The following is a 115,343-nucleotide window of genomic DNA, read 5'->3' on the forward strand; positions in this document are numbered from 1 at the left end:
GCCCAGGCCCCAGCGGCCCCCGCCGCCGCTCCGGCCGCGCCGGCGCAGCAGGCCCCCGCCGCGGCGGCCGCCCCCGCGCCGATCCAGGTCGACACCACCCTGCGCGGCACCACGCAGAAGATGACCCGGCTGCGCAAGATCACCGCCGACCGCATGATGGAGTCGCTCCAGACGTCGGCGCAGCTCACCACGGTCGTCGAGGTCGACGTGACCCGCATCGCGCGGCTGCGCGACCGGGCCAAGGCGGCGTTCGAGGCCCGCGAGGGCGTCAAGCTGTCGTTCCTGCCGTTCTTCGCGATGGCGGCGGTCGAGGCCCTCAAGGTCCACCCCAAGCTCAACGCCGTGATCAACGACGAGACCAGCGAGGTGACCTACCACGACGTCGAGAACCTCGGCATCGCGGTCGACACCGACAAGGGCCTCATCGTCCCGGTCGTCAAGGGCGCCGGCGACCTCAACATCGCCGGGCTGGCCCGCAAGATCGCCGACCTGGCCGAGCGCACCCGCACCAACAAGATCAGCCCCGACGACATCGGCGGCGGCACCTTCACGCTGACGAACACGGGCAGCCGCGGCGCCCTGTTCGACACGCCGATCCTGAACAAGCCGCAGGTCGGCATGCTCGGCACCGGCGTCGTCGTGAAGCGCCCGGTCGTCGTCGACTCGCCCGAGGGCGAGGTCATCGCGGTCCGCTCGACGGTCTACCTCGCGCTGACCTACGACCACCGCCTGGTCGACGGCGCCGACGCCGCCCGCTTCCTGACGACGATCAAGCGCCGTCTCGAGGAGGGCCGCTTCGAGGGCCAGCTCGGCCTGGCCTAGTCACGCACCGGAAACCCCCGCCTGGCCTCAGGGCCGCGCGGGGGTTTCCGCGTGTACGGGAGGACCGCGCTACTTGTGCACGGGCTTCGGAACGGTGACGGCGGTCTTGAGCTTCTTCTGCGGTGTGGCGGCCGGGGGCGCGGCGGCGGGGCGCTTGGTCTTCTGGAGGGCCTCCTCGCGGCTCAGGTAGTTCGTGTAGGCGACGTCGTCGGCGTCGACCTCCGGCAGGTCGCCCTCCTCCTCGCTGGACAGGTAGCCGGTCTCGGCCCCCTTGGTCTGGAAGCCGATGAAGGCGCCGACGGCGGCGCTGATCGGGCCTGACCTGATGGCCGTCTTGAGGCGGGCGGCGGCGTCGCCGGGGAGGTGGGGCGGCTGGGCGTCGAGGTCGAGCAGGCGGATGAGGACCTCGGGGTCGGAGATCAGCGCGCCGGGTGTTCCCGGGTAGGCGTTCTGGTGGGTGGCCAGGGGGCGGGTGAAGCGGTCGGGCAAACCCTTGGTGAGGGTCAGATAGCACTGCAGGCAGCAGGCCTTGGAGATGCCGAGGGCGTCGGAGCCCGTGGTCTCGGCGACGGTGGCCGCCAGCATCTCGGCGTGCACCCCCTCGACCTCCTTGTCCTGGTTGGCGTAGGCGCGGACCCGCAGGCGGCCGTGCTTCTGCTCCAGTTCCTTCAGGTAGGCGAGGGTCTTGACCAGCCGCCGGTGGATCTTGACGTACTCGCCGTCGGCCTTGCTGCTGGTGGTGTACATGGTCTTGGCGAGTTCCTCGACGGCGGCGTTCTGGCGTTCGGCCGGCAGCCGGGACATCTCGAGGAGCCGGGCCACGCTGACGCCCATGGTCGCGGTGCCGTTGTTGGCGAAGACGGCCAGGTCGCGCCCCTTGCGGAGGACGGCGACGCAGACCCGGTCGCGGTTCTGGCAGTAGATCATGTCGGCGAGGCGGTCCATGCTGCGGTCGTCGGCCAGGCTGGGGTCGGCGGCCATGACGGCGAGCTGGTCCGGATAGGTGGTGCCGAGCACGTTCTTCTTCTGGTGCTCCATCAGGGCGGCCACCCACTTCTGGGTGAGCGTCCTGATCTGCCCCCAGTCGGCGTGCTTGGGGACGTTCTTGCGGTTGGCCGCCCGCATTGCGGGCCATCGCGCGAAGGCGCCCTCCTCGACGAGCTCGTTCATCATGGGGCGGAGCCGGGTGAGCAGGAAGCCCTTTCCCCGCACCCGCTCACAGGCGGCCTCGATCGCCTCCACCTGGCCGGGGAACGTCGGCAGGTCGGGCACCCACTTCGCCGACGCGGCGATCTCGGCCAGGATCTCGATCGGGTCGGTCGCCTTGACGCTGAACGCTCGGGCGATGAGGGCCCAGAGGTCGGCGTCCTCCGGGTCGGCGGTCAGCAGGAAGTCGTAGGGCGGGTCGGGGAGGACTCCGCGGAGGCCCTCGACCAGGTCGCGGGCGATCCGGAGGTCGTCGCCGCCGCTGCCGTCGTCGAGGGCGGCGACGACCTTCTTGACGGCCGCGCGGTTGCGCTCGACGACCTGCCGCAGCACGGAGAGGTCCGTGAGGGGGAGCTCGGCGTGGAGCTGGAGGAGGTCGTCGGAGGGAAGCTCGTTCTCGAAGCTCTCGTCGGCGTCCTCGGCCTCGTCGCCGTCGTCGGCGGCGGGGTCCTCGGACATGGCGTCGTCGGGCTCGGGCCCGGCGTTCCGGTCGTCGGGGATTTCCTCGCCGGAGTCGCCGGAGTCGTCGGAGATGACGATGACCTCGGGCTTCTTCTTCACCGGCTGCTTCTTCTTCGATTTGTGCATCGCAGTCCTCCCGCCGTGGTCGCGCTCCGGTCATGGTCCATCACAAATGACGTTTGAACGAGACCCTGTCCGGTACGTCACCGAACGGGGGCGTGATACGAAGGGGTAATCATGAAGATCGCGGTGACGGGGGCCTCGGGCCTCATCGGGACGGCGCTGACCGCCTCCCTGCGGCAGTCGGGTCACGAGGTGCTCTCGCTGGTCCGCCGACCGCCCGGCGGCCCCGGCCAGGTCCAGTGGGACCCTTCTGGCGGCGTGCTCGACCCGGCCGACCTGGCGGGCGTCGAGGCGGTCGTCCATCTGGCGGGGGCGGGCATCGGCGACCACCGGTGGACCGACTCGTACAAGAAGACGGTCATGGAGAGCCGCCGCAAGGGCACCTCGACGCTGGTCAAGGCGCTCAACGCGATGGACAAGCCCCCCTCGGTGCTGCTGTCGGGGTCGGCGGTCGGCTACTACGGCGACACCCGCGACCGGCTCGTCGACGAGACCGCGCCCCGGGGCGCCGGGTTCCTCGCCGACGTCTGCGGGGCCTGGGAGGAGGCCGCGCAGCCCGCCCGGGAGTCGGGCATGCGGGTGGTGACCATGCGGACGGGCGTGGTGTTGTCGAAGCGGGGCGGGATGCTGGGGCAGATCCTGCCGATCTTCCGGATCGGGCTGGGCGCTCCCCTGGGGTCGGGCGAGCAGTACCTGTCGTGGATCTCGGTGCCCGACTGGGTGAGCGCCGCGCGGTTCCTGCTGGGGGCCGACATCGACGGCGCGGTGAACCTGACGGCGCCCGAGCCGGTGACCAACAAGACGTTCACCAAGGAGGTCGCGGCGGCGGTGAAGCGGCCGTCGATGCCGCTGGCCGTGCCGGGGTTCGTGCTGAAGACGGCCGTCGGCGGGTTCGCCGAGGAGGGCATCCTGATGGGGCAGCGGGCGGTGCCGGCGCGGCTGACCGCCGCGGGGCACCACTTCTCCCACCCCACGATCAAGGAAGCCCTGGCAGACGCCCTGCGGTGAGGGAGCGTCTCCCGTAGCATGGGCCCCCTCATTTGGCCGACGACACGGGAGTGAAGCATGGGACGCAGCGGGCAGTCGCACATCGTCGCGATCGGCGGCGGGTCGTTCCGCCCGACCGAGCGGTTCGGGACGCTGGAGGCCACCGGGCTGCTCCGTTACGTGCTCGACCTCACCGGCGTCGACCGGCCCAAGCTGGGCCTGATCGCCACGGCCGTCGGCGACCAGCCCGACTGGCTGCTGAAGATGTACGAGGCCTTCCGGTCCTTCGACGTCGACCTCAGCCACCTGTCGCTGTTCCCGATGCCCAACGTCGCCGACCCGCGCGAGTGGCTGCTGGAGCAGGACGCCGTCTACGTCAGCGGCGGCAGCGTCGCCAACCTGATGGCGTTGTGGCGGCTCCACGGCCTCGACGAGGCCATGGAGGAGGCCTGGAACAACGGCGTCGTGCTGGCGGGCCAGAGCGCGGGCGCGTTGTGCTGGCACGTGGGCGGCAATACCGACTCCTTCGGGCCGGAGCTGCGGCCGTGGGCCGAGGGGCTCGGGCTGCTGCCCTACTCGTGCGGGGTCCACTACAACAGCGACGTCCAGCGCCGTGACCTGCTGCAGCGGTCGGTCGCCTCGGGCGAGCTGCCCGACGGTTACGCCGCCGACGAGGGCGTCGCGCTCCACTACGTCGGGACCGAGTTCATCCAGGCCGTGACGGTCGATCCCCACGGGTACGCGTACCGGATCGAAAGAGATGGTGAAGAAGGGGTCAAGGAGTTCCGTATCGAACCACGGCGACTCGCGTCTACAGTTGACGTGTGAGGCTGGCGATCGTCCGACTTGGTGTCGATGTCCCCTATGAACAGGCGTGGAGCCTGCAGCGGGTCGTCCATCGGCGCCGCGTCGCCGACGAACTGCCCGACACGGCCCTCCTCCTGGAGCACGCGCCGGTCTACACGGCCGGCAAGCGCACCCGCCCGGCCGACCGGCCGTCCGACGGCACCCCGGTCATCGACGTCGACCGGGGCGGCAGCGTCACCTGGCACGGCCCCGGCCAGCTCGTGGGCTACCCGATCGCCAAGATCGACGACGTCATCCCCTACGTACGGCTGCTCGAAGAGGTCCTGATCCAGGTGTGCGCCGACTTCGGCGTGGTCGCCGGGCGGGTCGAGGGGCGGCCCGGGGTGTGGGTGCGCGGCGAGGCCCACCACGGCATCCCCGACCGGCGCCTGGGCGCCATCGGCATCCGGGTCGAGCGCGGCGTGACGATGCACGGCTTCGCGCTCAACTGCGCCAACGACCTGAGCTGGTTCAACCGGATCGTGCCGTGCGGCATCCCCGACGCGGGGGTCACCTCGTTGTCGGCCGAGACCGGCCGGCGCATCACGGTCGACGAGGTCATCCCGTTCGCCGAGAAGCGGCTGGGCGACGCGTTCGGCGCCGAACCCGTGTCGATGTTCGAAGAGGAATTGCTCGGACGCCGGCAATAACTCCTTTGAATTGGAACACCAGGTGGCCGCATTCCATGCCTAGACTGCGATCATGACGAACGGCGGACCTCGTCCGGACGCGATGCTGGACCATCTGATCGCCGTGCTCTCCCAGCTCACCACGGAAGACCCGCCGAGCGACCCGCAGGCCGCCGAGGCGCGGGCCATGCTGGAACTCGGCATCGACGTGGCCTATCTCGACGACCCGGAGGGCGCGGCGAAGGCCGCGGAATGGCTGCAACAGCGCGTGAAGCTCATTTTGGGGCAGCTGGAAGAATGCCGAATGGGATTCGTCGAGTAGAGGGGTACTCAAGCCTTCCGGGCGAAAGAGCACGACCGTCGGAGGCATGCCGACCCGTACCCTCCGGGTGGTCCTGGCCCTGTTCCTGACGTTCTCCGGGATCACCCTTCTCACCGCACCAGCACGAGCGGCCGCCACGCAGCCGCTCACCGTCCGCGTGCTGCTGGTCTCGTGCGTCGACCCCTGTGACGAGACCGGGCTCGAAGGTCTCGGCGGGGGCGCCCCCGACTTCTACGCCGAGATCGCCTACGCCGGGTTCCCGACGTACCGCACGCCGCGCGCCGCCGACGACCAGACGCAGATCGCGCCCTTCTGGACGATCACCCAGCAGGTCCCCACGACGGTCGTCGACCAGGAGATCTCGGTCCTGATCAAGGACCACGACTCCACGTCGGCCGACGACCTGGCCGACAGCTCCCCTCGTGTGGGCGACCCATACACCCGGTTCACCGTGAACATGATCGACGGAGAGGTGACCGGCGACCTGACCGGGACCGGCTGCGTCGCCGGCAACGGCGAGCCGAGCGGCGGCGTCTTCGGCGCCGACCCCCAGCCCAGCGTCCAGGTCTGCCTGGAGATCACCCCGGCCCCGGCGGCCGACTCCGACGGCGACGGGTTCACCGACTACGAGGAGTACCGGGGCCGCGACTTCAACGGCGACGACGTCGTCGACCTGGTCCTGCCGGACGCCGACCCCGCCCGCCGCGACCTCTACGTCGAGGTCGACTACATGGCCGGGCGCAAGCCGCAGAACGGCGTCTACGCCGACGTGGCGCAGGCCTTCCGCGACGCGCCGGTGACCAACCCGCAGACCGGCGCCACCGGAATCGCGCTGCACCTCATCGAGGACGAGCAGCTCACGTTCGTCAACGACATCGACTTCTCCGACACCCGGGTGCCCGGGCCGGGCAACGACTTCGACGACGTCAAGCTGGGCTCGGGGCCGTGCGGGGCGGGCGCGGGGTCGTTCATGTCGGCGGCCGACCGGTCGAGCCCGCTCTGCCAGGAGATCCACGCCTTCAAGCGCCAGCGGTTCCGGTACGCCATGTTCATCAACGAGCTGACCGGCGGCGGCCGCACCTCCGGGCGGGCCGAGCTGCACGAGCGGGGCGGCAACGACTTCGTCGTGTCGCTGGGCGCCTGGCCCGACTTCGCCAACGTCGGCGGGCAGCGGGCGGCCGAGGCGGCCACGCTGATGCACGAGCTCGGCCACACGCTGGGCCTGGCCCACGGCGGGCGGCGCGACAACGGCACCCTCGACCCGGTCAACTGCAAGCCCAACTACTACAGCGTCATGAACTACCTCCGGCAGTTCGCCAACTACGACGCCGGCCGGGACCTCGACTTCCAGGAGAACGCGGCCGAGACGCTGGTGGAGAACGACCTCGACGAGGTGAAGACGCCCGGGTTGCAGAACGCGCCCCGGTTCGTGATCTATGGCGCGCCGGCCGCGACCGGCCCGACCTGGTTCCGGGTCAGCGCGGCGAACGCGATCGACTGGACCAACACCGGCGCCCCGGCCGACGCGAGCGCCACGTCGAACGTGAACTTCTTCCCGTGGGAGGGCGCGGAGTGCTCCGGCACGTCGTCGTCGGAGACGCTGATCAGCCACCCCGACTGGGACCGGCTGCAGTACTCCTTCACCGGCAGCCCCTACTTCTCCGACGGCTCCCACGGCACGATGCCCGCCGAGGTCACCTACGAGGAGGCCACCCGGGTCGCCACCAGCGACCTGACCGTCGGGCTGAGCTTCGACAAGAGCGCGGCGGCCCCCGGCGAGACGGTCACCGCCCGCGCCGCCGTGACCAACAAGGGCGCCCAGGCGTCGGAGGGCGCCACGGTCACCGTCGGCGGCACGACCCGGCAGCTGCCGCCGCTGGGCTCGGCCACCGAGGAGTTCCCCTCGACCGTGCCGTGCGACGTCGCCGACGGCGCGACCCGGTCGGCCACCGCGACGGTGGCCGCCACGAACGAGGGTGCGGGGCTGACGGGCGACAACACCGCCACGGCGAGCTACACGGTCAACGCGCCGCAGGTGACGGTGTCGGTCGCCGCCACGCCGTCGGTGAAGGCGGGCGAGGCGGTCGCGTACGCGGTGACGTACCAGAACGAGGGGACCTCGGCCGCGAGCGGCGCGAGACTGACCCTCACCCCGCCGCCGGGGGTGCGCACCACCGGCCCCCTGACCCGCGACCTCGGCACGCTGGCCCCCGGGCAGCAGGGCACGGTCACGATCACCGGGCGGCCGAGCCTGCTCACCGAGGCGGGCGCGCTCCAGGCCGCGGCGACGGTCGTCTACGGCTCCAACGCCTGCGCCTATGAGGCGTCCGGATCGGCGACGACCACGGTCACGGTCCAGGCGCCGAGCCGCGACCCGATGCTCCCGGCCCTGTGGGCGCTGCGCGGCGACCTGCAGACGACCGAGGTGCTGGCCCGGGTGCACGCCACCGACCAGCGTCACGACACCAACGGCGACGGCACGCTCAGCCGCCAGGAGACCGGCGCGGCGTTCCTGCTGCCGGTGCTCCAGCCCCGGCGGTTGCGGGCCGAGATGCTGGCCACGCTGCTGAACCTGGGCACCCGGCGGATCAACGCCGGCACCCGGGTCGAGACCGTCACGATCAGGCGGCTCGGCCTGGAGACGGTCGGCGACGCCGTCAGATACGCCCAGGCCACCCTCACCCAACCTCCATCGCTCGCGAACGTGATCCGTTACACCGACGCCACACTGGCGCTCACGGAAATCAACGCGGGCATCGCGGAACGCTACTGATCCAGGAGGACGCGGGCGCCTCACGGGCGCCCGCGTTTCCCTTTGTTTACATCACGCCGGAAAGTAACTATCTTGCTCCAACATGGGCGGCGCCATGGGGCGCCTCCGCACGCGTTCGGGGGCGCTGAACGTCGCTTTCGAACGAGACGAGAGCCATGGGTTTCAATCGTGACACGATCAGGTCTAAGGCGTTCTCCCTGCTCGTCGTGCCCCTGCTGGCCCTGACCACCGTCTGGGCCTACGTCGCCGTCACCTCGGTCGCCGAAGCCACCGGCCTGTTACGGTCCGGCGAACGGTACACGGCCTATCTGCGCCCCGCCGAAGCCCTGCGCGACGCCCTGCGGCAGGAACGCCGGTTCAGCGTCGCCGCGCTCCGCGACGCGCGCGTGAGCGCGCGCGAGTACCTGTCCGAGCGGCGCGCCGAGACCGACCGGGCGGTAGCCGGCTTCCGGGCGGCGACCGCGCGGCAGGACCCGGCCACCCTGCCGGGCACGACCGGGCTGCTGCTGGCCCGGCTCGACGGGCTCGCGGCCGTGCGGGGCTCCGTCGACGGAGGGGTCTCCACGGCGGTGACCACCATCGGCGTCTACAGCGACCTGGTCGACGAGATCTACACCTTCACCTCCACCCTGGCCAAGAACGGCGGGCTCACCCCCGAGCAGTACTCGCAGGTCCGGTCGCTGAACTCGCTCGACTTCGGGCTCGACCTGCTGGCCCGGGAACAGAGCCTCATCGGGTACGCCATCGCCGATGACAACCTGGCCCCCTCGATGCACGCCTCCTTCGTCGAGCTGCTCGTCAACCGCCGGTTCCTGCTGCGCAACGAGGCGGCGGCGCTCGACGCCGACGTGCGGGCCGGGCTGGAGCGGCTCTTCGTCAAGCCCGTCTACAGCGCGCTGACCGAGGGCGAGAACCGCATCGCCGCGTTCGTGCCGACCGACGGCGAGCTCCCCTACGGCCTGCAGCAGTGGCTCAAGGACGGCGCCACGGTCACCGCCGAGGTCGACGGCCTGCGGAAGGCAGCGATGGACCGGGCGCTCGGCGCGGCCGGGCAGCGGGTCAGCACGATCCTGTGGCGCACGGCGTTCATCACCGGGGCCGGCCTGGTCATCCTGATCGTGTCGGTGCTGATCTCGGTCAGGTTCGGCCGCCGCCTCGTGCGCGAGCTGGGCGACCTGGAGACGAGCGCCACCGACGTGGCCCGCTCGCGGCTGCCCGACCTGGTCCGGCGGCTGCGCGCGGGCGAGTCGGTCGACCCGGTCCAGGAGACCCCGCGGGTCGCCGAGGGCCGCACCGTCGAGGTCAGGAACGTTTCAGGGGCCTTCAACCACGTGCTCGGCGAGGCCGTGCGGGCCTCGGTCGGGCAGGCCGAGCTGCGGCGCAGCGTCGGCCAGGTGTTCCTCAACCTGGCCCGGCGCAACCAGTCGCTGCTGCACCGCCAGCTGTCGCTGCTGGAGGTCATGGAGCACCGCGTCGACGACCCGACGACGCTGGAGGACCTGTTCCGGCTCGACCACCTCTCGACCCGCATGCGCCGGCACGCCGAGAACCTGATCATCCTGTCGGGCGCGGCCCCCTCCCGCCGGTGGCGGGAGCCGGTGCCGATCTTCGACCTGGTACGGGGCGCCGTCACCGAGGTCGAGGACTACACGCGCGTGGTGGTCCAGGAGATGCCGCAGGCGCCGACCGTGCAGGGCTCGGCGGTCAACGACCTGATGCACCTGGTCGCCGAGCTGATCGAGAACGCGACCGTGTTCTCCCCGCCCGGCACCCGCGTCTACGTGCGCGGCGAGATCGCCGCCAACGGCTACGCGCTGGAGATCGAGGACCGGGGCCTCGGCCTCGACCACGCCAAGCTGGAGGCGCTCAACCGGCGCATCGCCGAACCGCCGGAGTTCGACCTGGCCGACAGCGAACGGCTCGGCCTGTTCGTGGTGGCCCGGCTGGCCGCCCGGCACGGCGTGCGGGTGCTGCTGCGCAAGTCGCCGTACGAGGGCGTGACCGCGATCGTGATGATCCCGCCGGCCCTGCTGGCGGCGCCGGAGGACCGGCGGGCCGCGTACTTCCCCTCGGCTCCGGCGCCCGCGCAGGCGCCCCCGGTCCGGCGCACGCCCCTGCCGCCGCCACCGCCGCCGCAACCGCCCGCGCCGCCGGCCGTCGCGGACGACTTCGACATGGAAGGACTGCCGCAGCGGGTCCCGCAGACCCATCTGGCGGCGCCGCTGCGGGGCGAGGCCCCCCAGCGGCCACCGGCACAGGCACCACAACAGCCCGGCTTCGACGCGAGCTCCGCCGAACGGCGGGCCGGGCTGATGACGTCCATGCAGCGCGGCTGGGAACGCGGCCGGCGCGAAACGGGGATAGGGAAGGACAGTACCGATGGCTGATCTCGCCAGGGAACTCGACTGGTTGCTCGACGACCTCATCCGGCGGGTACCGGGGGTGCGCCACGCGGTGGTGCTCTCGGCCGACGGGCTGGCGATGGGCGGGTCGCAGGAGCTGAGCAGGGAGGACACCGAGCACCTGGCCGCCATCGCGGCCGGGAGCCACAGCCTGGCCCAGGGCGCGGGGCGGCGGTTCGGCGTCGGCAACGTCCGTCAGACGATCATCGAGCTCGACGGGGCGTTCCTGTTCGTCACCGCCGCCGGAGACGGCGCCCGCCTGGCCGTCATGACCAGCCCCGACTCCGATCTGGGCGTGGTCACCTACGAGCTCACCATGCTCGTGAAGCGGGTCGGGGAGCACCTGAGCTCACGGCCAAGGGCGGTACATGGCCGCTGACGAGGACCCGGAGCCAGGGCCCCTGGTCCGGATGTTCGCCGTCACCGGCGGACGCGCCCGCCCGGTGGGCGAGGCCTTCGACGTGATCGCCGTGGTGACCACGATCGGCATGCCGTACGACCAGGCCGGCCTCTCCCCCGAGCACCTCGCCGCACTCCGGCTGGCCACCCGGCCCATCACGGTGGCCGACATCGGCACCCGGTTGCGGCTGCCCCTGAACATCACCCGCGTGCTGCTCGGCGACCTGCGGCGCGAGGGGCTGGTGTCGATCGACCCTCCGGCGGCCACGGCCGGAGTCCTGAACGAGCGGATCTACCAGGAAGTGCTCAATGGACTACGCGCGCTCTGACACTCTGGCGATCAAGATCCTGATCGCGGGCGGGTTCGGCGTGGGCAAGACGACCATGGTGTCGGCGGTGAGCGAGATCCAGCCGCTGTCCACCGAGGAGCTGCTCAGCGACCGGGGCGCGCGGGTCGACGACACCAGCGGCGTGGAGGCGAAGACGACGACCACGGTCGCCCTCGACTTCGGCCGGATCACCCTGCGCGAGGGCCTGTGGATCTACCTGTTCGGCACCCCCGGGCAGGACCGGTTCTGGTTCATGTGGGACGAACTGGCCATCGGGGCGCTGGGCGCGGTCGTGCTGGCCGACACCCGCCGCCTCGGCGACGCCTTCCCGGCGGTCGACTTCTTCGAGCAGCGCCGGATCCCGTACATGGTCGCGGTCAACCTGTTCGACGGCGCCCGCCGCCACGACCCGGCCGTGATCCGCCGGGCGCTGGCGGTCCCGGCCCACGTGCCGCTCGTGCCCTGTGACGCGCGCGACCGCGAGTCGGCCAAGGAGGTGCTGCTCACCCTGGTCCGCCACGCCCGTGAGATGTCACGTGTTGGCGCGAATTGAGACTGACAAGTCAGCCCGCATGTCAGGACAATGCTGACATGTCACGTGTTCTGGCCACACTCGTGGCGATCGTGGTGCATCTGTTCACGCTCGCGTTCGTGGCGACCGGCGTCGCGCTGATCGCCGCGGCGCCCGGTTTCCTGCCCGCCTGGCTGCTCGGCGTCTTCCTGGTCGCGGTCGGGCTCATGCTCCGGCCCCGCCTCGGGAGGGTGCCGCCCGACGCCGACGTCCTCCCCGAGGCCGCGGCTCCGGTCCTGTACGGCCTGGCGGCGCGGGTGGCGGCCGAAGCCGGGGTGCCCCGGCCGCTGGTGGCCGTCCACGACCTGGGCCTGGGCGCGACCTACGCCCGGGTCGGCCTGCGGCGGCGGCCGGTGCTGACGATCGGCCTGCCGGTCTGGCTGGCATTGTCGCCGTCGCTCCGGGTGGCCCTGCTGGCGACGGCGTGCGCGCAGGACCGGCTCGACGACGGCGTGATCGTGGGCGGGGCCAAGGCGACGCTGGCCGAGGTCAGGGTGGCCCTGTTCGGGCTCGGCCCCAGCGAGGTGCGGCAGCGGGCCCATCTGGAGATGGCCATGACGCTGGGGGCGTGGGCGCCCAAGACGGCCTACGAGACGGCCGGCTGGTTCGGGCGCATGCTCGGCTGGCTGGTCGGCTGGCCCGCCGTACTGGCGGAGGGCGTGCTGAACCGGCTGACCCGGGCGACCACGGCCCGCGCGGAGGCCGGGATCGCCGCGACGGCGGCGGCCGTCGCGGGCCCGGACGCCATCGCCGAACTCGCCGAGGTGATCACCTCGCGGAGCTACCTGGCCCCGATGCAGGCCGCCGCGCTGCGCGGCGAGGACGTGACGGCCATCCGCCGGGCGGCCCTCGACCGGGCGGCGGTGCGCCAGATGACCTCCGGCGACCCCGGCCCGCCGGTGGCCGTGCTGACCGAGTCGGAGCACGTCGATCAGGAGCTGCGGGCCCACTACGAACGGGCGGTCAGGGGCCTTGGCCTGCTGTCCTGAGCAAGGGCATAAGCTGTCAAGGTGAGTGTTGCCCCTGACGGCCGTAAGCTCCTCCGCCTGGAGGTGCGCAACAGCCAGACCCCGATCGAACGCAAGCCGGCGTGGATCAAGACCCGGCTGAAGACGGGCCCTGAATACACCGAACTGAAATCCCTCGTCCGCCGCGAGGGCCTGCACACGGTGTGCGAAGAAGCGGGTTGCCCGAACATCTACGAATGCTGGGAAGATCGCGAGGCGACCTTCCTGATCGGCGGCGACCAGTGCACCCGGCGCTGCGACTTCTGCCAGATCGACACCGGCAAACCCGCCGAGTACGACCGCGACGAGCCCCGGCGCGTCGCCGAGTCGGTCCAGCAGATGGGCCTGCGCTACGCCACCGTGACCGGCGTGGCCCGCGACGACCTCCCCGACGGCGGCGCCTGGCTCTACGCCGAGACCGCCCGGCAGATCCACGCGCTGCTGCCCGGCTGCGGCGTCGAGCTGCTGGTGCCCGACTTCAACGGCAATGCCGACCAGCTGGCCGAGGTCTTCTCCGCCAAGCCCGAGGTGTTCGCCCACAACATCGAGACGGTGCCGCGCATCTTCAAGCGCATCCGCCCCGCCTTCCGCTACGAGCGCTCCCTCGGCGTGATCACGATGGCCCGCGAGGCCGGCATGGTCACCAAGTCGAACCTGATCCTCGGCATGGGCGAGGAGCGGGAGGAGGTCGTCCAGGCGATGCGCGACCTCCACGAGGCCGGCACCGACCTGCTGACCATCACCCAGTACCTGCGGCCCAGCCCCCGTCACCACCCGGTGGAGCGGTGGGTCAAGCCCGAGGAGTTCGTCGAGCTCCAGGCCGAGGCCGAGGCGATCGGCTTCGCCGGGGTCCTGTCGGGGCCGCTGGTCCGCTCGTCCTACCGGGCCGGCCGGCTCTACCAGCAGGCGATCGAGCAGCGCGCCCGCGCCTGACGACACGATTCACGAAGCGGCCGGGGGATCATCCCCCGGCCGTTCCGCTTGCCTTGACGCCGGTGGCAGGGTTCTACCCTTGCGCGGGTGAAGTTCGGAATCAGCTACAGCACGCCCTACCACGGCATCGACCCCGACACCCTGGTCGCCTCCGCCGTCACCGCCGAGGAGTTCGGCTTCGAGTCGTTCTACGTGCCGGAGCACATCGTGCTGTATCCGGGGGCCGCGCTCGGGCGCTTCGTCATCCCGCCCTCGTTGCCCTACCTCGACCCGCTCGACTGCCTGGCGTTCGTGGCCGCCTCCACCCGGCGCATCCTGCTCGGCACGGGGGTGCTCCTGCTCCCCCACCACCACCCGGTCGTGCTGGCCAAACGGCTGGCCACCGTCGACGTGCTCGCCAAGGGGCGGATGCGCCTGCTGACCGTGGGGCTCGGCGGCCTGCCCGGTGAGGCGGCGGCCGTGGGGGTCGACTTCCGCACGCGGGGGCGGCGCGCCGACGAGGCGATCGACGTCCTGCGGCTGCTCTGGGGCGGCGGCGAGGACGGGGTCGCGTTCGCCGGGGAGTTCTTCGCGTTCGACGGGCTGGTCCAGTTCCCCAAGCCCCACGGCGGGTCCCTGCCGATCCACGTCGGCGGTTCGAGCCGGGCGGCGGCCCGCCGGGCGGGGCTGCGGGGCGACGGCTGGTTCCCGGGCGGCGCGCTCGACGCGGCCGAGCGGGCCGCCCAGTTCCGGCTCGCCCAGGACACCGCGGCCGAGGCCGGCCGCGGGCCGCTGGACTACACCCAGTCGGGGTCGATCGACATGACGGCCGAGCAGGTCGCCGAATGGGCGGCCCAGGGGGTGACCCGGATCGTGGTCGGGGTCCCGTCGGCCGACCCCGCCGAGCAGCGGGACGAGCTGGCCGCGTTCGCGCAGCGGCTCATGGGGTCGTGATCTCCAGGTAGGAGACGCCCGGCATCGGGAGGTCGAAGGCCACTCGGATCGTCGAGCCGCTCGTGGTGACCGGCGGGGTGAGCTCCTCCAGGACGTCGGCCGCCCGCAGGGCCTCCCACTCCGCGTCGGTCGGCCAGTCGGTCGTCCCGTGCCAGTGGGCGCGGATGTTGGAGTGGCGTTCGTCGATGCGGTGGTGGGTGACGGTGTGGTCGCCCTCGCCGAGGTCGTCGACGGTCACGGTCACCGTGCGCGACAGGTCGGGGTCGCCGTCGGCCTTCGCCTGGTTGAGGGTGCCGTTCCAGAGCAGGATGCCGACCGTGCCGTCGGGGCGGCGGGCGGCCCAGACCTCCACTCCCCCGGCGTCGCCCTCGACCTTGGCGACCAGTTCCTCCTCGCCCAGGCGGTTGGCCAGTTCGAGCGCCCACCAGCGGGGTTTGCGCAGGTTGCCGACGCTCAGGAGGCCGAAGCCGCCGTGGAAGAGCCTCGGCGGGCGGCCCAGTTCCTCGAAGTGGTCGGAGGCCACCCAGTGGGACAACGACTCCACCCGGCCGGCCGCCGACTTCATGCCGTGCAGCAGGAAGGACGCGCCGAAGGGGCCGTCGCCGATGCCGTGGAAGTGGGTGGGGGTGGGGCCCCATTCCGTCCACCAGATGGGCGTGCCGGCCAGGCCGTGGCGTTCCAGGGCGGGGCGCCAGTCGAGGGGGGCGTTGCCGTAGGTGTGGGTGGAGACGAAGTCGACCGGCAGGCCCCGGGCGATCAGCTCCTCGACCCAGCCGTTGGCGGCCGACGACGGGCCGCCGACCCGCAGGCCGGGGTGCACGTCCTTGACGGCGGCGGCGCTGATCTCGTACAGGCGGAAGTAGTCGTCCGGGGTGCCGGACCAGAAGACCTCCAGGTTGGGTTCGTTCCAGACCTCGAAGGCCCAGTTGTCGACCAGTTCCCGCAGGCCGTAGCGGTCGGCGCAGTGCTGGGTGAAGGCGCGCACCAGGTCGCCCCAGGCGTCCCAGTCCTTCGGCGGGCTGATGATCGCCTCGTAGCCGAAGACCGTCTTCGACGGGTCGGCGGCCAGCTCCTCGGGCATGAACGAGAGCTCGACGATCGGGCGCAGGCCGATCTCCATGAGGGTGTCGTAGATCTGGTCGACCCGGGAGAAGTCGTAGCCGTCGTCGAGGACGCGGACCTCGTCGAGGATCGCGTGGGCCCGCACGGTCGCCACGCCCAGCTCCGTGTGCGCCAGTCTGAGGGCCTCGACGAGCTCCTTCTCCTCGAACATGTACGACAGATGCTCCGACCCGATCATGAACCGCCACGGCCGGGGCAACTCCCGGGCGACCGTGCCGGAGACGGCGACCCTGGCCACCCCCGGCCCGCCCGGCGAGCCGTGCACGGGCGAGCCGGCCGGGCCGCCGACCGCCGACACCCGGTACCAGCTCGGGTCCTGGCCCGTGTCGACGTAGCGGCACGACGGCACCGCCGCGACGTCCACGTCGGGCTGGCTCGTCACCCCGTAGGGGCCCTCGCGGAACGGCGAGCGCTCGACCGTGTAGCCGGTCGCTCCCGGGACCGGCTCCCACGTCAGGGTGACGCAGCCGCGGCCGGGGGTGGCGTGCAGGCCCCCCGGCGGGGGCAGGTCCACGGCCGGGGCCGCGGTCACCTCCCCCGACGGGCGATGGATGCGCGCCTGCCAGTCACGACGGGCCTTCACGAACGGACCTCCCAGCTCTCCTGCGACAACACCGGCTTCAGGGCCCTCTCGACGTCGCGGGAGGCGAAGTAGCCCCGCAGCTTGTCCCTGGTCAGCCGGTTGCCGAGCGCGATCATGATCATGCCCTGGTCGAGGGCGAGGTACTGCTTGGCGACGGTCTTGCTCTTGACGGCCACCGCGTCGTAGAAGCCGCCGGGGCCGTAGGCGTCGAAGTCCTTCTTGATCTTGGCGAGGTTGGTGAGCGCGTCCTTCTCGGCGTAGCGCAGCGCCAGGAAGGAGGCGTGCGGGGTGACCACGCCGTCGCCGTAGGTCGTCGGCTCGGGCTTGGCCGGGCGGCAGTCGCCGTAGCCGTAGTCGACCGAGGTGCGCTCCTGGTCGGAGGTGTAGCCGTCGGTGTCCATGCCGAGCGCGTCGACGCCGTACTCGCGGTAGCCGCCGGCCGGGTTGTTCGACGGGGAGAAGCCCCAGTAGCCGTACTTGGCGTCGTCGAGGCCGTGCGCCTTCTGGGCCTTCACGTAGACCGGGTGGTTGCGGCCCCACGACTTGGCGCCCCAGACGTCCTCGGGCACGAGCTGCGGCACCATCAGCGCCTCGAACATGCTGCCGCCCCAGGTCGGCACGAGCCGCATGCCCTTGTACCCGTAGGTGCCCTCGAAGACCCGGACCCCCTCGAAGGTCTGCCACGAGCCCTCGGCCCGCTGCTCGGCCCAGCCGAAGTCGCAGTCGTCGTTGGGGTGGGTGCGCAGCATGCCGAAGTAGTGCGCCTTGGGGATCTGGTTCAGGGCGATGCCCACATAGGACGTGATCCGGGTCTCGGTCATCGCGCCGTAGTGGTGGCAGGTGGAGTAGACGGTCGTGCCGGAGTCGTTGTAGTCGGACTCCACCGAGCAGCCTTCGGGCTTGACCGGCCAGAACCCGCCGCGCAGCAGCCCGGTGCCCTGGGCGGCGGCGCCCTGCGGGTCGTAGTAGGACGAGAAGTCCATGCTGCGCACCAGCCGGTCGGCGTCGCGGGCGACCGACGGCACGGCCGAGCGGATCATCAGTAAGGCCGCGCCGAGCCAGCCGTTGTCGACGCTGGAGGCGAACGCCGCGACCGGGTCGCCGCTGTCGGGCCAGGTCGTCACCAGGGCGAGCGTGTGGGGGTCGTACCAGTTGAAGAACTGGCCGGTCGGTTCGTGGCGTTCCAGCTTCTGGACGTTCTGGAGCACCTGCCGCACCCGCTTCTCCGCGTCGCGTGCGGAGATGATCCCGGTGTCGCGGGCCGCGACCGTGCTCCACAGGTAGGTCGCGATGTTGGTCGGCGAGGTCACCTTGGCCCGCGTGGCGGGGTCGAGGGTGCCCTCGATCTTGTCGGCCGGCAGGCCCGTGGCCGGATCGACCATGGCCGCCATCGATTTCCAGGTGTCCTTCGCGTAGGTCGTCAGCACGTCGTCGGGGGCGGGTGCCGCCGGGGATACGGCCAGCAGCACGGCCAGCGCCATTCGCATGCGCGGGTTCCTTACTTGAGTCCGGTGGAGGCGATGCCCTGCACGAAGTAGCGCTGCAGGAACAGGAACAGCAGGAGGATCGGGGCGACCACGACGACGGCGCCGGCGATGAGCAGGCCGTACTGGGTCGCCTGGGCGTTGCTGAAGATGGCCAGCGCGACGGGCAGGGTGTACATGTCCTCGCTCTGGGCCACCACGGCGGGCCAGAGGAAGTTGTTCCACGAGGTCATGAACGTGATCAGGCCCAGGGTCGCGAGCGCGGGCCGGCACAGCGGCAGCACGATCGAGAAGAAGATCCGGAACTCCCTGGCCCCGTCGACGCGGGCGGCCTGGATGAGCTCGTCGGGGATGTCGGCGATGAACTGACGCATCATGAAGATCCCGAGCGGCGCCACCACGAACGGCAACACGATGCCCAGGAACGTGTTGACCAGCCCGAGCTTGGCGATCAGCACGAACTGCGGCACCATCACGACGATCGCCGGCACCATCAGCTGCACCATCACCAGGCCGAACAGGGTGTTCCTGAACCGGAACCGCAGCTTGGCGAAGGCGTAGCCGACCATCGAGCAGAACAGCAGGTTCGCGACCACCAGGGCGACCGCGATGACCGCGCTGTTGAGGAACGCGGTGCCCATGTTCATGCGCTCGAACAGGCCCGAGTAGTTGCTGGTCGTCCACTCGGCGGGCAGCAGCGTCGGCGGGTTGCGCCGGATCTCGCTCTCGGGCTTGAACGAGGCCAGCAACGTCCACAGGAACGGGAAGACCACCACGAGCAGCCCGGCGGTGAGCAGCACGTAGCTCGACGCACGGCGTTTCACGAGCGCCTCCCGATCCGGAACTGGAGGACCGCCAGGGCGACGATCACGGTGAACAGCACGGTGGCGGCGGCGCCCGCGTAGCCGTAGGCGCCCGCGCCGAACTGGTTGTAGATGGCCAGCGACGCCGAGGTGGTCGCCCCGGCCGGGCCGCCCCGGGTCATGACGAGGGGTTCCTCCATGAACTGGGCGAACCCGATCGAGGAGTAGACCGTGCAGAACAGCAGCGCCGGCTTCAGCATCGGCACGGTGACCGACCGGAAGCGCTGCCAGCGCCCGGCGCCGTCGATGTCGGCGGCCTCGTAGAGCTCCTTCGGGATGCCCTGGAGCGCCGCCAGCAGCACGACCATGTCGAACCCGAAGCTCCGCCAGGCCGTCATCACGATGATCACCGGCAGGGCGGTGCGCTCGTCCGACAACCATGCCGGGCCGTCGATCCCGATCCAGCCGAGGAACTGGTTGACCGGCCCGGCGTCCGGGTCGAGCAGGAAACGCCAGGCCACGGCGATGCCGATGATGCTGGTGATGTACGGGGTGTAGTAGCCCAGCCGGAAGAACGCGGCGGGCAACCGGGCGATGCCGGAGTTGAGCGCGACGGCGGCGGCCAGGCCGAGCGCGATCGTCAGCGGCAGCGTGGTCACCACGAAGATCAGCGTGTTCAGCGCCGCCTTGCGCATCAACTCGTCGTCGAACAGGCGCAGGTAGTTCTCCACGCCGACGACGTCGACGGCGAGCGGGTCGCGGACGTCGGTGCTGCGCATGTCGGTGAAGCTCATGCCGAGCCCGGCCAGCAGCGGACCGGCCCAGAACACGACGAACACCACGAGGAAGGGCAGCACGAAGATCCAGGCCACCCACGAGTTCCTGGGCTTCCTGAACACCGGCGGCGGTTTCTCCAGGACCGGGGGTCGTTCCAGGGTGGTCGCCATGGCTCAGGCCCCGGTGCCGATCTGGTCGGCCTGCTCCTGCATGCGCTTGGCGGTGGCGGCCGAGTCCTGCTTGCCGAGGGCGTACTTCTCCAGCTCGACCTCCATCACCCGGGCGACCTGCTCCCAGGTGGGCACGGCCGGGGCGGGCTTGGCGTCCTTCAGCTGGGCGCCGAAGACCTGCACCCGCTCGTCGGCGGTCAGCGCGGGCTCCTGCCAGGCGGCCTGGACGCTGGGCAGCGACGACGCCGTGGTGTACCACTCGGCCTGCACCTTCGGGTCGGTCAGCCAGGTGAGGAACTTCCAGGCGGCGGCGCGGTTCGGCTTGTCCTTGAAGACGACCATGTTGCTGCCGCCGACCAGGCTGGTGCCGCCCGACGGGCCCTTGGGATAGGGCGCGACGGCGAACTTGTCCTTGAACGACTCGCCGCCCTCCTGCTCCATCGAGGTGATCATCCATGGGCCGGAGTAGAAGGCGCCGACCCGGCCCGCGACGAACGTCTGCGGGAACGCGCCGGTCGGCTGGTTGGTGACGGCGAGGCCGTCCTTGAAGAACGACCCCCAGTGTTCGAGGGCCTGGACCATCTGCGGGGTGTCGAGGGTCCACTTCCCGTCGGCCTGGAAGTCGCCGCCGACCTGGTAGAGCAGCGGGGCGATCTCCTGCCAGGAGCCGGTCCGGAAGTTCTGCTCGACGCCCAGCTCGGCGCCCTCGTCCTTGAGCTTCTTGACGAAGCCGGTGACCTCGTCCCAGGTGGCCGGGGCCTTGGCGTCCTTCACCAGGTCGGTGCGGTAGTAGAAGGCGCGGGTCTCGACGTACCAGGGGACGCCGTAGGCGGCGCCGTCGACGACGCCGGTGGCCCACGCGCTGGGGAAGAAGGCGTTCTGGTCGACCAGGTCGGCGGGGGTGGGCTCGATCGCGCCGGTCTTCACCATCTCGCTCAGCCAGGTGTTGCCGATCATCGACACGTCGGGGGTGGCGTCGCCGGCGATGGCGGCGGTGATCTTGTCGTGGGCGACGTCCCAGCCCAGGGCCGTGACGTTGACGGTGATGCCGGGGTTGGCCTGCTCGAACTTCTGCGCGAAGGCGTCGAGCTTCTCCCCCTCGGTGCCCATCGCCCAGACGGTGACCGACCCGCTGGCCTTGGCGGTGTCGACGGCCTGGGCCTCCTCGGCGGGCCCGCCGGAGTCGCGGCCGCAGGCGGTGGCGGCGAGGGCGACGGCCAGCAGGCCTATGGCGTACTTCTTCTTCACGGTTCCTCCGGGGGGTGCACTGGATGGACGCCACAACTCGCCCGGATGACGAGGTCGGTGGCGAGGACGCGGGTGGTGTCCGTCGGCTCCGCCCCGGCGATCAGCTCGTCCAGGAGGCGGGCGGCGGCGGCGCCGAGCTCCCGCAGGGGCTGGCGCACGGTGGTGAGGGCGGGCCGGGAGTGGCGGGCGGCCATGATGTCGTCCCAGCCGGTGACGGCGACGTCGCCGGGCACGCTCAGCCCGAGCTCCTCGGCGGCCAGGATCACGCCGAGGGCGACCTGGTCGTCGGCGCACATGACCACGTCGGGGCCGCTCCCGAGCAGCTCCAGCCCGGCTTCGTAACCGCCCTCGACCGTGTACGGGCACTCCACCGGCCGCGGCGCGGCGATCCCGTGACGGCCGAGGGTGCGGGCGACGGCCGTCCACCGCTGGCTGACGTCGCCCTCGTCGTGGCCGCCGGCCAGCGCGAACGCGCGGTGCCCGTGGGCGATCAGGTGCACGGCCAGCGCCTCGGCGGAGTCGGCGTTCTCGCTCCGCACGGCCTCGGTGCCGGGGTGGGCCTCACGGGCCAGCATGACCATCGGCAAGCCCGAGCCGGCCAGCTCGGTGAGCAGCGCGTCGGGCAGCGTCTGGCCGAAGACGACGAGCCCGTCGACGCGGGTGGCCAGGTCCTTCACCGTCTCGGGCACCCCGGCCCGGTCGCGGGCCGACAGGATCAGCACCGACCGGCCGAGCTCGGCGGCGACCTCCTCGTAGCCGAGCAGGACCTCGCCGAAGTAGGGGCCGGACAGGTCGGGGAAGACGATCCCGTTGGCGGCGTGGCGGCCCTCGGCCAGCGACACCCCCAGGCGGCTCGGCGTGAACCGCAGCTCCTCGACCGCGCGCAGCACCTTCTCGCGGGTCGCCGCCGACACCGGGCCGGTGCCGCGCAGCGCCCGGGAGACCGTGGCGATCGACACCCCGGCCAGCCGCGCGACTTCGTAGATCGTCGAATCGGACACCCGTCATCCTTCGCTCTGGGCTGTAAGCGCTTCCACTGCCCGTGCGAAGGGAGATCACACCGAGATTTATTACGGTTTTATAACTACGACTCCGACCGGCGGGCTTCTACGACTCCCTGGCGCGAGCCACAGCCGGCCTGCGGCCGTCCGCGTCTCGCTTCTCGTTTTCACGATTGGAGCCCGGGATTTGTATCCTTCAGGGCATGGCGAAGGACTCGGCGAACCCAGGCCGCATCAAGCAACTCCGGATGGTCGCGCAGATCATCAAAAAGGCCAATCCCAAGGGGATGCCGATCGTCTACGCGACGGTCGTGGCCGTCATCGCGCTCGCGGTCGTGATCGGCCTGCTGACCGGCGCGTTCTGGTACGTGCTGATCCTCGGCATCCCGGTCGCGCTGCTGGCCGGCATGCTGCTGTTCGGCCGGTTCGCGCAGCGCGCGCAATATTCCCTGCTCGACGGCCAGCCCGGCGCGGTCTACGCGATCCTGCAGGGCATGCGCGGCAACTGGATGGTCGAGGAGAAGCCGGTCGCGGTCAACCGCGAGCAGGACCTGGTCTTCCGCCTGGTCGGCTACCCCGGCGTGATCCTCGTCTCCGAGGGGCCGGGCACCCGCGTCCAGAAGATGCTGGTCGCCGAGAAGAAGCGGGTCCAGCGGGTCGCCATCGACGTGCCGGTCTACGACGTGCAGTGCGGCGACGGCGAGGGCCAGGTTCCGCTGGCCAAGCTCCAGCGCCACCTGATGAAGCTGCCGCGCAACCTGAAGAAGCCGGCCGTCTCCGAGGTCAACAACCGCATGCGCGCGCTGACCCCGTCGATCCCGATGCCGAAGGGCCCGCTGCCCAAGGGCGCCCGGTTGCCGAAGGGCGTCCGGCCCCGGTGACCACACCCGACAGCCTGACCTCCGCGCGGGCCAACCGGGGCTACTGGGACTCCGCGGCCGACGACTACCAGGCCGAACACGGCGCGTTCCTGCGTGACGACGGGTTCGTCTGGTGCCCCGAGGGGCTCGACGAGGCGTCGGCCGGGCTGCTGGGCGACGTCCGGGGGCTGTCGGTTCTCGAGGTCGGCTGCGGCGCGGGTCAGTGCGGGCGCTACCTCGCCGCGCGGGGCGCGTCGGTGGCGGCGTTCGACGTGTCGCACCGGCAGTTGCAGCACTCCCGCCGCATCGATCTCGATCTCGGTACGACCCTGCCGGTCGTGCAGGCCGACGCCGAGAAGATCCCCTTCCTGGCCGGCGCCTTCGACCTGGCCTGCTCGGCCTTCGGGGCGATGCCCTTTGTCGCCGACGCCGCGGGCGCGCTGCGCGAGGTGGCCCGGGTGCTGAAGCCGGGCGGGCAGTTCGTCTTCGCCGTGTCCCACCCGATCCGCTGGGCCTTTCCCGACGACCCGGGGCCTCGGGGGCTGACCAGCGACCGGTCCTACTTCGACCGCACGCCCTACCTGGAGCGCGACGACGCGGGCGAGGTCACCTATGTGGAGCACCACCGCACGATGGGCGACTGGGTCGCCGCGATCACGGGCGCGGGGCTGCGGCTGCAGGAGCTCATCGAGCCCTCGTGGCCCGATGGGCACGATCGGGTGTGGGGTGGGTGGAGTCCCCTCCGCGGTCGGCACTTCCCCGGGACCGTGATCTTTCGAGTCGTCTCCCCCTGAGCCCCGCGCGGCCGGGTGGCGCCGGATGCGGCGGCCTGCCGGTTCGGCGGTCGGGGCCGGGGTGGGCGGCGCCGTAACGGAGACTATTTGTCTTTGAGCACGACGGTGCCGGCGAAGCGGTCGTGGAGACCGCGCTGGTCCTTGTCGAAGATCAGCGCCGGGACGGCCAGGATGAGCAGGACGGTGCGGATCAGCACGGCCTTCGGCGACGGCTGGCTGCCGTCGAGGGTGGCGACCCGGATGTTGACCAGGCGCATGCCGAAGGTCATACCCATCGTGCCGACGAGCAGAATGTATTCGAGCGCGAGAATGCCGATGGTGACGAGGGCGGCGTCGGTGCCGGTCAGCCGGAGCAGGCCCTGGCTGATCGCCCAGGCGCAGATGAGCCAGTCGATGAGGAGCGCGCCCAGGCGCCTGACGAACCGGGCAATCGAACCTTTACCCTGCTCAGGCAGGCCCAGCCGCTGTCCCGGATAGTCTTGAACAGCGGGCGTGCCGCTCAACCAGGTCTGCGTCCAGCGGGGCTCTTTGCTCATGGCTCCAGCGTAATGGCCGCCTTATTCGGTCGTAACGATGACCTGCGGCGACGCCGGTAGTTACACCCTGCGGTCAGGTTTCGACAGCGTGCTTCCCATTAACACGTGTGAAACAAACGAGACATGGGACGGAAACGGCACAGTCCTACTTTCAGTCTGCTAAGCCAGTGCCCCTGGGAGGTTCGAGAGTGTTTAACTCCGCCGACGACGTCCTGTCGTACATCCGGGACGAAGGCGTGCAGTTCGTTGACGTCAGGTTCACCGACCTGCCGGGGACGACTCACCACTTCACTTTCCCCGTCGAGAACTTCGGCCCGAACGTCTTCTCCGACGGCCTCATGTTCGACGGGTCGTCCATCCGAGGTTTCCAGGCCATCCACGAGTCGGACATGCTGCTGCTGCCCGACCCCTCGACGGCCGTGCTCGACCCGTTCCGCCAGCACAAGACGCTCAACATCAACTTCTTCGTGCACGACCCGCTGACCGGCGAGGCCTACAGCCGCGACCCGCGCAACGTCGCCCGCAAGGCCGAGGAGTACCTCAAGGGCACCGGCATCGCCGACACGGTCTACTTCGGCCCCGAGGCCGAGTTCTACATCTTCGACGACGTGCGCTTCCAGACCAACCAGCACTCGTCGTTCTACTACATCGACTCGATCGAGGGCGCCTGGAACACCGGCACCGCGACCGAGGGCGGCAACCTGGGCTACAAGCCGCGCTACAAGGGCGGCTACTTCCCGGTCCCGCCGATGGACCACTTCACCGACCTGCGGTCGGAGATGGTGCGCCGGCTGATCGACTCGGGCATCGAGACCGAGATGCAGCACCACGAGGTCGGCACCGCCGGCCAGGCCGAGATCGACTTCCGGTTCGGCACGCTGCTCAAGACCGCCGACAAGCTGATGCTCTACAAGTACATCATCAAGAGCACGGCCCTGGAGTTCGGCCACACGGTCACCTTCATGCCGAAGCCCATCTTCGGCGACAACGGCTCGGGCATGCACTGCCACCAGTCGTTGTGGAAGGACGGCGAGCCGCTGTTCTACGACGAGGTCGGCTACGCGGGCCTCTCCGACATCGCGCGTTACTACATCGGCGGCCTCCTGAAGCACGCGCCGTCGCTGCTGGCCTTCACCAACCCGACGGTGAACTCCTACCACCGCCTGGTGCCGGGCTACGAGGCGCCGGTCAACCTGGTCTACTCGCAGCGCAACCGGTCGGCCTGCGTCCGCATCCCGATCACCGGCTCGAACCCGAAGGCCAAGCGCATCGAGTTCCGGGTGCCCGACCCGTCGTGCAACCCCTACTTCGCGTTCGCGGCCATGCTGATGGCCGGCATCGACGGCATCCGCAACAAGATCGAGCCGCCGGAGCCGGTCGACAAGGACCTCTACGAGCTTCCCCCGGAGGAGGCGCGTTCGGTGCCGCAGGTGCCGGGGTCGCTGCCCGAGGTGCTCGACGCTCTCGAGGCCGACCACGACTACCTGCTCGAGGGTGGCGTGTTCACCCCCGACCTGATCGAGACGTGGATCGCGTACAAGCGCGAGAACGAGATCGACCCGATCCGGCTGCGCCCGCACCCGCACGAGTTCGAGCTCTACTACGACGTGTGACCGGTGGCCGCGCGGTGACCCGCCTGGTCATCGCGCGGCGCCGTGCCGGCTCTGCTTCGGTTCCGGCCGAGCGGTGAAACCGCGTCGATCGCCTGAGGCGATCAGGAGCGGAAGCCCGTGGGAAGGTCCTGTACCTTGCTGCGGGCTTTTCGTATTGCGCGTTCAAGCTTCCCGGGGCCTACCTGCGCAAGGCGCGGCTTGCGTCGAGTCCGCTGCGCACCGGGACAGAATGTCGTCGTGAACCCCTTCACGCCGATCGCCGCCGCTGTCTCGATTGCCGGACGCCATGGCGTGCACGTCACCGATCCGGTTGTGCTGAAGGACTCGTTCAACATCCGCGTGCATCTTCGACCGGCGCCGATCGTGGCCCGGATCCCCACGGTCACGACGCTTGGGCGGCCTCGCCCGCTGGAAGCACTGGCGCGTGAGGTCGCCGTCGTCTCCTTCCTGGCCGAAAAGGGGGCGCCGGTCGTTCCGGTGAGCGACCTGATGCCTCCGGGGCCCTTCGAACAAGACGGGTATGCGGTCTCTTTCTGGACTTACGTGGAGCACGACGGTGACCGGCGGCTGGAGCCTGCCGACGTGGGCGGGGCGTTGGCTGATCTCCACCACACTCTCCGTGAGTATCCGGGAGAGTTGCTCTATCTCGGTCCGGCGCTGGAGGAGACCACCCGCCTACTCGACATGCTGGACGCGCCCCCTGGCGTTGATCGAGGTGCGCTCGCGGAGTTGCGCGACGATCTCGGTCTGCTGACCGTCGAATTGTCCGGTCAGCCTGGTCCCGTTCAGGCCGTTCACGGCGATGCGCACCCTGGAAACCTGCTCGCCGCGCCCGAGGGACTGCTCTGGATCGACTTCGAGGAGACGTGCTCAGGACCGGCAGGCTGGGACCTGGCATGTCTCCTTCGCTCGGGACGGCTCGACGGACGCCAGGCCGTGCAACGGTATGGCGTGGATCCGGACGATCCGAGTCTCCGTCCGCTACTACGGGCCCGAATGTTGCAGGGCACGCTGTGGATGCTCGCGAAAGCACGACGATTCCCTCAAGAAGCCGGCCGGGCCAAGGCGGCTCTCGACGAATGGCGCCAGGCCAGAGGTTAGCCAGGTCTGATCGTCGCGTCTCACGAACCCGGCGGCCTTTCGGCTTTGCACGCGAACCAGGCGGCGATCGAGCGTTTGTAGTTCTCCGGCATGCGCAGGGCGGCGACCTCGCCTTCGGTGAACAGGCCGATCTCCCGGTGTTCGTGGCTGAGGACCGGCGGTCCCGCGGCGGCGACCCTGACGCCGTAGGTGACGATCACGACGTCGGCGCCCGGGAAGATGTGGTACTGCCACGAGTCGAGGATCGGGCCGACCTCGGCCGCCCAGCCGGTCTCCTCGGCGATCTCCCGGGCCAGGCAGGCGGCCGGGTCCTCGCCGAGTTCGAGCCGGCCGCCGGGGAGCTCCCATTCGTCCCGTTCGTTGCGGAGCAGCAGGACGCGGTCGTCGCGGACGACGACGCCCTTGACGGAGACGGGGAACCTCGGCGGGCGCGGACGGATCGTCACCCCGGCCCGTTCGGCGACCCTGGCCACGTGGGCCTGGTAGTCGCGGCGGGGGTCGTCGCTGAAGGAGGCGAGGGCGATGAGCGCGGTGACGGCGACGTCGCAGAGTTCGTCGACGACGTCCTGGCGGGTGTGGGTGCGGCCCTTGCGGGGGTTGTGGCCCAGCAGGCCGATCACCGCCTCGGCGGCCTCGCCCGCCTCTTCGGTGATCTTGAGTACGCGCAGCAGCGGGCGTTCCGGTCCGTCGGGGCTCGACCGGTCGAGCCACTCCACCAGTCCGGCCAGGCGGTCCCATGAGGCGTCGTTCGTGTCGGTCACGATCACTAGGGTCCCTCACATGACCATTTGGGACGATCTCCTCCGGGCCGCCGCCCGCCGGCCAGGCATCGGCGAAGACGTGGTGCGTGCGCACGAGGAGCGGCTGGGGGTGCGCCTGCCGCCGAGTTACCGGGAGTTCCTCGCGGCCGCCGACGGCTGGGATCCGCAGACCGCGCTCTGCCCGCCGCTGCGGCGGCCGGCCGAGGTCGGCTGGACGCGCGACGTCGACCCCGACCTCGCCGAGGGCTGGGGCGACGACGACGACCCGCCCGTCTCCGACGACGACTACTTCACCTACGGGCCGGAGCAGGACTGCACACTCCACTTCCGGCCCGGCTACCTGCCCGCCACGCTGCACGTCTCCGACTGGGACGACGGGCAGGTCATCCTGCTCAACCCCGAGATCGTCACCCCCGACGGCGAGTGGGAGGCGTGGGACCTCGCCACCTGGCACCCGGGAGCCGTGCGCTACCGGTCGTTCCGCGACCTGCTGGTGGAGGTGTACGCCGACGCGCTCGGTCAGCCGAACTGAGTTCCGGCCGTGAGCGGCGTGCCCCCGCACGACGCCGCCGAGCTCGTGCCGGGGCCGGGCGCGACCCACGGGCCGTACGTCGTGGAGCGCCAGATCATGCCGCCGGGGCCGCCGACCGACATGCAGGTGATCCAGGCCCGATAGGCGCCGTCCGCCCGTGGTGCATTGCACGATGTAGGCGCGGTGGTCGTATCGGCCCGTGCAGCCCGAGGGGGCCGCGGCGGCCGGGGCGGTGAACCCGCCGAGGGCGATCGCGGCGGCTGCGAGGCCGCTCAGCAGGCGCGTCACGACGCCCACCTGAAGGCGGCGCGGTGTTCGCGCAGGAACCGGCCGCGGGTCAGCGCCAGGAGGAGCCGCAACATCGGCCCGGCGTCGGCGAGGGCCGCGCGGAACGTGTCAGGGGGCACCTCCAGCGCCGTCCACGGCAGCGTGAAGCCGAGGTCGGCGAGCTTGAACTCCGCCTGGGCGGCCTTCTCGCTGTCCTGCCAGGCGGCCAGTGAGAGGTGCCGCTGGATGAGCGGCAGCGCCTCGGTCTCCTCGTGGGCGAGATGCTCTTCGAGCAGGTCGCGGAAGCGGGCGACGTCGGCGGTCAGGGTGTCGCGGGTGCGGGCGTCGGGGATCAGGGTCATCCCGTGGAAACCCTCGGCACACGTGGCGAGCAGCGGGTCGATCAGGTCGTGCTCGGCCTCCATCGCGGCCATGGTCGCCGCCACGTCGGCGCGGGCCCGGACGCGGGGCCAGATCGCGGTGTCCTCGATGGTGTGGTGGTGGTGCAGGGTGGCGGCGAAGGCCGTCCAGCGGCGGGCGAGGGCGGCCCACGCCTCGTGGTCGGTGAGCGGGGTGGCGGGCACCGCACGGGACAGGTCGCGCAGGTCTCGCCGGAAGGCGTGGTGCATCACGTACATGCTGCCGAGCGGGATCGGGCCCTCGGCGGTGTGGGCCTGGCCCAAGAGGGGCTGGCGGGCGTTCGCGCGGCCTTCGGCCAGGTCGGCCATGCGGTCGAGCGAGCGGGCCATGTCGGGGCGGCGGTCGCGGTGGCGGGGCATCATCCAGGCCGCCGCGCGCTGCTGACCGCGCGTCAGCCGCCGCACCATCTCGTAGCCGTGGGTGACCCGGGTGCCGCCCTCGACGGGCTCGAAGCGGTAGCTCCAGACGGTCGAGTCGGTGATCTTCCCGGCCGGCACGGTGCGGAAGGCGAACGCCCGCCCGTGGTCGGCGGCGACCACCTCGCACTCGCGGGTCCAGCGCCATAAGCCGTACACGTTCAGGCCGGTGAACCGCGCCCCCACGCCGCGCTCGTCGCCGAGCCAGTCGCACCGGCGGGTCTCGGGGCTCCATTCGGGTGTACGGGTGACGTCGGCCACCCAGTCGTAGAGGTGCACCGGATCGGCCGCGATGACCCGCGACACGCTCCCCTCCGGACGCAGCACCTGGGGCGGTTCGGTCGTCGTGGCCGCCATCACGTCTCCTTTGCTACAGTATTCGAACCAGTCGAACTTGATTGGATACATGATGACTGTAGCTAAAAACCCCGACGCGTCAAGGCGCTACCGCTCGCCCCTGCGCGAAGAACAGGCCCGGCGCACCCACGCCGCCGTGATCGAAGCCGCCACCGCGTGTTTCATCGAGAAGGGCTACGCCGCGACGACCATGAAAGACGTCGCCGCCCGCGCCGGCGTGTCGGTCGAGACGGTCTACGGCCAGGGCGGCAAGGCGTCCCTGCTGCTCGCCGCCGTCGACCGCACCCTCGTCGGCGACGACGCCCCCGTCCCGGTGATCGAACGCGCCCCGCTGCGCGAGGTCCTGGAGTCACCCGACGCGCGAGTGGCCCTGCGCCGCTTCCGCGACCTGGTGGTCGAGGGCATGCCGCAGGCCCTGCCCCTGATGCACGCCTTCCACGTGGCGGCGGGCGGCGACGCGGAGATCGGGGCGGCGTACCAGACCTACGAGCAACGCCGCCTGGCCGACATGACGAAGATCGCCGAGTCGCTGGAACCGGGCCTGCGCGTGCCGGTGGCCGAGGCGGCCGACGTGATCTGGGCACTGTTCAGCACCCCGGCGATCCACGCGCTGATGGTCGAGCGGGGGTGGGGCGTGGAACGGTGGGCCGACTGGGCGATCTCGGTCCTGGACCGCACCCTCTTGACCGACGACAAATCCAGATAAGGGTGTCCGCTACGCCGAATGACGGGTATCGACGGGCCCGTACCCTTAGGGTCGGGCCCGTCGTGATCATTCGAAGACGGAGTGCCCGATGCCGCCCGCCACGCCCCTGACCGCGTTCGAGGAATTCGCGGACAACCTCGCCCACGCCCGCAGCCTGATCCCCACCGGGCGGGCTCTCTCTGCGCTGGGAGCGGGCTCGATCGGCGACGTCGAGGATCTCTACCGGGCGGCGTGGTCGCAGGCGGTGGCGGGGCTCGACCACTGGATCAACCGGGAGATCGTCGAGCGGGCGGTGGCCCTGGCCCTCGATCCGGAGCTCCCCCGACCGGCCCGTTTCCTGCGGCTGGAGATCCCCATGGACGTCTTCGAGAACATCCATCAGGGCGTCACCCCCCTGGAGACCACGCTGGCCGGCCACTGGCGCCGGCACTTCTCCCGGACGACCTTCCAGCGGCCCGAGGCCATCAAGGAAGGGCTCGGGCATGTCATCGACGGCAACCTCTGGGTGGAGGTGGCCGGGGAGATGACCGCTTCGGGCGCCCGCACCTCCGCCGACCAGGTGCGGCAGCGCCTGCGCGAGATCGTCGACCGGCGCAACCGCATCGCGCACAGCGCCGACCGGAGAGCGGCGCCGGACACGGGCCGTACCCCGCTCACCGCGGACGAGGCCGAAGACGCGATCGACTGGCTGCTGACCATGGGAACCGCGATCCTCGCGGTCCTGGGCGGACCCCTGAAGGTCGCCGCCGAGCCCGCCGAGATCACACCGGAGCGGACCCGGTGGGAGGAGGGCGACCTGCTGGCGGCGCTCGACGAGCACGCGCCGCTCCGGCTCCGGGAGTCACTGCTGGCGGTCTACCGGCACGCCGAGACCCACCCGGCCTTCCGCGGGTTCTCCTTCGGGACGGCGGTCCTGCCCTCCGTGACGGCGTCGTTCCGGATCGAGGGCGCCGACGTGCCCGTGTGGAGCATCTACACCGGCACAGAGCGCTCGGTGTTGTCGGTGAACTTCGAGTGGATGCGACGGATCCCGGCCGAACGGCTCGACCGGCTGGTCGACGGCCTCTCGGAGCTCCCGGGCGCCGACCGGCTGCTGAGACCGGTGGCCGCGTCGAACTACGCCCGGCGGCCGTCGCTGACTCCGGACATGCTGGCCGGGCACGCCGACCTCGTGACCAAGGCGCTGGACGAACTGCTGGCCGGCGGCTCGACCGCGTTCCGGATGTTCCCGGAGCCGCTCGACGACACCGTCGCCTGGCAGTCACCCCTCGAAGAGCGTTTGGCCGCTTCGGCCGCGGAAGCGGGCTTCCTGCCCTCGCACGCCACCAAGAAGATGCTGGAGCTGGTCGACACCGATCGGGCGCAGGTGGTCTATCTCGATCGCACCAAGCTTCCATCGGAGTCGATCGTCGTGGTGGTCCCGCCGTGGACTGATCTCGGCACGCTGGCCTCGAACTCGATGCTCGGCGTCTCGGAGAGCTACTTCCACAACTCCAACCTGCGGGCCTTCCCGCGCCGACGGCATCTCGGCGCGGTCGAGATCTCCCATGGTCACGCGATCATCTGCCGTACCGAAGAAGCCTTTCAGTGGCTGCTCACGACGGTGTGACCTGGGTCTTCGACTTCAGGCCGGTGATCCTGCGGAGCATGTCCCACCAGAACGACGAGCCGAACAACAGCGCCACCAGGGTCAGCAGGAAGCCCGGCCAGTGGCTCGGGCTCTTCAGGCGGTCCCACCAGTCGCCGCCGCCCCACTTCCACACGGGGGTGCCCGTGCCGGGGATCTCGACGCTGACCGGGGCGTGGGTGAAGATCTTGACGAAGGCCGGGGTGCTGAGCACCTCGGTCACGCACTCGTAGGTGTCGGCTCCCGGGGCGCACTGGTCCTTGATCGGGGCCAGGGCCTCTTCGCCCTGTTCGGCGAAGGCGGCGATGGCCGAGCGGTAGGCGCTGTCGTTGAGCAGGGTCTTGCCGTACTCCAGGGAGTCCATGCTGAACAGCAGGGTCACCAGCAGCGACAACATGCCGACCGCCACCCGCACGTAGCGGCGGTAGAGCACGGTCAGGCGTTCCATCTCGCCGTCGAACCACTCCTCCACGCCCTTGCGGAAGGTCTCCAGGTCGACGCCGGCCTTGGCCCACAGGCCGGCCAGGGGGCGGTAGAGCGGGGAGTCGAGGCGCTTCAGTTCGGCCAGCAGGGCGTCGACGCCGCCGCGTTCGCTGGCGATCTCCAGGAGGGCGACGCTGAAGCGGGACGGGGGGATCTCGGCGATCGAGGTCTTGCCCTGGCGGGCCTCGTCGATCTCCTGGAGCCGCTCGTGGAGCAGGTCGGTGAAGGGTTCGCCCTGGTGGTGGGCGGGGGCCTGCTCGGGGGTGGCGGGGGCGATGTCGACGGGCGCGGGGCTGGGGCTGAACTTGGGGCGGGGGTCCTTGCCGAAGGGGAGTTTGACGAAGACGCCCAGGACGGTCGCCGGCAGGCGTGACCGGGTGGAGCTGCGGACGGGCGGGAGGAGGTCGGCGAGGGTGCTCCGGAAGCGGCGGCCCAGCATGGTGACCCCGCGCAGGCGGCGGTCGAGCCAGCGGACGAGCCCGTTCACCCGCTGGATCTGCTCACCGCCGTCGAGGGTGTCGCGCAGGTAGGCCCAGAGGAACTTGCTCCGGATGCCGAGTAATCGGACGATGCCCTCGTTCAACCCGCTGACCAGCAGGGATAAGAGCAGGAACGCCAGTATCAGGCCGATGGCCAGATCCACGTAGTACGACACCACTGGACCGTGATACACCCCTGCGGGCACCGCCGCAACCGGGTGATCACACTTCGTGCAGTAAGGCCACCCGTGAGATGCGATCCCCTGCCAGAGCCGAACGCGGGACCTGCGGATTCACCTGGCCCTATCCTTGGTCGCCGTTCATCCGGACGAACTCGCGGCGGCGATTCGGGGGAATCAATGACGTACTCGGACGAACTCTCCATCGCCGTCGAGGCCGGCCGCGAAACGGTCCGGCCCGGTGATCGGCTCACGTACACCACGACCGTGCGCAACCTCGGGACCGACGCCACTCCGGCCCTCGACGTCAGTTACACCCTGGCGCCGGGTCTGGTCCTCGTCTCCGACGGGGTGCGCTGGACGAGCCGGATCCCCGCCCGCGCGGACGCCCGGTTCACGGTCACCGTCGAGGTGGGGCGGGAGCCGGGCACGCGGCCGCTGACGGTGGTGGCGTGCGTCGCCCGGACAGGCGACGGCACGCCGCTCGCGTGCGCGAGCGGCTCGGCCGCCGTTCAGGCCGGGACGCCGTTCTGGTGGGGCGCCGCCGCGGTGCTGGTCGTGCTGCTGGTCGTCGCCGCGCTGGTCGCCCTGCGCACGCGGTATCCGTTCGACCGGTTCGGGTGATCAGTCTTCGTAGAAGACCCGTTCCACCACGGCCCGCGCCCGCCGGGTGGTGCGGCGGTAGTCGTCGATGAAGTCCTCCGAGCCGTCGGGCGGGTAGCCCAGGGCCCGCGACACCAGGGCGCGTTCGCGTACCACGCCCGGGATCGAGTCGGCCGACCGGCCCTTGACCAGCATGATCGCGTCGCGGACGCGCGAGGCGAAGCGCCAGGCGTCGGCGAGAGTCTGCTCGTCGGAGGCGTCCAGCAGGCCCTCGCCGACCGCCGAACGCAGGGTGTCGAGCGTGCGGGTGGTGCGCAGGGCGGGCACGGTCCCGGCGTGGCGGAGCTGGAGGAGCTGGGCCACCCACTCCACGTCGGACAGGCCGCCCCGGCCCAGTTTCGTGTGGAGCGTCGGGTCGGCGCCGCGCGGGAGGCGTTCGGCCTCCATGCGGGCCTTGAGCTTGCGGATCTGCAGCAGGGCGTCGGGGGCCAGGCCCTCCTCGCGGTAACGCAGCGGGTCGATCAGAGCCGTGAACTCGGTGCCGAGGTCGAAGTCGCCGGCGCAGAAGCGGGCCCGCAAAAGCGCCTGGGCCTCCCACGGCGACGACCAGCGTTCGTAGTAGGCGCGGTAGGAGGAGATGGTGCGGACCAGCGGGCCCTGGCGGCCTTCGGGACGCAGGCCCGCGTCGACGGCCAGCGGCGGTTCGGGCGTCGGGAGGATCAGCAGGCGGCGCAGTTCCTCGGCGACCGCGTGGGCCGCGTCGGTGGCGTCCTTCTCCTCCGCGCCCGGGAGCGGGGCGTGCACGAACATGACGTCGGCGTCGCTGCTGTACGAGCACTCGAAGCCCCCCAGCCGCCCCATCGCGATGACCGCCATGCGGGTCGGGAACTCGCCCCGGCGCTCCTCGGTCACCTTGCGGACGGCCGCGTTGAGCGCGCCCTCGATCGTGGCGTCGTTGAGCTCCGACAACGCCTGGCCGACGCCCTCGATGTCGAGGTGGCCGCCGAGGTCGGCGCAGGCCACCCGGAACAACTCCCGGCGGCGCAGCGCGCGGACCGCCGCCACCGACGACTCGGCGTCCTGGCCGTAGCGGGCCACGGCCGCGTTGGCCTCGGCGTGCAGGGCCTCGACGGGACGTACGGCCAGGTCGGCGGGCGAGCCGAGCATGGCCACCGCGTCGGGGGCGTGCTGGAGCAGCGTCGTGACGTAGCGGGAGGTGCCGAGCAGCCGGGCCAGGCGTTCGGCCACGGCCGTCTCGTCGCGGAGCAGCCGCAGGTACCACGGGGTGGCGCCGAGCTTGTCGCTGATCTGGCGGAAGCCGAGCAGGCCCGCGTCGGGGTCGGGGGCGTCGGCGAACCAGCCGAGCATGACCGGCAGCAGCGTGCGCTGGATCGCCGCGCGCCGGGAGACGCCGCTGGTCAGCGCGCTGATGTGGCGCATCGCCCCGGACGGGTCGGCGTAGCCGAGCGCCTCCAGCCGCACGTGGGCGGCCGAGGTCGACAGGCGGGCCTCCTCCGACGGCAGCCGCGCGGCGGCCTGCAGCAGCGGCCGGTAGAAGAGCTTCTCGTGCAGCCGCCGCACTTCGAGCGCGTGGCGCTTCCAGGTGGTGGTGAACTCGCCGACCGGGTCGGTCACCATGCCCAAGCCGCGGCCGATCCGCCGCAGGTCGGCGCTGTCGGACGGGACGACGTGGGTGCGCCGCAGCCGGTGGAGCTGGAGCAGGTGCTCGACGTGGCGCAGGAACGAGTAGGCCTCGGCCAGCGCCTTGGCGTCGTCGCGGCCGACGTAGCCGCCGCGCGACAGGGCGGCCAGCGCGGGCAGGGTGGCCTTGCGGCGCAGCAGCGGGTCGGTGCGGCCGTGCACGAGCTGGAGCAGCTGCACCGCGAACTCGATGTCGCGCAGCCCGCCCGGCCCGAGCTTGATCTGCCGCTCGGCCTCCGAGACCCGTACGTGGGCCTCGACCCGCCGCCGCATGGCCTGCACGTCCTCGACGAAGTTCTCGCGGGCGGCGGCCTCCCACACCAGGTCGTTGACGGACTCGACGTACTCGGCGCCGAGTTCCAGGTCGCCGGCGACCGGCCGCGCCTTGAGCAGGGCCTGGAACTCCCAGGTCTTGGCCCAGCGGCGGTAGTAGGTGAGGTGGCTGTCGAGGGTGCGGACCAGCGGGCCCATCTTGCCCTCGGGGCGCAGCCCGGCGTCGACCTCCCAGAGCGACCCCTCGGGGGTGCTGGTCGTGCAGGCCCGCATCATGGCCTGGGCCAGCTTGGTGGCCGCCTTCAGGGCGAGCGCCTCGTCGACGCCCTCCTTCGGCTCGGCCACGAAGACGACGTCGACGTCGGAGATGTAGTTGAGCTCGCGGGCGCCGCACTTGCCCATGCCGATGACGGCCAGGCGGGCCTGTTCCCAGCCGGGCGTCTCGGCGCGGGCGATGGCAAGGGCGGCGTCGAGGGCGGCGGCGGCCAGGTCGGACAACTCGGCGGCGATCTCGGCCAGGGTCAGCACGCCGGTGACGTCGAGCCCGGCCAGGTGGAGCAGGCGGCCCCGGTAGGAGGCGCGCAGGGCGTCGAGGGCGTGCTCGCCCGAGGCGACCGGCTCGGGCTCCGACGGGTCGGCGCCGACGGCGAACAGCAGTTCCTCGCGGTGGCTGAGCGGCTCTTCGGGGTCGGGGCCGGTGACGTGTTCGGGGTGGCGGACCACGTGGTCGCCGAGGGCGGCGCTGAGGCCGAGCACCCGCAACAGGCGGCGGCGCAGGCCGGGGTCGGCGCGCAGCGCGCCCAGCACGCTCGGGTCGCGTTCGACCAGGCGGCTCAACGAGATCAGGGCCAGGTCGGGGTCGGCGGCGGAGACCAGATCGTCGAGGAGGTCGAAGTCGGCGACGGCCTCGGGCCCGAGCGCGTCCAGCAGCCGTTCGGCCCTGGCGCCATCGGCGAATCCGAGGCGGGCCAGGCGCCCGGCGGTGGTCTGCATCCGGAACGCGGCGTTCACCGGTCCTTCCTCCGCCTCGATGTCCGCGACGTCAATGCGCAATGGTCTTCCTTTTCCAGGAGGAATCCTCGCGACACGACCACTTACCCGTTACCCCGCGTTTCTCAGTTTCATGGCCGTGTCGCAAACTTTCGCACACGGTAACCCCACGGCTTGTGCGTCGTCGTTAGTGGTTTCGGACCGTAATCGAGCCACTACGCGCGTTTTCCGCGACGACCGCCGCGAACGCCTCGGCCAGCGGCCTCCACGAGGCCACCAGACCAGCTTCGGCCGCGCCGACCTGCTCGTTCAACTCCTCGGCCGGGTGTGTTGTCAATTCCGTCGACCATTGCGCGAAAATGGCCGGAGTGGCCTCCGGGTGGAATTGCACCCCCCAGGCGTTCTGCCCGATACGGAACGCCTGGTGCGGATACTGGGTGCCCGTGGCGATCAGGACCGCTCCGTCCGGAAGGACCGTCATCGCGTCCTGGTGGTACTGGATCGCCGGGACCGGGCCGGTCAGGTGCGCGAAGAGCGGATCGTCCGCCACCGGCACGATCTGGCCGAGCCCGACTTCGAGCCCGTTCGTGCCGCGCGTGACCTGGCCGCCGCACGCGAGCGTCATGAGCTGGGCCCCCAGGCAGATGCCGAGGGTCGGCACCTCGTGGTCGACCGCGGCGCGCAGCAGCGCCCGGGTCGCGGGCAACCACGGGTAGTCGTCGTCCTCCCAGGCCGACGCCGCGCCGCCGAGGACCAGCAGGCCGTCTCCGGGGTCGTCGGGCAGGGCGTCGCCCAGGTAGGGCCGGTGGACCACCACGTCACCAAGCCACCCGGCGAAGTAGCCCAGACCGGCTTCCGCCTCGTGCTCGATCACGGTCACGCGCGCACTCACCCCCCGAGCATAAACAGGCCCGTTCGTGGGACAGGATGGCGGGATGTACGTAGAGAACGTCCCCGTGCCCGGCGGCGAGCTGCGCCTGGCGCGGTTCGGCGACGGCCCCCGCCTGATCATCGCCGTGCACGGCATCACCGCCTCCCTGATGGCCTGGGCGGCCGTCGGCGAGGCCCTCCCCGACGGCTGGACGCTGGCCGCGATGGACCTGCGCGGCCGGGGCCACAGCCGCGACGTGCCGGGCCCGTTCGGGTTGCGGGCCCACGCCGACGACGTCGAGCGCGTCGCCGAACATCTGGGCGCCGACGAGACGACGGTGCTGACCGGCCACTCGATGGGCGCCTACGTGGCGGTGCTGCACGCCGCCCGGCGGACCTACGCGAAGACGGTGCTGGTCGACGGCGGGCTGCCGCTCCCCCTGCCGCCCGGCCGGGACGTCGACCAGACGCTGGAGGCGACGCTCGGCCCCGCCCTCTCGCGACTTAGTCAGATATTTCCCGATGAAGATTCTTATGTCGCCTTTTTTCAACAACACCCTGCCTTGCAGGACTGGTCTCCGGCGGTCGACCGCTATGTCCGTTACGACGTGCTCCCCGTCGAGGGCGGGGTCAGGTCGCGGGCGGTCGAGGAGGCGGTGCGCGCCGACGGCCGCTGGTTGTTGTCGGAGACCGCCGAGATCGGCGCCGCCCTGCACGCCATCAGCCACCCGTTGTCGCTGGTCAGAGCCCCGCGCGGACTGCTGAACCAGGAGGTGGGCCTGCTCCCCGACCCCCTCGCGGAAGCCTGGCGCGCGGAGCTCCCGCACCTGCGCGACGAGGTGGTGCCCGACTGCAACCACTACACCCTCGCGTTCGATCCGCGATGTGTGCGGGTTCTGGTCGAGCGCCTCACCGATATACGGCAATAGCCATTTCTGTTGCGCGCGGCGGGAAATTTCCTGAAACTGTGGCTGGCGCCAGGCTTTCCGGATCACTGACGGGATTCGCATGCTTCCTGAGCACGACCTGACCTCCGATCTCGCGGCGACCCTGGCGCGGCTCACGGAGGAGGTCGGGCGGGAGCACGAACGCGCGGCCCACCGCGAGCAGATCATCGACCGGCTGCACGCCGAGAACCAGGAACTGCGCCACGGCCTGCTCCAGGAGGCGCTCGCCCCGGTGCGCAACGGCCTCTACCGGCTCCACGACACGGTCACCCGCGAGGCCGCCCGGCAGGAGCCGGGCCATTCGCGCGCCCTGCTGGAGGCCATCGCCGAGGAGGTCGCCGAGGTGCTGGCCCGGACCGGCGCCGACCGGATCGAGGTGGCCGAGGGCGACGCCTACGACCCCGCGCTCCACCGGCCGGCCGGCACCGCCGAGGGCCCGCCGAACACGGTCGTGGGCGTGGTCAGCGAGGGGTTCCGCTCCGGGGAACGGGTGCTGCGCAAGGCGGGGGTCGTCATAGGAAAAGAGGAGATCGACTGATGGCCGTGCACGGCATCGACCTGGGCACCACCTATTCCTGCATCGCGAGCGTCGACGACGTCAGCCGGCCGACGGTCCACCGCAACGCCGAGGACGCCGACACGACCCCCTCGGTGGTGTTCTTCGAGACGCCCGAGAACGTCGTGGTCGGCCAGACCGCCAAGGACAGCGCGGTCCTGGAACCCGACCTGGTGGTCAGCCGGATCAAGCGCGACATGGGGCTCGACGTCACCCGGACCATGCACGGGCGGCCGTACACGCCCGAGGAGATCTCGGCCTTCGTGCTGCGCAAGCTGGCCGCCGACGCCGAGATGGCCACCGGCTCCCGCGTCGAGGACGTCGTGATCACCGTCCCGGCCTACTTCGGCGCGGCCGAGCGCGACGCGACCCGCAAGGCGGGGCAGGTCGCCGGGCTCAACGTCATCGACATCATCTCCGAGCCGATCGCCGCCGCGATCACCTACGGCGTGCTCAACCCGGGCGAAGACTGCCGGATCCTCGTGTACGACCTGGGCGGCGGCACCTTCGACACCACGGTCATCACGCTGACCGGCGGCGACATCGAGGTCGTCTGCACCGACGGCGACCACGAGCTCGGCGGCGCCGACTGGGACGACCGCCTGGTCGAGCTGCTGGCCGAACGCTTCCGGCTGGAGCACCCCGACGTCACCGACCCGCTCGACGACAAGCAGACCGAGCAGCAGTTACGCCGCGACGCCGAGGAGCTGAAGAAGTCGCTCACCTCGCGCACCAGGCACACCGTCCGGGTGATGCACGACGGCCGGGTGGCCAAGGCCGAGGTGTCGCGAGAGGACTTCGAGCGGCTCACCCGCGACCTGCTCGACCGCACGGTCGAGATCACCCGCCGGACCCTGTCGACCGCCCGGTCGAAGGGGGTCGAGTCGTTCGACCACCTGGTGCTGGTGGGCGGCTCGTCGAAGATGCCGGCCGTGGCCGAGACGCTGGCCAAGGAGCTCGGCGTGCAGCCCCGCCTGCAGGACCCCGACCTCGCGGTGGCCAAGGGCGCGGCCCTCTACGCCTTCGAGGAGACGTACCGGAGACTGCTGGCGGGCGGAGCCCGCGAACAGGCCGAGGAGATGGCCGCCCGCGCGGGCCTCAGCTCGGGCGAGCGGCAGCGCATCGCCGGGCGCACGATCAAGACGGTCGCCTCGCGGGCCTTCGGCATCAAGGCCGTCTCGGTGAACACCCGCCGCGAGTACGTCGCCCATCTCGTCCAGGCCAACGACCCGCTGCCCGCCGACGTGACCGAGGGCTTCGCGACCCTCGACGACTACCAGACCCGGGTCGCCATCGAGGTGATGGAGCAGGCCGGGGCCGAGGCGTCGGAGGCGGTCGAGGACAACAACCGCATCGCCGAGGGCGACCTGGCCATCCCGCCGGGGAAACCGGCCGGGTTCCCGATCGAGGTGACGTTCACCCTCGACACCTCCGGGCTGCTCCACGTGACCGCGCGCGAGCACGAGACCGGCCAGCAGCTCGACCTGAACGTGCAGATCGGCGGCATGACGGAGGAGGACGTCGCCGAGTCGCGGGCGAGCCTGTCGCACCTGACGGTCAGCTGACCCCGCGATGCCCTTCGACGAGGCCCGCTACGTGCGGGAGGTGCTCGATCCGGCCCGCGCGGCGGGCGCCCCGCCCGACGACCTGCTGGTCCGGTACGCCCTGGGCCACGACCTGGCCGACGTCGGCGACACCGTCAAGGCCGTGCGGCAGTGCTGGCGGCGGCAGCGCGGCCAGCTGAAGTTCCGGCGGCTCGTCGACCGGCTCGAAGCCGACCACGCCCGGCTGGCCCCGATCTTCGACGCGGCGGCGGGCGGCGACCTCGGGCCGCTGCGGGGCGCGCTGGCCGAGGCCGGGGAACGCGACCGCGCCCGGCGCGAGGAGGCGCGGCGGCGGCTCGACGACGCGGCCGGGCGGTTGCGGATGGTCACCCCCGAGGTGGCCGACGGCATCGCCCGCTCGACCGGCTGCGACCTGCGGCCGCTGGCGCGGGAGCTGGGCGTCGTCGTCCAGGAGCCCGAGGCGCTGGCGACCGTCCCGCCCTACGCCGCCTACGACCGGGTCCGCGACGCGCTCGACACGCTGGGGGTGCGCCACCTGGCCGCCTTCGTGCTCGGCGACGCCGGGCCCTATCGGGTGCTGCGGCCTGTGAGCCTGCCGCTCGCGGCGGTCGAGGCCGACTGGCGGCGGCGGACCCGGGGCCCGTGGACGACGGCGGCCGACACGCTGCTGACCGCGCTGAAGTCCGACCCGGCGGCGCTGATCCGCCACGACCTGGTGACCCGGTTGCGCGAACGGGTGCGCGAGCACCCCTACGACGACACCCTGCTCCGCTACGCCGTCGACGACCTGGGGCTCGAATCGGGCGAGGCGCGGCGGCTGGTGTTCGCGGTCCGGCAGGAGACCGGCGTCGCGGGCGGGCCGTCGGCGCGGCTGCGGGAGCTGGCCGACGCCGGGGAGATCCACGCCGCCGCCGACCTGGCCGCGACCCTGACCGACCTCGACGGGCCCGCCGCCGAGCTGGCCGCCGAGATCCGCGCCCGGCTGGCCGCCGCCGAGGCGCTCCGCGACCGGGCGCTGGCCAGCCGCGACTCCGACGAGGCGTGGCTGGCGCTGGCCGACGCGCTCCGCCGGGTGCCCGACCTCCCGGGGGCGGCCGACCTCCAGAAGCGGCTGGCCCCGCTGCCCGCCGAGGACGTGACGGCCACGGCCGACGACGCGTCGGTGGTCGTGACGTGGCGGCCGTCGGGGTCGAAGGCGGGCGAAATATCGTACGAAATCCTGAGAAATGGCCTTCCCCTCGACGGCGGCGAGCCCTTCCGCGTGACCGCCCCCCCCCCGCCGATCGACGAACCGGTCGTCTACGCCGTGGTGGCCCGCCGGGGTTCGGCCGCCGCCCGCGCCGCCGCCGCGCCGCCCGTCACGGTGCGGCCCGAGGCCGCCGACGTGCGGGTGCGGGCCGGCGACGGCCTGGTCACCGGCGGCTGGACGCGGCCCGCCGGGGCGGCCGGGGTCGTGGTGACCCGCGACGGCACGCCGATCGAGATCGACGGCGACGGCTTCGCCGACCGGAGGGTGCGCAACGGCACCGGCTACGTCTACCTGGTCAAAGCGGTCTATTCGGGTGGCGTGACGACGCCGGGCGTCCGGGCCCGCGCCACCCCGCACGCCCGGCCCGTGCCGGTCGGGGAGTTCACCGTCGAACCCGCGCCCGACGGGCAGGTGCTGCTGCGCTGCGCGCCGCCGCCCGCCGGTCACGTGGAGTTCCGGCTGCTGGAGACCGCTCCCCCGTGGCCCTACGGCACGACGGTCTCGCTCGCCGAGGCCCGCGCCACCGGCCGCGCCCTGGCTGTGTTGCCCGCGCCCGACGGACACCTGGTCAAGGCGGCGTCGGGGGTGCTGCTGGCGCTCACCGTGGCGGGCGACCTGGCCACGATCGGCGGCACCCGGGAGCACGTCAACCTGACCCCGCCGCGCTCGCTCACCGCCGAGCGCCTCGGCCGGGCCGTGCACGTCGGGCTCGACTGGCCGGCCGACGTGCCCGAGGTCGAGGTGGTGGTGAACGGGACGGCGACGCTGGTCAGCGCGGCGTCCTACCGGGCGCAGGGCGGGATCCGGCTGGACGTCCCCGAAGACGCGGCCGTCACCGTCGAGGTGGTGCCGACGGCGGTGGTGGGCGGGGTGCGGCTGCGCGGGCCGGGCCTGTCGCGGTCACTGGAGGCGGTCACGCCCGTGCGGTACGACCTCTCCCGGACGGGGCCGTTCTGGCGGCGGCGGCTGGTCGTCGAGGTCGACGCCGAGCGGCCGGTCACGCTGGCCCGGCTGGTGCTGGTGCTGCGGCCGGGACGGGTGGAGCCGCTGTCGGAGGACCAGGGCGCCGTGCTGGCCGAGTGGACCGGGGTGCGCACGCCCGCCCGGTTCGAGACGGCCGTGCCCCGGCGGGCGAAGCCGTACTGGCTGAAGTGCTTCGCTGGAGACGGCGTCGAGCTGATCGGCCCGCCGGTGCGGCGGCTCAAGGTGGGCTCATGATCACCTGTCCCTACTGCTTCGCCCGGGTGGCCGACGACCAGATCGCGTTCCGGTGCGCCGGCGGTTGCGACCCGGTGGCCGACGAGCTCCTCGGGAGGTTGCGGGGTGGCACTCCCCCGTCGTTGCCGCCGGCGTTCCAGGTGCGGCGGCCGGGCCGCCGGGCCGACTGCCCCGCGTGCGGACGCGACACCGGGCGGCGGGTCTGCCCCGAGTGCCACAGCGGGCTGGCCGCCGAGTACTGCGCCAACCCCGGCCGGATCGTCGCCCTCGTCGGGGCGAAGGGCTCGGGCAAGAGCACCTACATCGCGGTGCTGCTGCACGAGCTGATGAACCGGGTGGGCGCGGAGCTCGACGCGTCGCTGGTGCCGTGCGACGACCGGACGATCGAACGTTACCGCCGCGACTTCGCCCGCCCCCTGTTCGGGGAGCACCGGCTGCTGCGGGCCACCCAGTCGGCGGTGACCGACACCCTGCGCGACCCCCTCGTCTACCTGCTCACCCGGACCGTGAAGGGCCGGTTCCGCAGCCGCCGGGCCGCCCTGACGCTGGTGCTGTTCGACACGGCGGGCGAGGACCTGCGCAGCCGCGAGGTGACCGAACGGCACCTGCGCTACCTGCGGGCCTCCGACGCCGTGGTGTTCCTGGTCGACCCCGACTCGCTGCGGAAGCCGTCGGACGACCCGGACAGCGACCCGGTGAACGTGATCGCCCGGGTGACGGAGCTGCTGCGTACCGCAGATGGGCCATTGAAGATCCCCGTGGCGGTGGCGCTCAGCAAGGCCGACGCCCTGCGGCGGGAGACCGGCTCGGCGCTGCACCGGTCGCGCGTCCCGTCGGGGGCCTTCGACCTCGACGACCACGAGGGCGTGCACGAGCAGGTCCGGGCGCTGCTGGAGGGCTGGCAGGCCGGGGCGCTCGACCGCTACCTGCGGCAGAACTACGCCGACTTCGCGTTCTTCGCGTTGTCGTCGCTCGGCGAGGCGCCCGGGGAGGCCGAGGTCGGCCCCGGCGGCATCCGCCCCTATCGGGTGGAGGATCCGCTGTTGTGGCTCCTGCACCGGTTCAAGATGCTCGACGGCGTGCGGAGGTAGGTCATGGCCTGGCAGCTCCACTACACGTCGGCCGAATCGGGGCCCTCGGGCCGTTCGGGGTTCCAGGTGACCGCCGAGACCCCCGGCCTGCCGCCCGTGCTGCGGGAGCGCAGCGCGCCCTACCTGGTCTACCAGCCCCCGCCCGACGCGCCGCTCGCCCCGACGCCCGCCGAGATCGCCGCGCTGCCGGTGTCGATGGCCTACGGGGGCGGGATGCTCGCCCGGTGCGTCTACCTGGGCCAGGACTATTCGGGACGGTACGGGAACTTCCTGGCGCACGCCGTGCTGCCGGGCGAGGGGGAACTGGTCGGGCTGCGGCCGATCGAGTTCTGGGAGGCCTCATGGTGGGCCTCCGCGCCTTCCGGCTCCTTCGAACTGCCCGTGCTGGAGCCGTCCGCCGGGCCATACCTCGACCCCGAGGGGCTGGTGGCGTGGCTGGCCGCGCTCGGCCCCGACGCCTACGTGCGGCTCGGCGGGCTGCTGGAGGCGGTGCGGCTGTTCCTCGCCCGGGGGCACGGGCGGCTGGTGCTGGTCAGCGCCGACGTGACCGAGGTCGTGCGGTGGATCGCGGTCGTCTCCTTCTCGTTGCCGTGGGCGTCGGCGATCCGGTTGTCGTTCGTGACGTACACGGCCGACCCGGCCTCCTCGGGCCAGGTCATCGCCGGGACCACCCCCGACGTGTGGATCCCGCCCGACGTCGACGCGACCGTCGTGCGGCTCGACGAACCGGCCGCGCCGGTGCGGACCGGGCGGTTCGCCGGGACGGTCGCCGGGTTCTGGCGGCGCGGCGACCTCGACGGGCTCGACGCGCTCGGCGAACTGGGCGACGACCCCGAGACGGCGGCGGCGCTGCTGGCGCTCTGCCGGGGCGACCACACGGTCTCCCCCGAGGAGCAGACCGCCGTCGCCCGGCTCTCCGCGGGCGGCCTGCCCGACTGGGCGTGGCAGCGGCTGGCGTCCCAGGCCGGGCTGCTGACCTACGACCTGGCCGCCGCGGTGGCCGTGCACGCCGCCGAGGGCGCGGCCCGGTGCGTGTCGCTCGCCCTGCGCGACCCGGCACTGCCCCTTCCGGTACGGCTCCCGCCCCCCGGCCACGCCTCCGCGCTCGGCGCCGAGGCCACCACCGCGTTGCGGCAGGCCGTCACCCCCGCCCAGGTGGCCGGGATCGTACGGGTGGCCGACGCCTGCGACCTGCCCGTCGACGCGGCCGAGGTGGAGTCGGCGGCGGCGCGCGCCGTGCCGGGCAACCAGGAGGAGGCCGCCGCCGAACTGGCCCGCGTGCCCGCGACCTGGCGCGAGGCGATGACCGCCGGGTACGTGGCCGGGCTGGAGGCCGCACCCGGCGAGGTGGGCGCCACCCTGTGCGGCCTGCTCGCCGGAGCCCGCCGCGACTGGCGGCGCGCCCCCCGCACGGGCGTGGCGGTGCTGCGCTGGCAGACCCTCCACGGCGGCCGCGACCGCGTCGAGACGACGGCCGAACTGATGGACCGCGCCTTCGACGGCTTCCGCGAACAGGCCCTCCCGTCGTTGTGGACCACCCAGCCGACCCCCGGCGAGATCGGCCGCCTGGTCGACCTGCTCGGCCCCCGCATGGACGCCAGCCCGACCCTGGGCGAACTCCCCGGCCGCGCGTTCGTCAAGGCGGGCCTGGCCAGCGGCGAGGCCCTGGCCCTGGCCGAACGCGTGCGCGACGGCCTGCCCGGCTTCCCCGCCGACGACGCCGAGGCGACCCTGATCGCCGCCCGCCTGCCCTCGGCCCCCACCCCTGTGGAGGCGGCGAGCGCGATCGACCGCCTGACCGACCTCACCCGCGAGGGCAACGCCGAACTCGCCGAACTCACCCGGGCGACGGCCGCCAAGGTGCTGGCCACCCGCGACCCCCGCTTCCGCTCGACGGTCGCCAAGGCCGTCACCGACGCGACCCGCCGCTGGCTGATCCCCGAATGGCTCAAACCCCGCCGCAACCGCGACCAGCAGATGGCCCTGCTGGAGATCGCGATCAGGATGCGCGTCGCCGGGGTGATCGAACCCCGCCTGGACGCCTGGGCCCGCTCGGAGGTCAACAACTGGGGCCGCTTCGGCTCGATGGAGGCCCGCTTCAAACAGGACGCCGAACTGGCCGCCGGCCTGAAGGAACTGGCCGGCCAGCGGAGACGGCTGTTCGGGCGCGGAGAACGGTAGATGTGGTGGCTCGTCCTGGCCGGCTTCTGGCTCGTCGCCATGTGGGCGGCCTTCGTGTTCGTCTTCCCGGTGCTCTTCGCGGCGACCGTGGTGGTGGCGGTGCTGGGGGCGCTGGCGGCGTACTTCACGACGGCGGCCCACGTCCTGCTCCCCGACCAGGGGGTGCGCGGCCCGCCTGAGGGAGCCGAACCCGCCTACCGCCACTACCTGGTCTCGCAGGTCTGGCACGACTGGTGGGCGGTCCTGGCCGGCGCGGTGCCCGTCGTCGACGGGCGGGTCCGGCGGGTCGTCCGCGCGCTGACCAAACTGCTGATGTCGGACGAGCGCCGCTACGTGCTCTTCCCCATCTGGCTCGCCGTGATGGCCGGCCTGATCGCGGCGCTGCTGCCGCTGAGCGTGGTGGCCCTGCTGGTCACGGCGGCCTACCTGGTGACGGTGGTGGCCGGCCTGCTGGCCTGGCTGGCCTTCGTGGGCGTGCTGCGCGGGGTCGAGCAGTCGGTGATGCTGCTGCGGCGCATCCTGCAGGCGTGCCCCTATCCCGGCTGCTACGCCCGCATCGACCGGCCGATCTACGCCTGCCCGTCGTGCGGGGCCCAGCACCGGGCCCTGCGCCCCGACCGGAACGGCGCGTTCCGGCACGTCTGCCGGTGCGGCGCCCGGCTGCCCACCACGATCCTGCTCGGCCGCCACCGGGTGCGGGCGCTGTGCCCCCACTGCGGGCGGACGCTGCCCGGGAAGATCGGCAAGGTCCGCGTCGAGCCCGTTCCGCTGGTGGGCGGCCCCGACGCGGGCAAGACGACCTTCCTCGCGGTGGCCGTCGAGGCGCTGCGCGAGACCTCCGGGGCTCGGTTCGTGGATGAGGGGGACGCGCAGACCTTCCTCCGCCTGCGCCACCAGCTGGCGGCCGGGACGATGACCAAGACGGGCACCCAGCTGCCGAAGGCGGTCATCCTCGACGTGTCGGCCCGGATCCTCTACCTGTTCGACCCTTCCGGGGAGCACTACACGGGGGCCAGCCGGGTGGAGGCCATGGGATACCTCGCGCACGGCGAGGCGATGGTGCTGCTGATCGACCCGTTCGCGCTGCCGGCCGTCCAGGACAGCCTCGTTCCCGCCGATCGGGAGCTGCTGGCGGCGGGGGGTGTGGTGCCCTCACGGGAGGACCCGGCCGACACGGTCCACCGGGTCCGCAACGAACTCTCCTCCCGGGCGGACGGGGGGCGTCAACGGCGGATCGCGGTGGTGGTGACCAAGGGGGACCTCCTGGAGAGGACCACCACCGGGCAGGGAGCCGGCGACGACCCGCAGGCGTGGCTGACGACGATGGGGATGGGAAACCTGGTCCGGGACCTGGCGAACCGGGGGTCGGAGGTGCGCTACACGACGTCGGGCCTGCCGCCGAAGACGGACGAGATCGCGGGACTGGTGACGTGGCTGACCGGGCTGAACGGCGAGCGGAAGGCCGAACGGGCGGCCGGGGAGCCGTGGCGGCCGCATGCCAGGGCCAAGGGGCGTCCGCCGCTGAGCTACACGGTGGTGCGGCGGCTGCTGTTCACGGCGAGCGCGCTGCTGAGCGCGGGCGCGGTGGCCGCCGCGATCCTCTGGTTCACCACCAGAACATGATCGAATGGCGGGGATGTCCCCTTCCCTCGCCCACGCCTCCCTGCTCGGCCTCGCCCTCGGCGACGCCTTCGGCTCCCAGTTCTTCGTCCCCGCCAACCGCCCCCACCTGTCCGCCCGCACGCTCCCCCCGTCCCCCTGGCAGTGGACGGACGACACCGAGATGGCCTGCTCGGTCCACGACGTCCTGACCAGGAGAGGCGCCGTCGACCAGGACGACCTCGCGCACGCCTTCGCCGCCCGCCACGACTTCGACCGCGGCTACGGCCCCGCCACCAACCGGCTGCTCCGTCTGGTCAGGGAGGGCGGCGACTGGCGCGAGCTCGCCACCGGCCTGTTCGGCGGGACGGGTTCGTGGGGCAACGGCGCCGCGATGCGGGTCGCCCCGCTCGGCGCCTGGTTCGCCGGCGACCCGGCCAGGGCCGCCGCGGAGGCGGCGTTGTCGGCCGAGGTCACCCACGCCCACCCGGAGGCGGTCGCGGGCGCGGTCGCCGTGGCCGTCGCGGCGGCGCTCGACCCGTCGCTCCCGCCGGGCCGGTTCCTCGACCAGGTCTTGGCGCACGTCCCGCCGGGCCTGGTCCGCGACGGCCTCACCGAAGCCCGGCAGTTGCTCACGATCGGCGACCCGGGCCTGGCCGCCCGCATGCTCGGCAACGGACGCCGGGTGACCGCGCACGACACGGTCCCGTTCACGTTGTGGGTCGCGGCCCGCGAACGCGGCGACTTCGAGAAGGCCATGTGGACGACGGCCTCGGCGGGCGGCGACGTCGACACGACGTGCGCGATCGTCGGCGGCATCGTCGCGGCCGCGCCCCAGGTCACCCTGCCGGCCGAGTGGACGAGCCGCCGAGAACCGCTGCCCGCCTGGTCACGGTCGCCTGGCTAGGCTGGGGAAATGGAGTACGACTTAGTGGCCGAATCGTGCGAACGACAAGACTTCGATCAGGCTCGCGCCACAGTGGACGCCCTGATGGAGAAGCACCCCCCGTCCTCCCCTCCGCGCACGTCCACATTCTCCAGGGCGAACCCCGCGCCGCCCGCGAGGCGATCGACCGGGCGCTGATCGTCTCCCCGGAGCTGCGGGCCGACCACCTCGCCCTGGCCTCCCGGATGTTCCGCCTCCTCGGCGACGTCACCCAGGCCATCTCCCACGGACGGCGCGCGGTCGGCCTCGACCCCGACGACCCGATGGCCAACCAGGCGCTCGCGAAGGCCTACGCCGCGGACCCCGACCGCGATCTGCTGCTCGAAGCGGAGCACCACGCCGCGAAGGCGGCCGAGCCGGTGCCCGACGAGCCGGTGGAGAAGCGTCGCCCCTGGACGGCGGACGGCCGTCGTCCTCACGTTGATCTACATTCCCGTCACGAAGTGGCTGGGCGGCCTGATCGAGGACCTGCTGGGAATCGACCGGTCCCCGGACCGGTCTCCCGTGGCGGGGATCGTGATCATCGTGGCGGTGACGGCGGCCGGGGTCTGGGCCTTCCGGGCGGTCCGGATCCGGCGCGGCGGCGACAGAGTCGGCGCCGCCGTCCAGCGCTGGCGGGCCGTGTCCCGCGAGCTCCAGCTCACACTCCCCGGCCGGTTCACCGGCTCGGCGAAGGGGCCGGCGGCCTGGCTCTGCCTCCTGCCCTTCGCCGCCACGATGTGGCTCGGCTTCCCGGTGCTGGACGAAGGGCTGCCGCCCTCCCCGGGGGGCGGCGGCCGCCGCCGGGGGCGTCGTCGCCGCTCTGGGCCTGGTCCTCTGGCTGGTCGTGCGCTGGTGGCTCGGCCCCGGGCAGACCTGGCGGTTGCTCACGGCCGGCTGGACGATACGCGTCTACCTGCCGATCGCCGCCGGCCTGATGCTGACCGCCATCGTGATGGCGGCCGCCCGGGTGACGAGCGAACACGCCTGGCTCGTCGTCACCCGGCGTCAGAGGACCGGCAGGTAGCGTCCCAGCTCGAACTCCGTCACCTGACGCCGGTACTCGCGCCACTCCGACCGCTTGTTGCGCAGGAAGTAGTCGAACACGTGCTCCCCGAGCGTCTCGGCCGCCAGCTCCGAGTGCTCCATCGCCGTGATCGCCTCGTCGAGGGACTGCGGCAGGGGGTGGATGCCCAGCGCCCGCCGCTCACCCGAGGTCAGCGCCCACACGTCGTCTTCGGCCCCGGCCGGGATGTCGTATCCCTCTTCGATGCCCTTCAGCCCGGCCGCGAGGATCATCGCGTACGCCAGGTAGGGGTTGCACGCCGAGTCGAGCGAGCGGAACTCGATACGGGTCGAGCCGCCCTTGTGCGGCTTGTACATCGGCACCCGCACCAGGGCCGACCGGTTGTTGTGGCCCCAGCAGATGTAGGACGGCGCCTCGCCGCCGGCCCCCGCGATGGCCTCGGTGTCGCCCCACAGGCGCTTGTAGGAGTTGACCCACTGGTTGCACACGGCCGTGATCTCGGCGGCGTGCTTCAGCAGGCCGCCGATGAACGAGCGGCCGACCTTGGAGAGCTGGTAGTCGGAGCCGGGCTCGTAGAAGGCGTTGCGGTCGCCCTCGAACAGGGACATGTGGGTGTGCATGCCCGAGCCGGGGTATTCGGTGAACGGCTTGGGCATGAACGAGGCCCAGACGCCCTGTTCGAGCGCGACCTCCTTCATGACCAGCCGGAACGTCATGATGTTGTCGGCGGTCGACAACGCGTCGGCGTAGCGGAGGTCGATCTCCTGCTGGCCGGGGGCGCCCTCGTGGTGGCTGAACTCCACGGAGATGCCCATGGCCTCCAGCATCATGATCGCGTTGCGGCGGAAGTCGTGGCCGGCGCTGTGGGGCGTGTGGTCGAAGTAGCCGCCGTCGTCGATCGGCTCGGGCCTGACGCCCTTCTCGGGGCGGTTCCTGAGCAGGAAGAACTCGACCTCGGGGTGGGTGTAGAAGGTGAAGCCCATGTCGGCGGCCCGGGCCAGGGTGCGCTTGAGCACCCAGCGGGGGTCGGCGTGCGACGGGGAGCCGTCGGGCATCAGGATGTCGCAGAACATCCGGGCCGCGCCGGGGGTCTCGCTGCGCCACGGGAGGATCTGGAAGGTCGACGGGTCGGGCTTGGCGAGCATGTCCGACTCGTAGACGCGGGAGAACCCCTCGATGGCCGAGCCGTCGAAGCCGATGCCCTCGGCGAACGCGCCTTCGAGCTCGGCCGGCGCGATGGCCACGGACTTCAGGAATCCGAGCACGTCCGTGAACCAGAGCCGGATGAACCGGATGTCGCGCTCTTCTAGCGTGCGGAGGACGAATTCCTGCTGGCGGTCCAAGGCGACTACCTCACGAAAGTTCCAGGTCTGGACACCTACCAGTGTGCCCCTTGTGTGTTTCACATACGTTACGCACCTGCCGTGAGGACACCCCGTCGCGCCTCAGGGACAACCGGTGAATGCTCACCTACCGTGTCATCTTATGACCCCTGAGCTGCGCATACCTTCGGTTGAGGCCGTTCTGGCCCCGCTCGCGTACGGCCTCCCGCCGGTCCTCGGAGAGCCCGTCGAGTGCGACACGCGCGCACTGGGGGCCTGGGCCGGGCTGTACGGGTTGTCGATCTCCCCCCGGCCGCAACGCCTGGCCGCGCGGGTGCTGCCGGGCAACGAGCTGCTGGCCCGCTGGATCACCTGGCAGCTGGCCTACGACGACTGGTGCGACGAGGGCAGCGGCAGCCGCGACACCACCGTGCTCGACCAGATGCAGGGCCGGCTGCGCGACGCCGCCCGGACCGGCCGGGCGACCGACGAGCCGCTGGTGGCGGCGTTCGCCGACCTGTGGCGGGTGACCGCGCCCGACATGAGCCCGGCCTGGGAGCAGCGGTTCACCGCGCGGATGGAGGCGCAGGCGCAGGCGTGCCGGATGCAGGCGGTGAACCGGTCGATCGGGCGGGTGCCGTCGGCCGGGGAGTACCCGTCGCTGCGGCGGGACGTGTTCGCCGGCCCCGGCGCCGAGATCGTCGAGGGCTGCCTGCGGATCGAGGTGCCCGGACGGCTGCACGGCACGCCGCCCTGGCGCACGCTCGTGGAGGCCGTGGTCGACGTGACCGCCTGGTGCAACGACGTGGCCTCGCTCGGCAAGGAGCGCGGCGACCCGCACAATTACCTGCGGGTGGCGGCCTCGCGGATCGGGGTGCCCGCCCCGGCCGAGTGGGTGGCCGACCGGATCGCGGAACGCGCCGAAGATTTGACCGACGCGGCCAAGGCGCTGCCCGAGGCGTACGCGGAGCTCGGGGTGCCCGATGAGGTCGAGAAGGTGGCCGCGGCGCTGTTCGGCGCGCCCCGGGCCTATCTCGAATGGCTGCTGGAGTCCCCGCGCTACCAGTGAAGATCTACGTAACGTAATCACCGCGTGTCTCTATGTATCCGGCATGAGGCATGCGCGACGCCGTAAGAGGCGCGGGGTGGTGTTCGCCGTGGCCGCGCTGGTGGCGGCGGCGGTGTTCGTCCAGCTGACCGGGCCGGCCTGCGCCTCGCCCGACCGGCGGGGACGGGCCTACTTCTACGAGACAGCCGCGCCGGGCAACTGTTCGCTGCCCCGCACGGCCATGCTGGTGGCGTCGGTGTCGACGGCCGAGTACGCCGGGTCGGCCGCCTGCGGCGGCTATCTCGACGTGACGGGACCGACGGGCACGGTCCGGGTGCTGGTGGTCGACCGCTGCCCGGCCTGCGGCCCCGGCGACCTCGACCTGTCGGCGGAGGCGTTCGTGAGCATCGCCGACCGCGACGCGGGCAGCGCGGCCATCGCCTACCGGGAGGTGCGCGACCCCGAACCGGCCCGGCGGCTGGCGTTCCGGGTCAAGCCGGGCTCCACCGTCCACTGGGCGGCGCTGCAGGTGCTCGACCACGGCAACCGGCTGGCGCACGTGCGGGTGCGCAGCGGCCCCCACTGGCGCGACCTGCGCCGGGGGGCCGACAACTACTGGGTGTTCCCGGATGAGCCGGGGCCGGGGCCGTACACGATGCGGGTCTCCGACGTGTACGGCGGGGAGGCCACCGTCACCGGTGTGCGGCTGCGGCCGGGCGCGACGCAGCGTTTCTCCCAGCGGCTCTACGGCACGCCCCCGCCGAGGGTCCGGACCATCACCACCCCGTCTGACAAACCGTCACCTGAAATGCCGGACATCTGCTGAACTTTCGCTGTCCGGGCCCCGTCTCAGAAGCCGTGGAAGAGACCCGGCCGCGGTGGATGCGGCTGCCCGACCGGGCGGCCCGGATGTCCGCGGCGGGCGTCGCGGGCGCGGCGATCCTCCTGGTCGTCGCCGACCTGGCGATCGGCGAGCGGCTGCCCCGGCCCGCCGACGGGCCGCTGCCGGTCTCCCCGCAGGACGTGATGGGGCTGGCCTTCCCGGTGTTCGGGGCGCTGCTGGTGCAGCGGCGGCCGAAGCTGGTGATCGGCTGGCTGCTGGCGCTGGGCGGGCTCGGCGCGGCGGCCAGCGCCGCCGCGGCCAGCCTGGCCCTGCTGGCCCATGCGCACGCGCTGGCGGGGCCGCTCGGCGTGTTCTCCCACGGGGTCTGGAACCTGACCACCTACGCCCTCGGCGTGCTGCTGCCGATGCTCTACCCGACCGGGGCGCTGCTGTCGAAGGCGTGGTGCTGGCCGGGCGGCTTCGCGGCCGTCGTGCTGGCCGCCGAATGGATCGTGCCGGGCACCGGAGTGCTGCCGCCCCTCATCACGCTGGCGCTGGTGCTGGCGTTCTCGTCGCTGGTGATCAGGTTCCGGCGGGCCGAGGGCGACGAGCGGCGGCAGATCCTCTGGCCGCTGCTGGCCATCGCCTGCCTGAGCGTGCCGTGGATCATCGGCGGGTCGGTCTGGTGGATCACCGCGATCACGATCCCGCTGATCCCGGCCGCGATCACGCTCGCCGTGCTGCGCTACCGGCTGTTCGGCATCGACACGCTGATCACCCGCGCGCTGGTCGGCGCCGGGATGGTCACCGTGTTCGCCTCCGCCTACGTGCTGGCGGGCACCGCCTCCAGCCTGTTCGTGGCCGAGGTCGACCGCTACTTCGGCCTCGCCGTGGCGCTCGGGGCCGGGGTGTTCTTCCACCCGATGAAGCGGGCGCTGCACCGGCTGGCCGACCGGGCCCTCTACGGCACCCGGGGCGACCCGGTCAGCCTCGCCGCCGACCTGCGCCGCCGGCTCCAGCAGAGCGACCCCGTCCACGGCCTGCTGGCCACCCTGGAGACGATCAGAGAGGGCCTGGCGGTGACCGGCGCGGCCCTCGACCTCGACGGCGCCCGCACCCAGTGGGGCGAGCTGCCCGTGGTGGCCCGCCGGGTCGACCTCGTGTGGCACGGCGAGCCCGTCGGCACGCTGCTCATCGGGCCGCCCGGCCGCCGCCGGTTCCCCGCCGCCCACGACGAGCGGGTGATCGCGGGGCTGACCCCGTACATCGCCGACGCCGCCCACACCATGCGGCTGACCACGGCGCTGCGCCGGTCGCGGGAGCGCATCCTGACCGCCCGCGAGGAGGAACGCCGCCGCCTGCGCCGCGACCTGCACGACGGCCTCGGCCAGACCCTCAGCGCGATGGCGATGCGCATCACGATGGCCCGCATGAGCCTCGAAGGCAGCCCGGAGACCGCCGACACCCTGCTCGCCGACCTGCGCTGCGGCATGGACGCCGTCTCCGGCGACATCCGCGAGCTCGTCCACGGCCTGCGCCCGCCCGCCCTCGACGAGCTCGGCCTGGCCGGCGCGATCAAGGAGCTCGGCCCCGACGAGCTGGTCGTCGACGGCGACCTGACCGGCCTCCCGGCGGCGGTCGAGGTCGCCGTCTACCGCATCGCCCAGGAGGCCCTCACCAACGTCCGCCGCCACGCCGCCGCGACCCGCTCCACCATCAGCCTCAGCCGCGGATCAGACCTGGTCGTGGAGGTCCGCGACGACGGCGCCGGCCTGCCCGAGGGCGCCCGCCCCGGCGTGGGCCTGGCCTCGATGCGCGAACGCGCCGCCGAACTGGGCGGCGCCTGCGAGGTGCGCGGTTCGGCCGAGGGCACCACGGTCACCGCCCGGTTCCCGCTCTGAAAGCGTCTCTTCCGTTACGGCTCCGCCCACTCCGGCGCCGACCGCCGTCCCGGCGGGCCGCCGCATCCGGCGCCCCGCCCCGCTACCGTCCGCCCGCCAACGCGTCGCCGATGGCCGTGCGCTGGTAGAGGACCTCGCGCCCCAGCCGCTGCCGCGACACCAGCCCGCCGTCCGACAACACCGTCAGGTGCTGCGAGACCGCGCCGGGGGTCAGCTCCATCACCCGGGCCAGCCCCGACGTCGACGCGGGCAGCTCCAGCGCCGTCAGGATGCGCGCCCGCGTCCGACCGATCAGGGCCGACAACGCGCCGGGCACCTCGTCGGGCCCGCGCTGCCACAGGTTGCCCATGCCCCGGGCCGGATAGACGAGCATCGGCCGGTAGGGGGCGTGCATGACCGACACCCGGTCGAGCGGCTGGAACACGCTGGGCAGCAGCACCAGCCCCGCGCCGCCCAGCTCGCCCCAGTGGATGCAGCCCTTGTCGGCGATCAGCCGGTCGCCGTGCCAGCTCACCGAGGGGTGCAGGCCGGCGAACAGGTCGCGCACCCCGCCCTCGGCCAGCCGCCGCGACCGGTAGAGCACGTCGGCCTCCAGGATGCCGCGCACCTTCGGCCAGAACTCCTCGAACACCAGCGTCCAGTACGACTCCAGCGCGTCGCCCACCCACGCGAGCGCCCCGGCGGGGTCGCGGTCGAAGCGGGCGGCCATCCCGGCGCTCCGGGGCGCCGACCGGGCGACCTCGGCCCGCGCGACCCCGGGCTCGGTGGCCCGGACCCGGGCGAGCTCGGCGGCGAAGTCGGGCTGGTGGATGTCGGGCGTGGGGGTGAGGAAGTCGGGCACGTACCCGGCGGCCGGCACCAGGCCGGTCAGCTCGCCGAGCCCGAGGGCGCCGAGCCGGTCGCGCACCGCCCGCAACCAGGGCGCCTGCGCGGTGTGCAGCGCGGCCCCCTGGACGGCCCGGAGGCTGGCGATCACCTCCCACATGGGCGAGAAGGCGAACCGCGACCGCGCCACGTCACCGGGCGTGAACAACCACTCCACGGCCATCCGCACCGACCCCCGTTGGTTTACGCATTTCAGACCATGTTTTAGCAGAGGCTAAAACGTTCGCGCCGTCCGGTGCCCGGTCACGACGCTGGTCCCCATGGCCGCACCCCCCGTCACCCGCTCCCCGTTCCGTCAGTTCGTGCACTCCCGCGTCGGCGGGCTGCCCCGAGAGTTCTGGGTGCTGTTCTCCGGCACCGCCGTCAACAAACTGGGCGCGATGGCGCAGCCGTTCATGGGGATCTACCTGACCCAGTCGCGCGGCGTCTCGGTCGCCACGACCGGGTTCGTCCTGATGTTGTGGGGGTGCGGGTCGCTGCTGTCGCAGCCGGTGGCGGGCTTCCTGGCCGACCGGATCGGGCGGCGGGCCACGCTGACGGGCGGCATGGTGGCCACCGCCGCGACCATGATCTTCCTCGGCTACGCCCACGACCTGACCGCCATCGCGGTCGGCATGTTCGTGCTGGGGATGGTCGTGGACACGTACCGGCCGGCCTCCCAGGCGATGCTGGCCGACCTGATCTCGCCGGAGGACCGGCCGAGGGCCTACGGCCTGCTCTTCTGGGCGATCAACCTGGGCTTCTCGATCGCCATGGTGGCCGGGGGACGGCTCGCGGCCGGCGGCTTCCTGCTGCTGTTCTGGATCGACGCGGCGGGCTGCCTGATCTTCGGCTTCCTGGTCTGGCGGCTGATCCCGGAGACCCGGCCACCGGCCGCCGAGCGGCTCCCCGGCGGCTACCGCGACGTGCTGCGCGACCGGACCATGGTCGCGTTCGTGCTGATGAACCTGGCCTACACGTGCACCTATCTCCAGGCGTTCCAGACGCTGGCCATCGCGATGACCCAGCGGGGGCTGCCGCCCGAGGCGTTCGGCACCGCCATCGCGCTCAACGGCGCGCTGATCATCCTGGTGCAGCCGATCACCACGGCCTGGCTGACCCGGTTCTCGCCGAGCCTGGTGCTGGCGTCGGGCTTCGCCGTGGTGGGCGCGGGCTTCGCGCTCCAGGCGTTCGCCACCACGACCCTCCAGTACGCCCTGGCCGTCGCCGTCTGGACGTGCGGCGAGATCCTCACCGCCGGCATGCCCCTGGCGATCACCTCGGCGCTGGCCCCGCCGCACCTGCGCGGCCGGTACAACGGCCTTTACGGCCTTTCGTGGTCGGTCGGCGCGGCGGTCACCCCCGTGCTCGGCACCCGGCTGCTGGAGGTCGGGCACGAGGCGCTCTGGCTGACCACGGGCGCGCTGGGCCTGGTGGCCGCGGCCGGGCAACTACTGCTCGCGCCCTCGATCCGTAATAGGACCAGGACACAACAGTCATAATTCGGCAATACCCTGGCCCGAAATGGGAGACAGAGGTTCGGGTCCGGCACTGGTGATCGCGGCCGTCGTCGGCGTGGTCTCCGCCGCCGCCGTGGGCGCCGCGCTGGCGATCCAGTTCGGGCTGCCGCCGCAGTTCCGGGTCGCCTTCGAGCCGACGCCCGACTACACGGCGGGGGTGATGTTCCCCGCCCTCGGGGCCTACATCGCGGCCCGGCGGCCCCGGCTGCCGATCGGCTGGCTGATGATCGCCGGCGGCGTGTTCGAGGCGGTCAGCGTGCTGACCTCGGCGCTGATGGTGCAGGCCGAGCACGTCGGAGACCTCGAGACGGCGGCCCTGCACCGCATCGTGGGCGTCGCCACCTGGTCGCTGGGCGGCGGGTTCCTGGCCATCCTGGTGCCGCTGTTCGGCATCGGCGGACGGCGGCCGTCGAAGGGCTGGAGCGTCTTCGGCGTCGTCGCCGCGGTGGTCATCGCGGTCCAGACGGCGCTGCGCGTCGGCCGTCCGGCCCCGCCCGTCCCGACCCGGGGCATGTCGGCGGTCATCCCCAACCCGCTCGACTTCGGCATCCCGCGCGAGATCTGGTTGCCGGTCACCGACACCCTGTGGCTGGTCGAGCAGGGCTGCATCCTGCTGGCGCTGGTCTCGATGGTGGTCCGGCTGCGCGGCGCCGACGCCGAGACCCGGCGGGCCGTCGCCTGGCCGGCGCTGACCTTCGCCGTCTACGCCGTCCTGGTGGTGACCGGCGACCCGGCCTTCCACGCCTTCCTCGTGGGCTGGGTCGCGCTGATCCCCGTCTCGATCGCCTTCTCGGTGCTGCGGCACGGCCTGTTCGGCATCGACGACGTGCTCAGCCGGACCGTGGTCGTGGCCGGGACGGTGGCCGGGGTCAGCGCCGTCTACTTCGCCACCGGGGCCGTCTTCAGCCTCATGGCCGCCGAGTGGGACATCCTGGCGGGCCTGGCCGCCGCCCTGTTCGCGGGCGCCTTCTACCAGCCGCTGCGCCGCCTGATCCAGCGCGGCATGGACCGGCTGCTCTACGGCCCGGTCGGCGACCCGCGCTTACTGACCGCGCGGCTCGTCGACGAGGTGCGCAACGCCGACCCGTCGGAGGCGCTGGCCGCGGTGGTCGACGTGGTCCGCGACGGCCTGGCGGTCGGCGGGGCCGCCGTCGAGGTCGTCAACGGCCTCCACGTCACCTCGGGCCAGGTCGGGGCCGCACCACGGGAGCTCGCCCTGGTCTGGCACGGCGAACCCGTCGGCCGTCTGCTCCTGGGCCCGCCCGAGGGCGGCCGGTTCGGCGCCGCCCACGACGAACGGGTGGTCGCCACCCTGCTCCCCTACGTCGCCGACGTCGCCCACGCCGTCCGGATGGCCAGTGACCTGCAACGCTCCCGGGAGCGCATCCTGGCGGCCCGAGAGGAGGAGCGCCGGCGGCTGCGCCGCGACCTGCACGACGGGCTCGGCCAGACGCTCGGCGCGATGGCCATGACGCTCAACATGGCCCGCCTCACCATCAAGGGCTCCCCCGCCACGGCCGACCACCTGCTGCGCGACCTGCGCTCGGGCATGGACGCGGTGGCCGGCGACATCCGCGAGCTCGTCTACGGCCTGCGCCCGCCCGCCCTCGACGACCTCGGCCTGGTGGAGGCGATCCGCACGCTGGCCGCCGAGACCCTCGGCGCCGAGACGATGGTCCACGTGGCCTCCGACGGCCCGATGGACGACCTGCCGGCGGCGGCCGAGGTGGCGGCGTACCGGATCGCGCAGGAGGCGCTCACGAACGTGCGGCGGCACGCCCACGCCAGGCGGGTGTCGATCGCGCTGACGCGGCAGGACGACCTGCTGACGGTCCGGGTCGCCGACGACGGGATCGGGCTGCCCGAGGTGCGCCGGGCGGGGGTCGGCACCTCGTCGATGCGCGAGCGGGCGGCCGAGCTCGGCGGCTCGTGCGCGATCACCGCGCCCGACACGGGGGGCACGGTCGTGACCGCCCGGTTGCCGTTGACCGGCGCCATGTGACGTTGCTCTACGCTTACCACCACCATGGTGATACTTCGGGCCCTGGGGCCGTTCCAGGCCGTTTCCGACGGACGGCCGCTCGACCTGGGAGGTCAGCGGCAGCAGGCCGTTCTGGCCCGCCTTCTGGTGGCGGGCGGGCGGGCGATTCCCGTCACCACCCTGATCGACGAGTTGTGGCCGGGGCGTCCGCCCGCGCAGGCGCTCTCGACGATCCAGGGCTACGTGTCCCGCCTGCGGCGGGCGCTGGAGCCGGGCCGCGCGCCGCGTGAGGAGGCCGGGGTGCTGGTGTCGGCCCCGCCCGGCTACGCGTTGCGGGCCGGTGTCGAGGACGTCGACGTCTGGCACTTCGAGCACCTCGTGAAACGCGACGACGGCGCCGACCTGGCGGCCACGCTGACCCGGCTCGACACCGCGCTCGGGTTGTGGCGCGGCCCCGCGCTGGCCGAGTTCGGCGACCTGGCCTGGGCCCAGACCGAGGCGCAGCGGCTCGACGACCTGCGGCTGATCGCGGTCGAGCGGCGCGCCGACGCGGCCGTCCGGCTGGGCCGCAGCGCCGCGCTCATCCCCGACCTGGAGGCGCACGCCTCCGCCCACCCGCTGCGCGAGGAGGCGTGGCGGCTGCTCGCCCTGGCCCTCTACCGGGCCGGCCGCCAGGCCGACGCGCTCGGCGCGCTGCGCCGGGCCCGCGACGTGCTGCGCGACGACCTCGGGCTCGACCTGGGCCCCGCGCTCCAGCGGCTGGAGCAGGACATCCTCGGGCAGGCCGCCCATCTCGACGGCCCCGCCGCCCCGCCCGTGGCGGTCGCCGCCCCGCGCCCGGCCGAGGTGCTGCGGGTGGTCGTGGCCGACGACCAGGCCCTGGTGCGCACCGGGCTGAAGGTCGTCCTCGACAGCGAGCCCGGCCTCGAACTGGTGGCCGTGGCCGAGAACGGCGAGCAGGCGATCCAGCAGGTCCACCTGACCCGCCCCGACGTCGTGCTGATGGACATCCAGATGCCGCGCCTCGACGGCCTCGCGGCGGCCCGGCGCATCCTGGCCGAGACTGACCCGCCGAAGGTGATCATGATGACCACCTTCGGCACCGACGACAACCTCTACTCGGCGCTGCGCGCCGGGGTCAGCGGCTTCGTGCTGAAGACCTCGGCCCCCGAGCAGCTCATCGCCGCGATCCGGGCCGCCGTGGCGGGCGACGCGCTGATCGACCCGGCCGTGACGACCCACCTGATCGCCGCCTTCGCGGGCCGCCACAACCCGGCCGCGCCGGGCGGGCTGAGCGACACCGAGGTCGACCTGGTCCGGCTGATCGCGCGCGGCTTCACCAACCGCCAGATCGCGGTCACCCTGGCCGTCGAGGAGGCGGAGGTCGCCGCCGAGGTGACCGGCCTGCTCAAACGCCTCGATCTGATCGACCGGGCCCAGCTCGTGGTGCTCGCCTACGAGTCGGGGCTGGTCAGCCCGGGAACGTGACACGGGTGCTTATCGTCACATTGATGAAAACAAAGCGCTCCCCGTAGGCTGGTCCCGTGGCCCAACTCCGCATCGCACTCGCCCAGACCAACCCCGTCGTCGGCGACCTCGCCGGGAACGCCGACCGGCTCGTCGAATGGACCGGCAAGGCCCACGCGGGCGGCGCCCACCTGGTGCTCTTCACCGAGATGTTCCTGACCGGCTACCCGGTCGAAGACCTGGTGCTGCGCGCCTCCTTCGTCGACGCGTCGATCGCGACCCTGGAGAGCTGCGCCCGCCGCCTGGCCGACGCCGGTTACGGCGACCTCCCGGTCGTCGTCGGCTACGTCGACCGCGCCGACCGGGTGGCCCGGGTGGGCCAGCCCAAGGGCGCCCCCCTCGACGCCGCCGCCGTCCTCTTCCAGGGCCGCGTGGTCGCCCGCACGGCCAAGCACCACCTGCCGAACTACGGCGTCTTCGACGAATACCGCTACTTCGTGCGCGGCGACCGGCTGCCCGTCTTCCGCCTCCACGGCGTCGACGTGGCCGTCGCGATCTGCGAGGACCTGTGGCAGGAGGGCGGCCCGGTGTCGGTGGCCGGCGCGGCCGGGGCGGGCCTGCTGGTGGTGCCGAACGCCTCGCCGTACGAGCGCGAGAAGGACGACGTGCGCCGCGACCTGTGCGCCCGCCGCGCCCGCGAGGCGGGCTGCGCCCTGGCCTACGCCAACCAGGTCGGCGGCCAGGACGAACTGGTCTTCGACGGCGACTCCCTCGTGGTCGGCGCCGACGGCGCGCTGATCGCCCGCGCGGCCCAGTTCACCGAGGAACTCCTCTTCGCCGACCTCGACCTGCCGCTCGGCTCGGGCGACCCCGGCGAGTCGGTGTACGACGCCGGCGACGGCACCACGATCACGGTCGACCGGGTGGTCCTGTCGGAGGAGCCGGTGGCCTTCGCGCCGCAGGAGCCGGTGATCGCCGAGCGCCTCGACGACGCCGCCGAGGTCTACGGCGCGCTCGTGCTCGGCGTGCGCGACTACGTCGAGAAGAACGGCTTCCGCTCGGTCATCCTGGGCCTGTCGGGCGGCATCGACTCGGCCCTGACCGCCACCATCGCCGCCGACGCCATCGGCGCCGACCGCGTCCACGTGGTGCTGATGCCCTCGCGCTACAGCTCCGACCACTCGATCGCCGACGCCGAGGAACTGGTGCGCCGCCAGGGCCTGCACTCCCGGGTGCTGCCCATCGCCGACACCGTCGCCGCCTTCGAGAAGGAGGTCGAGCTGACGGGCCTGGCGGCCGAGAACCTCCAGGCCCGGGTCCGCGGCATGTTCCTCATGTCACTGTCGAACCAGCACGGCCACCTGGTCCTGACCACGGGCAACAAGAGCGAACTGGCAGCCGGCTACTCGACCCTCTACGGCGACTCGGCGGGCGGCTTCGCGCCGATCAAGGACGTGCCCAAGACCCTGGTCTGGGAGTTGTCCCGGTGGCGCAACACCCAGTCCGACCCGCCCCCGATCCCGGAGAACTCGATCACCAAGGAGCCCAGCGCCGAACTGCGGCCCGACCAGCGCGACACCGACTCCCTGCCGCCCTACGAGGTGCTCGACCGGCTGCTCGACGACTACGTCGAGAAGGACATGGGCCGCGACGCGCTGATCGCGGCGGGCCACGACCCGGAGCTGGTGCTGCGCATCATCCGGCTGGTCGACTTCGCCGAGTACAAGCGGCGGCAGTACCCGCCGGGCCCCAAGATCAGCCCGAAGAACTTCGGCCGCGACCGCCGCCTGCCGATCACCAGCAAGTGGCGCGAGATGCCGTCATAGCGACTTCGCCCTGGGCGGTGACACCACCGCCCAGTAATGGAAGCCGAGCCCGATGCCCCAGAACACGATCGACCACATGGGCCAGAAGAAGTGGTCGGAGTCGTAGAGCCGCCAGACGATGACCTGGGCGAGGTTCGACAACACGTAGAACAGCAGGTGGAGCCGCAGGCCCCATTTCCGGCCGCTTTCGCTCATGGCGCTTTTCATACCGGCACGCTAGGTCGGCGGAGTTGACGGCCAGTGAATCGCGCGTCCAGTGGCCGTCAAGTGCGTCCGCCGTTCAATGGGTGGCGAAATCCCCCGTTGAAAGGTGCATTCGATGATGACTCGCCGAGCGATATTGGCCGGATCCGCTATCGTGGCGGCCGGCGCCATGGTGGGAGCGGCCGAGGCGCAGGCCCGGCCGCGGCCCAGGCCCAAGCCCACGGTGGTGCTCGTGCACGGCGCGTTCGCCGACGCCTCCGGCTGGAACGACGTGGCCGCCAAGCTGATCCGCGACGGCTATCCGGTCATCGCGCCGGCCAACCCGCTGCGATCGGTGTCGTCCGACGCCGCCTACCTGGCCAGTGTGCTCGCCACGATCGGCGGCCCGATCGTGGTGGCGGCGCACTCCTACGGCGGCATCGTCGCCACCAACGCCGCCGAGGGCAACCCGAACGTGAAGGCGCTGGTGTACGTCGCCGCGTTCGCCCCCGACAAGGACGAGTCCCTGATCGATCTGCAGAGCAGGTTCCCGGGCACCCGGCTTGACGAGTCGGCGCTGGACATCCGCCCCTACGGGGAGCAGCTCCTCGACGCGTACATCAAGAAGGAGGTCTTCCACGACGTCTTCGCCGGCGACCTGCCCCGGTCGGCCACGAGCCTGATGCAGGCGAGCCAGCGCCCCGCCGACCTGCGCGCCCTCGGGGAGAAGTCGGGCGCCCCGGCCTGGCGGACCATCCCCTCCTACTATCTGGTCGCCAAGAACGACCAGGTGCTGCCCGCCGCCACGCAGCGGTTCATGGCGCAGCGGGCCGGGTCGCAGATCCGCGAGGTCGCCTCCTCGCACGTCGCGATGATCTCCCAGCCGTCCGCGACGGCCGACCTCATCCGGCGCGCCGCCGACCGCTGACGCGAAGGGGCCAGGGTCGGGCCCCGGCCCGCGCGGCGGAAGGTCCGGGGTGAACAGATCCCCTGGTCGCGGCCACACTGACGGCATGCGCCGACCCTTGTCACGCGCGGCCGTGGCCGTCGTCGCCACGGCGGCCTCCTGCCGGCCGGTCCCGCCTCGGCGGGGGTGTGGCGGCTCACCGACGGGTTCGAGCCGTCGACGAACCCGGAGTCCCGGTGGTCGTTCACCGAGGAGGGCGGCCCGAGTACACCAGTTCGACGGTCACGCCGCGCCCCGGGAGCGGCCTGGCCCGGATCGAGGCGTACTCGGGCGGGGACCGGTGCGCGATCGGGCGCACCATCCGGCTCTCGCCGGTGACCGCCCACCCGGGGGCGCCCCGGCCGCGTCTGGACGGACCTGTGGGGTGAGTTCGCCCAGTTCAACCTTGAGGTGATCGACCCGACTGGGTGCACGGCCGGGAGCAGCGGGCGGTGAGCTGGACGGCCCGCCTCGTCGACGTCGTGCTGCGGCTGACCGTCGTGCAGCGTCAGGAATACCGGCGCTCAGCGCTGGTCGACCTCGACGACGTCGTGCCGCTGTGCGCGTACTGACGTGTAACTTTCACGGGCCACCCGACCGGCCGGGCTGTCCACCCGGCCGATCTCGCCGCCGCCCCGGCGGCGCGTTGACGCCGGATCCGGCGGGCGGATACTCGCCGGTACACCCCCAGGGGACCCCGGCCGCGAATGTTAGCGATAACACTCGCCAGAAAGGACGCTCCCGTGTCCCTCAGCCGCAGGCAGTTCGGCAAGACCGCCCTCACCACGGCCGCCCTGGCCACCACCGGCGTGGCCGCCTTCCCGCGCGCCGCGTGGGCGGCCAACACCGCCTACGTCTTCGCCTACTTCACCGAGACCCCCAACCAGTCGGCCTCGAACTACGGCCTGCACCTGGCCGTCAGCCGCGACGGCCTCAACTGGTCGCCCCTCAACCAGAACAACCCCGTCGTCACCCCCACCGCCGGCGAGCAGGGGCTGCGCGACCCGCAGGTCTACCGCAAGCTCGACGGCACCTTCGTGGTGATCGCCACCGACCTCAAGGGCACCAACTTCAGCTCGGTCAGCCAGTATCTGCACGCCTGGGACTCGGTCAACCTGACCGGCTTCACCAACTACCGCCGCCTGCGCATGCACACCACCGGCGGCCACACCTGGGCCCCGACCGTCTTCCGCGACAACTCACGCGGCCAGTACGGCATCGTCTACTCGTTCAACACCGGCGGACGCGACGTCTTCGCGGTCAACTACACCAGTGACTTCCAGACGGTCGGCGCGCAGCAGACGTTCTTCAGCCCGAGCTTCAACGTGCTCGACGGCGACATCGTCGTCGACGGCTCGACGACGTACCTCTACTACAAGAACCTCAACGACGGGCTGCTCTACGGCGCGCGCTCGTCGACCGGGCAGCCGAACAGCTTCACGACCTACACGAGCGGCCTGCGCCAGGGCAACTCCATCGAGGCCCCGCTGCTGCTGAAGACCAACGAGGGCGGCTGGCGGCTCTGGGGCGACTCCTTCAGCCCGGTCAACAACGACTACTACCTGTGGACGTCGTCGAACATCGGCGGCAACTCCTGGGCCGTCGCCGGCCAGCGCGACTACACCCCGCCGCTGAACTCCAAGCACGGCTCGATCGCCGGCATCACCGACGCGGAATACAACGCGCTGGTCTCCCGGTGGGGGCTGCCGAACTGGGTGCGGCTCAAGTCGTACAACTTCCCCGACCGCTTCGTCCGGCACGCCAACCTGGTCGGGCGCATCGACGCCTACCCGTTCGACCCGCACCAGGACCAGCTGTGGCGCATGGTGGCCGGGCTGGCCGACTCGGCGGGGGTGTCGTTCGAGTCGGTGAACCGGCCCGGCAGCTACCTGCGCCACTGGGACTACGCGATGAGGCTCGACCCCAACGACGGCTCGGCCGTCTTCCGGGCCGACGCCACCTTCTATCGGGTGGCCGGGCTGGCCGACGGCAACTGGTCGTCGTTCCGGTCGTACAACTTCCCGACGCGGTACCTGCGGCACTACGACTACCTGCTGCGCGTCGACCCGATCAGCACGGCGACCGAGCGTCAGGACGCCACCTTCCGGGTGACGTCGTAGCGGAAGCCGCGCAGCGCCTCGTCGACCAGCCGCGCGGGGAGGTCGTCGGGCACCGGGTAGCCCGGGCCCGACATCTTCGTGTGGAAGAGCATCGCCCCGACCAGCATCGACATCGCCACCTCGACGTCGAGGTCGGGGCGCAGCTCGCCGGCGGCCACGCCGCGCCGCAGGACCTGCCGGAAGGCCTCGCGGCGCGGCTCGATGACGAGTTCGCGGAACCGGCGGTAGAGGTCGGGGAACCGGTCGGCCTCGTTGAGCGCGATGTTGGTGATGCAGCGGTTCCGCAGCTCGCTCGACTCCGACCGCATGACCTCGAGGTAGCCGATCAGGTCGGCCCGCACGTCGGCGCCGCCCGGCTCCGGCATGGGCAGCCGGAGCGTGGCCAGCGAATCGACCACCAGGTCTTCCTTGTTCGCCCAGCGCCGGTAGATCGTCGTCTTGCCGACCCCGGCGCGGTTGGCGACCGCCTCGATCGACAACTCGGACACCGTGACGCCCTCGCCGATCATGTCGAGGGTGGCGTCGACGATCGCCTTCTCGGCGCGCTCACTGCGGGGACGCCCCCGCCCCGCGGATTCCTGAATGGTCGTCATGGCAGTCTTCTATCCTACGGCGCTTTCGGCCTTCACAAGGTCCGGGACGACCGTGGGCGCCGACTTACCGGGCATCCAGCGGGCCACCACGAAGACGCCGATCAGGGTCATCAGCGCGGCCCCGCCCGACGCCCAGTGGACGCCCGTGACGAACGCCTCGTTGGCGGCGTGCAGCAGCGAGGTCCCCTGCGGGCCGAGGGCCGAGGCGACCCCCGCCGCGCCGGCGATCGACTCCTGGGCCACGTGGCCCACGTCGCCGGGGAGCGCGGCGGCCACGCCCTCCATGTCGTTGCGGTAGCTGGCCGACAGGATCGCGCCCAGCACCGCGATGCCGAGGCACGAGCCGACCTGGCGGAACACGTTGCTCATCGAGGAGCCGACGCCGGCCTTCTCACGCGGCAGCGCGTTCATGATCGCCGTGGTGGCGGGCGGCAGGATGTTGGCCATCGCCCCGCCCTGGACGAAGCCCAGCACGAGCAGGATCCAGATGGGGGTGTCGACGCCGACGAAGACGTACGCGCCCAGCACCAGCGTGATCACGCTCATCGCGACGGTGCCGACGAGCTTGGCGCCGTACCGCTCGACCATGGCCGCGCTGCGCGGGGAGAACAGCAGCTGCCCGGCCGCGAAGGGCAACACGAGCGCGCCCGACTGGAGCGGGGAGTAGCCGCGCACGATCTGCCAGTAGAAGGCCATGAAGAACATCACGCCGATGGCCGAGAAGAAGGTCAGGCCGACGGTGGTGATGGCGGTGGAGAACGCCGGGTTGCGGAAGTGGCGGACGTCGAAGGCCGGGTGGTCGGTGCGGTACTCGTACCAGACGAACCCCGCGAGGATCGCCACGCCGACCGCGACCGGCACGATGACGGTCACGTCAGCGACGGTGCCGAGGTCGCTGATCCGGACGATGCCGTACACGAGCGAGATCAGGCCGAGGATCGACAGGACCACGCCGATCGGGTCGAGCTTCGCCTTGTGCGGGTCCTTCGAGTCGGGCACCAGGATCGCGTTGAGGACCAGCCCGATCAGCACGATCGGCACGTTGACCAGGAAGACCGAACCCCACCAGAAGTGCTCCAGGAGCAGACCGCCGGTGATGGGGCCGATCGCGACGGCGATGCCGACCCCGGCCGCCCAGATGCCGATGGCCCGGCCGCGCTCGTGGAAGGGGAAGACGTTGGAGATGATCGCCAGCGTGGCCGGCATGATCGCCGCGCCCCCGATGCCCATCAGGGCCCTGGCGGCGATCAGCTGGTTGGGGTCCTGCGCGTACCCGCTGGCCACCGAGGCCAGCAGGAAGACGACCATGCCCGCCATCAGCATGCGCTTGCGGCCGAGCCGGTCGCCCAGCACGCCGAAGGTGAACAACAGGCCGGCGAACGCCAGGGTGTAGGAGTTCATGGCCCATTCGAGTTCGCTCTGGGTGGCGCCCAGTCCGTGAACGGGATCGGCGATCGTCTTGATCGCCACGTTCAGGATCGTCTGGTCGAGCACCACCGCGAGCAGCGAGAACACCATCACGCCGAGGATCTGCCAGCGGCGCGGGTGTCCCGAGTGTGCATCCACGGATGCCCCCGATAACTTTCGATACGATGTCGTTTCGTATCGAAAGGTACACCCGGCGAATAACGATACGCAACGGTCTCGTTTCGAAAACTAGGCGGGCACCTTAACGACTTCCCGCGGCGCGAGCCGCCAGAACGGCACCGCGACCAGCACCAGCGCCAGCCCGATCGCCCCCGCCCCGGTGAACGCCCAGTTCGGGCCCCACGTGTCGATGATCACACCGGCGACCGGACCGGCGGAGGAGACGCCGATGGTGAGGAACGTCCCGTGCAGGCCCATCGATTCCCCGCGCGCGGCGGCGGGCACCGACTTGTTGACGTAGTCGACCGTCGTCGACAACGACGGCGCGCACAGCAGCCCGCCGGGGATCAGCGCCGGGATCAGCCACCACCAGCCGCCTCCGACGAACCCGACCGGGATGGTCAGCGCGCACAACCCGCCGATCATGACCAGCGGCGAGAACCCGCGCGGCAGCACCCCGTACACGAACCCCCCGACCAGCGACGCGAAGCACCACAGGCCGATGACCAGCCCGATCCAGGCGGCGTCGCCGGCCTTCTCCAGGGTGGCCACGATGGCCAGGTCGGTCGCCGTCAGCACGAACGTCAGCGCCGAGGTCACCCCGAAGATCGTCAGCACCCGCGTGTTCAGCCAGCGCCGCGTCGGCACCTTCTGGTGGGGCCCCTCGGCCAGTTCCTCGGCCGACCGGGTCGGCGGGTTCAGGAGGAAGAGCCCCAGCCCCGCCAGCGCGAACCCGATGCCGACGGATCGCATGGCCACCGTGCTCGACAACGTGCTCACCGCCGCCGCGCCGACCGCCGGCCCGATCATGTACGACAACTCGACGGCCATCGAGTCGAGCGCGAACCCCGTCCGGTGCTGCTCCTTGGGCACCATCGCGGCCACGCACTGCCGGATCAGCCCGAAGACCGGCAACATCAGCAGCCCGCCCACGAAGGCCGCCCCCACCAGCGCCTCATAGGGCAACGAGGGCGCCACCAGCCAGAACACCAGCTGCACCGCCGACGTCACCGCCACCACAGCCCGCGCCCCGCGCCGGTCGACCACCCGCCCGAGCAGCGGCGACCCCACCGCTATGCCGACGGTCGACGCCGTGCCCGCGATGCCCGCCTGCGCCCACGAGAGCCCCAGGGTCTGCACGACGTGCAGCGTGATCGTCAGCCCGGTCGCCGTCGCCGGGATGCGCGTCAGCAGCCCCAGAGCCACCAGAGAGGGAATGCCCGGGAGCCTGAAGAGCCTCCGGTAAGGTTCAATCGCCGTTTTCATTACTTACAACCTCCGCACGGCATTGTGCCAAGCGGACGGCTTCTGACAGAACCGGATTACGGGTAGTGGGCGGGGTGTTCTATCCCGAAGTCGCATGCGATGATGCGACTGTCCGGGGACGCCACAGGGGCGCCACGAGACCAGGAGGTAGCCATGTCCTCTGCACTTTACGGCGGGGCCGCCGGCCGCCGGGTGACCGTACGCGACATCCAGGCAGCCAAGTCGAGCGGCGAGAAGTGGCCGATGGTGACGGCCTACGACGCCATGACCGCCCGCGTCTTCGACGAGGCCGGCATCCCGGTCATGCTCGTCGGCGACTCGGCCGCGATGGTCGTCTACGGCTACGACTCGACCCTGCCCGTCACGGTCGACGACCTCATCCCGCTGACGGCCGCCGTGGTCCGGGGCTCGTCCCGCGCGCTCGTCGTCGCCGACCTCCCCTTCGGCTCCTACCAGGCCAGCTCCGCGCAGGCCCTGGAGACCGCCGCCCGCTTCATGAAGGAGGCCGGCGCCCACGCGGTCAAGCTCGAAGGCGGCCACCGGGTCCTCCCCCAGGTCGAGGCCCTCGTGTCGGCCGGCATCCCGGTCATGGGCCACCTGGGCCTGACCCCCCAGTCGGTCAACGCCTTCGGCGGCTACCGCGTCCAGGGCCGGGGCCAGTCGGGCGACGAACTGATGGCCGACGCCAAGGCGCTCGAACACGCGGGAGCCTTCTCCCTGGTCCTGGAGTGCGTCCCCACCGACCTGGCCGACCGCGTGACCGCCGCCCTGTCGATCCCCACGATCGGCATCGGCGCCGGCCCCGGCACCGACGCGCAGGTCCTCGTCTGGCAGGACCTGATGGGCCTGACCGAACGCCCGGCGAAGTTCGTGAAGAAGTACTTCGACCTCCACGGCGAAATGGACCGCGCCGTCCGCGCCTTCGCCGACGAAGTGAGCTCCGGCGCCTTCCCGGCCAAGGAGCACAGCTACAGCTAACCTCACCGGTCACCCCCGTCGCGACAAGGACTCCGCCGGGGGTGACCGGGAGGTCCCCTTCTTCTCGGTTACGGCTCCGCCGACAGCGGCCCCGCCCCCGCCCGGCCTGGGCGCCGTCCCCGGCGCCAACCGGCCGCGCCCGGCTCACCGCCGCGACGACGGGCATCCAGCCGAACGACAACGCCCTGAACGCTCGCCGGCCGAAGCCGATGCCCGGTGATCAGCATCCGAGCCTGGGCACTCCCCCTTGCCCCGGCTCCCCACGGGCAGGCTCTGACAGGCATCGCCCCCACCCTCACCGACCCGGGACGTAGCGCCCAGCGACAAGGCTTGTGCACTCGCCGGCCGGGCCTGGCGCTCACCGCTCCGGCCGGCACTCATCGACCGAACACTCTGCTCAGGCTCGGCACTCACCACTCCGGCCGGCACTCATCGACCGGACACTCTGCTCAGGCGTGGCACCGGCGACCGGGCTTCGGCACTGCGAACCCGGCATTCACCGCACCCGCAGGCACCCGCACCCGGATCTGGGCCTGACCCACGGCGAAGCCGGATTGCGGGGGGCCGGACGTCTGTTCGCGCCCGAAATTTCATGAAGTGTGCCCACCTGAGCAATGCGCCTCCGCACGAGCAGGAAGCTCCGTCGGGCGGCTCCCGCCGCCCGAAATCTCGTGACATGCGCCCGCCCGGGCCAGGCGGCCTCCGTACACCCCAAAGCCTTTTCGGGCGGCTTCGCCGCCCGAAATTTCGGCATATCGGCCCTGTTCCCGCGCCTGTCGGGTCGCCTCAGGCGAGGGTCGACGGGTCGGTGTTCGAGCCGCACACCACGATCGCCGTCGTGGTGCCCGCCCTCGGGGCCCAGCGGCCCGACTGGAGTGCGGCGAAAGCGGCCGCGCCCGCGTGCTCGGCCGCGACGCGGTGGTCTCTCCACAGGGTGCGGCGGGCCTCGACGATCGCCTCGTCGGTGACCAGCACGCTCGTCACCCGGTCCTGGAGCCCCTCCAGCGCGATCCGGCCCGCCCTGCTGGCCCCCAGCGCGTCGGCGCCCACGCCCGAGACCTCCACGCCGACCGGCTCTCTCGCCGACAGCGCCTCGTGGATCGTCGGGATGAGTTCGGGTTCGACCACCACGACCTCACCGCCGAACGCCGCCCTCACCCCGCCGGCCAGCCCGCCGCCGCCCGCCGCGACCACGATCGTGTCCAGACCCGGGATCTGCTCCTCCAGCTCCACGGCCAGGGTGCCCTGACCGGCGACGACCTCGCGCTGGTCGTAGGCGTGCAACTCGAGTGCGCCCGTCTCGGCGGCGCGCTTGCGGGAGGCGTCGAGGGCGTCGGCGTAGATCGCGCCGGTCACCACGACCTCGGCGCCGAGGGCGCGAAGGCCGGCGATCTTGACCGGCGCGCAGACCTCCGGGACGAAGATCTCCGCCCTGATCCCCAGCGCCCGCGCCGCATACGCCACGGCGAGGCCGTGGTTGCCGCCGCTGGCGGCGATCACCCCGGCCGCCGGGAGGTCGGCGGAGAGGATGCGGTTGAAGGCGCCCCTGACCTTGAACGAGCCCGAATGTTGCAGGCACTCCAGTTTGAGCCAGACCCCGGGGGCGGCCTCGACGACCGGCGTGCGCCTGACGCGCCCGCCGATCACCGAAGCGGCGTCGATCACTTCGTCACGCGTGAGTCTCATCGGCCCATCATCGCGCACGCCTCCACCCGGCCTCGGTGACGGGAAGAAGCGGTTCAGCCGGCCGAGTCGAGGGCCTGGGCGAAGTCGGCCCACAGGTCCTCCGGGTGTTCGATGCCCACGGCGATCCGGACCGTCCCCGGGTTGATGCCCGCCGCCGCCAGGGCCGCGTCCGAGACCGAGCGGTGCGACGTCGACGCCGGGTGCAGGACCAGCGTCTCGACCCCGCCGAGCGACGGCGCGAGCAGGGCCACCTTCAGGGACTTCATGAACCGCACCCCCGCTTCGCGACCGCCCGCCAGGTCGATCGAGAACACGCCGCCGAAGTCGGGCAGCAGTTTCGACGCCAGGGCGTGGGACTTGTGCGTGGACAGGCCGGGCCAGTGGACGGCCGCGACCGCCGGGTGGCCGGCCAGGCGGGTGGCCAGGATGCGGGCGTTCTCATGGTGGCGGGCCATCCGGAGCGGGAGGGTCTGGAGGCCGCGCAGGGACAACCACGACGCGAACGGGTCGGGGGCCGCGCCGAGGCCGCAGTGGAACTTCCAGACCTTGCGGTGCAGCTCGTGGTCGGCGAAGACCGAGATGCCGCCGACGATGTCGGCGTGGCCCGACAGGTACTTGGTCGAGGAGTGCACGACGATCGAGGCGCCGTGCTCGATGGGGCGGCACACGATCGGCGAGGCGAAGGTGTTGTCGACGATCACCGGGACGCCGGCCTCGCGGCCGACGGCGCACATGCCGGGCAGGTCGGCGACCTGGGTCATCGGGTTGGCGATGGTCTCCAGGTAGAGGAATTTCGTCTCCGGGCGGAGGGCGGCGCGGGCGGCCTCGGGGTCGTCCTCGGGCACGTACGTGACCGAGATGCCGAACCTGGCCTCCAGTTCCTCCAGCATGTGGCCGGTGCCGCCGTACAGGGAGTGCTGGGCGACGACGTGGTCGCCGGGGCTGAGCAGGGCCAGGAAGACGGTGTTGATCGCGCCCATGCCCGTCGCGGCGGCGACGGCGGCGACGCCGCCCTCCAGGCCGGCGACGGCCTCCTCGAACACCCGGGTGGTGGGGTTGGAGTAGCGGCCGTAGACGAAGGCGCCGTCGGGGCGGTCCATGCCGTCGGCGAACACGGCCGGGTCGTCGAACAGGAACCCGGAGGTCTGGTAGATCGGCGTCGAGATCGGCGCGCTACCTTCTGGCTGAACCTTGGGAAGGTGGACAACTCGTGTATCCGGTCGCAAATCAGTCACACAGCTAAGGATGACGGGTCACCCGGACTGGTTGGAGAGCCAATCGTGGTGAATTGGCTCGCATCGCGATCCAATGTCACGATGACGGCATGACGGAGGAGGATCGTCTCGTCGGCTGGCTCGGGCGCTGGGCGTCCGGGCGGGGGCCGCTCTATCTCCTGCTGGCGGCCCGGTTACGCGGGCTCATCGACGACGGGCTGCTGGCCCCCGGCTCCCCGCTGCCGCCCGATCGGGTGCTGGCCCGCCGGCTGGCGGTCGGGCGGGGCACGGTCGTCTCGGCGTACGAGCTGCTCCAGCAAGAAGGCCGCCTGGTGCGGCGGCAGGGCAGCGGCACGCGGGTGGCCGAGGCGGAGCTGCCGGTCAGCCGGTCGTCCGGCGCGGGCGCCAACCCGTTGCTGCTGCACGTGCTCGACCCGCCCGACGGGGTGACGCTGCTGACCTGCGCGGCCCCGGTCGAGCCGCCGCCCGAGCTGGTCGAGGCCTACCGCGAGGCGGCGACGCGGCTGCCCCGTGACATCGGCTACCACCCGGCCGGGCTGCCGGAGTTCCGGCAGGCGGTGGCCCGCCACTTCACCCGGCTCGGGCTGCCGACCGAGCCCGGCGAGATCCTCGCCACCAACGGCGGCCAGCAGGCGATCTCCCTGCTGGCGAGCCAGTTCGTCAGTCCCGGCGACACGGTCCGGATGGAGTCGCCGACCTACACCGGGGCGGCGGAGATCCTGCTCGACGCCGGGGCCAGGATCGACGCCTGCGACCTCGACGAATTGCACGAATGGGGCGTGTTGTCGCCCCGGGGCCGGTCGGCGCCGGTGCGGCCCGCGCTGGCGTACACGATCCCGACCGCGCACAACCCCACGGGCCGGGTGATGCCGCCGCTCGCCCGGCGGCGGCTGGTGGCGTGGGCCGAGGAGGCCGACGTGCCGGTGATCGACGACGCGGTCCCGGCCGAGTTGTGCTTCGACGGCGAGCGGCCGCTCCCGCTGGCCGCCTACGCCCGGGGCGAGCAGGTGCTGACGGTGGGCTCGCTGAGCAAGCTGGTGTGGGGCGGCCTGCGGGTCGGCTGGATCAGGGCGGCGGTCCCGGTGATCTCGCGGCTGGCCCGGCGGCGGGCCATCCACGACCTGGGCGGCGACGCGATCGGCCAACTCGCGGCGGTGATCCTGCTCGACCGGGCTGACGAGGTGCGGCGGGCCCGCCTCGCGGTGCTCAAGCGCCGCCACGACCACCTGGTGTCACTGCTGCGCGAGCACCTGCCCGAGTGGTCGGCCCAGCCGGTGGCGGGCGGGCAGACGTTGTGGGTGCGCCTGCCCCGGGGCGACGCGGGCGCGTTCGCGCAGCTCACGGCCCGACACGGGGTCGCGGTGCCGCCGGGAACGGCCTTCGACCCGGCCGGGACCGGCTACGAGGTCATGCTGCGGCTGCCCTTCGTGCACCCCGAGGACGAGCTGACCCGCTGCGTCGAGGGCCTGCGGTCGGCGTGGCACGACTACAACGGCAGCCGCCGCCGGCCGGCGCTGCCCACGCTCGTCGTCTAGAAGATTGTTCACGGGCAGCGGACAAGCCACCCAAAACCGCTGCGGCGGGTGAATGCTGGTGCCCATGGACGCCACCTTCCTCCTCGTGCACAGCCCCGCGGTCGGACCGGCCACGTGGACCCCGGTGGCGGCCGAGCTGCGCGCCCGCGGCCGCCGCGCGGTGGTCCCGTCACTGACCGAGGTGACGGCGGGCCCGCCGCCCTATTGGCCGCGCGTGGTCGACCAGGTGTCCATGGCGGCCCCCGACGGCCCGGTGGTGGTCGTCGCCCACAGCAACGCCGGCCTCTACGTCCCCCTCGTCGCCGAACGCCTGCGCGGCCAGGTGACGGCGGTGCTGTTCGTGGACGCCGCCCTCCCGCCCCGCCGCGGCTCGATCCCGGCGGCCGAGTCCGACCACCTGACGTTCCTCGGCGCGATGGCCGACGAGAACGGCGTGCTGCCGCGCTGGACCGACTGGTGGCCCGAGGAGATGGTGTCGGCGCTGGTGCCCGACCGGCGCACCCGCGACATGATCGTGGCCGAGCAGCCGCGCCTGCCGCTGCTCTACTACAGCCAGCACATCCCCGTCCCGCACACGTGGGACCACGTGCGCGGGGCCTACCTGTGGTTCAGCGACCCCTACGAGCGCACGGCCAAGGAGGCCGACGAGCGGGGCTGGCCGGTGACCCGGATCCCGGGCGACCACCTGCACCAGGTGGTCGCGCCGGGCGCGGTGGCCGACTGGCTCGTCGCGAACGCCTGATCAGACGTCGGTGACGCGGATGCCGGCGTGGGCCTTGTAGCGCCGGTTGATCGACACCAGGTTGGCCGTGAACGCCTCGACCTGGTGGGCGTTGCGCAGCCGCCCGCCGTAGATTCCCCGCACGCCCGGGATGCGCGCCGCGAGGGCCTGCACCAGGTCGGTGGCCTCGCGGTCGTCGCCGAGCACCAGCACGTCGAGGTCGATCGCCTCGACCGCCGGGTCGAGCAGCAGCTTGGCCGAGACGTGGTGGAACGCCCCGACGACCCGGCTGCCCGGCAGCACCGCCGCGGCCTGCTGGACCGCGCTGCCCTCCTCGACGGGCAGCGCGTAGGCGCCCTGCTTGTCGAACCCGAGCGGGTTGACGCAGTCGACCACGATCTTGCCCGCCAGCACGCCGGCCAGGTCGGTGAGCAGCGCCTTGTGGCCGTCCCACGGCACCGCGACGATCACCAGGTCGGCCTCGGCGGCGACGTCGGCGTTGGCGCCGCCCTCGACGCGGCCCGCCTCGGCCAGCGCGTCGGCGGCGGCCTGGGCCCGCTCGGCGCTGCGGGAGCCGATGAGCACGCGGTGCCCGGCCAGGGCGAACCGGCGCGCCAGCCCGTTGCCCTGGTCGCCGGTTCCGCCGAGGATCGCGATCGTCACGTCGTCAAGTTGGTCGGCCATGTTCTCGATCATGCCAGGGACAACACCGGGTCTCGTGCACGTCATCCCCGGGACGGCTCAGCAGTTGCCGAACGCCGGCAGCCCGAGCACCCGCCCGGCCAGCCAGGCGATGGCCAGCGGCCCTCCCTCGACCGCGCCGAGCACGTGGCTGGGCGCCGGGACGCTGGTCCAGGTCACCGTGCCCCCCTTGGCGCACCACTCGGAGCGCAGCGTGCGGCTGACGCCGATCGGGATGATCTCGTCGCCGGTGCCGTGCCAGACGAACACGGGCACCGAGGGCCGGGTCGCGCCGAGGCGGTTCTCCTGCAGGCGGGCGGTCCAGTCGGGGCGGTTCATGACGTCCTGCGTGGTGAGTTCGGCGAGGGTGCGCCCGGCGAGCTTGTCGCGCAGTTCGTCGACGCAGTCGTCCCGGGCGTCGGCGAACAGCGCGGCCCCTTCGGGGGTGAGGTGGTCGGCGAGCCGCAGTTCGGGGTAGGCCGCGTCGAACCCGAGGCCCGCCGCCGCGGCCAGCCCGAAGTCCCCGCCGCCGTCGACGTTCTCGGCGACCTTCTTCAGATCGGCCGGCACACCGCCCGCCGCCACCCCGCGCAGCCGCAACTCCGGCGCGTACGACGGCTGGAGCTGGGCCGCCCAGCCCGCCGACGCGCCACCCTGCGAGTACCCCATGACCACCACGGGCCCCCCGGCCGCCAGCCCCGCGCCGGGCACCCGGGTGGCCGCCCGGATCGAGTCGAGCACCGCGTGCGCCTGGGACTTCCCGGCCATGTACGTGTGGTCTCCCGGCGTCCCGAGCCCTTCGTAGTCGGTGACCGCCACGGCCCAGCCCTTGAGCAGCATCAGGCTGACGAAGGCGAGTTCGAGCTCGGTCCCGTTGGCCATGGCGGCGCTGGGCGCGCACTGGTCGCCGAGGCCGTGGGTGCCGACGGCGTAGCCGACGATGGGCCGTTTGCCGAGGTATCCGGACTTGGGGACGAGCAACGTACCGGAGACGACGGTCGGCCCCCCGACCGCCGAGGTCGACCGGTAGCGGAGGTGCCACGCCCGGGCCGGCACCTCCAGCAGCCGACCGGGCGCGAGGTAGACGGTGGTCGGGGTGGCCTCGACGACGTCGCCCGGCGCGGCGGCCTGAGCGCCCGACGGCACGAGGAGAGGGAACACGAGGGCCACGATCGCGAGCACGGTGGCACGGACTCGAAGACGCATGGGGACATGCCGCCCTTCACGGGATCACTTCTCGGGGGACGGCGCCGTGAGCCGATGGTTACCTGCGAGTAGACGCGAGTCAAGTACCGAGTCAGGCGAATTGTCCGGCGCCGGAAAAACCGAAGCGCCCCGTGCGCTCCCACCCCCTGAGGCACGATGGGCCGCATGGACGCCGAAGCGGTCAGCCTCCTGCGCGAGGCCCTCGACTCCACCGAATGGCCCGACCGGGCCCGGGCCCTCGGCCGGGCGATGCGCACCACACGCTCCCCCGGCGGCCTGCTGATCGCCGGCACCCCCGACGACGAGCCCTGGCACCTGACCGCCCACCTGGCCGACGAGGCCCGCCTGTCGGGCCTGACCCAGCTGACCCCGACCCTGGTCCGCTGGTCGCCCGACCTGACGGCCCCGCCGCACCTGCGGGTGGGCGTCGACCGCCTGCTGGAGGCCCGGCGCGGCGAGACGCTCGTGGTGGTGGCGGAGACCGAGGCCCCGGCGCCGCTGCTGGAACGCGTCTCCGACGCCCGGAAGACGGGCGCGACCATCCTGGCCATCGACGGCGGCGACCCCGAACTGGAGGCGCTCGCCCACGACGCCTTCGCGGTCCCCCGGCTGACCGCCCCGCTCACCTTCGACGGAGCCCAGCACCTGGTGAGCATGGCCGCCGGAGAGGCTCCGAGAAAGGGCATGCGAGAACGCTTAGCCCGGCTGGCGGACAGAATCAGCGGCCCACGAGTGCCGGATTGAGCGCGAGCAGGCCCGCCCCCGACCTCTGAGCGCCTTCCTCCCGGTCGCTCCCGCTGCGGGCGGCGCGCCGCCGGAAATTTCGGCATACCGCCCGGCTCGCCGCCATACTCCCGGCGCGGCAGGTCAGTGGGCCTCCAGCGAGGCGCTGAGGATCGCCACCCGCTCGGTCAGTTCCTCCGCCGCCTCGCGCAGCACCTCGATGACCACCGCCTGCACCGGGTCGGGCTCCCCCGACCGCGTCCGGCTCACGCGGGTCAGCGCCTCGATCCGCCGCGACCCCACCTCGTGGATCCCGGTCACCACGACCTCGCCCCGGGGGAAGTCGAGCAGCGCGAGCGAGGGCACGATCGCCACCCCGTGCCCCGCCGCGACCAGGCTGAGCACCGGCGGGAACTCCGAGATGACGTGCGTGCGCCGCGGCTCGAAGCCGTGGAGCTGGCTGAGCCGTTCGAGGGCCGCGCCGCACGCCTGGAACGACACCCCCGCCACCCACGGCAGGTCGGCCAGTTCGGACACGTCGGCCGGGATGTGGTCGAGGGTGGGCGGGGCCACGATGCGGTATTCGTCGTCGTAGAGCCGGTGCCGGGTCATCGACGGGAGCGACGGCGCGGGGGTGCTCATGTCGCGTTCGGTCACCACGAGGTCGACCGAGCCGAGCCGGAGCTCCTGGAGGGCGTCGCTGCCGTACACCTCGTTGATCACCGGGACGATCCGGGGATGGCGCTCGGCGAGCACCCGCAGCGCCGGCACCAGCAGGTGCCGGATCACCGTCGGGAAGGCCGCGATGGTCACCGGACCTGACAGGCGTTCGGTGAAGCGGTTGAGCTCGTTCCTGGCCTCGGAGAGCTGCTCCTCGATGCGTTCGCCGTAGGCCGACAACACCCGCCCGGCCGGCGTCAGGGAGATGCGGCGCTGGGAGCGGTCGAGCAGGGCCAGGCCGACTTCGCGTTCGAGCTGGGCCAGTTGCTGGGAGACGGCCGACGGGGTCAGGTGGAGCGCTTCGGCGGCCTTCATCACGCCACCGCGGCGGGCGACCTCGTGGAGGATGCGCAGCCGTCGGGGGTCTATTTCCATGTAGAGAAGCTTATGGGCCGCTTAAGTTATCTTCACTTGCCCTTCAAATGGACATACCGCGAACATGAGGGGCAAATGTCAACGTTCATCACCGCGATCGGCACACTCGGCGCGATCGCCCTCCTCATCGCCTACGGCCTCGTCTCCACGTCCAGGATGACCGGAGACAGTCTGGCCTACCAGGCCGTCAACCTCGGCGGCGCGGCCGCCCTGGCCATCAACAGCGGATATCACGGCGCCTGGCCGTCGGCGATCCTCAACATCGTGTGGAGCGCCATCGGCGTCCTCACCCTCAGCCGGTTCATCGCACGAAGGGCGGCACGGAAGACATGAGCCTCATCGAACTGAGCCACCGCATCGTCGAGGGGATGATCACCTACCCGGGCATCCCCGCGCCCGTCCTGGGCGTGCACCTCAGCCGGGAGGCGTCCCGCGACCTCTACGCCGAGGGCACCGAGTTCTTCATCGGCACGATCACGATGGCCGCCAACACCGGCACCTACCTCGACAGCCCCAACCACCGCTTCGCCGACGGCGCCGACCTGTCGGGGCTGCCCTTGGAGAAGCTGGCGAACCTGGAGGGCGTGGTCGTGAAGGGCACCGAGCTCCCGGAGGACCTCGACTTCACCGGCAAGGCGGTGCTCTTCCACACCGGCTGGGACACCCACTGGGGCACCGACGCCTACTTCTCCGGCCACCCCCACCTCACCGCCGAGACCTCGGCGGCCCTCGTGGCGGGCGGCGCGACCTTGGTGGGCATCGACTCGTTCAACATCGACGCCACTCCCCCGAAGGGCGAGCGCCCGGCCCACACGACCCTGCTCGCGGCGGGCATCCCGATCGTCGAGCACCTCACCAACCTGGGGGCGCTCCCGGCGTCGGGCTTCCGCTTCCACGCGGCCCCGCCCCTGGTCGCGGGGATGGGCACCTTCCCGGTGCGGGCCTACGCGGTGGTCTGACTTCCCGTTCTTGTACGCCCTCAAGAGCGCCCCAGCCGAGGGTGATATGCCGAAATTTCGGGCGCGGAGCGCCCGACCTCCGGCTCCAGCCTTCCCGACACCAGGATTTCCGACTCCCGGGTTCCCGACTCCCGGAGTCACGGCTCTCGGAGTCACGGCTCTCGGAGTCACGGCTCTCGGAGTCACGGCTCTCGGAGTCACGGCTCGTGGTCCCCGGCTCGTGGTCCCCGGCTCGTGGTCCCCGGCTCGTGGTCACGGCTCGTGGTCACGGCTCGCTTTCACGGCTCGTGTTCACTGGCGGGATCAGCCGTGGCGGCGGTGGCGCGGCGGGGCCGGGGAGCGCCGGGTGCGGTGGCGCGGCCGGACGGCGGTCGGGGCCGGGGTAGGCGGAGCCGTAACGGAGAATCGGCTTTGAGAACGACCCCGGCCACGTGCGCCGGATCTAGTCGTCGTCCCACTCCTTGTCCTGTTCCTTCCAGGCCTTGTTGCGGGCGGAGGCCGTCGTGAGGGCGTTGGCCGCCTCGGCCTCGGTGTCGTAGGGCCCCATGCGGTCTTTGTTGGGGCAGCCCTGGTCGCCCTCGACGCGCATGTGCTTGAGACAGAACCACCAGTGTCCATTTTGCTCGCTCACAACGGCCATCTTGCCCCTTCCGCGCGCACATAGACTTGCGCGCATGACGACACTGCTCCGGCCCGGGCGGATCTCGCCCACCCGCAAGGTTCCCGCGCACATCGAGCGTCCGGAATACGTGGGGAAGAAGGAGCCGAAACGCGGCGCGTCAGACGTGCAGACCCCCGAGACGATCGAGAAGATGCGGGTCGCCGGGCGCATCGCCGCCCAGGCGCTGGAAGAGGTCGGCAAGCACGTCGCGCCGGGTGTGACGACCGACGAGCTCGACCGGATCGGCCACGAGTTCCTGCTCGACCACGACGCCTACCCCTCGACCCTCGGCTACCGCGGCTACCCCAAGTCGCTCTGCACGTCGATCAACGAGGTCATCTGCCACGGCATCCCCGACGACACGGTCCTGAACGACGGCGACATCGTCAACATCGACATCACCGCCTTCATCGGCGGGGTCCACGGCGACACCGACGCGACCTTCCTGTGCGGCGACGTCGACGAGGAGTCGCGCCTGCTCGTCGAGCGCACCCGCGAGGCCACCAGCCGGGCGATCAAGGCCGTCGCCCCGGGCCGCCAGCTCAACATCGTCGGCCGGGTCATCGAGGCCTACGCGAAGCGGTTCGGCTACGGCGTGGTGCGTGACTTCACCGGCCACGGCATCGCCCACTCGTTCCACAGCGGCCTGATCGTCCCCCACTACGACGACCCGTCGCTCGCGGTGACGCTGGTGCCGGGCATGACGTTCACGATCGAGCCGATGCTGACGCTCGGCACGATCGACTACGAGATCTGGTCTGACGGCTGGACCGCCGTCACCAAAGACCGCAAGCGCACCGCCCAGTTCGAGCACACGGTGCTGGTCACCGACTCGGGCGTGGAGATCCTCACGCTCCCCTGAGCGCCCGCTTCGGCACGACGCCGCTCAGCGTCGTGCCGGAGCCCAGCACGCTGTTGATCGACAACGTGCCGCCGATCTCGACGAAGTTGGCCCTCATGGCGGCCAGCCCCCGGCCGGTGGTGCCCTCGGAGAAGCCGACGCCCTCGTCGCTGACGGTCATGCGCAGGCCCGAGTCGCCGACCGTGATGGCGACGGCGACGTGGCGGGCGCCGCTGTGGCGCTCGACGTTGGCGAGGGCCTCGGTCACCACGGCGTAGACCCCCCGCACGACGGCCGACGGCAGCGGCGCGTCGGGCAGCGCCCAGGTCTCGACCGCGATGCCGGTTCTGACCGACCAGTCGCCCAGGTATTCCTCGAGGGCGGGCTTGAGCCCGGTGCCCTCACGCAGCCGCAGTTCCTCGGACAAAGCTCTCCAACTCCCCTGATCTTCACCGGCGACGCTAACGGGTGAGACTCAAGGAACGGTTGCCGTTTGCTTAGGGTTTGCCGAACCCAGATGATGATGCCCGTTACCGCTTTTGGTCACGCTTGTTGAGCTTTGCCAGATAGTCGTTGTAGGCGTCGAGTTCGGTGTCACCGGTCCCGCCCGTGCGCGCCGCGACCAGGTCGGCCTTGCGGTCGAGCCGCCGGGCGACCCGCTCGTCGGCCCGCCACCACTGGACGGCCAGCGCGATGAGCACGATCAGCGTGGGAATCTCGCCGAAGCCCCAGGCGATGGCCCCGCCGGTGTTCTGGTCGGCCAATGACGACGCGCCCCAGGTTCGGCCGAGCTGTTCGTACCAGTCGACGGCCAGGACACCGCCCATGCTCATGATCGCCATCGCGAAGAACGCGTGGAAGGGCATCGTGACGAACAGCAGCAGCATGCGGCCCACATAGGGCAGCTTCGTTGGCGCCGGGTCGACCCCGACGATCACCCAGAAGAACAGGGTGCCGGTCAGCAGGAAGTGCAGCGACATGGCGATGTGCCCGAGGTGCTCCTCCATGGCCGACTCGAACAGCGGCGTGAAGTAGAGCGCGTACGTCGACACGACGAACAGGGCGGTCGCGATGGCCGGGTGGGCGACGAACTTGGCGACCCGGCTGTGCAGGATCACGGTGATCCACTCGCGCGGCCCCCGGTCGCCCCGGCGCGCGGCCGGCTTCAGCGCCCGCAGCGCCAGCGTGACCGGCGCGCCGAGCACCAGGAAGATCGGCACCAGCATCGAGAGGATCATGTGCTCGGTCATGTGCACGCTGAACAGCACCGGCGCGTAGCGGGCCACGCCGCTCTGGGTGGTCAGCACGAGGATCACGATGGCCAGGCCCCACGCGATCGACCGCCCGAGGGGCCACTTGTCGCCGCGCCTGACGAGCCGGACGACCCCGGCGGCGTACAGGCCCCCGAGGACCGCGGCGATCACGGCGAAGAAGAGATCGAACCACCAGAGCGTGAGCAGGTTCGTGACGGAGATCGGCGGCGGCATGACGTAGCCGAGCAGGTCGAACGCCCGGTCGGTGGGCAGCGTCTCGACGGGCGGCGGCGCGGTCTGCGCGAGCGCCACGGCGATGCCGACGGTGCCGGCCATCAGCATGATCTCGCCCAGCACCAGCTTGACGAACGCCATCGGCCGCCCGGCGGCCAGATCGGGCAGGGTGCGCTTGCGGTGCCACCAGCCGACGGCGCCCAGCGCGGCATATGCGACGATCTTGACGAGCAGGATCACCCCGTACGCCGAGGTGAACAGCGCCGACACCGACGCGATGCGGGCCGCGACCGACGCCAGCCCCGACAGGCCGACCCCGACGAAACACCAGAACGCCATGCGGGAGAACCGATCGGCGGCCAGCGGCAGCCGGTCGTGACCACGCAGGGCGTGGTAGCAGAGCAGCCCGAGCCCGCCCACCCAGAGCGCCAGGAACAGCAGGTGGAAGGCGACCGACGTGGTCGCCAGCCCGTGGTTGGGAGCGCTGGAGGAGTGCCCGGTCAGCGCCGGCGGCAGCAGCGTGGCCAGCGAGAACACCAGCAGCCCGCCGGCCGCGCCGACGGTGATGGCCCCCCGCGCGAACAGCGCGATCGAGACCGAGAACAGCACGACGAGCGTGAGCGCGATGCCCTGCGGGGTCTGCCCGGCGTAGCTGGTCAGCTGATTGCCGTCGAGCACGACGCCGACCGGCTGGCCGAGCGACTGCGACAAGCCGAAGACGAGGTTGAGCGCCGCCGCCCCGCCCCACACCAGGGCCGCCCAGCTGGCCGCCTTGACGTAGCCGAGGGCGGTCTTCCCGAGCAGCCCCTTGTCGGAGGGCAGCAGCGCGGCGGCCATGAGCAGCAGCCCGACGGTGACCAGCCCCGCGACGTCCATGCCGAGCTTGGAGACCGGCACCATCCACCGGGTGAGCGTGCCCTCGTCGGGCAACCCCGGGATGACCCGCGGCGTGGCCGCGCCCCCCGCCACCATGCCGACGACCAGCGCCCCGGCGGCGGCGCACCCACCCGCGATCGCGAGCCGGACGGTACGGTTCATCCGGGCGGCCTTCCCATCGGACATTCCGGCCATTATGGCTTCTTGCGCATGCTGAAGGCCATGCCGATCCCGATGCCGGCGATCCCGAAGACCACGATCCACACCCAGGCGGGAATCTGCCTGTTCTCCTCGGGCGCGGCGGGGTTCGCGGGGGCGCTCGGCGTGGGCGCCGCGACGGCGGCGGCCTGGACCGGCTGCGGAGTGGCCGGCGCGGCCCCCCGCCCGGCGGACACCGGCGCGTAGGTGAACGGGATCTCCCCCTCGACGGGGTGCCCGTCACGGGAGACGACGCGGTAGGCGATCGTGTAGGCCCCGGAGGGCAGCGCCGAGGCGGGCCCGACGTCCTGGACGACCTTGCGCCCGTCGACCCGGGGCTTCCCGTTCTCGTAGCGCTGGCCGTCGGGCCCGGTCAGCACGACGGCGGGGAACCGCACCGACTCGCTGAACTCGAGCGTCATCCTGGGCAACGCGGTGACCCGCGTGTTCTCGGCGGGATCACTGCTGCGCAGAGAGGTGTGCGCGGCGGCCGGCGCGGAGGGCAGCAGAAGGGCCGCGACGACGGCCAGAACGGCGACGATCGGTGAACTCTTCATGGCGCCCTAAGGCTACCGACGCATGCCGGTGGTCTCACCGCGAGCCCGTTCCCGGACCGCGGGGACCACCGGCCGCGCCACGGTCACAGGCCGACGCAGGCCAGCGCCTTCTGGGCGGCGATGATGCTCTGGTCGTGGTCGTGGAGGCGGTCGTACGCCTCGGCCACGGTCAGCCAGCTCTGGGCCCAGCGCCGCATCGGGGCCGGGTCGAAGGCCTCGGTCGCGTGGTTGAGGGCGACGGCCGCCTCTTCGTCCTCGTGGAGGATCAGGAGGGCCTGGCCCTGGACCAGGTTGGCGTCGGCCCAGTGCTCGCCACGGGAGTCGCGGAGCATCTCGTCGGCCACGCGGGTGTTCTCGACCGCCTGGCGCGGGTTGCCGAGCGCCAGTTCCGTGCGGCCCAGTTCGATCTGGCAGCGGGCCTTGTCGAGGACCGAGGCCGAGGACTCGCTCATCTCGCGCTGCGCGCGGAGCAGCAGGTCGCGGGCGGCCTCGACGTCGTTGGCACGGGTGCGGACGATCATCGTCGCGTAGGCCACCCGGAGGCGGGCCAGGTTGCGGTGGTCGCCGTTCTCGGAGTGGATGGCCATCGCCCGCTCGAGCAGGCTCATGCCCTCCTCGCCGCGACCGGTCTCCTGGGCGACGAAGGCCGCGTTCCACGAGGCGGCCACGATGGCGCGGGGGGTGCCGAGGAGCTCGGCGGCCGAGAGCAGCTCGGAGGCGAAGTGGCGGGCCCGCAGCAGGTCGCCGCGGGTGCGGTAGACCGACAGCAGCGTCGAGCCGAGCTCGATCAGGGCGTCGGTCCAGGCCGGGCGGGTGGTGCCGCCGAGCAGCGCCTCGCCGACGCGGACCGCCTCGCCGAGCTCGCCCTCGTCGCGGTAGCAACGGCAGAGCGCCACCGCGACCGCCACCTGCCACTCGACCGACATCGGGCGCTCGGTGTCGGCGCGCAGGCCCTTCAGCAGGCGGATCGCCTCACGCCGGTCGCCGCACGCCTCGGTCGCCAGGGCGCAGCCGTATTCGGCCTCCTGGCGGAGCTGGGCCAGACCGGTGAGGCTGGTGTCGGTGAGGAGCTCGGCGTAACGGCGGCGGGCTTCCTGGGCTTCGCCGTTCTCCAGCGCCAGCCGTGCGAATCGCAGGCCGACCTCGATCTCTTCCATCTGTTCGGCGGTGACGCCATTGACAAGATAAGTGAGAGAGCAGTCGAGTTTTTGAGCCAGGAGCTCCAGAACTGCCGGAGTAGGGGTACGCTTACCGCTCTCAATTAGGGAAACATAGCTGTCGGACAGCTCAGGATGTGCGAGTTGCGCTTGAGAGAGCCCCCGCTGTCGGCGGATGGTCTTGATGCGCTGACCCACTAGATCTTGACCGGTCACCAGCACCCCCTGGAAAAATGCAAGAACCTCTAGACCCGACGGGAGCCCCACCGTGCGACGCCGCCTGATCACGCTTGCTCTTACGACCTTGTTTGCGGTTACCACCGCCGCAGGGATCAATGCTACGGCCGCCAGCGCCACTTCGTCCCCGCTGAAGGTTTACAGCATCGAATGCTGCTGACTCGTTACGTGAGTCAGGAAAGTCAAGAGAAGTTTCCTAGCGTGAACCCCATGTGAGCCTCCCCCACCGACTCCCAGGCACCGGGACGGATCCCCTGGCCACAGCATGAACTCGGAATCGCGGCACTGGCCAGTGCCGCGATTCTTTTTATGTCCCACCAGCGGTTTTCACTTTCCGTAGTGGTGAAATCACAAAGAGCGATCGTGGGAAAATCTGGAGTCGCGCCAACTTCACGCCATATCAGCCACTGGAGTCACCTCCAACCTCGGGTGATCTGCGACTGAGGTGACGCCAGATGCACGTGCAGATGAAAGAGACCACGCTCAGCGCGAGGAACCTCCCACGAAGACCGTTCTGTCCCGATCGGCACGGCACTGCGCCCCCGCCGGCCCGCGGTCCGCATCGGGCGGCCCTCGCCCCGTCGATCACCGGCGCGGTCAAGAGGACGGGACAATCGCTCCTCTTCGTTCGGCGAACGCCGGAACGGCGACGCCCAATTCGAACTCACTTTCCCGCCGAATTCGGGGAGATCCGATATAACGGAGAATGCGGCCGGAAAAAACTAATGCGCCAAGTCTCGGTGATTAAGGTGAGTTGTCCGGAACTCACGTGCGCAGCGACCGTTCACGCCGCCGACGCCGATTCATTCATTCGTGATCATGAAGCCCGCAGGGCCAAATACAAATCCACCCGGTCGGCCATCGTCGTCAGATTCCGTCCGGTCAGTTCCTCCACGCGTTTGATGCGATACCGCACCGTGTTCACGTGCACGTGCAGCCGCTCCGCGCAGACGTTCCACGATCCTGCACAGTCGAGAAACGTCGACAACGTCCGCACCAGATCGGCCTGATGCCGCCGGTCATACCCGAACAGCGGATCGAGCAGCCGTGAAGCGAACCCCCGCCGGATGTCGTCGGGCACCGTAGCCAGCAACAATGCGTGGGTGTAGATCTCGTCGCTGGTCACCAGGCCGCCCTCGCGGGCGTCGGCCATGCGGCGGGCGTACCCGGCCTCCTCGATGCCGCCCCGGATCGCGGCGGGACCGGTCAGGGCGGCGCTGACGCCGAGCGAGAGGCGGACCCCGGGCCCGGCCACGGCGGCGGCCCGCGCCGTCAGAACGGTGGTCAGCTCCTCAAGGGAGTCACGGAGCGGCACCAGGGCCAGGCCCGCGTCGGCGGCGGCCACGGCGACCACCGAGCGGTCGAGCAGCTCCTCCAGGACCAGGCCGCCCAGGGTGGCGGCGTCGGGGCCGTCGGAGGCGCCGGAGCGGAGGGCCGTGCAGGCGACGATCGCGTAAGGAGCGGCCACGTCGAGGCCGCAGGTGCGCATCCGGGCCGACAACTCCGGCAGGTCGGCGCTGCCGGCCAGGCCGACGAGCTGTTCCAGCAGTCGCCGTTCGACGCGGCGGCCCTCCTCCATGCGGGTGCGTTCGAGGGCCACGCACGACGCCAGCTCATAGCCGATCTCCGGGTTCACGTCGCCGTCCAGGACCAGGGCCCAGCCGGCCACGCGGGGGCTGCGGTCGACGGTGAAGATCGTGCGGGGGTCGGCGGTCACGTGCGGGAGGCGGACGGCGCGGAGGAACTCCAGCGCCAGGCGGGAGGCGTCGGGGACCTCTCCGGCGATCACCCGGCCGGTCGCCGAGACGACGCCGCCGGTGAGGCCGAGTTCGTCGTGGGCCATCCGGAACAGCTCCGGCAGCCCGGCGCCCTCGGCGACGGCGGCGAAGATGCGGCGGTGGCGGCCGAGGGCCAGGCGCTGTTCGCCGGCCATGCGGCGGTCGACGACGTCGATGATCGCGCCGAACGACACCTCGATCGGGACCTCGATCAGGGCCAGACCGCGGGCGCGGCAGGCGGCCACGAGATCGTCGGGCACGTGGCCCAGTCGGGCGTCTCCGGCGGCGAGGGCGGTGACGCCGGCCCGTACCAGATGATCGACGAAGACCTCCGAGTCGGAAGGCCGGTGCCGCCACATCATGCCGGTGAGCACCAGTTCGCCGCCGGACAGGTAGCGGCCGGGCCGGGGCAGGTCGGTCACCACGACGCCGGTGATCTCGCCGACCGGCTCCCCGGTCAGCAGGATGAGCCGCAGCGTCTCCTGGGCCAGCAGCTCACTTATCTGCACAAGACCCACCTTATTTGGATGAATCTACAAGCGCCGCCCCCTGCGGCCCCGGCGTTTCATCGGTCAGCCGATAGGTCCGGAAACAAAAGGTTGGTCTACTGGGCGTCTATGAGCATCGCCACCGGACGCACCGAGAGAACCGGACAGGGAATCGGGCAGAGCCTGCTCCGCCCCGACGGCACGCTGAAGGTCACCGGGGAGTTCGCCTACTCCTCCGACCTGTGGCTCGACGGCATGCTCTGGGGCGCCACCCTGCGCAGCCCCCACCCGTCGGCCTGGATCAGGTCGATCGACGTCGGCCCGGCGCTCACGGTGCCCGGGGTGTTCGCGGTGCTCACCCACGAGGACGTGCCCGGCGAGAAGTTCTACGGCCTCGAACACAAGGACCAGCCCGTCCTCGCCATCGACCAGGTCCGCTACCAGGGAGAACCGGTCGCGCTGGTGGCCGCCGACCATCCCGAGACGGCCCGCCGGGCCGCCGATCTCATCGAGGTCGTGTACGAGATCCGCGAGGCCGTCACCGACCCGCGCAAAGCGGCCTTCGATCCGGAGTGCCCGCAGGTCAGCGTCCACGGGAACCTGGTCAGGCACCAGCCCGTGAGAGTCGGCTCGACGTTCACCGCCGACGTGGTGGTCACCGGCGAGTACGAGGTCGGCATGCAGGACCAGGCGTTCCTCGGCCCCGAGTCGGGCCTCGCGGTCCCGGCCGAGGACGGCGGCGTGGACCTCTTCATCGCCACCCAGTGGCTGCACGTCGACCAGGACCAGATCGCGCCCTGCCTGGCCCTCCCGAAGGACAAGGTCCGCCTCACGCTGGCCGGCGTCGGCGGCGCGTTCGGGGCGCGCGAGGACCTGTCGATGCAGATCCACGCCTCGATGCTGGCCCTGCGCACCGGCAAGCCGGTCAAGTTCGTGTACGGCCGCGAGGAGTCGTTCTTCGGGCACGTGCACCGGCACCCGGCGTGGATGCGCTACGAGCACGGCGCGACGCGCGACGGGAAGCTCGTCTACGTCAAGGCGGAGATCGTGCTCGACGGGGGCGCGTACACCTCCAGTTCGCCCGCCGTGGTCGGGAACGCGGCCTCGCTCGGGGTCGGGCCCTACGAGGTGCCGAACGTCTTCATCGACGCCTACGGGACGTACACCAACAACCCGCCCTGCGGGGCGATGCGGGGGTTCGGGGCGGTCCAGGCCTGTTACGCCTACGAGTCGCAGATGGACCGGCTCGCCGAGGCGTGCGGGGTGTCGCCGGTCGAGATCCGGATCCGCAACGCCGTCTCGCAGGGGTCGCTGCTGGCCACCGGCCAGGTGATCGACACCCCGGCGCCGCTCGCCGACATGCTGCGGGAGCTCGACGCGATGCCGCTTCCCGGGCCCTCCTCTCTCGACCTGCGCGAGCTGCCGGGCGGCGTGGCGCAGACGACCCACGGCGAGGGGGTCAGGCGGGGCGTCGGCTACGGCGTCGGCATCAAGAACATCTGCTTCTCCGAGGGCTTCGACGACTACTCGACGGCCCGGGTGCGGGTGGAACTGCTCGGCGGCGAGCCGCACGTGCTCGTGCACACGGCGGCGGCCGAGGTCGGGCAGGGCCTCGTCATGGTCAAGACCCAGATCGCGCAGACCGAGCTCGGCATCGACCGGGTCACCATCGTGCCCGCCGACACCACCGTCGGCTCGGCGGGGTCGTCGTCGGCCTCGCGGCAGTCGTATGTGACCGGGGGCGCGGTCAGGGCCGCGAGCCTCGCGGTGAAGGAGCGCCTCGACGCCCTCACGACCGGCGGCCGCGGCCTCGCCGAGGCGCTGGCCGAGGAGGGCCCGGTCGAGGAGACCCGCGAATACCGGCACCGCCGGACGTTCCCGATGGACCCGGTGACCGGCCAGGGCGACTCGCACACCCAGCTGGCGTTGTGCGTGCACCGCGCGGTCGTGGACGTCGACGTGGAGCTCGGGCTGGTCAAGGTGGTCGAACTGGCCGCCGTCCAGGACGTCGGGAAGATCCTCAACCCGCTCGCGCTCGAAGGCCAGATCCACGGCGGCACCGCCCAGGGCCTCGGGCTGGCGCTGATGGAGGAGATCCAGGTGCGCGACGGCAAGGTGCTCAACCCGTCGTTCACCGACTACCTGATCCCGACCATCCTCGACATGCCGCCCATGAAGTTGTCGATCCTGGAAAATCCCGACCCGCACGCGCCCTACGGGCTGCGGGGAGCGGGCGAACCGCCGACCCTGTCGTCGACCCCGGCCATCGCGGCGGCGGTCCGCGCGGCGACGGGGCTGCCGCTGCCCCGGGTGCCGATCAGGCCGGACGACATCGCCTTGAGCGTCTTGGCCTGACACGCCGGCCACGGGGACGAGCACCGACACGAAAGGCATGATTCCGGCCCGTCATCGCCCGTGGCAGGCAGGAAGCCCGCGACGACGGCTCCCGGTCCTCCGTGGCAGGAAAGGGCGGGTGCCGATCTCCCCGGAACCGCCTGCCTGCGATCGGGCGCCTGTCGCTGTTCCAGCGGGCTCACTTCCTGCCGCCGACCGGGGTCAGGTCCTGGGCACGCGCCGGTAGTGCAGGAGATGGTCTTCGCGGACGCCCGGTTCGCCGGTGGGCGAGGTGACCTCGATGGCGACGGTCTCGGCCCGGATCGTCTGCCATTCCCCGTCGGCCAGGCACAGGGCCGCGATGTTCTCCTCGGGGGTCTGCACGGTGAGGTTCAGCGGGTGCTCGGTGAGCCCCTCCGGCATCCTCGGGTGCCACGGCGGGACGCTCTGGTGGGAGACCACGAGCAGATGCCCGCCCGGGGCGACCGCCTCGGCCGCGCGCCCCAGGATCCGCTCCCGCTCGCCCGGGACGACGAGCGGGGAGTGCAGGAACTGGGCGGAGACCAGGTCGAACGACCCCTCCGGGAAGTCCACCGCCAGGTCATGGCGCGCGAATGTGATCTGGTCGGTGACCCCGGCTCGGGCGGCGTTCTCCCGTGCTCCGTCGAGGGCGACGTCGGACACGTCGACGGCGGTCACCCGCCAGCCCCGGCGGGCCAGCCAGATCGCGTCGGCGCCCCGCGCGCAGCCGAGGTCCAGCGCCGATCCCGGTGCGAGATTCTCGGCTTCGCCGACGAGATACCGGTTCGGATCGGGCCACACGCCATCGCCGAAGCTGTCGTGGAGCCGGTCCCAGAACTCGCGGGTGATCCCTGTCCTGTCACTCATGGGTTCGATCTCCTTGTACTCGGCCTACGTCTTCAGGTCGGCGGTCATGGGCACGCCGCTCCGGCGGGCGGTGCATGGTGCGGGAGCGTGCGGGCGGCCGGACGGGGACGACGCTAGGAGGCGGGCCGGGTGGCGGCCAAACTCTCGTGCCAGAACAGCAAATCGCCGCCCGCCGACGTACCTGTCGTGCCATCTTCCCTAGCCGTCGGCGTGCTGACGCACCTCGCCGACATCCGCGTCTCCTTCGACCCACACGCCATGGTCAGAGCGCTGGGCGTGGCGCGTGAGCAACGAACCGCCGGTGCCGGAGGTCCGTCGTGCCCGAGCCCGGCGACTTTCGCCCCGTCATGTGGAGGCGCGGCGAGCGCTTCGTCTACGGCGGCACGCCGGCCACCGAATCGCCGCTCAGCGCCGACGAGGTGGTTCACCATCGCGACTCGCGGCCAACGGCGATCAGGGGGCGAACGTCGACATCAGGCGCCTGAAGGAGCCCCTGGCCTCAACCGGCCTGCTGCCGGCGCACGACCCGGCGAGGTCCCGCGCTCAGAGGTCGTCGGGGTCGCACGCGACGCCGTCGTTGTCGACGTCGGTGTACCACGCGTACTCCGGATGGATGCCCTTCGTGTAAGGGCCGGCCGCAGCCGCGATGGCCGCCGCGCACGTCGCGTAGCGCTGGGAGTTCGCGGCCCCCTGGTTGTTCGCCGACGGCTGCTGGTCAGTGCCGCCCGGCTGGTTCGGGTCGGTGCCACCGGGCTGCTGGTTCGGGTCGGTGCCGGCGGGCGGCTGGTTGGGGTCGGTCACGCCGGGCTGGCCGGTGGCGGCCGGGTCGCCGGTGGGCTGGGCGGGCGGCTGGGCGGGCGGGGCGCCGGTGCCCTTCAGGCGGGCGAGGAAGGCGTCGGCCTCGTCCTTGGTGAAGCCGCCGACGATGCTCAGGCTGTCCTGGGTGATCTCCTGGGCCACGCGCGGGGCCGATACGACCTTGTCGCCGACCACGATGGCCAGCAGGCGCTTCACGGTGTCGCGGGTCAGGTCTTCGATCTGGGCCCGGTTGTCGGGGGCCAGGACGACCCGGATCGAGTAGGTCCCGTCGGACTCGGTGAAGGTCTCGATCTTCTGCGCCGTCGTCAGGGTCACGCCCGGTTCGAGCTGGTAGCAGGTGGTGCCGGCGTCGTCGAGGACGGACTCGGTCTCGGGCGGGCAGGGGGCCGCGCCCGACGCCTCGACGGGCGCGAAGTGGATGGGCACGGCGAGCTTGGTGACGACCGGCTGGGTCAGCGGCGGCGAGTCCTGGTTGTTGGTCATCAGCACCGCGACGGTGCCCAGAACGCCGGACATGATCACCACGAAGACCAGCGCGACGCTGAGGGCGATCGTGGCGCCCTTGGTCGCCTGCGGCGGCTGCGGCGGACCCGGCTCCTCCGCAACGGGGGTGTTCTGCATCCCGGCCTCAATCCCTGACATCGCCCGCAGAGCCTATCGACATGGGACGGCCCGTGGCCCCAAGCGGGACGCGGACGGCCGAAGGCCGTCCGCGTCCCGCGCCCTGAATCTGCCTCAAAGACAGGCGCACGGGCCGCTCCGGATCACAAATCAGTTCTTACTGCGCGGGCGCGTCCGTGGCCGGCGCGTCCGACGGCGCCGGGGCCGGCTGGGAACCGGCCGGGGGCAGCGGGGCGTCGGCGGCCGAGCGGGTCTCGCCGCCGTCGCAGCTGGCGCCGAGCTCGGGGGTGTCCTCGCCCTGGCGGAACTTCAGGACGAAGGCGCTCAGGTCGGGGGACGAGGCGCTGTCGAGCTGGATCTGGTGGTTCCACGACGAGGCGACGATCTTCGACGGGAGACCGGGGTAGGGGCTGAGCAGCATGTAGGGCTCGCCCGCCAGCGCCTTCAGCTTGTCGACCTCGGCGGCCGGCAGGTCGGGCTGGTAGGTGATCCAGACCGCGCCGTGCTCCATCGAGTGGACCGCGTTCTCGTTGTTGATCGGCTGGTCGTAGATGCCGCAGGTCTGCCAGGCCGGGTTGTGCTCGCCGCCGGCCGGCGGGGTCTCCTTGTAGGCGACCTTCGTGTTGACGTGGCCCGCGCCCTTGTACTCGTAGTTCTTGACCTTCGGCAGCATCGCCTCTTGGGCGGCGGTCGCGGCCTTCTCGGCCTCCGACTTGTCCATCTCCTGACGGATGATGTAGAAGGCGACGCTTCCGACGAGAAGCAGGATGACCAGGCCGCCGATGCCCCACATCAGGACAGCGGCCCGCCGTTCCTTGGCCCGCTGCTGCGCCCTCATCTGAGCGATGCGGTCACGCCGTGCCTGCGCTTTCTCCTTGGTCATCGACCCTCCATCACGCGGTCACATATGGACAAGGAGAATAGTGGGTATAGATAGCCGTTTGGCCCATCGCGTCCCGGCGGGAAGTAATCTGAGGGCGATGAAGAACCCCCGTTCGCTTCTGCTCCCCGTCGCCGCGGCCGTCGTCGTGGTCGTCGCGATCGTCCTGGTGCTGGTCAACCTGACCCGGCCGGGCACTCCCGGCGACCTGTCGCCCGAGGCCGGTTTCGCCCGTGACATGGGGGTTCACCACGCGCAGGCGGTCGAGATGGCGTTCGCGGTGCGCGACGAGAGCGCCGACGACGCGGTGCGCACGCTGGCCTACGACATCATCACGACCCAGTCGGCGCAGCGTGGAATGTTCATCGGCTGGCTCCAGCAGTGGGACCTGTCGCAGGCGTCCAGCGTGAAGCCGATGACGTGGATGGCCGGCCACGGCCACGCGGCGGCGGCCGGTGCGACATCGGGCGTGACGCCGGGCGTGATGCCGGGCATGGCCACCGCCGACGAGATGAAGCGGCTCGCCGACGCGAAGGGGCAGGCGGCCGAGGTGCTGTTCCTGCAGCTGATGATCCGCCACCACGAGGGCGGCGTCGAGATGGCCAAGGGCGCGATCGAGCTGGTCGAGCGGCCGGAGGTGCGGAACCTGGCCCAGCACATCGTCGACGGCCAGACCGCCGAGATCGACCTGATGAAAGAGATGCTGACGACGCGCGGCGCGCAGCCGCTTCCGTCGATCCTCAAATGAACACGTGTCGGACGCGGGAACGCTCCCCCGACAGGGCACCATGGAGGCGACCCGGAGGGATGAGGATTTGACCAACGAGCCCGAGAGCCGCCTCGAAGTGAGCATCACCCCCGAAGTGGAGGCCGGCCAGTACGCCAACTTCGCCTCCGTCTGGCACACCCAAGACGGGTTCGTGCTCGACTTCGCGGTGATCACGCGCCCGCCCGGGCTGGCCGACAACGGCGACGGCCAGCAGTACATCAGCGTCCCCACGCGGATCGTGAGCCGGGTGCGCATTCCCCCGGCCCAGGTCTTCGAGCTGATGAAGGCGCTGGAGCAGCAGCTGACCGCGTACGAGAACGAGGTCGGCCACAAGATCTAGACGGTCACGACGTCGCCCTCGCGGGCGAACCGCACGTCGGGCCACTCCTTGGCGACGGCGTCGAGCTGGTCGTCGGTGCGGCCCGGCGCGTGGTGGGTGAGCAGCAGGCGGCCCGCGCCGCAGCGCTCGGCGAAGGCCAGCGCGTCGGTGACGGTGGCGTGCCCGTAGTCGTCGGCGAGCGCCTGCTCCTCGGGCCGGAACTGGCCGTCGTGCACGATCAGGTCGGCGCCCCGGCACAACTCCTCGGCCGCGGCGGAGCCGAGCTGGGGTGCGTGGTCGGGCAGGTAGACGACGGCGACGCCGTCGCACTCGATCCGGGTGCCGACCGTGATCCCGCCCTTGTGGGTCACTTCGGCTTGTCTCATTTCAAAATCTCTGAATTTACGGCTCCCGCCGGAAGAGGTCACCGACACGGCTCCGCGCAGGCCCGACGGCTCGATCGGGAAGTGCGGCGGCGAGAACGCCCGGGTGAGCAGCTCCAGCGGCGCCGCGCCGGGCACGACCAGCTCGACGACCGCCTCGGGATGGTCGCAGGCCCGGCTGAACGGCAAGCCCTGCACGTGGTCCCAGTGCAGGTGCGACAGCGCGATCACGCCGCGGAAGGGCACGGGTTCGAGGTTCCTGATCCCGGTCCCCGCGTCGAGGACCAGCGGCGGCGCCGCGTACCCGTCGGGCAGCACGGCCACACACGAGGTGTGGCCGCCCCACCGGGTGAACTCGGCGCCGGGAGCGGGCGTCGACCCGCGTACCCCCAGGAAGTGCAGTCTCACGCGAACTCCTCGCGGCGGTGGCCTTGGGCCAGGTGTTCCAGGGCGGCCCGGTCGATGGTGTCGGCGCCGGCCTCGGCCACCCTGATCGGGGTGAGCGCGGTCAGCGTGGCGGTGCGGTGGCCGTTCTCCAGCAGGGCCCGCTCCCCCAGGACCGCGCCCGGGCCGACCCGCCCGAGTTCGCGGCCGTCGACGTCGACGGTGACGACGCCGTCGAGGAGCAGGAAGAGCGACGCGCCGGGCTCGCCCTGGCGGACCAGGGCCGTGCCCTGCTTCAGTTCGCGGACGACCGGCTTGCGGCTCCCGCGCATGATCAGCCGGGACAGTTCGCGTTCGAGGGCGGTCTCGGCGGCCGTGACGACGACCGGGGAGTCCTCCGCGCCCCAGGGGGTGGCCCGCTGGGCGGCCCACGCCTTGAAGTCGGTGACGCCCGCCTTGAGGATCAGCGCGCCGGCCGCGTCGTACACCCAGTGGCGCGGGAACGGGCTCGCGCCCGTCAGCGTGACCTCGGAGGTCCCGTCGGCGCGCACGGTGATCGAGAGCGTGGTCCAGACGAGCGGGGAGCGCCAGCGCGGGACCCCGGCGGTGGCGCGCGGGAACGGCAACGAGGTGCGGCCCCCGGCCGACCGGGTGACGGTGACGAAGCCGTCGCCGACCGTCTCGGTCACCAGGTCGGGCAGGCTGACGGCGGCGAAGGTGAGGCCGAGCGGGCCCAGCCGGACCGTGGTGGAGCCCATCACCCCGCCTCCTCCGGCGCCGTGGGCGAGCACCCGGCCATCGTCGCCGAAATCGGCCCAGACGCGAAGCACGTTGGCGAACCGGAACCGGTCGGCGCGGCGCAGCGCCTCCAGGTCGTCGACGCGCCCGGGGGGCGGCTCGTCGTAGTGGGAGATCCCGGCCTCGAACATCGGCCGGGTGTACCCCTTGACCGCCTCGGAGGGGATCCAGGAAAGGGACGTGGCCTGCGTCTCGACGCGCATGTCGGCCTCCTCTGGTCGTATCCGACGCTAGGAATCGGGGGCCGGGAGACACAGGGGGATGTCCATCCGGGTGCAGGAGGGCTAACCCTCTGTTCCCCGCCACGCGCGGGAGGGACATTTACCGCGTGGACCGCATCACCGTGCTGCTCGCCGACGACAACCTGATCGTCCGCGAGGGCGTGCGCGCACTACTGGCCAGGGACCAGGCCCTCGACGTGGTCGGCGTGGCCGCCGACTACGACGAGCTGGTCGCGCGCGCCGAGGAGCTGCGGCCCCAGGTGCTCGTGACCGACATCCGCATGCCCCCGACCTTCCAGGACGAGGGCATCGACGCCGCCCGGGAGGTTCGGGGGCGCCTCCCGGGCACCGGCGTCGTGGTGCTGAGCCAGTACGACGACCCCGACTACGCGGTGAAGCTGCTGTCGGAGGGGGCCGACGGGTACGCGTACCTGCTGAAGGACCGGATCGCGGACGCGCGGCTGCTGGGCCGGGCCATTCGTGAGGTGGCGGCGGGCGGGTCGATGGTCGACCCCCAGATCGTCCAGGACCTGCTCTCCCCGGCGCGGTCGCCGGAACTGAGCGCGGCCGAGGAGGCGCTGCTGCGGCAGGTGGCCGAGGGACGGTCGGTGAAGGCCATCGCGGCGGCGGCCGGCGACAGCCCCGAGAAGGTGAACGCGCTGGTCGAGCAGCTGTTCCTCAAGCTGGCGCGGGGCGCGTCGGCGGGCCGGCAGGGCGCGCTGAAACGGCTGCGCATGCTGCACACCGCGATCCTGCGCCGCGACGAGCAGGGCGAGCGCCTCTCGCGCCTGCTGCCCGGCGGCCTGGCCGACAAGCTGCTGGCCGACGGGCTCGACCGGACCGAACGGCTCACGGTGACCGTGCTGATGAGCGACGTGCGCGGCTACTCGGCCATCGCCGAGCACACCGACCCGGCGGTGCTGGCGGGGCGGCTCAACGCCCACCGCAAGGCCATGAACGCGGCCATCCTCCGCGAGGGCGGCACCGTCATGCAGTACGTCGGCGACGCCGTCATGGCCGTCTTCGGCGCGCCCGACCCGCGCCCCGGCCACGCCGCCTCGGCGGTCGCGGCGGCCCGGCAGATGCACGTGCGCCAGCGCCGCCTGAACGACGAGTGGGAGACCCCGTTCCGGCTCGGCATCGGCCTGTGCACGGGCGAGGTGGCCGCCGCGCTGCTCGGCAGCGAGGAACGCGTCGAGTACACGCTGGTCGGCGACACGGTCAACCTGGCGGCCCGGATGCAGGACCTGGCCCGCCCGGCCGGGACGGTCGCCGCCGCCAGCACCCTGGACGCGCTCCCCGGAGGGCTGCCCTGGATCCCCCTCGGACCCCGCGCCGTCAAGGGCCGGTCCACCCCCGTCACGGCCTTCCACCTCCCGGAGGAACACTGATGTCCGACACCGCCGTCCGGGTGCGCGGCGCCCGCCGCACCTTCGAGGCCGAACTCGCCCCGGTCCGCGCCCTGCGGGGCGTCGACTTCGACGTCGCCGAGGGCGAGTTCGTCGCCGTCATGGGCCCCTCGGGGTGCGGCAAGTCGACCCTGCTGAACGTCATCGCCGGCCTCGACGGCGTCGACGACGGCACGATCGAGGTCGCCGGCGAGCGCGTCGACGGCCGCGACGAAGACTGGCTGGCCCGGTTCCGCCGCCACCACATCGGCTTCGTGTTCCAGTTCTTCAACCTCCTCGACGGCGTCTCCGCGCTCGACAACCTCGTGCTGCCCGGCGTGCTGGGCGGCATGAAGCGGCGGGCCGCCGAGGCGCGCGCCCGGGACCTGCTCGACCTGCTGGGACTGGGTGACAGGTTGCAGCAGGTCCCGGCCGTGCTCTCCGGGGGCCAGCGGCAGCGGCTGGCCATCGCGCGGGCGCTGGTCAACCAGCCGAGCCTGCTGCTGGCCGACGAGCCGACCGGCGCGCTCGACAGCGAGGGCGGGCTGGAGGTGCTGGAGCTGTTCCGGCGGCTGCACGAAGACGGCCAGACGATCGTCATGGTGACGCACGCCGCCGAGGTGGCGGCCGGGGCGTCGCGGTCGATCCGGATGCGCGACGGCCGGATCGAGTCATGACCTGGTTTTGGTTGCGCCTCGAATGGCGCCGCCGGGGCCGGTCGGCGGTGGTGCTGGCGCTGCTGATCGCGTTCGCGCTGGCGACGGTCCTGACGGCGGTCGCGGGGGCGCGCCGGGGGTTGTCGGCCTACGAACGGCTGTCGGAGGCGACCCGGCCGTCGACGATCACGGTGCTGCCCAACCAGCCGGGCTTCGACTGGGACCGGGTCAGGGCGCTGCCCCTGGTGGAGGCGGTGACCACCTTCGTGGTGGCCGGGTTCTCCCTCGACGACCCCGCCGCCTCGGGCGAGGTGGCGGCGTTCCCGCCCGGCGACGACCACATCTTCGAGGGCACCGAGGAGCCGGTCGTGCTGGCCGGCCGCCTCTACGACAAGACCCGGGTCGACGAGGTGCTGGTCACCCCGGCGTTCTCCCGCCATTTCGGCCGCGGCGTCGGCGACCACGTCACCCTGCGGCTGCCGACCGTCGAGGAGTCGCGGCCCGACGCGGGCGCCGAGCGGTTCACCGGCCCGCGGATCCGGGCCACGGTCGTGGGCGTCATCCGGTCGCCCTGGTACGTCGACGTGGCCGGCTCCCCCCGGGGCGGCGTGATCGTCACGCCGGCCCTGTTCGCGGCGCACGAGAGGAACTTCCTCGGCCCGAACCTGGAGGGCTACGTCAACGCGCTGGTGCGGCTGCGCGGCGGCACCGGCCAGATCGAGCCGTTCAAGAGAGACCTGGCCGTGCTCACCGGCCGGCCGGACATCGACGTGTGGAACAACGTGGCCGAGGGCGACCGGTTGCGGCGGCTGATCGCCTTCGAGTCGGTCTGCCTGCTGCTGTTCGGGCTGGCCGCCCTGGTCGCGGCGGTGGTGCTCATCGGCCAGTCGGTGGCGCGCTACACGGCCGCCGCGGCCGGCACGCTGAAGACCCTGTGGGCGCTCGGCCTGACACCGGGCCAGGCGGTGCGGCTGCTGCCCGTCCTGCCGGTGTTGTCGGCGGCCGCGGGGGCGGTCGTCGCCGTGGCGGTGGCGCTGGCGGCCTCGTGGTGGACGCCGATCGGCTCGGCCTCCATGGTCGAGCCGGCGCCCGGGTTCGACGCCGACGGGCCGGTGCTCGGCGCGGGGGCCGCGCTGGCGGTGCTGCTGGTGGCCGCCGGGTCGGCGGCGTCGGGATGGCTGGCGCTGCGCCGGACCCGGGGGCCGGAGGCCCGGTCCTCTCTGGTGGCCGCGGCGGCCCGGCTCGGGCTGCCGGTTCCGGTCGTGGTCGGCGCCCGGTTCGCGCTGGAGCGCGGCCGGGGCCCCGACGCGCTGCCGGTGCGGCCCGCGCTGGTCAGCGCGGTCGTGGGGGTGCTCGGCGTGGTCGCCGCGTTCACCTTCGCGAACGGCGTCCAGGACGCCGGTTCCCATCCCGAGCGGTACGGCCAGAACTTCCAGCTGGTCGGCTTCCTGGGCGTCGCCGGGCAGGTGTTCGCCGACCCGGCGGCCACGCTCCGGGCGGTCGAGTCCGACCCCGGCGTGACGGCCGGGACCACCGCGACCGTCGGCGTGGCGCAGGCGGGGGCGACCTCGGTCACCCTGTTCGGCCTGCACGACGCCGCCCGCCCCTGGCGGCCGGTGGTGACCGAGGGCAGGCCGGCCGAGGGGCCCGGCGAGGTCATGCTGGCCGTCAGCAGCGCCCGCCGCGCCGGCGTGGGCGTCGGCGACGTCCTCACGCTGACCGGGCCGCGCGGCGACCACGGGTTCCGGGTCGTCGGGCTGGGCTTCGTGCCGAGCGGGCCGCACAACGACTACGACGAGGGCGGCGTCGTCACCGCCGCCGGATACGAGCGGCTGCTGCCGCCCGAGGGGTTCAAGTTCCTGTTCGCGTTCGCCGCCGTGACCGGCGACCCGGCCGCCGTGATGGCCCGCGTCAACGCCGGCTTCCCCGAGGGCGTGGGCCTGTTCCCGCCCGATCCGCCCGTCCAGCTGGCGCAGATGACCGGCGTCGAGCCGCTGCCGCTGGCGCTGGCCGTCTTCCTCGGCCTGCTCGCGCTCGGCGCGGTCGCGCACGCCCTGGTCACCGCTGTCCGGCGGCGGCGGCACGAGATGGCGGTGCTGCGCGCCTGCGGCATGACCCGCCGTCAGGTGCGGGGGGTGGTGCTCACCCAGGCGACCATCCTGGCGCTGACCGGGATCGTGGCCGGGGTGCCGCTCGGCTTCATCGTCGGCCGGGCCCTGTGGGGCGTGGTGGCCGACACGATGCCGTTCTTCTACCGTCCGCCACTGGCGCTGGTCGCGCTGCTGCTGATCGGCCCGCTCACGCTGCTGGCCGCGAACCTGCTGGCCGTCTGGCCGGCCCGGCTCTCCACCCGGACGCGGGTGGGCCACGTCCTCAGGACCGAATGATGACCCCGCACTGGCTCCGGCTGGAGACCCGGACGCGGTGGCGGGCGCTGACGGCGCTGGCCCTGCTCGTCGCGGTCGCGCTGGCCGCCACCCTGGCGGCCGTGGCGGGCGCCGCGCGCGGGGCCGGCGCGGTCGACCGGCTGGTCGAGGTCACCCTGCCGGCCGACGCCGTCGTGCTGCCCAACCAGCCGGGCTTCGACTGGGACACGATCAGGGCGCTGCCGTCGGTGGCGGCGCTGGCGGCCTTCCCGGCGACCGGCACCTGGTTCTTCGAGGACCCGCCCGGAATGCGGGCCAACCTGCCGCCGCCCACCGACGACGCCATGTGGCACACCATCGAGAAGCCGGTGGTGCTGGCGGGCCGGCTGCCGGTGGCCGCCGACGAGGCCGCCGTCACCGCCGCGTTCGCCGAGACGTGGGGGCGCGGCGTCGGCGACACCGTCACCCTGCGGCTGTTCACGCCCGAGGAGGTCGACCGCGGGATCGGCGACCCGGCGTTGTGGGACCGGCTGACCCCGACCGGCCCCCGGCTGGTGACCAGGATCACCGGCGTCATCCGGTCGGGCTGGTACTCCGACTCGCTGGAGATGCCGACCGGCGACCTCATCCCGTCGCCGGCGCTCTTCCGAGCGTACGCGCACAACATCGCCGGAGGGCCCGACGTCGCCTTCCTCAACGCGCTGGTCCGGCTGCGCGCGCCGCTGCCCGAGTTCACCCGCCAGCTGGCCGAGGCGACCGGGCGCACCAACATCGACGTGTGGGACATGCGGCAGTTCATCGACCATGAGCGGGAGATCACCCGGTTCGAGGCGGTGTCGCTGCTGGCGTTCGGGGCCGCCGTGTTCGCCGCCTCGGTGGTGCTCCTCGGCCAGACGATCTCCCGGCACGCCGCCGCCTCGGCCGGCACGCTGGCGGCGCTGCGCCCGCTCGGGCTGACCCGGCGTCAGGGCGTGGCGGCGGCCGCGGCCGGTCCGGTGCTCGCGGCGGCGGCCGGTTCGCTGCTGGGGGTCGCGGGCGCGGTCGCACTGTCGCCGCTGCTGCCCCTCGGGGCCGCCGCGTTCCTCGAGCCCGCCCCCGGGCCCGACGCCGACTGGCGGGTGCTGGTCCCCGGCGCGCTGCTGGCCGTCGTGCTGGCCGGGCTGGCGGCGGCCGCCTCCGCGTGGCGGGCGTTGTCGCCCCCTCCGGTCACGGCGGCCCGGCCGAGCGTGATCGCGTCCGCCGCCGCGCGGGCCGACCTGCCGCCCGCCGTCGTGACCGGCGCGCGGTTCGCGCTGGAGCGCGGGCCGGGCGTGCCGACCAGGCCCGCGCTGCTCGGCGCGGTCGTCGGGGTGCTCGGGGTGCTGGCGGCGTTCACCTTCCACGCCGGGGTCACCGACGCCGGGTCGCATCCCGAGCGGTTCGGGCAGACCCACCAGGCGGAGATCTTCCTCGGCGGCGACGGCACGTCGGCCGACCCCTCGACGGCGCTCGCCGCGCTCGCGGCCCTGCGGGCCGACCCGAGGGTGACCGGGGTGACCGACGACCGGACCGCCGTCGCCGAGACCGGCGAGACCCGGGTCGCCCTGCACACGAAGGGCGACCTGCCGCTGATGGTGGCGTCCGGACGTGCCCCGGCCGCCCCCGACGAGCTCATGCTGGCCCTGAGCACCGCCCGCGACCTGGGCATCGGGGTCGGCGACCGGATCCCGCTGGCCGGCGAGCCCGGCTCGGCCGAGTTCACGGTGACCGGCGTCGGCTTCACCACGATCGGCCGGCACAACTCCTACGACCGGGGCGGCGCCGTCACCTCCGAGGGCTTCGCCCGCCTGTTCGGCACGGGCCACAAGTTCCGCTCGATCCTCATCGGGCTGCGCCCCGGCGTCGACCCGGCCACGCTCGACACCGCGGGCCTGCCCGCCTGGCCCGCCGGGCCGCCCCCCGAGGTGGCCGAGATCGACGAGCTGGCCGTGCTGCCGGTCGCGCTGGCCGCCTTCCTGGCGCTGCTCGCCGTGGGCGCGGTCGGCCAGGTGCTGACCACCGCCGTCCGCCGCCGCACCCACGAGGTGGCGGTGCTGCGGGCCCTCGGGCTGACCCCGCGCCAGGCGCGCCGGATCGTCGTCACCCAGGCCGGGGTGCTGGCCGTGACCGGGCTGGCCTTCGGGGTGCCGCTCGGGGTCGCGCTCGGGCGGACCCTGTGGCGGCTGGTGACCGACCAGTGGCCGATCTTCTACCAGCCGCCGGTCGCGTTCTGGGCGCTGGCGCTGGCCGCGCCGGTCACGCTGCTGACCGCGGCGCTGCTGGCCGGGTGGCCGGGGCGGGCGCTGGCCCGGCTGCGGGTCGCCGACGTGCTGAGGGCGGAGTGATGACGGGGCTCTGGGTGCGGCTCGAACTGCGGAACCGGGCGCGGTCGCTGGTGACGCTGGCGGTGCTGACGGCGCTGGCCGTGGCGACCGTGCTGACCGCGCTGGCCGGGGCGCGGCGGGCCGATTCGGCCGTCGACCGGTTGTGGGCGGCGTCGGCGCCGGCGACGCACAACGTGCTGGCGAACATCCCCGGGCTCGACTGGGCGAAGGTCCGGGCGCTGCCGCAGGTCGAGGCGCTGGGAGCCTACCTGATCACCTTCATCGAGGTCCGGGGGCGCGGGCTCGGCTGGTTCCCGGCGGCCGACGACCAGTTCGGCCTGACGGTCGAGCGGCCCGTCGTGCTGGCGGGCCGCATGTGGGATCCGGCCGCCGCCGACGAGGTGGTCGTCACGGCCGCCACCGGCCACCGGCCGGGCGACGCGCTCACCGTGCGGCTCTTCGACCCCGGGCAGTTCGCCTCGGGCGACTGGTGGGCGGCGAAGGGGCCGGTGGTGAACGTCCGGGTGGTGGGGGTGGTGCGATCGACGTGGTTCCGCGACGAGGTCGACCATCCGGGCTACGTGTTCCCGGGGCCCGGTTTCGTGGCGGCCCATCGGGCCAACCTGGAGCAGCCCGGCGTCTCCTACGCCAACGCGCTGGTCCGGCTGAAGGGCGACCTGGCCGGGTTCCAGGAGGGGCTGGCCAGGATCACCGGGCGGCACGACCTCGACCTGTGGGAGATGTCGTCGCGGATGGCCGACCGCGACCGCGAGGTGGCCCGGTTCGGCGCGGTCGTGCTGCTGGCGTTCGGGCTGGCCGCCCTGGCGGCGGCGCTGGTGCTGGTGGGCCAGTCGGTGAGCCGGTACGTCGCGGCGGGGGCGGCGGCGCTGCGTCCGCTGCGCGCCGCCGGGTTGTCGCCCCGCCGGGCGGCGGTGACCGCCTCGATCGCTCCCGCGCTGGCCGCCTCGGCGGGGGCGCTCGCCGGCGGGGCGGGGGCCTATCTGGCGTCGGCGCTGATGCCGCTCGGGGCGGCCGGGCTGCGGGAACCCGACCCGGGGCGGCACTTCGACGCGCTCGTGCTGGTGCCGGGGATGGCGCTGGCGCCGCTGGCCGTGTTCGGCTGGGGTGTGCTCACCGCGTCCCGGTCCGCGCGGCGGCCCCTGCGGGCGTCGTGGATCGCCCGGCTCGGGCTGCCGGTGCCGATCGCCGTCGGCGCCCGGTTCGCGCTGGAGCCCGGCCGCGACGGGGTGCCGGTCCGGCCGGCGCTGCTGGGCGCGGTCACCGGCGTGCTGGGGGTGCTGGCGGCGTTCACCTTCGCCGCCGGGGTCGAGGAGACCGGCCGGAACCCGGAGGCGTTCGGGCAGACCCACCAGTTCGTCCTGCCGCTGGGCGACCTGGGCGCGGACCTCGTGCCCGCCGGCGTGCTCGCGCGGGGGCTGCGCGCGCTCCGCGACGATCCCGCCGTCGCCGCCCTCACCGACACCCGCCTCGGCGTGGCCGTCTCGGGCGGCACGGCGGTGCCGCTGTTCTCCCGGCAGCCCGGCGGAGTGCGGGTGGTGACGATCGAGGGGGCGCCACCGGAGAAGGCGGGCGAGGTCATGCTGGCCCCGCACAGCGCACGGGACCTGGGGGCCGCCGTCGGCGACACGGTCACCCTCACGGGCACCCGCCCCGCGGCGCTGCGGGTGACCGGGATCGGGTTCGTGCCGGAGGCCAGCCACAACACCTACGCGTCCGGCGGCTGGGTCGCCGACGACACCTGGCACGCCCTGTTCGACGCGTTCAAGACCCACGAGGTGCTGATCGCGGTCCGGCCCGGCGCCGAACCGGCCGCGCTGCAGGCACGGGTCACGGCGGCGTTCGGGCAGTCCGACCTGCCGCTCCAGCCGGTCGAGCCGCCGTTCCAGCTCAGCGAGCTGCGCCAGCACCGGGTGCTGCCGATCGTGCTGGCCGGCTTCCTCGCGGTCCTCGGGACCGGCGCGGTCGGGCACGCGCTGGCCACGGCGGTCCGGCGGCGGGCCCACGACCTCGCGGTGCTGCGTGCCCTCGGCCTGATCCCGAGGCAGGCCCGGCTGGTCGTCGTCACCCAGGCCAGCCTGCTGGCCGTGGCCGGGCTCGCGTTCGGGGTGCCGCTCGGGCTGGCCGCCGGCCGGGTGGTCTGGCGGGTCACCGCCGACGCGACCCCGCTGCTGTACGTCCCCCCGCTGGCCGCCTGGGCCCTGCTGCTGGTCGGCCCGCTGGCCCTGCTGATCGCCAACCTGCTGGCCGCGTGGCCGGGGCGGACCGCCGCCCGGCTGCCGGCCGGGCTTCTCCTGCGAGCGGAGTGATCGATGTGAACCGCGTGCTCACCGCGACGATCGGGGGCGTCGCCGCGATGGTGACGCTCGGCGCCGGGTTCAACGACGCCGCCGACACCGCCAGCGCCGTCGTGGCCGCCGGGTGGGTGATCGCGGCCGCCGGGTGCCTGGCCTCCGGACGGCCCGCCGTCGCGCGCTGGGCCGGCCTGGTGGCCGTCCTCCAGGGCGCGGCCGCGATCTGGCCGCAGGCGGTGCCGCTGGCCATCGCCGGGTGGCTCGGGTTCGCCCTCGCGCTGCCCGACGGCGACCTGAGGACGCTCCCGAGAAGGATCGTCACGGGCCTGGGCGCGCTGGGCGGGCTGGCGCTCACCCTCCTCGTCGAGGTCTCCCCCGGCGGCTACGCCACCGCCGCCGTGGTCGCAGCCGGCACCGGCACGATCGCGATCGTGGCCCGCTGCGGCCCGGCCTCGCCCCGGCAGCGGGCGGCGCTCCAGTGGACCGGCGCGGCGCTGCTGCTCGCCGCCGCCGCGGGCGCGGTGATCATCGGGCTCTACCTGCTGCTGGGCGTGCCGGAGACGCCGATGGCGTGGCTCGTCGGGGCGCTGGTGATCGTGCCGGTGGGCGCCCTGTTCGGGCACCTGCCGCCGACCGCCCACGTCGGCGAGAAGGCGCTGCTGGAGGCGGTGGTGGTCGCCGGGTTCGCGGTGATGATCGCCGGCGTCTACCTGGTGGTGGTGCTGGGCCTGGGCCGCCTCCCGGCCGAGAACGAGCGCGACCTGCTGGTGTCGTCGATGGCGGCGGCGCTGGTGGTGGCGGTCCTGGCCATCCCGGTGCGCAACCGCCTGCTCCACACCGCCCGCGCGATCACCGGCCGGGGCGGGGTGCCGCCGGAGGAGATCCTGGCCACCTTCGGCGCCCGCATGAGCCGCGCGGTGCCCTTCGACGAGTTGCTGCTCCAGCTGGCCGAGTCGCTGAAGGCGGCGATGGCCCCGGCGGGCGCGGAGATCTGGGTCGGCGCGAGCGGCGTGCTCCAGCGTACGGTCAGCGTGCCCGACCTGCCGCCCGAGCGCATCACCCTGAACGACCGCGAACGCGTCATCGTCGGCCGCACCCGGATCGGCGGCCCGTCGTGGCTGGCCATCTGGTTGCCCGGCATGCTCCCGGAGAGCGGCGGCCTGGTGCGCGTCGCGCCGGCCGCCCACCTGGGCGAGCTCCTCGGCATGATCGTGGTGCGCCGCCCGCCCGACGCCCCGCCGTTCTCCGAGAACGACGACCAGGTGCTCGTGCAGCTGGCCCGCCAGGTGGGCCTGGCCCTGCACAACATGCGGCTCGACTCGGCGCTGCAGGCGAGCCTCGACGAGCTGCGCCGCCGCAACGAGGAGCTCCAGGCGTCCCGGCTGCGCATCGTGACCTCGGCCGACGCCGCCCGCCGCGCCATCGAACGGGACCTGCACGACGGCGCGCAGCAGCACCTGGTCGCCCTGTCGGTCAAGCTGAGCCTGGCCGGGGAGATCATCGCCGAGGAGCCCGACGTCGCCCGCGCGATGATGTCGGAGCTGCGCGACGACGTCCAGGGCACCATCGCGGCCGTCCGGGAGCTGGCCCACGGCGTCTATCCCCCGCTGCTGCGCAACCACGGCCTCGACCAGGCGATGCGGTCGGCGGCGCGGCGGTCGGCGCTGCCGTGCGCGGTCGACGTCGACCTGCCCCGGCGGTTCTCCGAGGAGACCGAGGCGGCCGTCTACTTCTGCTGCCTGGAGGCGATCCAGAACGCGGGCAAGCACGCCGGGGCCGACGCGGCCATCGAGGTGGCGATCACCGCCGACGACAAGGCGCTGCGGTTCACCGTGGCCGACGACGGGGCCGGGTTCGAATCCGCTGGTGAGGGGCACGGCTTCGTCAACATGCGCGACCGGCTGGGCGCGATCGGCGGCGCCTTGACCGTCGACTCGGCGCTCGGGGCCGGCACCACGATCCGCGGGGAGATCCCACATGCCTGAGTTCGATGCCGTCGTCGTCGGTTCGGGCCCGAACGGCCTGACCGGCGCGCTGGAGCTGGCCGAGTCGGGCCGCCGGGTGCTGCTGCTGGAGGCGGCCGCGACCTTCGGCGGCGGTCTGCGCAGCAGTTCCGAGCTCACCCTGCCCGGTTTCACCCACGACCTCTGCGCGACCGTGATCGCGACCGCGCTGGCCTCGCCCGCGCTGCGCGACCGGCTGCCCGGCCTGGGCGTGGAGCCCGTGCACCCGGAGATCCCGGCCGCCCACCCGCTCGACGACGGCCCGGCCGTGTTGTTCCACCGCTCGGCCGAGCGCACGGCCGCCGGGCTGGGCCGCGACGGCGCGGCCTACCTGGCCACCGTGGGCGCCACCGCCCGCGCCGGTTTCCCCCTGGTCGACACCCTGCTCGCCCCCCTCGGCGTGCCCAGAGCGCCGCTGGCACTGGTCCGGTACGGCCTCGCCGGCGCCCTCCCCGCCACGACCGCGGCGCACCTGCTCTTCCGCGAACCGCGCGCCCGCGCGGCGCTGGCCGGGATGGCCGCCCACTCGATGCTCGACCTGCGCAGCCCCATCTCCGCCGGCTACGGCGTGATGCTGGCCGCGACGGCCCACCTGGTCGGCTGGCCGGTGGTGCGCGGCGGTTCCCAGGTGATGGCCGACGCGATGGTGGCCCGGCTGCGCGAGCTCGGCGGCGAGGCCGTCGCCGGCCACCGGGTGACCGCCCTGAAGGAGCTCCCCGACGCCGAGACGATCCTGCTGAACGTCACTCCGCGCCGGTTCGCGGAGATGGCCGACCTGCCCGAGTCCTACGCCCGCAGGATGCGCCGCTTCCGCTACGGCCCCGGCGTGTTCAAGGTCGACTGGGCGCTCGGCGGCCCGGTCCCCTGGCGCGACCCGGCGGTGGCGGCGGCCGGGACCGTCCACCTCGGCGGCACCCTGGAGGAGATCGCCGCGAGTGAGCGGGCGGCGGTGCGCGGACGGGTCGGCGAGCGTCCCTACGTCCTCCTGGTGCAGCCTCCCGACCCGTCGCGGGCCCCCGAGGGAAAGCGCACCCTGTGGGCCTACTGCCACGTCCCGCACGGCTACGACGGCGACATGACCGATGCGATCGAGGCCCAGATCGAACGGTTCGCCCCCGGCTTCCGCGATGTGGTCCTGGCCCGCCACGTCATGGGCCCGCGCGCCCTGGAGGATCACGACGCCAACTACGTCGGCGGGGACATCGGCGGCGGCGCGGCCGACCTGCGCCAGTTCGTCGCCCGGCCGGTCCTGTCGCACCGGCCGTGGCGCACCCCTCTTGAGGGCGTCTACCTGTGCTCGTCGTCGACGCCGCCGGGCGCGGGCGTCCACGGCATGGGCGGGCTGATGGCCGCCAGGTGCGCCCTCAGCCGGGCCGGGGTCAGGTCCTCCTTGCGGATGTAGCCGGCCGCGCCGCAGGTGTAGGCGTCGGGCGGCAGGTCTTCGGCCGCGTAGGTGGACACCAGCACGACCGTGACGCCGGGCTGCCCGGCCAGGATGCGCCGGGTGGCCTCGATGCCGCTGATGCCGGGCAGGTTGATGTCCATCACGATCACCTGGGGACGGATGCGGGCGGCCGCCGCGACGGCGGCCTCCCCCGACTCCGCCTCGCCGGCCACGCGCCAGCCGGCGACCAGGCCGACCAGCCGCCGTGCGACGGCCCGGAACGGCGCCTGGTCGTCGACGATGAGAACTTCGACGGACCCCATGGCAACCCATGGTGTCGTATGGGGCGCCCGTCGCTAAGGGTGTTACCCCTCCTGTTCCGACAGGTAGAGCAGCACGGCCAGCACCCGCCGGTTCACCTCGGGCGCGGCCTCCAGCCCGAGCTTGGCGAAGACCACGCTGATGTGCTTCTCCACCGATTTCTCGCTCAGGTAGAGAGTCTCGCCGACGGCCGCGTTGCTCTTGCCCTGGGCGATCTGGGCCAGCACGTCGCGCTCACGGGGAGTGAGCGCCGCGAGCGGGGAGGCCCGCCGCCGCAGCGAGTCGGCCAGGATGCCCTCGACGACGACCGGGTCGATGACCGACCCGCCGCGCGCCACCGCGCGGACCGCCTCGACCAGTTGGCCGGGCTCGCCCACCCGCTCCTTGAGCAGGTAGGCCCGCCCGGCGCTGCCGCCCGCGAGCAGCATCGTGGCGTAGGACGGCTCGGCGTACTGCGACAGGACCACGACGCCCGTCTCGGGCCACCCGGCGCGCAGTTTCGTGGCGGCCTGGATGCCCTCGTCGGTCGACGTCGGGGGCATGCGGACGTCGGTCACGACCACGTCGGGCCGGTGCTCCTCGACGGCGGCCAGCAGCCCCCCGAGGTCGGCGCACGCGGCCACGACGGCCAGGTCGGGATCGCGGGAGAGCACGCGTTCGACGCCCTCCCGCATCAGGAGGTTGTCTTCGGCGATCACGACCCGTAACGGCACGGGGACCAGGTTATCCCTCGGCGAGCGCCCTGACGAAGGCGTCCACGTCCTCCTCGGTGGTGTCGAACGAGCACATCCACCGCACCTCGCCCGTCTCCTGGTTCCACGTGTAGAAGGGGAAGTCCTTGCGCACCCGGTCGGCGACCTCGCCGGGCAGGGTGGCGAACACCGCGTTGGCCTGCGGCCGCCGCGTCAGCGTGACGTGGGGCACGTTCTCGACCCGCTCGGCCAGCCGGGCCGCCATGGCGTTGGCGTTGCGGGCGTTGCGCAACCACAGGTCGCCCGAGAGCAGCGCCTCGAACTGGGCCGACACGAACCGCATCTTGGAGGCGAGCTGCATGCTCGTCTTCCTGATGTACGGCAGCCCGCGCACCGCGTCGGGGTTCAGCACCACCACGGCCTCGCCCAGCATGAGCCCGAGCTTGGTGCCGCCGAACGACACCACGTCGACCCCCACGTCGGTGGTCAGCGCCCGCAGCGGCACGTCGAGCGCGGCGGCGGCGTTGCACAACCGCGCCCCGTCGACGTGCACGAGCATGCCGCGCGCGTGGGCGTGCTCGGTCAGGGCGGCGATCTCCGCGGGCGTGTACACCGTGCCGAGCTCGGTGGCGTTGGTGATCGACACGACCCGGGGCTGGGCCCGGTGGACGTCGCCGAAGCCCCACGCCTGCGTGTCGACCAGATCGGGGGTGAGCTTCCCGTCGGGCGTGCGCACGGTGTGCAGCTTGAGCGACCCGGTGACCTCGGGGGCCCCGCCCTCGTCGACGTGGACGTGGGCGGTGTCGGCGCAGACGACCGACTCCCACGGCCGGCACATCGCGCGCAGCGAGACCACGTTGGCCCCGGTGCCGTTGAACACCGGGTAGACCTCGGCCCGCTCGCCGAAGTGGCGGCGGAACACATTGCGCAGCGCGGAGGTGTAGACCTCGTCGCCGTAGGCCACCAGGTGACCGCCGTTGGCGAGGGCGATCGCCTCCAGGATCTCCGGGTGCACGCCCGCGTAGTTGTCGCTGGCGAACCCCCGGCGGGCCGGGTCGTGCCGCCTGACCGCGTCAGTCGCCATGGGCCGTCAGGTCCAATCTGAGGCCGTTGGCCTCGGTCGCGGGCCGGTCCCACAGACCGGCCAGGGCGTCGGCCAGGTCGGCGACATCGGTGAAGTTGCGGAACGGCTTCTCGGGCGCCGCCTGCCGCATCGCGTCGTGCACCAGCGCCATCACCACCACGATCGAGGCGGCGGCCTGGCTGTTCTTGAGGGCGTCGGCGAAGGCCAGCGTCCACGCCTCGGAGGCGGCCTTGGCGGCGGCGTAGCAGGCGTTGCCCTGGGTCGGGGCCTCGGCGGCCTTGGCCGACACGATCGCGAACCGGCCGTCGTCGCCGGCCTTCAGCAGCGGCTCGAAGGCGAGCGTGACGTGCTGGAGGGTGCGGACCAGCAGGGCGTCGAGGTCGGCCCAGTCCTGCAGGCGGGTCTCGGCGAACGTCTTGGCGCCGCGCCAGCCGCCGACCAGGTGGAAGATCCCGTCGACCCGGCCGTGCTCGGCGCGGACGCGGGCCTCCAGGTCGCGTACCTGGGCGAGGTCGAGGAGGTCGGTCTTCAGGCAACCCTCGGCGCCCGAGCGGTCGACCCCGATGACGGTGTCGCCGAGGTCGGTGAACTTCCGCACCACGGCCCGCCCGGCGGGGCCGCCCGCCCCCAGCACCAGAATGACGCGGTTCATCGTCAGCGCACGCCCTTCGTCGATTCGATCACGTCGGCGAGCTTACGGCGCAGCGCCTCGTAGAACATGCTCAGGGGGAACTCGTCCGGCAGCACCGCGTCGACCATGGCCTTCTGCTCCTCCGGCAGGTCCCGCGCAGCCCATTTGGAGGCCGGGTGGGGCGCGACGTAGGCGGCGACGAGTTCGTGGGCGGCCATCCAGTGGGCCAGCTTCGAGCGGTCGATGCCGTCGCGGTAGAGCTTCTCCACCTCGGCGCGCAGGTCGGCGACGCCGTCGGCGACCCGGTCCCAGGCGATCGTCAGGCGGTTGTCGGTCCACCGGACGATGTCGTTGCGGTGCAGGAAGGCGAACAGCAGCTGGCCGCCGAGCCCGTCGTAGTTGCGCACCCGCGCGCCCGTGATCGGGAAGCGGAACAGCCGGTCGAACAGGATCGCCAGCTGCACGTAGCGGGCGTGCGGGACGCCGTCGGCCTCCAGCTTCACGGCCTCGCCGAACGCGGTCAGGTCGCAGCGCAGCTCCTCCAGGGAGTAGAGCCAGTAGGGCATCCGCTGCTTGATCATGAACGGGTCGAACGGCAGGTCGCCGTGGGAGTGGGTGCGGTCGTGCACCAGGTCCCACATCGTGAAGGTCTCCTGGGCGAGCTCCTGCGAGGCGACCAGGCGGGCGGCGTCGGGCGGCAGGTCGAGCTTGAGGGTCTTCGCGGCGGCGTCGGTCACCATGCGGAAGCGGGCGGCCTCGCGGTCGCAGAAGATGCCGCCCCAGGTGAAGCGCGGCGGGGTCTCCCTGACCACCACGGTCTCCGGGAACAGCACGGCCGAGTCGGTGTCGTAGCCGGCGGTGAAGTCGACGAAGGCGATCGGCACGAACATCGGGTTGTCGTAGCCCCCGGCCTCCAGGTCGGCCAGCCACTGCGGCCAGACGGTCCTGATCCAGACCGCCTCCAGCTGGCGGTTCGGGTTGCCGTTCTGGGTGTACATCGGGAACACCACGAGGTGCTCCAGCCCGTCGACGCGCTGCTCGTCGGGGTGGAAGGCGTTCAGCGAGTCGAGGAAGTCGGGTTTGCCGCCGGTCTCGGCCCACGCGGCGAGGTCCTTCCGCACCTCGGAGAGGTAGACCGCGTCGTGCGGGAACCGGGGGGCCAGCTCGGCGACCTCCGCGGCGACCCGGGTGATCAGCGCGGTGTCACCGGTGAAGGTGCCGTCCTTCTCCGTGTACGGCCGGAGCGCCTCGACGGCCTCCTTGAGCGCGCCGAACTCGGGCCGGCCCCTGGCGGCGGTCGTGTCGGCCTCGGGCGAGCGGGCCGCCCAGGTCACCAGGTTGCCCCACAACCGCGCGTGGTCGAGGTCGCCGATCGAGTCGTCGCCGAACAGGTCGGAGTCGGCCACCACGACGACCCGGCCCGCCTTGTAGGGCAGCGCGACGGCGAGCGGCGCGTTGGCGGGGGTGGCGCTCCCGGAGGTCCGGAACAGGGCGGTCGCCTCGGGGGCCTCCAGCACGCCGGCCCGGTAGAAGCAGGCCCGCCGCACCCCGGCCAGCACGTCGGCGCCGTCGATCGAGCCGGGCGCCGGCTCGCCGAGCACCCAGGCGGCCACGTTGTTGAACCGGTTGGCCGGGTCCTGGACGGTCGTGTGCACGACCCTCACGCCGAAGCGGGACAGCAGGTCACCCAGATTGGTGCCGTACTTCTCCTGCTCCTCCTCCGCGAGGACGACGAGCCCTCCCCCGGCCGCCACGAACGCCTCGACGGCGTCGATCTCCTCCGGCGTGAACTCGGGGCTGCCCAGACCGGTGGTGCGTTCCCAGCGCTGCGCCGACGGATGGGCGATGACCAGCACGTCCTGGCCGTCGAGGACAAGTGTCCCGTCCGTGTGGGCGGAAACCTGGTGCCCCAACCGGCGGAGAAGGTCGGCCGCGCGGGCGTAGGAGTTGTCGTCGGGGTGGCCGGGGTTCATCGCCTGGGCGACGTCGCGCCGGATCGTCCAGGCCTCGCTGTGGCCCTCGTCGAACAGCACCTTAGGGAACGCAGTCATGAAAGTTCTCCTGCTATCGATACCTCTTGACGAAAAATATATGCCAATGTCCGGATGTAACCGCAAGTCACTCTCCGGAGTGACGGCGAATCACCCGTCTGACGGACGTCCTCCCGATGGCCGGATCCGTAACGTCCGCCGCACTGAGAGATACCCGAGGGGGATTCGAGAGATGTTCAAGAGCACAACCGGCTTCCGGCGCTGGGCCACCGGCCTGCTGCTGATCGTTTCGCCGGTGCTGCAGTTCGTCGCGGTGGTCGTCGACCCGGGCACCTGGGGCGACATCCGCGAGTCGGTCAGCTACCAGGACAACCCGGCCATGGCGCAGCTCCAGTCGGCGCTCTACCACTGGTCGTGGATGTTGCTCCCGGTCGCCCTGATCGGCGTCCTGCACTTCGCCCGCAAGCGCGGCGCGGTGCTCGCCCACATCGGCGGCACCATGGCCGTGATCGGCTTCCTGGCGCTGTCGGCGCTGCTGATGGTCGACCCGGTCGAGTGGTACCTGGGGCAGCACAACACCCCCGAGCAGGCCGCGAAGATCTTCGACGAGATGTTCAACCTGCCCGGCGTGGTCTTCGGCTTCCAGATGCCGTGGTTGTTCTTCGGCCCGATCGGGGCCGGCCTGCTCGCCATCGCCCTGTGGCGCGCCGGGTTCGCCCCGCTGTGGACGACGATCCTGATCCTGATCGGCTGGTGGGTCGGCTTCATCCTGGAGTACGGCCCGATCACCCTGCTCACCTGGGGCGTCCCGGTGATCGCCTTCGGCTACTGGGGCGTCAAGGTGCTGCGCATGTCCGACGCGGAGTGGATCTCCTACTACCCGACGGCCCCGGGCGTCACCACGCCCGACTCGTACGCGAACACGACCGCCTGAGCGCGGTCGCGCAGGTTCAGCTTCATCAGCACCCGCGCCACATGGGTCTTGACCGTGGCCTCACCGACGAAGAGCGCGCTCGCGATCTCGGCGTTGGTGAGGCCCTTGGCGAGCATGCGGAGCACCTCCAGCTCCCGCGGCGTCAGCTCGGCGAGCTGCGGCGGCCGGACCGGCTCGTGACGGCCGGCGAAGGAGGCGATCACCCGCGTGGTGACCGCCGGGTCGAGCAGCCCGTCACCCGCGGCGACCACCCTGACGGCCTCCACGAGCTGCTCGGGCGGCGACACCTTGAGCAGGAAGCCGCTGGTCCCGGCCCGGAGGGCGGCGTAGAGGTTCTCGTCGGTGTCGAAGGTGGTCAGCATGATGACCTTGGGCGGGCTGGGCGCTTCGAGCAGCTGCCGGGCGGCGGTCAGGCCGTC

General features: G+C 72.3%; 102 protein-coding genes (1 of these 102 running past the window's edge). 59 read left to right on the forward strand and 43 right to left on the reverse strand.

Annotation, left to right across the window (positions count from 1 at the left end):
- Positions 1–822, forward strand: an 822-nt coding sequence (gene sucB / locus AW271_RS24230) for a 2-oxoglutarate dehydrogenase, E2 component, dihydrolipoamide succinyltransferase (protein ID WP_063818099.1), incomplete at its 5' end; no start/stop codon positions are given.
- Positions 823–891: 69 nt separating this feature from the next.
- On the opposite strand, the gene AW271_RS24235 is transcribed toward sucB, so the two are convergent.
- On the reverse strand, positions 892–2,616 hold the full coding sequence (locus AW271_RS24235) for a hypothetical protein (protein WP_062339896.1): 1,725 nt from the start codon (positions 2,614–2,616) through the stop codon (positions 892–894).
- A 111-nt stretch (positions 2,617–2,727) separates the two neighbouring features.
- On the opposite strand from AW271_RS24235, the gene AW271_RS24240 reads away from it, so the two are divergent.
- The 12 genes from AW271_RS24240 (at position 2,728) to AW271_RS24295 (ending at position 14,744) form a co-directional block, all read left to right on the forward strand.
- Positions 2,728–3,621 (forward strand): TIGR01777 family oxidoreductase, encoded by an 894-nt coding sequence (locus AW271_RS24240; protein ID WP_062339897.1) that lies wholly within the window; start codon positions 2,728–2,730, stop codon positions 3,619–3,621.
- 57 nt (positions 3,622–3,678) lie between these two features.
- The gene (locus AW271_RS24245) at positions 3,679–4,428 is read left to right on the forward strand and encodes a Type 1 glutamine amidotransferase-like domain-containing protein (protein ID WP_062339898.1); all 750 of its coding nucleotides are present in this window, start codon (positions 3,679–3,681) and stop codon (positions 4,426–4,428) included.
- Positions 4,425–5,096 carry a lipoyl(octanoyl) transferase LipB gene (gene lipB / locus AW271_RS24250; protein ID WP_062339899.1) on the forward strand — a complete coding sequence of 224 codons (672 nt, stop codon included), beginning with the start codon at positions 4,425–4,427 and terminating at the stop codon, positions 5,094–5,096. The genes AW271_RS24245 and lipB overlap by 4 nt, the downstream gene beginning before the upstream one ends.
- A gap of 52 nt (positions 5,097–5,148) precedes the next feature.
- Positions 5,149–5,397 (forward strand): hypothetical protein, encoded by a 249-nt coding sequence (locus AW271_RS24255; protein ID WP_157554584.1) that lies wholly within the window; start codon positions 5,149–5,151, stop codon positions 5,395–5,397.
- 46 nt (positions 5,398–5,443) lie between these two features.
- Positions 5,444–8,170 carry a DUF11 domain-containing protein gene (locus AW271_RS24260; protein WP_062339901.1) on the forward strand — a complete coding sequence of 909 codons (2,727 nt, stop codon included), beginning with the start codon at positions 5,444–5,446 and terminating at the stop codon, positions 8,168–8,170.
- A gap of 155 nt (positions 8,171–8,325) precedes the next feature.
- A complete protein-coding gene (locus AW271_RS24265; protein ID WP_062339902.1) occupies positions 8,326–10,557 on the forward strand; it encodes a sensor histidine kinase in 2,232 nt (743 codons plus the stop codon).
- Positions 10,550–10,951: a roadblock/LC7 domain-containing protein gene (locus tag AW271_RS24270; RefSeq protein WP_062339903.1), complete on the forward strand. Its 402-nt coding sequence runs from the start codon at positions 10,550–10,552 to the stop codon at positions 10,949–10,951. Before AW271_RS24265 ends, AW271_RS24270 begins: the two co-directional genes overlap by 8 nt.
- Entirely contained in the window at positions 10,941–11,300 is a 360-nt protein-coding gene (locus tag AW271_RS24275) for a DUF742 domain-containing protein (protein WP_063818100.1), read from the forward strand. Before AW271_RS24270 ends, AW271_RS24275 begins: the two co-directional genes overlap by 11 nt.
- Entirely contained in the window at positions 11,281–11,853 is a 573-nt protein-coding gene (locus AW271_RS24280; RefSeq protein WP_062339905.1) for a GTP-binding protein, read from the forward strand. The genes AW271_RS24275 and AW271_RS24280 overlap by 20 nt, the downstream gene beginning before the upstream one ends.
- 38 nt (positions 11,854–11,891) lie before the next feature.
- Entirely contained in the window at positions 11,892–12,860 is a 969-nt protein-coding gene (locus tag AW271_RS24285) for a M48 family metallopeptidase (RefSeq protein ID WP_157554586.1), read from the forward strand.
- A gap of 21 nt (positions 12,861–12,881) precedes the next feature.
- Entirely contained in the window at positions 12,882–13,811 is a 930-nt protein-coding gene (gene lipA, locus AW271_RS24290) for a lipoyl synthase (RefSeq protein WP_062339907.1), read from the forward strand.
- A gap of 87 nt (positions 13,812–13,898) precedes the next feature.
- Positions 13,899–14,744, forward strand: a complete 846-nt coding sequence (locus AW271_RS24295; RefSeq protein WP_062339908.1) for a TIGR03619 family F420-dependent LLM class oxidoreductase — start codon at positions 13,899–13,901, stop codon at positions 14,742–14,744.
- On the opposite strand, the gene AW271_RS24300 is transcribed toward AW271_RS24295, so the two are convergent.
- From AW271_RS24300 to AW271_RS24325, 6 genes are read right to left on the reverse strand one after another with little or no spacing between them, the layout of a single operon-like run.
- Positions 14,731–16,449: a GH39 family glycosyl hydrolase gene (locus AW271_RS24300; RefSeq protein WP_157554588.1), complete on the reverse strand. Its 1,719-nt coding sequence runs from the start codon at positions 16,447–16,449 to the stop codon at positions 14,731–14,733. The two genes, AW271_RS24295 and AW271_RS24300, sit on opposite strands and share 14 nt — an antisense overlap.
- Positions 16,446–17,936, reverse strand: coding sequence for a glucoamylase family protein (locus AW271_RS24305; RefSeq protein ID WP_218008169.1), 1,491 nt, complete (start codon positions 17,934–17,936; stop codon positions 16,446–16,448). Before AW271_RS24305 ends, AW271_RS24300 begins: the two co-directional genes overlap by 4 nt.
- A gap of 11 nt (positions 17,937–17,947) precedes the next feature.
- Entirely contained in the window at positions 17,948–18,757 is an 810-nt protein-coding gene (locus AW271_RS24310) for a carbohydrate ABC transporter permease (RefSeq protein ID WP_062339910.1), read from the reverse strand.
- Entirely contained in the window at positions 18,754–19,683 is a 930-nt protein-coding gene (locus AW271_RS40090; protein ID WP_157554590.1) for a carbohydrate ABC transporter permease, read from the reverse strand. The genes AW271_RS24310 and AW271_RS40090 overlap by 4 nt, the downstream gene beginning before the upstream one ends.
- Before the next feature lie 3 nt (positions 19,684–19,686).
- Positions 19,687–20,931 carry an extracellular solute-binding protein gene (locus tag AW271_RS24320; RefSeq protein ID WP_062339911.1) on the reverse strand — a complete coding sequence of 415 codons (1,245 nt, stop codon included), beginning with the start codon at positions 20,929–20,931 and terminating at the stop codon, positions 19,687–19,689.
- Positions 20,928–21,932 (reverse strand): LacI family DNA-binding transcriptional regulator, encoded by a 1,005-nt coding sequence (locus AW271_RS24325; RefSeq protein ID WP_062339912.1) that lies wholly within the window; start codon positions 21,930–21,932, stop codon positions 20,928–20,930. Before AW271_RS24325 ends, AW271_RS24320 begins: the two co-directional genes overlap by 4 nt.
- A 203-nt stretch (positions 21,933–22,135) precedes the next feature.
- Between AW271_RS24325 and AW271_RS40095 the strand changes: the two genes are divergently transcribed.
- The gene (locus tag AW271_RS40095) at positions 22,136–22,813 is read left to right on the forward strand and encodes a DUF4191 domain-containing protein (RefSeq protein WP_030450512.1); all 678 of its coding nucleotides are present in this window, start codon (positions 22,136–22,138) and stop codon (positions 22,811–22,813) included.
- Positions 22,810–23,586: a class I SAM-dependent methyltransferase gene (locus tag AW271_RS24335; protein WP_062339913.1), complete on the forward strand. Its 777-nt coding sequence runs from the start codon at positions 22,810–22,812 to the stop codon at positions 23,584–23,586. The genes AW271_RS40095 and AW271_RS24335 overlap by 4 nt, the downstream gene beginning before the upstream one ends.
- Positions 23,587–23,669: 83 nt before the next feature.
- Here the strand turns inward: AW271_RS24335 and AW271_RS24340 are convergent, their stop codons facing one another.
- Positions 23,670–24,122, reverse strand: coding sequence for an RDD family protein (locus tag AW271_RS24340; RefSeq protein ID WP_062339914.1), 453 nt, complete (start codon positions 24,120–24,122; stop codon positions 23,670–23,672).
- A 188-nt stretch (positions 24,123–24,310) separates the two neighbouring features.
- Here AW271_RS24340 and glnA point away from each other — a divergent pair, with 188 nt between their 5' ends.
- Both glnA and AW271_RS24350 read left to right on the forward strand, forming a co-directional pair.
- Positions 24,311–25,735: a type I glutamate--ammonia ligase gene (gene glnA, locus AW271_RS24345; protein WP_030450515.1), complete on the forward strand. Its 1,425-nt coding sequence runs from the start codon at positions 24,311–24,313 to the stop codon at positions 25,733–25,735.
- 237 nt (positions 25,736–25,972) lie between these two features.
- Positions 25,973–26,836: an aminoglycoside phosphotransferase family protein gene (locus tag AW271_RS24350; protein ID WP_062339915.1), complete on the forward strand. Its 864-nt coding sequence runs from the start codon at positions 25,973–25,975 to the stop codon at positions 26,834–26,836.
- A 20-nt stretch (positions 26,837–26,856) separates the two neighbouring features.
- Here AW271_RS24350 and AW271_RS42485 read toward each other — a convergent pair whose 3' ends face one another.
- On the reverse strand, positions 26,857–27,597 hold the full coding sequence (locus AW271_RS42485; protein ID WP_245653178.1) for an NUDIX domain-containing protein: 741 nt from the start codon (positions 27,595–27,597) through the stop codon (positions 26,857–26,859).
- Between the two features lie 19 nt (positions 27,598–27,616).
- Between AW271_RS42485 and AW271_RS24360 the strand changes: the two genes are divergently transcribed.
- Both AW271_RS24360 and AW271_RS42925 read left to right on the forward strand, forming a co-directional pair.
- Positions 27,617–28,129, forward strand: a complete 513-nt coding sequence (locus tag AW271_RS24360; protein WP_062339916.1) for an SMI1/KNR4 family protein — start codon at positions 27,617–27,619, stop codon at positions 28,127–28,129.
- Between the two features lie 9 nt (positions 28,130–28,138).
- Positions 28,139–28,273: a hypothetical protein gene (locus AW271_RS42925; RefSeq protein WP_275935780.1), complete on the forward strand. Its 135-nt coding sequence runs from the start codon at positions 28,139–28,141 to the stop codon at positions 28,271–28,273.
- A gap of 140 nt (positions 28,274–28,413) precedes the next feature.
- On the opposite strand, the gene AW271_RS38910 is transcribed toward AW271_RS42925, so the two are convergent.
- Complete coding sequence (locus AW271_RS38910; protein ID WP_062339917.1) at positions 28,414–29,589, reverse strand: hemerythrin domain-containing protein; 1,176 nt, start codon at positions 29,587–29,589, stop codon at positions 28,414–28,416.
- Between the two features lie 52 nt (positions 29,590–29,641).
- Between AW271_RS38910 and AW271_RS24370 the strand changes: the two genes are divergently transcribed.
- Both AW271_RS24370 and AW271_RS24375 read left to right on the forward strand, forming a co-directional pair.
- On the forward strand, positions 29,642–30,295 hold the full coding sequence (locus AW271_RS24370; RefSeq protein WP_169806398.1) for a TetR/AcrR family transcriptional regulator: 654 nt from the start codon (positions 29,642–29,644) through the stop codon (positions 30,293–30,295).
- A gap of 88 nt (positions 30,296–30,383) precedes the next feature.
- Entirely contained in the window at positions 30,384–31,904 is a 1,521-nt protein-coding gene (locus tag AW271_RS24375) for a hypothetical protein (protein WP_062339919.1), read from the forward strand.
- Here AW271_RS24375 and AW271_RS24380 read toward each other — a convergent pair.
- Positions 31,891–33,060 (reverse strand): hypothetical protein, encoded by a 1,170-nt coding sequence (locus tag AW271_RS24380; RefSeq protein ID WP_245653179.1) that lies wholly within the window; start codon positions 33,058–33,060, stop codon positions 31,891–31,893. The two genes, AW271_RS24375 and AW271_RS24380, sit on opposite strands and share 14 nt — an antisense overlap.
- Before the next feature lie 183 nt (positions 33,061–33,243).
- Between AW271_RS24380 and AW271_RS24385 the strand changes: the two genes are divergently transcribed.
- The gene (locus AW271_RS24385) at positions 33,244–33,687 is read left to right on the forward strand and encodes a DUF11 domain-containing protein (RefSeq protein ID WP_062339921.1); all 444 of its coding nucleotides are present in this window, start codon (positions 33,244–33,246) and stop codon (positions 33,685–33,687) included.
- Here AW271_RS24385 and AW271_RS24390 read toward each other — a convergent pair whose 3' ends face one another.
- Positions 33,688–36,633: a bifunctional [glutamine synthetase] adenylyltransferase/[glutamine synthetase]-adenylyl-L-tyrosine phosphorylase gene (locus AW271_RS24390; protein ID WP_062340159.1), complete on the reverse strand. Its 2,946-nt coding sequence runs from the start codon at positions 36,631–36,633 to the stop codon at positions 33,688–33,690.
- 184 nt (positions 36,634–36,817) lie between these two features.
- Positions 36,818–37,522 (reverse strand): type 1 glutamine amidotransferase, encoded by a 705-nt coding sequence (locus AW271_RS24395; protein ID WP_062339922.1) that lies wholly within the window; start codon positions 37,520–37,522, stop codon positions 36,818–36,820.
- Positions 37,523–37,565: 43 nt separating this feature from the next.
- Between AW271_RS24395 and AW271_RS24400 the strand changes: the two genes are divergently transcribed.
- The 8 genes from AW271_RS24400 (at position 37,566) to AW271_RS24435 (ending at position 48,813) form a co-directional block, all read left to right on the forward strand.
- Positions 37,566–38,429, forward strand: a complete 864-nt coding sequence (locus AW271_RS24400) for an alpha/beta hydrolase (protein WP_062339923.1) — start codon at positions 37,566–37,568, stop codon at positions 38,427–38,429.
- 79 nt (positions 38,430–38,508) lie between these two features.
- Positions 38,509–38,985, forward strand: a complete 477-nt coding sequence (locus tag AW271_RS24405; protein WP_062339924.1) for a nucleotide exchange factor GrpE — start codon at positions 38,509–38,511, stop codon at positions 38,983–38,985.
- Complete coding sequence (locus tag AW271_RS24410; protein ID WP_062339925.1) at positions 38,985–40,568, forward strand: Hsp70 family protein; 1,584 nt, start codon at positions 38,985–38,987, stop codon at positions 40,566–40,568. The genes AW271_RS24405 and AW271_RS24410 overlap by 1 nt, the downstream gene beginning before the upstream one ends.
- 7 nt (positions 40,569–40,575) lie before the next feature.
- Positions 40,576–43,035 carry a hypothetical protein gene (locus tag AW271_RS24415; protein ID WP_062339926.1) on the forward strand — a complete coding sequence of 820 codons (2,460 nt, stop codon included), beginning with the start codon at positions 40,576–40,578 and terminating at the stop codon, positions 43,033–43,035.
- Positions 43,032–44,126, forward strand: coding sequence for a TRAFAC clade GTPase domain-containing protein (locus AW271_RS24420; RefSeq protein ID WP_062339927.1), 1,095 nt, complete (start codon positions 43,032–43,034; stop codon positions 44,124–44,126). The genes AW271_RS24415 and AW271_RS24420 overlap by 4 nt, the downstream gene beginning before the upstream one ends.
- A gap of 3 nt (positions 44,127–44,129) precedes the next feature.
- Positions 44,130–46,307, forward strand: coding sequence for a GAP1-N2 domain-containing protein (locus AW271_RS24425; protein WP_062339928.1), 2,178 nt, complete (start codon positions 44,130–44,132; stop codon positions 46,305–46,307).
- Positions 46,308–47,930, forward strand: a complete 1,623-nt coding sequence (locus AW271_RS24430) for a TRAFAC clade GTPase domain-containing protein (protein ID WP_062339929.1) — start codon at positions 46,308–46,310, stop codon at positions 47,928–47,930.
- A gap of 4 nt (positions 47,931–47,934) precedes the next feature.
- The gene (locus AW271_RS24435) at positions 47,935–48,813 is read left to right on the forward strand and encodes an ADP-ribosylglycohydrolase family protein (protein ID WP_062339930.1); all 879 of its coding nucleotides are present in this window, start codon (positions 47,935–47,937) and stop codon (positions 48,811–48,813) included.
- Positions 48,814–48,869: 56 nt separating this feature from the next.
- Here AW271_RS24435 and AW271_RS24440 read toward each other — a convergent pair whose 3' ends face one another.
- Both AW271_RS24440 and AW271_RS24445 read right to left on the reverse strand, forming a co-directional pair.
- Positions 48,870–49,190, reverse strand: coding sequence for a hypothetical protein (locus AW271_RS24440; protein WP_157554592.1), 321 nt, complete (start codon positions 49,188–49,190; stop codon positions 48,870–48,872).
- A gap of 87 nt (positions 49,191–49,277) precedes the next feature.
- Complete coding sequence (locus tag AW271_RS24445; protein ID WP_062339932.1) at positions 49,278–49,568, reverse strand: hypothetical protein; 291 nt, start codon at positions 49,566–49,568, stop codon at positions 49,278–49,280.
- Positions 49,569–49,678: 110 nt separating this feature from the next.
- Here AW271_RS24445 and AW271_RS40100 point away from each other — a divergent pair, with 110 nt between their 5' ends.
- Positions 49,679–49,858, forward strand: coding sequence for a hypothetical protein (locus tag AW271_RS40100; protein ID WP_062339933.1), 180 nt, complete (start codon positions 49,679–49,681; stop codon positions 49,856–49,858).
- Here the strand turns inward: AW271_RS40100 and glnA2 are convergent.
- The gene (gene glnA2 / locus AW271_RS24455) at positions 49,840–51,201 is read right to left on the reverse strand and encodes a gamma-glutamylpolyamine synthetase GlnA2 (RefSeq protein ID WP_030450535.1); all 1,362 of its coding nucleotides are present in this window, start codon (positions 51,199–51,201) and stop codon (positions 49,840–49,842) included. The genes AW271_RS40100 and glnA2 overlap by 19 nt on opposite strands.
- 142 nt (positions 51,202–51,343) lie before the next feature.
- Between glnA2 and AW271_RS24460 the strand changes: the two genes are divergently transcribed.
- The 3 genes from AW271_RS24460 (at position 51,344) to AW271_RS24470 (ending at position 54,952) form a co-directional block, all read left to right on the forward strand.
- Complete coding sequence (locus tag AW271_RS24460) at positions 51,344–52,249, forward strand: terpene synthase family protein (RefSeq protein WP_062339934.1); 906 nt, start codon at positions 51,344–51,346, stop codon at positions 52,247–52,249.
- Positions 52,250–52,325: 76 nt separating this feature from the next.
- Positions 52,326–53,054: an expansin EXLX1 family cellulose-binding protein gene (locus AW271_RS24465; RefSeq protein WP_062339935.1), complete on the forward strand. Its 729-nt coding sequence runs from the start codon at positions 52,326–52,328 to the stop codon at positions 53,052–53,054.
- Positions 53,055–53,086: 32 nt separating this feature from the next.
- Positions 53,087–54,952, forward strand: coding sequence for a histidine kinase (locus AW271_RS24470; protein WP_157554596.1), 1,866 nt, complete (start codon positions 53,087–53,089; stop codon positions 54,950–54,952).
- 82 nt (positions 54,953–55,034) lie between these two features.
- Here AW271_RS24470 and AW271_RS24475 read toward each other — a convergent pair whose 3' ends face one another.
- A complete protein-coding gene (locus AW271_RS24475) occupies positions 55,035–56,000 on the reverse strand; it encodes a DUF5937 family protein (RefSeq protein WP_062339937.1) in 966 nt (321 codons plus the stop codon).
- Positions 56,001–56,097: 97 nt separating this feature from the next.
- On the opposite strand from AW271_RS24475, the gene AW271_RS24480 reads away from it, so the two are divergent.
- From AW271_RS24480 to AW271_RS24495, 4 genes are read left to right on the forward strand one after another with little or no spacing between them, the layout of a single operon-like run.
- Entirely contained in the window at positions 56,098–57,318 is a 1,221-nt protein-coding gene (locus AW271_RS24480; RefSeq protein WP_062339938.1) for an MDR family MFS transporter, read from the forward strand.
- Between the two features lie 22 nt (positions 57,319–57,340).
- The gene (locus tag AW271_RS24485) at positions 57,341–59,338 is read left to right on the forward strand and encodes a sensor histidine kinase (protein WP_062339939.1); all 1,998 of its coding nucleotides are present in this window, start codon (positions 57,341–57,343) and stop codon (positions 59,336–59,338) included.
- Between the two features lie 24 nt (positions 59,339–59,362).
- On the forward strand, positions 59,363–60,805 hold the full coding sequence (locus AW271_RS24490) for a BTAD domain-containing putative transcriptional regulator (RefSeq protein ID WP_062339940.1): 1,443 nt from the start codon (positions 59,363–59,365) through the stop codon (positions 60,803–60,805).
- 56 nt (positions 60,806–60,861) lie between these two features.
- Entirely contained in the window at positions 60,862–62,610 is a 1,749-nt protein-coding gene (locus AW271_RS24495; RefSeq protein WP_062339941.1) for an NAD+ synthase, read from the forward strand.
- On the opposite strand, the gene AW271_RS24500 is transcribed toward AW271_RS24495, so the two are convergent.
- Positions 62,605–62,805: a 2TM domain-containing protein gene (locus AW271_RS24500; RefSeq protein ID WP_218008170.1), complete on the reverse strand. Its 201-nt coding sequence runs from the start codon at positions 62,803–62,805 to the stop codon at positions 62,605–62,607. The two genes, AW271_RS24495 and AW271_RS24500, sit on opposite strands and share 6 nt — an antisense overlap.
- A 124-nt stretch (positions 62,806–62,929) precedes the next feature.
- Here AW271_RS24500 and AW271_RS24505 point away from each other — a divergent pair, with 124 nt between their 5' ends.
- The 3 genes from AW271_RS24505 (at position 62,930) to AW271_RS24510 (ending at position 65,859) form a co-directional block, all read left to right on the forward strand.
- Complete coding sequence (locus AW271_RS24505) at positions 62,930–63,721, forward strand: alpha/beta fold hydrolase (RefSeq protein ID WP_062339943.1); 792 nt, start codon at positions 62,930–62,932, stop codon at positions 63,719–63,721.
- A 446-nt stretch (positions 63,722–64,167) separates the two neighbouring features.
- Complete coding sequence (locus AW271_RS40110; RefSeq protein ID WP_157554599.1) at positions 64,168–64,311, forward strand: hypothetical protein; 144 nt, start codon at positions 64,168–64,170, stop codon at positions 64,309–64,311.
- 171 nt (positions 64,312–64,482) lie between these two features.
- On the forward strand, positions 64,483–65,859 hold the full coding sequence (locus tag AW271_RS24510) for a glycoside hydrolase family 43 protein (protein WP_062339944.1): 1,377 nt from the start codon (positions 64,483–64,485) through the stop codon (positions 65,857–65,859).
- Here the strand turns inward: AW271_RS24510 and AW271_RS24515 are convergent.
- From AW271_RS24515 to AW271_RS24525, 3 genes are all read right to left on the reverse strand, one after another.
- On the reverse strand, positions 65,829–66,452 hold the full coding sequence (locus tag AW271_RS24515) for a TetR/AcrR family transcriptional regulator (protein ID WP_062339945.1): 624 nt from the start codon (positions 66,450–66,452) through the stop codon (positions 65,829–65,831). The two genes, AW271_RS24510 and AW271_RS24515, sit on opposite strands and share 31 nt — an antisense overlap.
- A 9-nt stretch (positions 66,453–66,461) precedes the next feature.
- Positions 66,462–68,018, reverse strand: coding sequence for a DHA2 family efflux MFS transporter permease subunit (locus tag AW271_RS24520; RefSeq protein WP_062339946.1), 1,557 nt, complete (start codon positions 68,016–68,018; stop codon positions 66,462–66,464).
- Positions 68,019–68,108: 90 nt separating this feature from the next.
- Complete coding sequence (locus AW271_RS24525; RefSeq protein WP_245653180.1) at positions 68,109–69,245, reverse strand: MFS transporter; 1,137 nt, start codon at positions 69,243–69,245, stop codon at positions 68,109–68,111.
- A 213-nt stretch (positions 69,246–69,458) separates the two neighbouring features.
- On the opposite strand from AW271_RS24525, the gene panB reads away from it, so the two are divergent.
- The gene (panB, locus tag AW271_RS24530) at positions 69,459–70,283 is read left to right on the forward strand and encodes a 3-methyl-2-oxobutanoate hydroxymethyltransferase (RefSeq protein WP_062339948.1); all 825 of its coding nucleotides are present in this window, start codon (positions 69,459–69,461) and stop codon (positions 70,281–70,283) included.
- A 786-nt stretch (positions 70,284–71,069) separates the two neighbouring features.
- Here the strand turns inward: panB and AW271_RS24535 are convergent.
- Both AW271_RS24535 and AW271_RS24540 read right to left on the reverse strand, forming a co-directional pair.
- On the reverse strand, positions 71,070–71,969 hold the full coding sequence (locus AW271_RS24535) for a threonine/serine dehydratase (RefSeq protein ID WP_062339949.1): 900 nt from the start codon (positions 71,967–71,969) through the stop codon (positions 71,070–71,072).
- 53 nt (positions 71,970–72,022) lie between these two features.
- Positions 72,023–73,204 (reverse strand): trans-sulfuration enzyme family protein, encoded by a 1,182-nt coding sequence (locus AW271_RS24540; RefSeq protein WP_062339950.1) that lies wholly within the window; start codon positions 73,202–73,204, stop codon positions 72,023–72,025.
- A gap of 89 nt (positions 73,205–73,293) precedes the next feature.
- Between AW271_RS24540 and AW271_RS24545 the strand changes: the two genes are divergently transcribed.
- Complete coding sequence (locus tag AW271_RS24545) at positions 73,294–74,739, forward strand: aminotransferase-like domain-containing protein (RefSeq protein ID WP_062339951.1); 1,446 nt, start codon at positions 73,294–73,296, stop codon at positions 74,737–74,739.
- 64 nt (positions 74,740–74,803) lie between these two features.
- Positions 74,804–75,481, forward strand: a complete 678-nt coding sequence (locus AW271_RS24550; protein ID WP_062340160.1) for an alpha/beta fold hydrolase — start codon at positions 74,804–74,806, stop codon at positions 75,479–75,481.
- Here AW271_RS24550 and npdG read toward each other — a convergent pair whose 3' ends face one another.
- Both npdG and AW271_RS24560 read right to left on the reverse strand, forming a co-directional pair.
- On the reverse strand, positions 75,482–76,144 hold the full coding sequence (gene npdG / locus AW271_RS24555; protein ID WP_083977214.1) for an NADPH-dependent F420 reductase: 663 nt from the start codon (positions 76,142–76,144) through the stop codon (positions 75,482–75,484).
- Between the two features lie 57 nt (positions 76,145–76,201).
- Positions 76,202–77,347 carry a lipase family protein gene (locus AW271_RS24560; RefSeq protein ID WP_062339953.1) on the reverse strand — a complete coding sequence of 382 codons (1,146 nt, stop codon included), beginning with the start codon at positions 77,345–77,347 and terminating at the stop codon, positions 76,202–76,204.
- A 165-nt stretch (positions 77,348–77,512) separates the two neighbouring features.
- On the opposite strand from AW271_RS24560, the gene AW271_RS24565 reads away from it, so the two are divergent.
- Complete coding sequence (locus AW271_RS24565; RefSeq protein ID WP_174553116.1) at positions 77,513–78,091, forward strand: hypothetical protein; 579 nt, start codon at positions 77,513–77,515, stop codon at positions 78,089–78,091.
- Between the two features lie 123 nt (positions 78,092–78,214).
- On the opposite strand, the gene AW271_RS24570 is transcribed toward AW271_RS24565, so the two are convergent.
- Positions 78,215–79,165, reverse strand: a complete 951-nt coding sequence (locus AW271_RS24570) for a LysR family transcriptional regulator (protein ID WP_062339955.1) — start codon at positions 79,163–79,165, stop codon at positions 78,215–78,217.
- A 75-nt stretch (positions 79,166–79,240) separates the two neighbouring features.
- Here AW271_RS24570 and AW271_RS24575 point away from each other — a divergent pair, with 75 nt between their 5' ends.
- On the forward strand, positions 79,241–79,498 hold the full coding sequence (locus AW271_RS24575; RefSeq protein ID WP_062339956.1) for a CBU_0592 family membrane protein: 258 nt from the start codon (positions 79,241–79,243) through the stop codon (positions 79,496–79,498).
- Positions 79,495–80,124 (forward strand): cyclase family protein, encoded by a 630-nt coding sequence (locus AW271_RS24580; protein ID WP_062339957.1) that lies wholly within the window; start codon positions 79,495–79,497, stop codon positions 80,122–80,124. The genes AW271_RS24575 and AW271_RS24580 overlap by 4 nt, the downstream gene beginning before the upstream one ends.
- A gap of 442 nt (positions 80,125–80,566) precedes the next feature.
- Here AW271_RS24580 and AW271_RS24585 read toward each other — a convergent pair whose 3' ends face one another.
- Positions 80,567–80,755, reverse strand: a complete 189-nt coding sequence (locus AW271_RS24585) for a hypothetical protein (protein ID WP_439649003.1) — start codon at positions 80,753–80,755, stop codon at positions 80,567–80,569.
- A gap of 43 nt (positions 80,756–80,798) precedes the next feature.
- On the opposite strand from AW271_RS24585, the gene map reads away from it, so the two are divergent.
- A complete protein-coding gene (gene map, locus AW271_RS24590; protein ID WP_062339959.1) occupies positions 80,799–81,647 on the forward strand; it encodes a type I methionyl aminopeptidase in 849 nt (282 codons plus the stop codon).
- On the opposite strand, the gene AW271_RS24595 is transcribed toward map, so the two are convergent.
- The 5 genes from AW271_RS24595 to AW271_RS24615 form a co-directional block, all read right to left on the reverse strand.
- Entirely contained in the window at positions 81,634–82,053 is a 420-nt protein-coding gene (locus AW271_RS24595) for a sensor histidine kinase (RefSeq protein WP_062339960.1), read from the reverse strand. The genes map and AW271_RS24595 overlap by 14 nt on opposite strands.
- A 103-nt stretch (positions 82,054–82,156) precedes the next feature.
- Positions 82,157–84,175 (reverse strand): bifunctional copper resistance protein CopD/cytochrome c oxidase assembly protein, encoded by a 2,019-nt coding sequence (locus AW271_RS24600; protein ID WP_245653181.1) that lies wholly within the window; start codon positions 84,173–84,175, stop codon positions 82,157–82,159.
- Positions 84,176–84,183: 8 nt separating this feature from the next.
- Entirely contained in the window at positions 84,184–84,744 is a 561-nt protein-coding gene (locus AW271_RS24605) for a copper resistance CopC family protein (protein WP_062339961.1), read from the reverse strand.
- Between the two features lie 83 nt (positions 84,745–84,827).
- Positions 84,828–86,168 (reverse strand): helix-turn-helix domain-containing protein, encoded by a 1,341-nt coding sequence (locus tag AW271_RS24610; protein ID WP_369408470.1) that lies wholly within the window; start codon positions 86,166–86,168, stop codon positions 84,828–84,830.
- Between the two features lie 787 nt (positions 86,169–86,955).
- Positions 86,956–88,425 carry a PucR family transcriptional regulator gene (locus AW271_RS24615; RefSeq protein WP_062339962.1) on the reverse strand — a complete coding sequence of 490 codons (1,470 nt, stop codon included), beginning with the start codon at positions 88,423–88,425 and terminating at the stop codon, positions 86,956–86,958.
- 108 nt (positions 88,426–88,533) lie between these two features.
- Here AW271_RS24615 and AW271_RS24620 point away from each other — a divergent pair, with 108 nt between their 5' ends.
- Entirely contained in the window at positions 88,534–90,759 is a 2,226-nt protein-coding gene (locus tag AW271_RS24620) for a molybdopterin cofactor-binding domain-containing protein (RefSeq protein WP_062339963.1), read from the forward strand.
- A gap of 201 nt (positions 90,760–90,960) precedes the next feature.
- Here the strand turns inward: AW271_RS24620 and AW271_RS24625 are convergent, their stop codons facing one another.
- The 3 genes from AW271_RS24625 to AW271_RS24635 all read right to left on the reverse strand — a co-directional run bounded on the left by AW271_RS24625 (position 90,961) and on the right by AW271_RS24635 (position 93,949).
- Entirely contained in the window at positions 90,961–91,626 is a 666-nt protein-coding gene (locus tag AW271_RS24625; protein WP_062339964.1) for an SAM-dependent methyltransferase, read from the reverse strand.
- Positions 91,627–92,169: 543 nt separating this feature from the next.
- Positions 92,170–93,087: an excalibur calcium-binding domain-containing protein gene (locus AW271_RS41630; protein ID WP_218008171.1), complete on the reverse strand. Its 918-nt coding sequence runs from the start codon at positions 93,085–93,087 to the stop codon at positions 92,170–92,172.
- Between the two features lie 136 nt (positions 93,088–93,223).
- Positions 93,224–93,949: a thioredoxin-like domain-containing protein gene (locus tag AW271_RS24635; RefSeq protein ID WP_062339966.1), complete on the reverse strand. Its 726-nt coding sequence runs from the start codon at positions 93,947–93,949 to the stop codon at positions 93,224–93,226.
- A gap of 97 nt (positions 93,950–94,046) precedes the next feature.
- Here AW271_RS24635 and AW271_RS24640 point away from each other — a divergent pair, with 97 nt between their 5' ends.
- Both AW271_RS24640 and AW271_RS24645 read left to right on the forward strand, forming a co-directional pair.
- Positions 94,047–94,694: a DUF305 domain-containing protein gene (locus AW271_RS24640; protein WP_062339967.1), complete on the forward strand. Its 648-nt coding sequence runs from the start codon at positions 94,047–94,049 to the stop codon at positions 94,692–94,694.
- Between the two features lie 67 nt (positions 94,695–94,761).
- Entirely contained in the window at positions 94,762–95,055 is a 294-nt protein-coding gene (locus AW271_RS24645; protein WP_030450588.1) for a DUF3467 domain-containing protein, read from the forward strand.
- Here the strand turns inward: AW271_RS24645 and AW271_RS24650 are convergent.
- Together AW271_RS24650 and AW271_RS24655 are read right to left on the reverse strand one after the other, a co-directional pair.
- Positions 95,052–95,825 carry an MBL fold metallo-hydrolase gene (locus tag AW271_RS24650; protein WP_062339968.1) on the reverse strand — a complete coding sequence of 258 codons (774 nt, stop codon included), beginning with the start codon at positions 95,823–95,825 and terminating at the stop codon, positions 95,052–95,054. The genes AW271_RS24645 and AW271_RS24650 overlap by 4 nt on opposite strands.
- Positions 95,822–96,802 carry a cyclic nucleotide-binding domain-containing protein gene (locus tag AW271_RS24655; protein ID WP_062339969.1) on the reverse strand — a complete coding sequence of 327 codons (981 nt, stop codon included), beginning with the start codon at positions 96,800–96,802 and terminating at the stop codon, positions 95,822–95,824. Before AW271_RS24655 ends, AW271_RS24650 begins: the two co-directional genes overlap by 4 nt.
- Positions 96,803–96,927: 125 nt before the next feature.
- On the opposite strand from AW271_RS24655, the gene AW271_RS24660 reads away from it, so the two are divergent.
- Genes AW271_RS24660 through AW271_RS24690 form a run of 7 tightly spaced genes read left to right on the forward strand, consistent with a single transcriptional unit; the run spans position 96,928 to position 109,289 of the window.
- Complete coding sequence (locus tag AW271_RS24660) at positions 96,928–98,211, forward strand: adenylate/guanylate cyclase domain-containing protein (protein ID WP_062339970.1); 1,284 nt, start codon at positions 96,928–96,930, stop codon at positions 98,209–98,211.
- Entirely contained in the window at positions 98,211–98,885 is a 675-nt protein-coding gene (locus AW271_RS24665; RefSeq protein WP_062339971.1) for an ABC transporter ATP-binding protein, read from the forward strand. The genes AW271_RS24660 and AW271_RS24665 overlap by 1 nt, the downstream gene beginning before the upstream one ends.
- A complete protein-coding gene (locus AW271_RS24670) occupies positions 98,882–101,251 on the forward strand; it encodes an ABC transporter permease (protein WP_062339972.1) in 2,370 nt (789 codons plus the stop codon). Before AW271_RS24665 ends, AW271_RS24670 begins: the two co-directional genes overlap by 4 nt.
- Positions 101,251–103,593, forward strand: a complete 2,343-nt coding sequence (locus AW271_RS24675) for an ABC transporter permease (RefSeq protein WP_062339973.1) — start codon at positions 101,251–101,253, stop codon at positions 103,591–103,593. The genes AW271_RS24670 and AW271_RS24675 overlap by 1 nt, the downstream gene beginning before the upstream one ends.
- Entirely contained in the window at positions 103,593–105,899 is a 2,307-nt protein-coding gene (locus tag AW271_RS24680) for an ABC transporter permease (RefSeq protein WP_062339974.1), read from the forward strand. Before AW271_RS24675 ends, AW271_RS24680 begins: the two co-directional genes overlap by 1 nt.
- A 5-nt stretch (positions 105,900–105,904) precedes the next feature.
- Positions 105,905–107,869, forward strand: a complete 1,965-nt coding sequence (locus AW271_RS24685; RefSeq protein WP_062339975.1) for a sensor histidine kinase — start codon at positions 105,905–105,907, stop codon at positions 107,867–107,869.
- Positions 107,862–109,289: a phytoene desaturase family protein gene (locus AW271_RS24690; protein ID WP_062339976.1), complete on the forward strand. Its 1,428-nt coding sequence runs from the start codon at positions 107,862–107,864 to the stop codon at positions 109,287–109,289. Before AW271_RS24685 ends, AW271_RS24690 begins: the two co-directional genes overlap by 8 nt.
- On the opposite strand, the gene AW271_RS38920 is transcribed toward AW271_RS24690, so the two are convergent.
- The 5 genes from AW271_RS38920 to AW271_RS24715 are packed head-to-tail and all read right to left on the reverse strand — an operon-like array spanning position 109,175 to position 114,050.
- On the reverse strand, positions 109,175–109,594 hold the full coding sequence (locus AW271_RS38920; RefSeq protein WP_157554603.1) for a response regulator: 420 nt from the start codon (positions 109,592–109,594) through the stop codon (positions 109,175–109,177). The two genes, AW271_RS24690 and AW271_RS38920, sit on opposite strands and share 115 nt — an antisense overlap.
- A gap of 42 nt (positions 109,595–109,636) precedes the next feature.
- Positions 109,637–110,305 carry a response regulator transcription factor gene (locus tag AW271_RS24700; RefSeq protein ID WP_062339977.1) on the reverse strand — a complete coding sequence of 223 codons (669 nt, stop codon included), beginning with the start codon at positions 110,303–110,305 and terminating at the stop codon, positions 109,637–109,639.
- Positions 110,306–110,315: 10 nt separating this feature from the next.
- Positions 110,316–111,368 carry a threonine aldolase family protein gene (locus tag AW271_RS24705; RefSeq protein ID WP_062339978.1) on the reverse strand — a complete coding sequence of 351 codons (1,053 nt, stop codon included), beginning with the start codon at positions 111,366–111,368 and terminating at the stop codon, positions 110,316–110,318.
- Positions 111,358–112,020: an SDR family NAD(P)-dependent oxidoreductase gene (locus AW271_RS24710; protein ID WP_062339979.1), complete on the reverse strand. Its 663-nt coding sequence runs from the start codon at positions 112,018–112,020 to the stop codon at positions 111,358–111,360. The genes AW271_RS24705 and AW271_RS24710 overlap by 11 nt, the downstream gene beginning before the upstream one ends.
- 2 nt (positions 112,021–112,022) lie before the next feature.
- Positions 112,023–114,050, reverse strand: a complete 2,028-nt coding sequence (locus AW271_RS24715; RefSeq protein ID WP_062339980.1) for a DUF6421 family protein — start codon at positions 114,048–114,050, stop codon at positions 112,023–112,025.
- Positions 114,051–114,222: 172 nt separating this feature from the next.
- Between AW271_RS24715 and AW271_RS24720 the strand changes: the two genes are divergently transcribed.
- Positions 114,223–114,924 carry a hypothetical protein gene (locus AW271_RS24720; protein WP_062339981.1) on the forward strand — a complete coding sequence of 234 codons (702 nt, stop codon included), beginning with the start codon at positions 114,223–114,225 and terminating at the stop codon, positions 114,922–114,924.
- Here AW271_RS24720 and AW271_RS24725 read toward each other — a convergent pair.
- A protein-coding gene (locus tag AW271_RS24725; protein WP_083977170.1) for a response regulator crosses the window boundary here: on the reverse strand, positions 114,867–115,343 show its 3' portion. 189 nt of this gene lie beyond the right edge of the window; 477 of the gene's 666 nt are visible here — the last part of the coding sequence; the start codon falls outside the window, past its right edge; it ends in the stop codon at positions 114,867–114,869. The genes AW271_RS24720 and AW271_RS24725 overlap by 58 nt on opposite strands.

Source organism: Herbidospora sakaeratensis, assembly GCF_001570525.1.
GTDB lineage: Bacteria > Actinomycetota > Actinomycetes > Streptosporangiales > Streptosporangiaceae > Herbidospora > Herbidospora sakaeratensis.

Bases quoted from the DNA above. Each gene is read 5' to 3' on its own strand.
- AW271_RS24385 (WP_062339921.1), top strand. From the start codon at position 33,244: ATGACGTACTCGGACGAACTCTCCATCGCCGTCGAGGCCGGCCGCGAA.
- AW271_RS24655 (WP_062339969.1), bottom strand. From the start codon at position 96,802: ATGCGCGTCGAGACGCAGGCCACGTCCCTTTCCTGGATCCCCTCCGAG.
- AW271_RS24580 (WP_062339957.1), top strand. From the start codon at position 79,495: ATGAGCCTCATCGAACTGAGCCACCGCATCGTCGAGGGGATGATCACC.
- AW271_RS24400 (WP_062339923.1), top strand. From the start codon at position 37,566: ATGTACGTAGAGAACGTCCCCGTGCCCGGCGGCGAGCTGCGCCTGGCG.
- map (WP_062339959.1), top strand. From the start codon at position 80,799: ATGACGACACTGCTCCGGCCCGGGCGGATCTCGCCCACCCGCAAGGTT.
- AW271_RS24635 (WP_062339966.1), bottom strand. From the start codon at position 93,949: ATGACCAAGGAGAAAGCGCAGGCACGGCGTGACCGCATCGCTCAGATG.
- AW271_RS24370 (WP_169806398.1), top strand. From the start codon at position 29,642: ATGACTGTAGCTAAAAACCCCGACGCGTCAAGGCGCTACCGCTCGCCC.
- AW271_RS24410 (WP_062339925.1), top strand. From the start codon at position 38,985: ATGGCCGTGCACGGCATCGACCTGGGCACCACCTATTCCTGCATCGCG.
- AW271_RS24505 (WP_062339943.1), top strand. From the start codon at position 62,930: ATGATGACTCGCCGAGCGATATTGGCCGGATCCGCTATCGTGGCGGCC.
- AW271_RS24305 (WP_218008169.1), bottom strand. From the start codon at position 17,936: ATGCGAATGGCGCTGGCCGTGCTGCTGGCCGTATCCCCGGCGGCACCC.
- AW271_RS24275 (WP_063818100.1), top strand. From the start codon at position 10,941: ATGGCCGCTGACGAGGACCCGGAGCCAGGGCCCCTGGTCCGGATGTTC.
- AW271_RS24375 (WP_062339919.1), top strand. From the start codon at position 30,384: ATGCCGCCCGCCACGCCCCTGACCGCGTTCGAGGAATTCGCGGACAAC.
- AW271_RS24340 (WP_062339914.1), bottom strand. From the start codon at position 24,122: ATGAGCAAAGAGCCCCGCTGGACGCAGACCTGGTTGAGCGGCACGCCC.
- AW271_RS24420 (WP_062339927.1), top strand. From the start codon at position 43,032: ATGATCACCTGTCCCTACTGCTTCGCCCGGGTGGCCGACGACCAGATC.
- AW271_RS24500 (WP_218008170.1), bottom strand. From the start codon at position 62,805: ATGAGCGAAAGCGGCCGGAAATGGGGCCTGCGGCTCCACCTGCTGTTC.
- AW271_RS24235 (WP_062339896.1), bottom strand. From the start codon at position 2,616: ATGCACAAATCGAAGAAGAAGCAGCCGGTGAAGAAGAAGCCCGAGGTC.
- npdG (WP_083977214.1), bottom strand. From the start codon at position 76,144: ATGGCCGACCAACTTGACGACGTGACGATCGCGATCCTCGGCGGAACC.
- AW271_RS24570 (WP_062339955.1), bottom strand. From the start codon at position 79,165: ATGGAAATAGACCCCCGACGGCTGCGCATCCTCCACGAGGTCGCCCGC.
- AW271_RS24490 (WP_062339940.1), top strand. From the start codon at position 59,363: ATGGTGATACTTCGGGCCCTGGGGCCGTTCCAGGCCGTTTCCGACGGA.
- AW271_RS24390 (WP_062340159.1), bottom strand. From the start codon at position 36,633: ATGCAGACCACCGCCGGGCGCCTGGCCCGCCTCGGATTCGCCGATGGC.
- AW271_RS24480 (WP_062339938.1), top strand. From the start codon at position 56,098: ATGGCCGCACCCCCCGTCACCCGCTCCCCGTTCCGTCAGTTCGTGCAC.
- AW271_RS41630 (WP_218008171.1), bottom strand. From the start codon at position 93,087: ATGTCAGGGATTGAGGCCGGGATGCAGAACACCCCCGTTGCGGAGGAG.
- AW271_RS24625 (WP_062339964.1), bottom strand. From the start codon at position 91,626: ATGAGTGACAGGACAGGGATCACCCGCGAGTTCTGGGACCGGCTCCAC.
- AW271_RS24360 (WP_062339916.1), top strand. From the start codon at position 27,617: ATGACCATTTGGGACGATCTCCTCCGGGCCGCCGCCCGCCGGCCAGGC.
- AW271_RS24670 (WP_062339972.1), top strand. From the start codon at position 98,882: ATGACCTGGTTTTGGTTGCGCCTCGAATGGCGCCGCCGGGGCCGGTCG.
- AW271_RS24280 (WP_062339905.1), top strand. From the start codon at position 11,281: ATGGACTACGCGCGCTCTGACACTCTGGCGATCAAGATCCTGATCGCG.
- AW271_RS24565 (WP_174553116.1), top strand. From the start codon at position 77,513: ATGGACGCCGAAGCGGTCAGCCTCCTGCGCGAGGCCCTCGACTCCACC.
- AW271_RS24515 (WP_062339945.1), bottom strand. From the start codon at position 66,452: ATGACGACCATTCAGGAATCCGCGGGGCGGGGGCGTCCCCGCAGTGAG.
- AW271_RS24545 (WP_062339951.1), top strand. From the start codon at position 73,294: ATGACGGAGGAGGATCGTCTCGTCGGCTGGCTCGGGCGCTGGGCGTCC.
- AW271_RS24460 (WP_062339934.1), top strand. From the start codon at position 51,344: ATGACCCCTGAGCTGCGCATACCTTCGGTTGAGGCCGTTCTGGCCCCG.
- AW271_RS24430 (WP_062339929.1), top strand. From the start codon at position 46,308: ATGTGGTGGCTCGTCCTGGCCGGCTTCTGGCTCGTCGCCATGTGGGCG.
- AW271_RS38910 (WP_062339917.1), bottom strand. From the start codon at position 29,589: ATGGCGGCCACGACGACCGAACCGCCCCAGGTGCTGCGTCCGGAGGGG.
- AW271_RS24710 (WP_062339979.1), bottom strand. From the start codon at position 112,020: ATGAACCGCGTCATTCTGGTGCTGGGGGCGGGCGGCCCCGCCGGGCGG.
- AW271_RS24720 (WP_062339981.1), top strand. From the start codon at position 114,223: ATGTTCAAGAGCACAACCGGCTTCCGGCGCTGGGCCACCGGCCTGCTG.
- AW271_RS24620 (WP_062339963.1), top strand. From the start codon at position 88,534: ATGAGCATCGCCACCGGACGCACCGAGAGAACCGGACAGGGAATCGGG.
- AW271_RS40095 (WP_030450512.1), top strand. From the start codon at position 22,136: ATGGCGAAGGACTCGGCGAACCCAGGCCGCATCAAGCAACTCCGGATG.
- AW271_RS24435 (WP_062339930.1), top strand. From the start codon at position 47,935: ATGGCGGGGATGTCCCCTTCCCTCGCCCACGCCTCCCTGCTCGGCCTC.
- AW271_RS24245 (WP_062339898.1), top strand. From the start codon at position 3,679: ATGGGACGCAGCGGGCAGTCGCACATCGTCGCGATCGGCGGCGGGTCG.
- panB (WP_062339948.1), top strand. From the start codon at position 69,459: ATGTCCTCTGCACTTTACGGCGGGGCCGCCGGCCGCCGGGTGACCGTA.
- AW271_RS24680 (WP_062339974.1), top strand. From the start codon at position 103,593: ATGACGGGGCTCTGGGTGCGGCTCGAACTGCGGAACCGGGCGCGGTCG.
- AW271_RS24415 (WP_062339926.1), top strand. From the start codon at position 40,576: ATGCCCTTCGACGAGGCCCGCTACGTGCGGGAGGTGCTCGATCCGGCC.
- AW271_RS24575 (WP_062339956.1), top strand. From the start codon at position 79,241: ATGTCAACGTTCATCACCGCGATCGGCACACTCGGCGCGATCGCCCTC.
- AW271_RS24640 (WP_062339967.1), top strand. From the start codon at position 94,047: ATGAAGAACCCCCGTTCGCTTCTGCTCCCCGTCGCCGCGGCCGTCGTC.
- AW271_RS24605 (WP_062339961.1), bottom strand. From the start codon at position 84,744: ATGAAGAGTTCACCGATCGTCGCCGTTCTGGCCGTCGTCGCGGCCCTT.
- AW271_RS24705 (WP_062339978.1), bottom strand. From the start codon at position 111,368: ATGGCGACTGACGCGGTCAGGCGGCACGACCCGGCCCGCCGGGGGTTC.
- AW271_RS24405 (WP_062339924.1), top strand. From the start codon at position 38,509: ATGCTTCCTGAGCACGACCTGACCTCCGATCTCGCGGCGACCCTGGCG.
- AW271_RS24690 (WP_062339976.1), top strand. From the start codon at position 107,862: ATGCCTGAGTTCGATGCCGTCGTCGTCGGTTCGGGCCCGAACGGCCTG.
- AW271_RS24715 (WP_062339980.1), bottom strand. From the start codon at position 114,050: ATGACTGCGTTCCCTAAGGTGCTGTTCGACGAGGGCCACAGCGAGGCC.
- AW271_RS24600 (WP_245653181.1), bottom strand. From the start codon at position 84,175: ATGTCCGATGGGAAGGCCGCCCGGATGAACCGTACCGTCCGGCTCGCG.
- AW271_RS24240 (WP_062339897.1), top strand. From the start codon at position 2,728: ATGAAGATCGCGGTGACGGGGGCCTCGGGCCTCATCGGGACGGCGCTG.
- AW271_RS24285 (WP_157554586.1), top strand. From the start codon at position 11,892: ATGTCACGTGTTCTGGCCACACTCGTGGCGATCGTGGTGCATCTGTTC.
- AW271_RS24270 (WP_062339903.1), top strand. From the start codon at position 10,550: ATGGCTGATCTCGCCAGGGAACTCGACTGGTTGCTCGACGACCTCATC.
- AW271_RS24425 (WP_062339928.1), top strand. From the start codon at position 44,130: ATGGCCTGGCAGCTCCACTACACGTCGGCCGAATCGGGGCCCTCGGGC.
- AW271_RS24665 (WP_062339971.1), top strand. From the start codon at position 98,211: ATGTCCGACACCGCCGTCCGGGTGCGCGGCGCCCGCCGCACCTTCGAG.
- AW271_RS24475 (WP_062339937.1), bottom strand. From the start codon at position 56,000: ATGGCCGTGGAGTGGTTGTTCACGCCCGGTGACGTGGCGCGGTCGCGG.
- AW271_RS24255 (WP_157554584.1), top strand. From the start codon at position 5,149: ATGACGAACGGCGGACCTCGTCCGGACGCGATGCTGGACCATCTGATC.
- AW271_RS24485 (WP_062339939.1), top strand. From the start codon at position 57,341: ATGGGAGACAGAGGTTCGGGTCCGGCACTGGTGATCGCGGCCGTCGTC.
- AW271_RS24560 (WP_062339953.1), bottom strand. From the start codon at position 77,347: ATGCGTCTTCGAGTCCGTGCCACCGTGCTCGCGATCGTGGCCCTCGTG.
- AW271_RS24260 (WP_062339901.1), top strand. From the start codon at position 5,444: ATGCCGACCCGTACCCTCCGGGTGGTCCTGGCCCTGTTCCTGACGTTC.
- AW271_RS40090 (WP_157554590.1), bottom strand. From the start codon at position 19,683: ATGGCGACCACCCTGGAACGACCCCCGGTCCTGGAGAAACCGCCGCCG.
- AW271_RS24550 (WP_062340160.1), top strand. From the start codon at position 74,804: ATGGACGCCACCTTCCTCCTCGTGCACAGCCCCGCGGTCGGACCGGCC.
- AW271_RS38920 (WP_157554603.1), bottom strand. From the start codon at position 109,594: ATGGGGTCCGTCGAAGTTCTCATCGTCGACGACCAGGCGCCGTTCCGG.
- AW271_RS24535 (WP_062339949.1), bottom strand. From the start codon at position 71,969: ATGAGACTCACGCGTGACGAAGTGATCGACGCCGCTTCGGTGATCGGC.
- AW271_RS24265 (WP_062339902.1), top strand. From the start codon at position 8,326: ATGGGTTTCAATCGTGACACGATCAGGTCTAAGGCGTTCTCCCTGCTC.
- AW271_RS24675 (WP_062339973.1), top strand. From the start codon at position 101,251: ATGACCCCGCACTGGCTCCGGCTGGAGACCCGGACGCGGTGGCGGGCG.